We start from the raw sequence: 115343 nt of genomic DNA, 5'->3' as shown, positions 1-115343 counted from the left end.
AGGAGCGGCCGGCGGAGGGGGCGGTAGTGGAGGTCCGTTGCGATGGGGAGGGGCGGCCGGTGGAGGAGGTGTGGCGGCGTGAGGGGGTGTCGGTGCGGCGGGTGGTGTACGGGTACGAGGGGGGTAGGGTGGTGTGGGAGCGGGAGGTGACGGAAGGGCTCGTGAGGGAGTCTCGGTACGGATACGAGGGGGATCGGGTGGTCTGGGAGGAGGTGTGGGAGAATGGCGTGCGCGTGATGAGGCGGGAGTTCGGGGAGGGGGGGGCGGTGTCGGCGGAGGTGGTGGACCTGGGCGAGGGTGCCTCGGTGCGCCGGGTCTACGGGGCGGATGGACGGCTCGTGCGGGAGGAGTTCTTCCTGGACGGCGAGCTCGTGTCGGTGCGGGAGGCGAAGTGAAGGCGTGGCTCCGCTCGAGATGGAGAGTGTGGCGGTGGGTGGGGCGGCTCGCGGTGATCTACCTTCTGAGGGGAAGACGGAAGAAGACGGCCGCAGCCTCCCTGCTCACGTGGCTCGGAGTGGTGCTCGGGGTGGCCACTCTCGTCACGGTGCTCTCGGTGATGAACGGTTTCCAGAGTCTCACGATCGACTCCCTGGTGGAGGTCGCGTCCTTCCATGTGAGGGTGTACGGAGCGGTGGATGCGGCGGAGGTGGAGAGAGTGGTGGGTGAGGGGGTGGTGGTGCCGCAGGTGGAGGTGCGGGTCTTGGCGGGGGATCTGGGGGGTGAGGTGGAGTTCGTGGAGGTACGGGGGGTACCGGAGGGGATGAGGGAGCGGGATCCGGGGTTCGCGAGGGTGGTGGAGGTGAGGGAGGGTGTCTTCCGGGTGGGGGAGGGGAGGGTGGTGGTGGGGCAGGAGTTGGCCTATGAGCTGGGGGTGGGGGTGGGTGATTCCCTCGTCCTCACCGGGTTGAGCGTGGGAGAGACGGGGATCCTGGTCCCGGTGCGCCGGGGGTTCGTGGTTTCCGCAGTCTTCCGAACCGGAAACTATCAGATCGACCGTTCCATGCTCTTCATGGGCCTCGAGGATGCCCGCCTGGTCGCCGGTGGAGACGACGGCTCCTTTCTCGCCGTGAAACTCCCGCGCCCCTCACGGGCACAGGAGGTGAAGCGACGGCTCGTCCGCGCGGGCTACGAAGCGGTCACGTGGGAGGAATACAACAGGGCCCTCTTCGACGCCCTTCGTATGGAGAAGCTCTTCCTCGTCTTTCTCGTCGGTCTCATCTTCCTCGTCCTCGGACTCAACCTCGTCCACGGCTTCAGGAGGTCGATCTTCGAACGAAGGGGTGAGCTCGCCCTCCTGGTGGCGGTGGGGGCCCGTGTGGAGGAGGTGAGGCGCGTCTTCCTCCTCGAGGGTATCGTTCTCGGTGCTACGGGCGCATTCCTCGGCACGATGTGGGGGTATCTCCTCTCCATCAACATCAACAGGGTCTTCTCCTGGGTGGAGTCGATGCTCAACGCCGGTATTCACCTCTGGAACGCCCTCGGCAGGTTCTGGGGGGGGCGGTTCCGATTGGGATCCGTCCGCATCTTCTCGCCGCAATCGTTCTATCTCCTGGAGATTCCCTTCAGGGTGTATCCGGTTGAAGTCCTGGGGATCGTCCTCTATGCTGTCCTCGTCTCAGGGGGGGCGGCGTATCTGGCCACCCGCATGTTGCGGACGTTCTCCGTCACCGAGGTGTTACGCAATGAGTGATCCGATCATCGTCCTTGAGGAAGTGGTGAAGGAGTATCCCTCCGGAGAGACATCCCTCCGTGTGCTGGACGGGGTCTCGGGCGGTTTCGAGAGGGGGAAGGTCCATGTGATCATGGGTGAGAGTGGATCGGGGAAGAGCACCCTCCTCCACCTCATAGGGGGGCTCGACACCCCCACATCGGGGCGCGTACTTCTTGAAGGTCAGGACATGGGCGCCCTCGACGAGGAGGCGCTCGCGGCCTTCCGGCAGCGAGACATGGGGTTCGTCTTCCAGATGCACTACCTCCTCCGGGAGTGTACCTCCCTGGAGAACGTCCTCCTCCCCGCATATATGGCCGGGCTCTCCTTTTCTGAGGCGGCTGCGAAGGCTCGGGATCTCCTCGTGAGGGTGGGGCTCGGAGACAGGATGCACCACTACCCCTCCCAGCTTTCCGGCGGGGAACGACAGAGGGTGGCCATTGCACGGGCCCTGGTGAACGGCCCACGTATCGTCCTCGCCGACGAGCCCACCGGCAACCTGGACGAGCGCACGTCCCGCATGGTGGAGGATGTGTTCTTCTCCCTCGTCCGGGAAGAGGGGGCCACGCTCATCCTCGTGACCCACGATGCCGCCCTCGCCTCTCGGGCCGACACCGTCTACCGCCTTGAGGGGGGGAGGCTCCATCGGTCATGAAGCGCCTCATCTATCTCGCATGGAAGAACCTCTTCGACGGCCCTTCCCTCGCACCCCGTATCCGGTCCTCGCTCCTGGCCGTGGCCCTCGGCCTCGTGCCCTTCGTGGTGGTGCTCCACGTCTCCGACGGGATGATAGAGGCCATCACCCGCCGTTTTCTCGAGACCACCACCTACCACTTCCAGGCCTTCGCGTACGCCCCCGATCTCTCGATGGAGGAGGGCGTGGAACGTCTGGCGGCCGAGGGTTTCCTCGCTGTTCCCGAAATCCAGGGGATGGGCCTCCTGGTGAACGGGGTGAGGCGGGAGGGGGTCACGATACGGGCCGTGCCTTCCTGGTGGTGGGAGAAGGACGAGGGCCTTCGCTCCTCCCTCAGCATAGAGAAAGGGCGCTTCGATCTCTCCTCTCCCAGGCACATGGTGGTGGGGGTGGAGGTGGCCCGTACACTGGGCATCTCGGTGGGGGACAAGGTGAAGCTCCTCGTGCTTCGGAGCTTCGGAGGCGGAACCATCCTCCCGCGTATCGCCACCTTCGAGGTCACCGGAGTGACGTCCACGGGCTATCAGGATGTGGACAAGCTGTGGGTCTACGTCCCCTTCGAGTGGGGGGATCGGGTCTTCGACAGGCGATCGTCACGTGCCTTTCTCGGGATCAAGGTGGATGATCCCTTCCACGACATGGAGGCCTTGCGTTCCAGGATCGCGGCTTGTCTTGGCGCGGGATGGGTCGTCCTTTCGTGGAAGGATCTGGGGCGTGCGCAGTTTCTCTCGTTCTCCACGAGCAGAGCACTCCTCCTCGCCATCATGGGCCTTCTCGTCCTCATTGCGGCCTTGAGTATCTCCTCGTCACTGGTGATGCTCGTGCTGGAGCGGGCCGAGGAGATCGCCATGCTCAAGAGCATCGGGGTGCCACCACGTCTGGTGAGCAGGGCCTACCTGTGGACGGGGATGCTCGTGGGTATGGCGGGATCCCTCGCGGGAATGGCCTGTGGACTCCTCATCTCGCTCTACATCAACGAGTTGTTCGCATTCCTGGAACACGTCGTGAACCTCTGGCTCCGCCTTGCCGCCGGGCTTCGGGGTGGATCCTACGAGCCGGTGCGCATACTCTCGTCGGATTTCTACGTGGAACACATCCCCGTCCACCCCTCCCCGTTCGTCTTGTGGCTCATCTTCGTGGGGGCCTCGCTGATCGCCTTCCTCGCTTCCTGGGGTCCGGCTCGGTATGTGCTTCGGATCTCACCCGTGGAGGTCCTGCGGAGGGAGGGGTGATCCCGGAGGGGGATATTTCCTTTTGCCCGATTTCCTAGTACAATATAGTAACGCCACGAATGAGGGGAGATCGGCGATGGCATGCACGATCTGCGGTGAGGAGGATGTGGTCCTCAAGATACAGCATATCGCCAATGGCGAGGTGAAGGAGATAGAGCTCTGCGCCCAGTGTGCCGAGAGTGTGGAAATAGAACACTTCGGGGGGGATCTGAGCTTCAATATAGAGGAGTTCCTGCAGGCCCTCTTCGTTCCCGAGGAGGATGGCCTGGACGATGCCGAGGACGAGGAGGAAGACGACGTTCTCTGTCCGGGATGCGGTATGTCGATGGAGGAGTTCAGGGCCAGACAGCGGGCGGGGTGCCCCGACTGCTACTATGTCTTCAGGAAAGAGGCCTATCAGTTCCTCCCGCAGGGGTACAGGTACAGGGGGAGTGTCCCTCGGAGGTTCAACACCGTGAAGCGCATTCTCATGGACAGGATGCGGCTCAAGCGGAGCCTCGAACACGCCATCCGCAACGAGGACTACGAACGCGCAGCGCGGATCCGTGACAGGCTCCGAGAACTGGAAGAAGACAGGGCAGAACAGGGTTCATGAATCCTTACACCATTCCATCGCTCTCATGGTTCGACAGGACACCCGAGCCGCACGAGGTGGTGGTGTCCACCCGGGTGCGTCTCTCGCGGAACGTGGCGGGGTATCCGTTTCCCGGTATGCTCGGCACACGGGTCCAGCAGGAGCTCGTGGAGAGGATCGTGAGCGCCTGGTCTCACTATCTCCCCGGAACCCGCTGGGTGGATCTCAAGAGCCTCCCCGCCACGGCGAAGAAACAGCTCATAGAATCGCAGGTCCTGACCCGACAGGATCTCATGGCCTTCCCGGGCGGGTCTCTCCTGCTGTCTCCCGATACCGACCCTCTCGGTCTCGTCTGTTTCTCCGATCATCTCCGGCTGGTGCGATACGATCCCGGCTACAACGTGCAGCAGGGTATGGACAGCGTGCGTCAGCTGGCGGAGAAGCTGGACGAGAAGCTCCCGTTTGCCTTCTCGCTCGAATTGGGCTATCTCAATGCCAACGTACAGGATGTGGGAACCGGGTACAGGGTTTCGCTCCTCCTCCATACCCCTGCCACCTTTGCAGAGCGGGCCGTGGTGATGCTGAAGAAGCTCCTTTCCGAGCACGATGCGGTCTTCCTCCCTTTCCAGAGCGGCAGGGATCTGTACTCGCAAGGCATGTTCCTCCTGATGATGGACGGAGTCCAGGGCCTTCCCCCTGAAAAAGTACGAAAAAGGCTTGAAGATACCTGTACTATGGTAATACATTATGAGAGGGAGAAGCGAGAAACCCTTCTCTCCAGCAGGACGAGGAGAGAAGAGGTTCGGGAGAGGATCGACACCGCGTGGAAGATCCTCACGAGCTCCCGGAAGGTGTCCTCGAAGGCTGCCAGTGAGGCCTTGCTCCTCCTGAGGACGGCGGCGGTGTGGGGGGTGGGACCCCGCATGGATCTGGGGCGTTTCCCATACCTGTACTTCGCCTCCCAGCCGGGACACATGAGGAGCAGGATGGAGGCAGAGGGAGTTTCTCTCTCGCGTGAGGGAGAGGAGGAAGCCCGTGCGGCATGGCTCAGGGAGATGCTCTCTGACCATGGGTAGATACAAGAGGGGAGTCTATGTTTAAGGATTTGACGCAGCGCGCCCAGAAGATACTCACGGTGCTCGCCCAGGATGAGGCGAAGCGGTTTCATGCGGAAGAACTGGAGCCGGAGCATATCATCCTCGCCATCATCCGCGAAGGGGCGGGCGTTGCCTATAGAGCGATAAAACGTCTCAAGATCGCGCCGGAGGAGATCCAGGTCTTCGTAGAGAAGAATCTCTCCAAACAGAGGGGGAGTTTCATCCTCGGGGATGTACCCCTTTCCTCCAGGAGCAGGAGGGTTCTCGAGTATGCAGCCGAGGAGGCCCGCCATTTGGACGACGAATACATTGGGACCGAGCATCTCATGCTGGGATGTGCCCGCGACGGCGAGGGGGTGTTCACCCGGTTCCTGGCCCAGAAGGGCATCGACCTGGAAGTCTTGAGGGAGGCCATCCTCGAGGTGAAGGGGAGTGAATCGGTGTACAACAGCTCGTGGGGGGGGAAGGAGGAACAGGAGAAACGGAGGGGGGCTTTCCAGTCGGCTGCCTACAGAAAGAATACCCCATTGCTCGACGAGTTCTCCAGGGATCTCACCGAGCTCGCCCGGACGGGTAAGCTCGATCCGGTCATCGGGAGGGAGCGTGAGCTTCGTCGTATCGTCCAGATCCTGGCCCGACGCACCAAGAACAACCCCGTGCTCATCGGTGACCCGGGGGTGGGGAAGACGGCGATCGTGGAGGCTCTCGCCCAGCGGATCGTGCGCGGCGAGGTGCCCGAGATGCTCGAGGGCAAGCGCATACTCGTCCTCGATCTTGCGGCCCTGGTGGCGGGGACCAAGTACCGGGGCGAGTTCGAGGAACGGCTCAAGCGGGTGATGCGGGAGATCGTCTCGGTGAAGAACGTGGTCCTCTTCATCGACGAGCTCCACACCATCATTGGCGCGGGCGGTGCCGAGGGTGCCATCGACGCCTCCAACATGCTCAAGCCTGCGCTCTCACGGGGGGAGATCCAGTGCATCGGCGCCACCACCCTGGACGAGTACCGGAAGTACATCGAAAAGGATGCGGCACTGGAGCGCAGGTTCCAGCCCGTGTACGTTCGCGAGCCGACCATCGAGGAGACGATCCAGATCCTCGAAGGGATAAAGACGAGGTACGAGGATTTCCACAACGTCACCTATACGCGCAAGGCCGTGGAGGCGGCGGTGGTCCTCTCTGCTCGCTACATCACCGAACGCCACCTGCCCGACAAGGCCATCGATCTGCTCGACGAGGCGGGATCGCGGACCCACGTGCAGGTGCTCAACCGGCCTCAGGAGATAGAGGAGCTTGAGAAAAAGATAGACCAGCTCAATTCCGAGAAGATCATGCTCGTGAACACGCAGAACTACGAGCGGGCGGCTGCGGTGAGGGACCAGGTGAACCGGCTCAAGATGGAGCTCGAGAGGCTGAAGACCGCCTGGAAGCTCGAGATCAAACGGACGCAGAACATCGTGGATCAGGAGGATATCCAGGAGGTCGTCTCCGACATCACCGGCATCCCGCTCGTGAGGATCGCGCAGAGTGAATCGGAGCGTCTCCTCCATATCGAGGAAGAGCTCCACCGGAAAGTGATAAGCCAGGACGAGGCCATAAAAGTGGTGGCATCTGCCATCCGCAGGGCGCGGACGGGGCTGAGCTCTCCAAACCGTCCCATGGGGTCGTTCGTCTTCCTCGGGCCGACCGGTGTGGGTAAGACCCTTCTCGCGAAGACCCTGGCCGAATATCTCTTCGGCGACACCTCCGCGCTCATCCGGCTCGACATGTCGGACTTCATGGAGAAACACAACGTCTCGAGGCTCGTGGGGGCCCCTCCAGGGTATGTGGGCTACGAGGAGGGCGGCCTCCTCACGGAGAAGGTGCGTCACAGGCCCTACTCGGTGATACTCTTCGACGAGATAGAGAAGGCTCATCCGGATGTCTTCAACATCCTCCTTCAGATCCTCGAAGAGGGGGAACTGCAGGACAACCTGGGACACAGGGTCTCCTTCCGGAACGCCGTACTCATCATGACCTCGAACGCGGGTGCCAGGGAGATCACCCGCGAGTCCACGGTGGGCTTCCAGACCAAGGAAGGGATCCTCGATTTCAGAGAGATCCAGGCCTCTGCGATGAACGAGTTGAGGCGCATCTTCCGTCCCGAGTTCCTCAACCGAATCGATGAGATCGTGGTGTTCAAGAGCCTCAGCAGGGCGGATCTCGAACGGATATTGGGGCTCCTCCTGGAAGAGGTGTTCCAGCGGGTGAGGGAGCAGGGGATGGAGATAGAGATCACGAAGCGCGCTCGGGAGTATCTCCTGGACAAAGGGTATGATCCTCGCTATGGAGCGCGACCCCTCAGGAGGACCATACAGCGCGAGCTCGAAGACCCGCTCTCCATGGAGATCCTCAGGCAGCGTTTCGTGCCGGGATCGTACATCCTGGTGACGGTGCGGAGCGGGAAGCTCGTGTTCCAGCAGAAACAGACCAAGAAACCCCCTGAAAAGGTGACGGTGGAGACCCGGTAGGGGGTCTCTGTTTCATAGAACACCTCCCAAGGCAAGAGGCGGGCGTTGCCCGCCTCTTCTTCCCCCTTGACACGATATAAAAATATATATAATTTCATATCGATGACTGAGGACCGATCCATCGTTGTGTGTATGGGAAGCTCCTGCCATGCCCGTGGTAATGCCCTCACGGTGAAGGTGATCAGGGCATGGCTCGAAGAACACGGCCTCGATCAGGATGTCGAGGTGAGAGGTGAGCTGTGTTCCGGAAGGTGCAAGGAAGGTCCTGTGGTACGGATAGGTAACAGGATCTACGAGCGTGTCCAGCCGGAGGCGGTGCCGGACATCCTTTCCTTCGAATTCCCGGAGGACATGTAATAGATGACATTCCAGCGCCTCATCTATACGGTCACGTCCGACTGTTTCGATTGCTACAAGTGTATCCGCGAATGTCCTGTGAAGGCCATACGCATCTCCAGCGGTCGTGCGGAGGTGGTAGAGGAGTTGTGCCTATACTGCGGCCATTGTGTGGAGGTGTGTCCTTCCGGCGCAAAGAGGGTGCGCTCCGACGTCGACAGGGCCAAGACGATCCTTTCGCTCCGATCGAAGGTCGTGCTTTCTCTCGCACCGAGTTTCCCTGCGTTCTTCAGGGATACGTCCCCTCAGGAGCTCATCGCCGCATGCAGAAAGTTGGGGTTCCATGCCGTCTCCGAAACCGCGGTGGGTGCGGATATCGTGTCCGAGAAGATAAGGGAGATGCTCTCGGGGCACGAGGGACAGGGAGAGGGGCGTCTTCTCATCTCTTCGGCCTGTCCGGTGATCGTGGAGTACATTTCGAGGTATCGTCCGGACCTCCTTCCTTGTGTGATACCTGTGGGCTCCCCCATGAGGGCGCATGCCGAATACCTCAAATCGGTCTTCGGGCATGAGACCGCAGTGGTCTTTGCAGGTCCTTGCATCGCGAAGAAGAGGGAGGCGGAACAGTCGGGAGGGGTGGTGGATCTCGCGCTCACCTTCTCCGAGCTCGCCGCTTGGATGGAGGAGGCAGGTGTCTACCCCTCCGATCTCAGGACCGATGGCGGCGATTTCTATCCCTCACGTTCATCCTATGGCGCCTTGTACCCGGTCCAGGGAGGGGCCATCCGTACCCTCGAGCGTATGGGAACTCCCGGCTCGTGGATCTTCGAGTCGTTCTCCGGGATCACACAGATCGCCCGCGCCCTCGACGGTCTGGACATCGATTCCCTGGATGTACCGCTTTTCCTGGAACTTCTCGCCTGTGAGGGGGGATGTATCAACGGCCCGGCGTTCGGCAGCCGTAGAGGGAGCCTGGACCGTCATCTGAAGGTCCTGTCGTACGCCGAGGGGGCCTCCAGGGAGTGGGTGAGATGCGCGCTCCCGCTCGAGGTGGAGGTACACGGCGATCCATACCGTGAGACTCCGATCTCCGATGAGGAGATACGTGAGGCCCTCCGCTCGGTAGGCAAGTATTCCCCTGAGGACGAGCTCAACTGTTCCGGCTGCGGTTATGATACGTGTCGCGCCTTTGCCGAGGCCATGGTGCGGGGGAGGGCGGAGCGGACCATGTGTGTTTCCTACATGAGGAAATTGGCACAGAAGAAGGCGAATGCGCTCCTCAAGACCATGCCCTCGGCCGCGGTGGTGGTGGATCAGGATCTGAAGGTGGTGGAGTGTAATTCCAATTTCGCGCACCTCTGGGGAGCAGAGATAGAGGGTATGTACGGAGTGAGGCCCGGTCTCGAAGGAGCCGATCTGAGAAAGATCGTTCCCTTCTGGAAGGTTTTCCAGCTCGTGCTCGACGATCAGGGACCGGAGCTCGTGGAGGAGGATTTCAGGGTGGGAAAGCGGATCATCCACGGGAGCATCTTCGTGATCGAACGGGGTGCGGTTGCGGGGGGACTCTTCCAGGATATCACGGTGCCCTGGATACAGCGGGACAGGATCGTCCAACAGGCGAGGAAGGTCATGAAGGATCACCTCCGTACGGTCCAGAAGGTGGCCTATCTCCTGGGGGAAAACGCAGCGGAGATGGAAGCGACCTTGAGTTCCATCGTCGAGTCCTTCGAGGGGGAGCATCATGGATGACATCTTCGTCGAAGTCGGGTCGTTCCAGATACCCAAGTACGGTGAACATGCCGAGGGAGATGTGTTCTTCTCGAAGAAAGATCTCAACGGCAAGCGCATCGTCTCCGTGCTCTCCGACGGCCTTGGTTCGGGGATAAAGGCATCTGTCCTGGCCACGCTCACGGCCACTATCGGAGCGGGGTGTATCGCTCACAAGCTCTCCCTGGAAAGGACGGGAGGGCTTCTCATGCGGACACTTCCCGTATGTTCGAAACGCAAGATAAGTTATGCGACGTTTACCATCGTGGATATAGATTCGGACTACAGGGTTTCCTGCCTGGAATACGACAATCCCCCCTATCTCCTGTGGAGGGGGGACCGGCTCCTTGAAACGAGGCGGGACCGGAGGATCCTTCGTCGACAGGGCAAGGGACATCCTGCCTCCATGGAAGTGGCGCTCTCCTCTTTCCAGGCCGTCCTCGATGACAGGCTCATCTTCTTCTCCGATGGGGTGACCCAGTGCGGTATGGGAAGCCGTCGTTTCCCCTTGGGATGGGGATTGGAGGGGGTGATCGACTACGTGGGGAACATCCTTTCCGTCACGCCGGATATATCGGCGCGGGACCTCGCCCGCGTGGTTGTGCAGCGAGCCCTCATGATCGACGAGGGCAAGGCCAAGGATGACATCACGTGCGGGGTCGTCTATTTCAGAAAGGCACGACGGCTGCTCGTGGTGACCGGCCCTCCGCTCCGGAGGGATCGTGACAGGGACCTCGCCGCACTCTTCAGGGATTTTAGAGGCACGCGTATCATCTGTGGGGGAACCACTGCCACCATCATCGCCCGGGAGTTGGGCAAGCGGCTCTCGGTGAGGCTGGAGTGTGTCGATCCGGCCTTGCCCCCGCCGGGAGAGATGGAGGGGGCCGACCTGGTGACCGAGGGGATCCTCACGCTCGGGAAGGTGGCGGAGTATCTCGAGAGGGACGAAGTGGTGGAACGTCTTCCTCGCAACCCGGCCGCGGAGATCCTTCGTTTCATGCTTAATTCCGACGTGATCGAATTCCTGGTCGGGACGAGGATAAACGAGGCACATCAGGATCCTTCTATGCCGGTGGAGCTGGAGATCCGGAGAAATGTGGTGAGAAAGATCGCTGGTCTGTTGGAACAGCGATACTTGAAGAAGACCAGTGTACGATTCATCTGAGGGAGTCAAGGAATGAGCAAGATCAGGATCACGGTCTGTGTAGGAACCGCGTGCTACGTCATGGGAGGGGCGGACCTCCTGGCGCTCCGGGACGCTCTTCCCCCGGAGTGGGCCCCTCACCTGGAGTGGGAGGGGACCCCCTGCCTCAACCACTGCCGGGAGTTCGGGACGGAGCGGGCCCCCTTCGTCCTTGTCGACGGAAACCTGTTGGCGGGGGTGACTCCAGAGCGTCTCAAGGCCGAGATAGCACGTCTCATTGCAGGAGGGACCGATGCCGAGAGAGGATAACCGGACGAAGATCCGGAGGGATCTCCTCGTGAGGGTGGCACGCCTTCTCACCAAGGGGACCCTCGAGGAAGAGATAGATGCGATCCCCTTCGAGATGACAGGGGAGGGATGGGAACAGGTTCGATGCTGTATACAGCACGACCGGGCACTCCTCCGGCTGCGGCTCCTGGCCCTCATGGGCTTTGAGGTGGAGGGCAAGGAGGACGTGGCGCGACCGCTCGCCCATTACGCGCGTATCCTCATGGAAGATGTGGCGCGCAGGGTGAGAGGAGAGCGCGCCTTCTCCCGGGTGGAGGAACCGGAAGCGGTGGGTGTGACAGGGAGTGGTCACGGCTCCGGGCGTCCCTCGTCGGGTATCAGGGGTTCGGTCGACCTCGCCGTGCCGTTCGAACTGGACGATGGGTTCCCCCTCCATATGATCACCGAGGCCTGCAACGCCTGTGAGGGAGCCCGTTTCATGGTGACGGAGGTCTGTCAGGGCTGTGTGGCCCGTCCATGTAAGACGGGATGCCCCAAGGGCGCCATCTCCATCGTCCGAGGGCGGGCCTCCATCGATTACGAACGATGTATCAACTGTGGACTCTGTGAACGGGTGTGCCCGTTTCACGCCATCGTGAGAATACCGGTGCCGTGTGAAGAGGTGTGCCCTGTAGGCGCGATCGAGAAGGGGGAAGACGGGGTGGCTCGCATTGACCGTGGAGCGTGCATTCTCTGCGGCAAGTGTCTCAAGGCCTGTCCCTTCGGTGCCCCACAGGAACAGTCGGATCTCTTCAGTGTGGTGACCGCCCTCCACGCAGGAAGGACGGTGATCGCCATGCTGGCACCTGCAGCGATGGCCCAGTTTCCCACTTCTCCCGGACGACTCCTCTCCGCCCTTCGTCGAGTCGGGTTCTCTCGGGTAGTGGAGGTGGCGGCTGCTGCCGATCGCGTGGCGGAAGCGGAGGCCCGGGAGGTCGTAGAGAGACTCTCCGCCGGAGAGGCTTTCGTGGCCACCTCATGTTGTCCGTCTTGGGTCCTCGCGGCCTCGAGACTGGAAGGGATCTCCGATCACGTCTCGCACACCCCAAGCCCTATGGTGCTGGGTGCCCGAATCCTGAAGGAGGAGGATCCCGACGCCTTCGTGGTGTTCGTGGGTCCGTGTCTCGCCAAGAAACAAGAGAGGAGGGAGGAACCTGCAGTGGACGCCGTCCTTACCATAGAAGAACTCGGTGCCCTCCTCGTCGCCCTGGAGATAGAGGTGGGGGAAGAGGAAGCGCTTCCTTTGGAGGAGAGTGTATCGTCCTATGGAAGGGGGTTCGGTGCTTCCTCGGGGGTGAGCCGTGCGGTGCTCCATGCCATGGAGGAGTTGGGGGAGGGGATGAAGATCGAGCACAGGGTGATAGACGGGCTCTCCCCCGACTCCCTCAAGGAGATCGCTCGATGGAGTATGGATCCACCGGAAAGGACCCTCGTGGAGGTGATGGCGTGTGAAGGTGGGTGTGTGGGGGGGCCGTGTGCCATCGCACACCCCAGGACGTCGAAAACCCTGCTCATGAAATATGCCGGTGAGGGCGGTACACGGGGTTGACGCTGATCATCGTGGGGGGGCGCCGATTAGGGCATGGATGATCCCCCCTTCGCCAATCCAGAGCCGGCCGGACTCGAACACCACGGGGAGGGGGGAGAGAATCCTCACCTCCCCTTTATGGATCCCGAGCCTCAGGAGGACCGATCTGAAGGCACGGGGATCGTCCACATCATCGGGGAAGAGGAAATTGCCGAGCGAATAGAAGATGATGCCCTTCTTGTAGGTTTCGCCCCCTTGGAGGACATGAGGGTGGGCGCCGATCACCACATCGGCACCATGGTCCACCATCGTACGATAGAGGCGGACGAAGTCTTCTCTGGGCGCGTCGGTGTACTCGAGCCCTCCGTGCACCATCAGGAGACGGAGGCCCTCCCTCTCCCCCTCCATCGCCCCCCACAACCTCTCGTCCGCCCACAGGATCCCCGGCTTCCCCGGCCGTGCAGCCGCGAACGCCTCCCCGTCGAACCCGCTGTCCTCCCGCAGGTACGCCCCCACCCCCAGCACCCCCACCCACCCCTCCCGCAGCCGCACCCGCCACCACACCTGCGCCTCCTCCAGGCTTCTCCCCGCCCCCGACGTTGCCAGCCCCACCCTCGCGAGCGCGCGCAAGGTATCGAGGAACCCCGGCTCGAAGAAGTCCCACGAGTGGTTGTTCGCCAGCGACAGCCAATCGAACCCCAGCTCCCTCAGCCCCCGGAGCGCCCCCTCGGGTATCCGGAAGATATACGGCTTGGGATACGCCCCCGTGCGTGATGTCACCGCCCCTTCCAGGTTGCCGAGGAGCACCTCCACCCCCCTGAGCGCCTCCCACACCTCCCCTGCCACCCTTTGCGCACCCCCTGGCCCCGCCAGCACCTCCCCCAGTGCCCCGAACGGCCCCACATCCCCCACCACCCCCACCCAGCTCACCCCGTCCGCCTCGAACCCCACCCTCTCCCACCACGCACGAACCCCCGTATCCGCGAGGAGATCCGCCCGCACCCCCACCCACACCCGCACCTCCAGGGGGTATCCCTTCTCACCCGGATACCGCCCCTCCACCCGTGCCGCAAGATGCGGCAGGACGATCTCTTCGAGACGCACCGCCCGCCCCCACGCCTCTCCCTCCGGAAGGCTCTCCGTGAGCGCCGTCTCGAGCCGCACCGGCACCCCATAGAGGAGCGAGGCCACGGGCTTCCAGAGAAGACGCCCCTCCGGGACCCCTTCCCCCGGAGTCACCCGCACCTCCACCCCCTCAGGCGGCCGAAGACGCGAGACCACCTCCTCCCGCAGCATCTCCCCCACCGGTAGCGCCGTGCCGGACGACCCTCCCACCCCCCCGCTACACCCGCCCGAGACGAGGACTAGCAGCAGCACCGCTCCCATCCAGGAGCCGGATCCTTCCCTCCTTTCCATCTCCCTTAAGAGTAGTGGGATTTTCATCCTCTGTCACCATTCGTCTCGGGCCTCCGGGAGGCCTTTGACAAATCCCGGCATATCGGCAACAATACGAGCGGACCATCCCTTTCCACGAGGGGACCATGGCCTTCAGGTTCTTCCGTCGGATCCGTCTCGCCCCAGGCATCACCCTCAACCTCTCACGGTCGGGCGCCTCCGTCTCCCTCGGTCCCCGGGGGGCCAGACTCACCCTCGGAGGTCGCACGGGAGCCCGGCTCACCTTCGGCCTTCCCGGTACAGGCCTCTCCTACACCACCACCCTCGGCACGGGCACCACCGGACGGAGGGGAAGACCCTCCCGGCGCCGGGCATCCGCATCCCGAGAGGACTCGCTTACCCCTTCCTTCTGGGACGCCCTTACCGTACCGCCGGAAGAGCAGGCCCTCCTCGAGGCCTGCAAGGCCCTCGGCCGGGGAGACGAGACGGCGGCCCTCGAGGCCCTCGGCCGGGCGGGATCGATCCCCGACGCCGCCTACCTGGAGGGGTTCCTCCTGCTCAAGCATGAACGCCCTGCCGAGGCAGAAGAGGCCTTCCGACGCGCGCTCCGACGTCCCGAACAGATCGGCGCCTGGTGTGCGCGACATGGGATAAAGCCGGTCTTTTCCCTCCCTATCACCGAGGAACTCTCCGCCATAGTGGAACCTTCGGCGCACGGCGTGCTCCTCGGCCTGGTGGAAGCCCTCCAGGAGCAGGGAAAGCACCAGGAAGCGCTTCAGGTTCTCACCCGCCTTCAGGGAGAGCGGCCTACAGACCCCGTGGTGGCCCTTTCTCTTGTGGAACTCCTGTGGGACATGGACCCCGGAGACGAACAGCACCTCGAGAGGATCCTCACCCTCACTGAAGAAGTCGCCAACGAGACCCCGGTGCACGCCTGCCTCCTCCTCTACCGTGCCCGGGCCCTCAGGGCCAAGGGGCTCCCCCGTCTCGCCGCCCGCATCCTCACCCGCGCCCTCGCGAGGCGGAAAGACCGACCGCCCGAGCTCCTCAAGGCCCTCAGGTACGAACGCGCCCTCGCCTTCGAGGAGGCAGACCTTCCCGCGCGTGCCCGTGCCGACCTCGAGGCCCTCTACGCGGAAGACCCCCGGTACGAGGACGTGGCCCGCCGCCTCGGACTCGAGCCGTGACCAGGACACTCCTCGTGATACTGGACTGGTTCTTCCTCGTGTTTCACACTCTCTTTACCCTCTTCAACTGCACCGGCTGGGCCTTCCGTGCCACGCGCCGCCTCAACCTCGCTACCCTCCTCCTCACCGGCGCCTCCTGGGGCATCCTCGGTATCTGGTACGGCTTTGGCTACTGCCCTTGTACCGACTGGCACTGGCAGGTCCGCGAGGCCCTCGGAAGGCCCATCGACTCGCCCACCTACATCCACTTCCTCGTGCGCACCCTCACCGGCATCGACGCAGACGTCGATCTGGTCATCCGCGCCACCCTCGGCGTCTACCTCTCAAGCCTCGGCCTCAGCCTCCTCTTCAACCTGAGGGATCTCGTGAGGAAGCGCCGGAAGAGGAGAGGGGATCATCGCCGCATCGCGCACCCCCGGGAAGAGAAGTCCCCCCATCACCGCCGTGGCCGGGGCCACCAGGACCAGACCCATTGACCCCGCGAGGGTGTGGAGCACCTCCACGGCCACGTACTGCAGGTTGAGGGCATTCAGGAGGGGAACCCCCTGCGCCATGAAGACGAGGAGGAGGGGAAGGTACGACCCGGAATAGGCGAAGAGGAGGGTGGTGCTCATGGTCCCCAGTACCGCCCTCCCCACCCGCATGCCCGAGCGCACGATCGCCATCCTCCCGATATCGGGCCTGTGTCGTACGAGCTCCTCCTGGGCTGAGGCGATGTCCATCGCGAGATCCATGATCGCCCCCATGGCCCCCATGAAGATGCTCGCGTAGAGGATGCCGGTGAGGTCCAGGTAGGGAAACCCGGAATAGAGGAGGCTCTCGGCGAACTGGCGGACCGCTCCGTGCAGCCTGAATCCCCCTCCCCACAACCCGATCACGGCCAGGATGGCCCCCATCCCCACCACCGCACCGAGGAACGCGACCAGAGTCTTCCTCCTCCACCCCCCTATGAGAAGGAGGATGAGTCCCGTGAGGCAGGACACCACGGCCACGGCCACCGGGACGGGGGCATATCCTGCGAGGTAGGCGGGAAGGAGGAGCTTCCAGAAACTCACTGCCGTGAGTACGAAGGATACGAGGGCCCTGAAGCCCGTCCATCCCGCGAACACGAGGAGCGATGCCGAAAAGGCGAGGGCGAGGATGAGCTCCACATCGAGCCTCCAGAAGTCCGGCACCGAGGCCCATGACGAGAGCACCCCGTCCTGTACGGTGAGCACCACCAACACCGCATCCCCGGGGGAGAAGACCTTGTCCAGTTCGAGGCTTCCCTGGAGGATGTTGGTGGCTCGGACGCGCTCTCCTTTCCATGGACCCGATGTCACCTCCACCTCCAGGACCTGTTCACCCTGACGGACCAGGCCGAACTGGTGGAGGTTGCTGTCATCGGTCGTCACCACGAGGCCTTTTGCCCTCACCTCGTCAGGCCGGGGACGGTCGAACCTCGTCGTCGTTGGAAGCAGGAGCAACACCCCTATACAAAGGACGGAAGAGAGAGTGACGAGCCCGTCCTTCGATCTCAGGAGATGGAGTACGCGTGTCACGTCCCCTCCTTGTGGCAGAGTGAAGAGGGGCGGGGGGGATCCCCGCCCCTTCGAACGGGTCTACAGGTCCACACCCGCCAACCGGGCGATCCGCTTCGGGATATCGGTATTGTCGTAGTAACCTGTGAAGAGGTGAGCCCCGGGTCCTGTGGCATAGACCGGCACAGGAACTCCCGTGTGGCTCCAGGTCGTCCAGCCGAGGCCGGCACGGTTGTTCACCACATGGGTGAGGGTCACGGTGAACGGTTCGTACCCGCCGTAGAGGAGGTAGGACTGAGGATCATCCTCAGGAACCCCTTCCAGACTCGCCCGGAGGGCGCGCGAGAGCACCTCTTCCTCGTAGGGAGTGAGGGACTCGATCCCGAAGTATTCCCTCACCAGGGGCATCACATCGTCGAGCGTGAGGCCCTTTTTACTCTTGTATGATTCGAAGACCGCATTGAACCCCTCGAACGAGACCTTCTGGTTGAGGAGCACCGGGAAGGCATTCTCGTATCTCGTGCCGGCGAACCCTATGGTGAGTCCCCCTGTCTCATGGTCGCCGGTGACCACGATGAGGGTCTCATCCGGATGCCGTCGTGCGAACTCCACGGCCACCTGCACCGCCTCGTCGAAGTCGAGGACGTCCTGTATGGCCGCCACTGCATCGTTCGCATGACAGGCCCAGTCGATCTTACCCCCCTCCACCATGATGAAGAAGCCCTCTGGATTCTCGAGGAACTCCACGGCCTTTCGTGTGAAGTCGGCAAGATCGAGAGACTCCTCGTCCCTATCGATCTTGTAGGGCATCGCAGCGGATGAAGGGAGCACGGGATTGATCGCGATCACCTTCTGCGCCGACCCAGGAGAGAGACCCAGGATCTCCTCCTCGGTGGTGAGGATGGTATAGCCGGCCTTCCTCGCCTCTTCGAGCACGTTGGGCTTCCCTCCTTCCCTCTTACTTCTCTTTCCCTCCGGATCGCGGAATCCCCCTCCACCGAAGAACTCGAACCCGCTCTTTGCGAGCTCCAGACCGATCTCGTAGTAGTTGCTTCTACTGGGTTGATGGGCGTAGAAAGAGGCAGGGGTGGCGTGGTCGATGGAGACCGTGGAGATGATACCCACTTTGAGGCCTCTTTCATAGAGCCGCTCTGCAATCGTGGTGAAGGTCCGGGTTTTCCCCGGGTCCATGTTGATCACCCCGTTGGCAGTCTTCCTACCCGCCGCGAGTGCAGTGCCCGCGGCTGCCGAGTCCGTGATGTAGCTGTCCGAGGAATAGGTGGTCGCCATGCCGGTGGCGGGGAACGTGGTGAACGAGAGCCGTAGCGGGGCATCCTTCTGCTCCCGGGCCATGAGGTAGGCCTCGGCCGCATTGATCTGCGGAAGGCCCATACCGTCCCCGATGAAGAAGAAGATGTACTTCGCCTTCGGCTGAGAAGGCTCTGGGGAGACCTTGGGAGCGGATCCGGTCTCCCTCGTTCCCCCTGCCCCCATGGGTAGCAGGGAGACGAGTAGTAACAGGGATACGATGAGTCTCTTCATTCCACGTACCTCCAGGATGGTGTTGCTCCATCCTGGAGGCGGACGGTGAAATGCGTGTGAGGGACCGATGAAATTTCGTTTAAGTCAGCCCTTTCCTCGTCCCGCGCGGTGAGCGGCCGCTGCAATGAGCAGGCCGAGCGACCCGAGTAGGAGGAAAGCGCTCACACTGTAGAAGGCGAAGCCGATCCGGATCCCCCACGCCTCTGATATGGCAGACATGACGAACGGGAAGACGAACGAGCCCACACCGCCTCCTGTGGTGGCGAATCCCACGGCATCACCCTGCCAGCGCGCGAGTGCGGTACCCACGAGCGAGACCGTGGTGGGGAAGATCACCGCAGCGCCGAGGCCCGAGGCGAGCACCAGGACGACCAGGAGGAGAGGGGAGGGGAGCACCATCCCCAGAAGGGCCGTGAGGGCCACGGCCGCGGCAAAGAGCACGGCACTCCCCAGAAGTACGCGACGCTGCCGTGTCGGTGTGAGCACCAGGGGCGCGAGGAACCTGCCTGCAAGAAGTCCCACCCAGAACGTGGAGACCAGAAACACCGCGTACCGTTCCGGTATCCTGAACACCTGCACCCCGTACTCCGCCACCCAGTTGGATACCCCCAACTCCGCCCCTACGTAGAGACACAGGGTGAGGAAGCCAAGCCAGTAGACCGGCTCGCGAATGAGGGCCTCCCGTGGGTGGATGTCGTGGTCGGCACGCGGAATGTCGAACCTGGAGGGATTGAGCCGCTCCATCACCATCCACAGGACCAGAAAGAGCACCGCCATGCCCCGGTACACCAGGTTCCAGGGGATCCCGGCCTGAAGCAGGGCGCCAGTTGCCACGGGACCGAGGATCGCCCCTATGGCGAAGGCCGCGTGCAGCACGTTCATCGCCCTCCCGGACCCGTCCTTCTCGAGCTGGAGCATGGTGAGGTTCGCTCCTATCTCCACCGCACCGAACCCCAGCGACATGAGCGCGTTCACGAACACGTTCACCCACATGGACGGCCACCTCGCGAAGAGGAGGAGCCCCCCTGCTGCGAGGACGAACCCCCCTCTGAAGAGCCGGGAAAGTCCCACCGTGGAGGCGATCCTGCCCGCGAAAAAGGTGGCGATGAAGAAGCTCACCGACCCTGCACCCATCACCAGGCCGCTCTCCAGATAGCTCCAGCCGAAGGTCCTGATGAGGAGGGGGAGTGTGGCCCCGAAGAGAGTGAGGGCTATCCCCATCATGAGCATCACGCCGAAAAGACCCGCAAACAGCCGATTATCCATCACACCACGCATACGGGGAGTATGGCACAACGACGCACGTCTGTCATCAATGTCTAAGAGGCAAGCTTGATCCATATCCAGTTTGGAACTATCATGGACAAAGCAGGAGGCGTTGATGATTACTCGGGTGGAAGTCCGGCACTATAAGTGTCTGAAGAGAGTAGATGTGCGACTCCATCCGTTCAACATCCTCATAGGCCCTAATGCGAGTGGCAAGAGTTCTTTACTCGATGTATTTCAGTTTCTCCAAGAATCATTGGAAGATGATGTGGATAAGGCCGTTACCCGAAGAACCTCTTCCTTCGAAGATCTTGTATGGAAACAGGGAGAAAGCAAAGAGGGATTTGAGATTGGACTCGAAGCCGAGGTTCCCCAAGAGCTTCATAGAAATGGATACACAAAACTCCGTTATGAGGTTGCTGTTGGACTTTCTGAAGAGAGAGAGGTAGTCGTCCACTCCGAGAATCTCTGGCTCCTCTCAAAAGGGACAGGACGTCGCTCCTCCTTTCAAAAGAACACCGAAAAGGAGGCGGAGCTTTTTATCCCTGAGATTTTTGAGCTCCAGGATACGCATATCCTGCATAATGGACATACTCCAGAGGGATACCGCCTGGTGATCAGAAAAAAGCATTGGAATAGCAATAATTATTTCAAATCAGAGTCTACAAAATGGAACATAGCTTTTCGGCTTTCCCCAAAGCGACTCTCCCTTTCAGGGATTCCAGAAGACAAAGAGCGTTTCCCTATAGCCCTTTGGTTTAGAGATATGCTACGAGAAGGTATACAAATACTACGCCTGAATAGTCTCTCGATGCGGAGGTCTTCTCCTATCGATGCACCTCTCTCCTTTCAATCGGATGGTTCCAATCTCCCTGTGATGGTGGAAAAACTTCAGAAAGAGTATCGAGAGCGGTATGAATGGTGGGTAGACCATGTGAAGACCACGCTTCAAGATCTCGAAGGGATCGAGGTGAGAGAACGGCCTGAGGACAGGTCTCGTTATATTGTAGCAAAATATTCGAATGGCAGTGTGATCCCCGCTTGGATGCTTTCCGACGGTACGTTGCGAATGCTTGCCCTCACTCTACTTGCCTACCTTCCTCCGAAAGAAAGAATAGTGCTTGTAGAAGAACCAGAAAACGGCATGCATCCAAAGGCCATCCACTCCGTATATCAGGCTTTGAGCTCAGTGTACAAGGGTCAGATTCTCGTTGCTACACACTCGCCTTTGTTCATGGCCCTTGCTGAGCCCAAAGACCTCCTCATATTTTCGAAGACTTCTTCAGGGGCCACCGTGATAGTCCGCGGTGATGATCATCCTGCACTCAAAGATTGGAGGAAGCAGGACTCTCTCGACGTTCTTTTTGCCTCAGGAGTGTTGGGGTGATGCGGGTAGATCTTGTAGTGCTGGTGGCTGATAAAGACATGGAAGTTGCCATACGGAGACTCCTCCAATGTCGAGCCGATTCATTGAAAATCCGGGGGAACATCACATTTGCGGTGCATACCCATCCTCAGAGAGATCCGGGTGTTCTGAATGATGGGGTGAATTTTCTGAGAAACTTCGTGGGAAAGTGTAGTCATGCTTTGGTACTTTTCGACCGGGAGGGGTGTGGGAGAGAGCACCTTTCGGCCGAAAGATTAGAAGAGGAGATGGAGGCCCAGCTACACCGCAACGGTTGGAGCCGCGAGAGTGTCTCAGTGATCGTCCTTGACCCTGAGCTTGAGATATGGGTATGGAGTGGTTCATCTCATGTGAGTAAGGTAATAGGCCTCTCCGAACAAGAGCTTGACAGTCTTCTCAAGGAGGTTCCATGCAATGCTCTGAAGAAACCTTTACGTCCCAAAGAGGCGCTTAAGGAGGCTTTACGCAGAAGTACCCGTCCTTTCTCTTCCAGCATCTTTGACAGCTTGGCAAAAGACGTAAGCCTCACAAAATGTCAGGATCGGGCCTTCAAAAAATTTAAGGCAACACTCCGAAGATGGTTCCCGCCTCAAGATCTTGCATAGAGAGCTGGTAATTCCCTATTATACCGTATGGAGTTGTTCAGCCCTGAGGGACTTGCATCCGCCCGGCTTTTCTTCGTGGGCATAAAGGGCACGGGAATGACCGCCCTCGCCGAGCTGTTCTCGGCAGCAGGGGCTGTGATAGAAGGATCGGACGTCGACGATACCTTCTACACCGACGAGATCCTTGCCTCACTGGGAATTCGGGTACACGACTTTTCCCACCACCACCTCCACGCCCCCTGGCACGCCGTCGTCCACTCCGCCGCCTACCCCCCCACCCACCCCCAGCTCGCCGAAGCCCGCCGCCTCGGCATCCCCTGCTACCCCTACCCCCATGCCCTCGGCGCCTACTCCCGCCACTTCCGCTCCGCGGGCATCGCAGGCGTGCACGGCAAGACCAGCACCACCGCCCTCACCGGCACCCTCCTCCGCGCCCTCTCCCTCCCCGCCGCCACGCTCACCGGCAGCGCCGTCCCCCTCTGGGGAGGCCGCGCCACCCTCACACACCCTTCTCCCCGCTACTTCGTGGCCGAAACCTGTGAGTACCGCCGCCACTTCCTGCACTTCAACCCCACCTGGATCGTCCTCACCAGCGTGGAGGAAGACCACCTGGACTACTATCCCACCTATGAGGACATCTTCGCCGCCTTTCTGGAATACGCCCACCTCCTCCCCCCTGACGGCGCCCTCATCTACTGCGCCGACCAGCCCGGCGCCGTCCAGGCGGCCCGCACCCTTGCCGCCGAGCGCCCCGACCTGGCCCTCATCCCCTACGGCCGGACTGCACCCGGCCCCTTCCGCATCACAGATATCAGCCAGCACCCCGGCGCCCAGACCGCACGACTCGCAGCCGGCCTCTCCTTCACGCTCCACGTACCCGGCGCCCACATGCTCCTCAATGCCACCGCCGCCCTCGCCCTCACCGCCCTCATCGCGCAGGACGCAGGCCTTGCCCCCTCGCCCGAAGCCTTTCTCTCAGATCACGCTGGGCCCCTCTGTGCAGCTCTTGCCTCGTATACCGGCACCCGGAGGCGGAGCGAGGTGGTGGGCCAGGCAGGGGGCATCATCTTCATAGACGACTACGGCCATCACCCCACCGCCATCCGCGCCACTCTTGAAGGCTACCGGACCTTTTACCCCGGCAGACGCATCATCCTCGACTTCATGTCCCACACCTACTCGCGCACCGCAGCCCTCCTTCACGAGTTCGCCAGGTCCTTCGAGCCAGCCGACATCGTCATACTCCACAAAATTTACGCCTCTGCGCGGGAGACCTCTGGTGCTGTCACCGGAGAAGACCTCTACCGGGCTGCCTCGGCCATGCATCCCTTTGTGTACTATACACATGAAGTGATGGATGCCTTTGACCTCTGCACCCGTATCCTGCGACCGGGAGACCTCTTCATCACCATGGGCGCAGGCGACAACTGGAAACTCGGCCGCGCCCTCTACCAGCACTACGCCAACAAGGAAGGAGCACCCACATGCGAAGCATGACAGGCTACGCCTACCGCGAACACACCACGGACGAGTGGAACCTGTCTATAGAGCTCAAAGGCTACAACAACCGATTTCTCGAACTCTACGTGAACATCCCCTCATACGTGAGCCCCCTTGAACCCCGCATCAGGGAACGCCTCACCGCAGAGATCTCCCGGGGCAAAGTAGAGTGCTACCTGAGGATGCGTGAGTACCGGGAACAGGTGGAGATCCACCTCGACGAAGCCGCGGTGGACGCCTATGTGGAGGCCCTCAACCGGCTCAAGAAGCGCGCCAAGGTAAAAGGATCCATCCGCCTCGAACACCTTCTCGGCCTCAACGGCCTCATCAAAGTGGAGAAGCTCCAGGACCCGGAGCGTTACTGGCAGGCCGTTTCCCCACTTCTGGACGCCGCTATTGCCGACTTCAAAGCCACCCGCGAACGCGAAGGCCAGAAGACCAAAGAGCACATCGAGCAACTCCTCAGAGAGATCGAAGAAGCCTTTCAGGTGGTGAAGGCACACGCCGGAGAGATGGAAGCCTATCTCAAGGCTCAGCTGGAGCAACGGATGAGAGAACTCGTCGGTGAAGGAATAGATGAGCAGCGCCTTCTCACCGAGCTCGCCGTCCTCCTCACGCGCTTCTCTATTGATGAAGAGATCGTGCGCCTCGACGCCCACCTCTCACACTTCAGAGAGCTCTTTGACACCCAGGGCCCTGTGGGAAAGAAGATGGACTTCCTTTGTCAGGAGATGCACAGGGAGGTGAACACCATAGGTTCCAAGACTCCCCTCGTGGTGATAAGCCAAGCGGTGGTCCGCATGAAGGACGCCGTCGAAAACATCCGCGAGCAGGTTCGAAACATAGAGTGAGGGAGACCATGATCGTTGCCATCTCCGGAAAGAGCGGATGCGGAAACTCCACCGTGAGCCGCATGGTGGCCGAACGCCTCGGCCTCCGTTGGATCAACTACACCTTCCGTAACATCTCACAGGAACAGGGCGTGCCCTTCGAGCAGATCCTCAAAGAGGCCCAGGAGAGCCCCAGGTGGGACCTCTACCTCGACGAACGCCAGAAGAACCTCCTCCAAGAGGGAACCTGTGTGTTGGGTTCCCGTCTCGCCATCTGGCTCGCCCCACCGGAGGCTTTCAAGGTGTACCTCTACGCCCCACTCGAGGTGCGAGCCCGGCGCATCCAGAAGCGAGAAGGCGGCAGGTTCGAAGAGATACTCGAGGAGACCCGGGAACGTGACAGAAGGGACGCCGGACGCTACCTCGCCCTCTACGGCATCGACATAGACCGGTACGAAGAGGTCGCCGACCTGGTGATCGACACCACCGAACTCACCCCGGAGGAGATCACGGAGCGGATCGTCGCTGGTGTACAGAAAGGGGCTTAGCCTCGACTTTACATACCGGCACGGTTTTTGCTAATATTATACGTGACGAAAGGAGCCGGCTATGATACTCCCTCTCGAAGAACTCATCAATTTTGATGGTAATGTGTACGAACTCACGGTGGCGGTGGTAAAGCGCGCAGATCAGCTCGCCAAGCTGAAAGACAAGGAAGTACAGGAAGCAAAGTTCAAGATCGTGTCCCTTGCCCTCAGGCAGGTGCTCACCCACAAGGTGCAATACCAGCTCGAAGACCTCTCTGCATGAAGAGGCCCCGTATCCCCGTGGTGGTCCTTCTGGGCCCCACGGGGGTGGGAAAGACCGACCTTCTGGCAGATCTCCTTCCCGGTGCCATAGAGGTGGTGAGCGCCGATGCCTTTCAGGTGTATCGGGGCATGGACATCGGCACCGCCAAGCCCTCTCCCGAGCTCAGGAAACGCGTATCCCACCATCTCATCGATATCCGTGATCCACACGAACAGTACACTGTGGGCGATTTCGTGAAGGAAGCCGATGCGGTCATCCCGGAAATCGTTCGTCGAGGGAAGCTCCCCGTGGTGAGCGGAGGCACTGCCTACTACCTCCGCCACTTCCTCTTCGGCCTGCCTGCCACCCCGCCGGTGGACGAGGAGGCGAGGAGCCGCGTCGCTGCGTTCATGGAAGAGGCAGGCATCGAGCGCGCCTACGAACGCCTCAAAGAGGTCGACCCTCTCTCCGCCTCCCGCATCTCACCTCAGGATGGGTATCGCATCTCCCGCGCTCTTGAGGTGTGGGAGCAGACCGGCCGTCCTCTCTCCAGCTTTCCGATGATGCAGGGACCTCGGCAGGAGTACGACGTGCTCCTCGTGGGGCTCTCCCGTGCGCGCGAAGAGCTCCGGGAGCGGATCGAGCGACGTGTGTGGCGGATGTTCGAAGAGGGCCTTGCCGACGAGGTGGCCCGTCTCCGTGCCCGAGGCTACACCGCAGAGACTCCTGGCATGCGCGCCATAGGATATCGAGAGTTCTTCGACCATGAAGGTGCACCCCTCGAGGAGATCGCCGCCGCCATCGTGCTCCATACCCGCCAGTTCGCCAAACGACAGCTCACCTTCTTCCGGTCTTTTCCCGGAGTGCACTGGTTCTCTGCAGGTGAGCCCGAAGAGCTCTCCCGGCTCGTCCACCTGGTGGAAAAATTCTCCTCGATCCGGATGGGGTGAAGATCCTTGTTCCGTGTGTGCCTCCATATCGTCTTCCTGAACAACGTGGAAAGGCGGATCGTCACCTGGTATCCCGCAACGAGGCCGCCTTGTGGGGGCCCCATCTCAGAACGCCCCCTCGTCCACCGGCGTTTCCCGGAAGCACAACTTCTTCCCCTCGAACCCGTTTCCAGGTCGGATATTCTCTTTTTCCCTGCAGTGGGAGCATTCGTAGTTCTCCGTGAGGAGACCCCGTGGTCGAGATGGGGCTCGGAAGTGGATCCGGTTTCCCGGGTTCACTCCGACCTGAACCGGTACAGGTATCCCACGGCACCGTGTGGCACTACGGGCGTGTGTCCGAGGTTCCCCACCTCATCCCTCCACGGGTGGAGGAGGCCCAGTTCCAGGAAGAGCCCTCTGTAAACGAGGCTGTACGAGAGGCCGGTCGCCCAGTAACGATACCGTGCCCCCGGATCCTCGCCTGTCACCTGGCTTGTGGTGAGGTTGATACTGTGATGGAACATGGGGGTGTCGGAAAGGGTATATCCCAGGCTCAAGGTGAGCTGATGACAGTTACTCCCCCAGTACATGCCGGAGGCACGGATCCCTACCGGGCCCCACCAGAGGCCCAGCGTGAGATTCACGAGACAGCCGGAGAGGACGAGACCGATTTCAGGATACACGGGAGGCGTTTCTGTGGCTGAGAGGGGCTGGATGCCTCCTAGTAGCACGCACAACCCCAGCACGGTATTGACGATCGCAACTCCTGGAGAGACTCTCTGTCCCATCATGCCCCCTTCCCCTCTCCGATCCGGGTATTCACTCCGGCGAGCCCGGGACTGAAGTGGATCTCCGGGGATGACGGGGCTCTTCAGTGTATCACGTACACCCATGATATCAGAAGTGGTGTCGTGCAACAACGGATGTTCAGTTGCGGGGGGGCGATCCGATGGGGATTATACTATAAGTCGTTTCCGCTATTGGGGTTCCATGCCTTTACGGTGTGGGGAGTGGACTGCCCGTGTTCAGTTCCCGATGGTGGCTGCGGGGGATGTGTCGCTGCTCGGGGGCTTTTTTACATGTATCCTGTGTCCATGGTTTCCATCGGTTCAGGGGCATACAGGCGGGTAGTGTTAACCATTTGTGTAGCCTGGTTGACGAACCCCTCCACGTATCGCATCATCGGGGCATGGAACGACTCTTCAGGGCGATAGGTGACCATGTGGAGGCGGGTGAGAGCCTGCCCGACGAGTATGCCCTTAGGGTGCTGGAGGTGCCGGCCTCGCGGCTTCCCGAGCTCTTCGTGCACACCAATCGACTGAGGCTCGCACGTTTCGGCCACAGGGTGCACCTCTGTTCCATCATGAACGCGCGGAGCGGGGCCTGCACCGAGGACTGTGCCTTCTGTGCTCAGTCGGCCCACCACCGCACGGAGGTGGAGGTGTATCCCCTCAGGCGTGCGGGGGTGATTCAGGAACAGTATCGGGAGGCGGCACGACGGCTTCCCGTACGGCACTTCGGGGTGGTGACGAGCGGGGAGCGCCTCTCGGACGAGGAGCTCGAAGAGGTGGCAGAGGCCCTCTCGGTGAAGGAAGGGGTGCGCTGGTGTGCCTCGCTCGGGGCCCTGTCGAAGGCGGCGCTCCTCAGGCTGAAGGAGGCGGGGCTCACACGGTTCCACCACAATCTCGAGACCGCTCCCTCGTTCTTTCCCAGGATCTGTTCGACGCACTCGTTCGAGGAGCGTCTTGCCACGGTACGGGCGGCGAAGGCGGTGGGATTGGAGGTGTGCAGTGGGGGGATCTTCGGGATGGGGGAGTCGCCCGAGGAGCGGGTAGCCTTTGCCCGCATCCTCTACGAAGAGCGGGTCGATTCGGTACCGCTCAACTTTCTCATCCCCGTTCCGGGGACAAGGCTCGGCGGGATGAAGGCCATGGAGCCGGTGGAGATCCTGCGCTGCATCGCGATGGTGCGCCTCGTCCATCCTGCGGCTGAGCTCAAGGTGTGTGCGGGCCGGCTCCTCCTGGGGGATCTGCAGTCCATGATCTTCTACGCCGGGGCGACGGGGATGATGGTGGGTGATCTGCTCACCGTGGCCGGGCGGGAGGTGGAGAAGGACCTGAGGATGCTCGAGGCATTGGGGTGTGAGGTCGTGAGAGAGGTGGGGGGAGAAAGAGTCGGAGGGATGAGGTGAAGGCCCTCCTTCTAGGGGCGGTCGGGGTAGGTGTGGTGGGGGGCATGGTGCTCGTGGGAGTGGTCTTGGGTCTCCCGAGTCCCTTTCTCTCGGGTGCGATGATGGGGTTGGGGGTGATGGTGGCCGGGTGTGTGGGGTACCGGCTGTGGAAGGGGAGGGCGTTCAGGGGATGGCGGGGGATGGGGGCCGATCTGGTGCATGTGGGGGTCGTGGTGGTTTTAGTGGGTGGAGTGGTATGGGCGGTAGGGGAGAGGGGCGGGGTGGTGTGGGTGGGTGAGGAGGAAGGGTTCGCGGTGGAGGGTGAGGAGGTGACGGTGGAAGAGGTGGTGGGGGTGGGAGGTGAGGCGCAGGGCGTGCGGATGCGTCTGGGCAAAGGGGAAGGCCGGGTGAGTCTGAACAGACCTCTGAGGATGGGGGTGTGGTGGGTCTTTCTGGGAGATTTGAAGGAAGAGCGACTCGTCCTCAGGGTGCAGGATAGGTATCATGTGCTGTACCCCGGACAGGGGGCGCCGGTGGGGGGGCTGGAGGTGTGGTTCGAAGGGGCGGGGAGGCTGAGAGTTGGAGAGGAGTGGAGGGTGGTGCGTGCCGGTGAGCGGCTGGGGGATGTGGAGGTGGTGGGGGTACAAAAGGGGCGGTTCGTGGGGCTGGTGGTACGGAGGGTGCAGGGGGTGTGGGTGGTGATGGGGGGGTTGGTGGCAGTGGGGGCGGGGGTGGTGGTGCTCGGGATTCCCGGAAGGAGGCGCACATGACACGTATACTGATGATCGCGGGGTGGGGGGTGCTCCTCGCCTCGATGGTGGCCGTGGGCCTCGGCCGCCTTCGGGGGAAGGCGGGGAGGGTGGGGCGCTGGGGCGCGGGCTTCTCCCTCTCCCTCCTCCTCCTCGCCTGGGGCTATGAATCCGTGCGTACGGGCCTACCCGCCTTCCTCTCCCTCTTCCACCTCCTCCTCTTCCTCTCTATGGGGCTCATTGCCGCCTGGCTCCTCCTCCGTAGTTCTGAACCACTTCTCCTCTTCCTCGGGTGGGCCCTCGCCTCCCTCGCCCTCTCCCCCATGGCCCCTCCTCCTTCTTCCGCTCGGCCCATCCTCCTCTCCGCGTGGTTGGTCCTCCATGTAGTCACCACTGCGGTGGGCGAGGTACTCCTTTTTGTGGGCGCAGTCCTCTCGCTCCGGCGCTCCTCCTCAGACACCACGGCATCGACTATGGAGGGACTTCTCCGAGCGGGCTATGGCCTCTTCACTCTCGGGGCGCTCGTCTTCGGCGCGGTATGGGCTTTCTTCGCCTGGGGACGCTTCTGGGGGTGGGATCCAAAGGAGACCTGGTCGCTCATCGTCTGGCTCTGGTACACCGCCTACCTCCACCTCCCGGCCTCGCTCCGCCGACGCACCCCCTTTCGCCTCATGCCCCTGGTGGGTGCCCTCCTGCTCCTCTTCACCCTCGTGGGCGTGCCTTTCCTCTTCAGAGGTCTGCACTCCTACTGATCTGGCCCCCCATTCCCTTGAGGTGGTGGGTAGGGGAAAAACAGGTAGTCACGGAAGACTCCTCTGGGATTACCGTCCCCGTAGGGATGCGGTTCGTTTGCATTCTCGTGGCAGCTCTCGCAAAAGGCATCGGGTATCACCATCACCTCTTCGCCCGATTGCACGAGCCATACCCATCCTCCGCGGCTCCTCGGATCGTGGGGAACCTTTATCATCACGGTGAACATGTCCGGCTCCTGCTCCGGACTGGTGGGCCGCTGCCGGTAGACCTCCTTCACCACCATGGTCCCCTCAGGGTACACGTACGAACCGTCGATCCCCCGTTGAGGGTTCTCCCCCTCCGGACTTATGTAGATCCTCCGATAGGCGGTCCCGTGTCCGGGAATGGGGTAGTCGAGTTCCACCGTGGTGGTTCGTTTCCACGAGCGATACCCCTCCGTTACCCGATAGGCGGGCGCACCCTTTCCGCATCCCGTGATCACCGAGAGAACGAGAAGTACGGCTGCGAACACGCCCGTGAGGGACATCTCACGTCTCTGCATCGTCTCCTCCTCTCAGGCCTACGAGCATGTACACCTTCTGATCTTCCTCCTTGCCCTTCACCGAGAGACGGTAGGGGCCTTCCACTACGGCTTCCTCGACAAGGAGTTGGTGGAAGGCATCGGAGATCACCACCTTGCCCGGAGGCGCCACATCGCAGAGCCTCGATGCCAGGTTCACGCTGTCGCCTATCACCGTGAAATCGGCCCTGTCGGCGCTCCCTATCTTCCCCAGTATCACCTCCCCGGAGTGGATCCCTATCCCCACCGAAAGGCCCGCCACCTGATCCTTCCTCTCCTCGATCACGCGCTGGATGTCGAGGGCGGCGCGGGCCGCCCGCACCGGGGCATCGGATCCCTGGAAGAAGGCGAAGACCTCGTCGCCCACGTACTTGTCGATGTCGCCCTCGTGGGCATGGATGATCGATGTCTGGAGGGACAGGAGTTCGTTGAGCGCATGCACCACCCGGGCGGGATCCTCCCTGTCGGCGAACGAGGTGAATCCCCGCACGTCGGAGAAGAGGAGCACCATCGTGGTGCGGATCCCTTCCTCGCTCGCGTCCTGTACCGCCCGTATGGTACTCCTGGAGACGAACTTCGAGAGCTCGAAGCGTTCGTAGAGGCCCTTTACCATGGTGTTCACCGTCTCCCCGAGGAGCCCGATCTCGTCCCGTGGGCGAAGATCCACCCGAACGTGGAAGTTCCCGTTGGTGACGGCGGCGCACACCTCGCCGATCTTCTTCACCGGCTCGAGGACCGATCGCCTGAGGAAGAAGGTAAGGGCCCACCCCAGGATGATCACGATGGTGAGGAAGGCGCTCCCTGCGAAGATCACGTTCGCCCGCTGCGTCTGCACCGAGGAAGTGATGTCGTCCTGTATCTCGACGATCCCACGGACGGTGTGGTCTTCTCCGTGGCAGACCGTACACTTGGGGAGGTTGATGAGAGGGGAGTAGACCGTGAGGTATGCCCGGCCCCCCTCCTCGTCCTGCACCTGAACGGGATGGGGGTAGGGCGAACCGATGCGGGCGAGGAGATCGCCGGAGAGAGGGGGCACTCCCACGAACGCCCGTGGGCTCGAAGGTGAGAACCGCTGGCCGCCCAGACGCGTGTTCACCTGAAGAAGGGTGGTGGTGTCACTGAAGGCCGGGGTGCCGTCGGACCGGAAGAGGCGGATTCTCGTGCCCGGCTGGTCCTCCGAAATGTCCATGAAGTAGTTCACCGCGAGGGGCGCCTCCCCCGGCATCATGAAGTTCTCTATGGCGTTGTAGAGGAGTTCGCTCTGTGTCACAAGGCTCTCGGCCGTGGTCTCGCGTATGAGGTTCACGATGTTGGTGGTGAAGATCCCTACGATGAGCCCGATTCCCACGATGAGCGATCCCGATATGAGGAGGGTCACCTTCCTGGTGATGGGAACGATGCCTTTCATATTCGAAGCATACCCCCGCCCTGATCGTATGTCAAGAAAATTTTATAATATAAATAAATATCAGATATGACCGATTGGAATGGGGGGTGCTCACATTCGAGAGCGGAATGCCTCGTATGGTTCACGCCTGGGAAAAATCTGGTCGTGTGTCGACGCGATGGGGTGTACGCGATCCGATCGCCAGGAGTCTCCTCGTCGATAATAAATAGTTTTTTATCCATATAACCTCTTGACTTTTTTCTCCTCACCTCTAAATATGATAGTATCACCTCATCACAACAGGAGCGACCCATGGAATCAGTGATTCAGGAGCTCATCGAATCGCTCAAAAGGGACGGTGTGGAGGCCGGAGAGAAGAGGGCCCAGGAGATCGTCCGGAGCGCCGAGATAAAGGCCGAGCAGATCATAGAGAAGGCGAAAGAACAGGCGAGGTCCATGAGGGAAGAGGCGGAGCGGGCCGCGGCTCAGTTCCGACAGAGCGCGGAGGAGGCCATCCGCCAGGCGGGAAGGGACGTCATCCTCTCCGTGCAGCGCGAACTCGAACGCCTCTTCTCTCATGTACTGGAAGAGATGGCGAAGGAGTCCTATTCCGGTAAGGCCCTCGAAGAGGCCGTCGTGGCCGTGGTGAACAGTTGGGACAAGGATACGGTGGGCGATGTGGTCCTTCAGCTCCCCGAGGACGTGGAGGAGCAGGTCCTCTCCTCGCTCAAGCGTCGTGTCGCCGAGAAGGTGGCCGCCGGTCTCGAGATACGGCCGGTGAAAGGTCTCGACAGGGGGTTCCGCATCCAGCTCAAGGACGGGTCGGCCTACTATGACTTCACCGCAGAGGGGATCGCCGAGGTCCTTGCCGCGTATCTCAATCCCAAGGTGGCTTCCCTCCTCAAAGAAGCGGTGAAATGAAGGGGCGAGACGTGGCACGATACTACTATTTCTGCGCCTCCCTCCCCCTCCTCCAGTTCGAAGGTGAGCCCCCTTTTTCGGAGACCCAGTTCCTCGTCCTCGCCGCTCAGCACCTCACACCCGAGGACCGTGCGGTCCTGCTCGCCGCTCTCGACGAAAGGGAGGAGACGGACCACCCTCTCGTCCTCAGGATCAGGGAATGGATGAAGGGGGTGCACAACAACCTCGCCCTCCTTCGTGGGCAGAGGCTCGGGGTGAACGGCCTTTCCTGGACACGAGGCATGGTCGACGGGTACTACGCCGAACGGGTGAAATCCGTCTTCCAGCACGAAAGTCCCACGGGTAAGCAGGACGCGTACGACAGGATGGTCTGGGAGTTCCTCGAGGAGTGCGGGACAGGGCATGCCTTCGATCTCGAGAGTCTCATTGTATACGCTCTCAAACTCCGGCTTCTTGCGGCTCGAGCAGAGAGGACCGAGGAGCGGGGGAGCGACATCTTCGACAGGGTCTTCCAGCACCTGAGGACCCAGGACATAGTGGAAAAACTACCCTTTGGAGAGAGACAATGATTACAGGAAGAGTCGTGGGCGTCAACGGAAACATGGTGCGCGTGGAGGTGGACGGCAACGTCCGCATGAACGAGGTGGCGTACGTGTGTGTGGAGGACAAGAAACTCAAGTCCGAGGTCATCCGGATCAGGGGGAAGCACGCCGAGCTCCAGGTCTTCGAGATCACCAGGGGGATCGGCGTGGGAGACCTGGTGGAGTTCACGGGGGAACTCCTCTCCGTAAAGCTCGGACCCGGCCTCCTCGCCCAGATCTACGACGGGCTCCAGAACCCCCTTCCCGAACTCGCCCAGAAGTGCGGGTTCTTCCTCGAGCGGGGGGTGTATGTGGATCCCCTCGATCCCGAGAAGCGGTGGGCATTCACCCCTGTGGCGAAGCCGGGAGATGTGGTGACCGGGGGGGATACCCTCGGTACGGTGCCCGAGGGCATCTTCCAGCATCGGATCATGGTCCCCTTCAATATGAGGGAGCAGTACACCGTCAGACGGGTGGTGCCTGCCGGCGACTACACGGTGAACGACGTGGTGGCCGAGGTGGAAGACCCGCAGGGCGAGGTGTACCCCCTCACGATGTCGTTCTACTGGCCGGTGAAGGTACCCATCACTGCCTATGTGGAACGTCTCCAGCCCACTGAACCCATGGTGACCAAGATCCGCATCATCGACACCTTCTTCCCCGTGGCGCGCGGTGGTACCTACTGTATTCCCGGGCCGTTCGGAGCAGGGAAGACGGTCCTCCAGCAGATCACCAGCCGGAACGCCGAGGTCGATATCGTGATCATCGCGGCCTGCGGCGAGCGGGCGGGCGAGGTCGTGGAGACCCTGCGGGAGTTTCCAGAACTCATCGATCCGCGTACCGGACGAACCCTCATGGAGCGCACCGTGATCGTGTGCAACACCAGCTCCATGCCGGTGGCGGCCAGGGAGGCCTCGGTGTACACCGCGGTCACGCTCGCCGAGTACTACCGGCAGATGGGGCTCAACTGTCTGCTCCTCGCGGACTCCACCTCGCGCTGGGCGCAGGCCATGCGCGAGATGTCGGGCAGGCTCGAGGAGATCCCGGGAGAGGAGGCCTTCCCCGCCTATCTCGAGTCGGTGATCGCGAGCTTCTACGAGCGGGCGGGGGTCGTCCGGCTCAAGGACGGTTCCCTCGGTTCGGTGACCATCGGGGGCACGGTGAGCCCGGCGGGAGGGAACTTCGAAGAGCCGGTGACACAGGCCACCCTCAAGGTCGTGGGGGCCTTCCACGGTCTCTCGCGGGAGCGCTCCGATGCCCGTAAGTATCCTGCGATTCATCCCCTCGAGAGCTGGAGCAAGTACCGGGGGGTGACCGATCCGGCGAAGACCGAGTATGCGCGCAAGGTCCTCTTCGACGGGAACGAGGTGGCCCAGATGATGAAGGTGGTGGGTGAGGAGGGAACCACGCTCGAAGACTTCGTCACCTATCTCAAGGCGGAGTTCCTGGACAACGTCTACCTCCAGCAGGACGCCTTCGATCCTGTGGACGCGGCGGTGGGCGTGGAACGGCAACGCCACACCTTCGACATCGTCTTCGACATCCTGAGCGCCCTCTATTCCTTCACTTCCAAGGAGGAGGCGCGCAGGTTCTTCGCGTTGCTCACGCAGAAGTTCAAGGACTACAACACCTCCGAGTGGGATTCGGCCGATTTCAGGAGGCTCGAGAGCGAGATACGGGCCATGGTGGAAGAGAAGACGACGGGCAGGGACGAGGAGGCGGAATACATCCTTTCCAGAAAGGTGGAGAGCCATGCGTAAGATATACAGCAGGATAGAGTCCATAGCCGGGAACGTGATCACGGTGCGGGCGCAGGGCGTGCGGTACGGGCATCTCGCCGAGGTGGTCTCACGGCAAGGAAAGACCCTGGCCGAGGTGATCCGCCTCGATGGGGATCTCGTGGCCCTCCAGGTGTACGGAGGGACGCGGGGGATATCGACCGGCGACGAGGTGCGGTTCCTGGGGCACCCCATGCAGGTCTCCTTCTCCGACAACCTGTTGGGGCGGATCTTCGACGGGAGCGGGAGGCCTCGGGACAACGGCCCCGACCTCGTGGACGAGCTCATCGAGATCGGCGGGCCTTCGGTCAACCCGGCCAAGCGTATCATTCCCCGTAACATGATCCGCACGGGTATCCCCATGATCGACGTCTTCAACACACTGGTGGAGTCCCAGAAGCTTCCCATCTTCTCGGTCTCCGGGGAACCGTACAACCAGCTCCTCGCCCGTATCGCGCTTCAGGCCGAGGCGGACGTGATCATACTGGGGGGTATCGGCCTCAAGTACGACGACTACCTCTTCTTCAGGAACACGCTCGAAGAGGGCGGAGCCCTCTCCCGGACGATCTTCTTCGTGCACACCGCCTCGGACCCCGTGGTGGAGGCCCTGTTGGTGCCGGATATCTCGCTCGCAGTGGCGGAGCGGTTCGCCCTGAAGGGAAGACGGGTGCTCGTGCTCCTCACCGACATGACCAACTTCGCGGACGCCCTCAAGGAGATCGCCATCACCATGGAGCAGGTGCCGTCCAACCGTGGATACCCGGGTGACCTCTACAGTCAGCTCGCGGCCCGCTACGAGAAGGCGGTCGACTTCGAGGGGGCTGGTTCGATCACCATCCTCGCGGTCACCACCATGCCGGGCGACGACGTGACCCACCCGATTCCCGACAACACAGGTTACATCACCGAGGGTCAGTTCTACCTGAGGAACGGGCGTATCGAGCCCTTCGGTTCGCTCTCGAGGCTCAAGCAGCTCGTGAACAAGAACACACGGGAGGACCACAGGGCCATCATGGACGGCATGATCAAACTCTACGCGGCCTACAAGGAGACCCTCGAGAAGAAGGCCATGGGCTTCAGGATGTCGGAGTGGGACAACAAGCTCCTCACCTACGGCCAGTTGTTCGAGAGGGAACTCATGGACCTCTCGGTGAATATTCCGCTCGAGAAGGCCCTCGACAAGGGGTGGCAGATCCTGGCGGAGTGTTTCACTCCCGAGGAGACGGGACTCCGGTCCGATCTCGTCCGTACGTTCTGGCCGAAGAAACAAGAGGTGGCGCATGGCCAAGATCAAGCTCACCAAGAATGAGCTCAAGCGTCAGAAGGACGCCCTCAAGCGCTACGAACGCTACCTGCCGACGCTTCAGCTCAAGAAGCAACAGCTGCAACTGGTGATCACCCAGGTGGAGGCGCGGGTTGCGGAGGCCTGGGACAGGAAACAGTCACTTCTGGAAGGGGTGAGAGCCTGGCGTCGTCTCTTCGGAGAGGACGTGCGTCTCGAGAACCTGGTGAAGGTGAGGGAGGTTCGTACCGGAGAGACGAACATCGCGGGGGTGGATATACCCACCTTCGAGGGGGTCGACTGGGAGCCCCCCGCCTACGACCTGTACGCCCTCCCCGTGTGGGTGGACGATGCGGTGCTCTTCCTCAGGGAGCTCCTCGCGGTGGAGGCGGAGATCATGGTGCTGGAGGAGCAAAAGCGCAGGCTCTCGGAGGAACTGCGGATCACCAGTCAGAGGGTGAACCTCTTCGAGAAGGTGAAGATCCCCGAGACCCGGGATCACATCCGCAGGATCACCATCTATCTGGGGGATCAGCAGACCGCGGCGGTGGTGCGCGGCAAGATCGCGAAGAAGAAGCTGGAGGCCAGAGCATGATCGTACCGATGACGAAGGTGTTCCTGGTGATGAAGGCCTCCGAGGCGCGGGAAGCCCTCGCGGCGCTCCGTCGTTTCGGCGCGGTCCACGTCCACGTACAGGACCGCGAGACGGACGAGGTGGAGGCGCGGCGCAGGGAGCTGGAGCGGTGCGAACGGGCGTTGGGTGTGCTGGCCGAGTATCGCACGCAGAGGAAGGGGCGGAGCGGGAGCCGGCTCGGCAAGGAGGAAGCCTGCAGCCTGGTGGATCGCGTCCTCTCCCTCGCCGAGGAGCGACGGAGGCTCGAGGAGGAAGCGGCGGGGCTCTCTTCCCGTCTCGAGGAGCTCGGGCCGTGGGGCGATGTCTCGGACGAGGACATCGCCTTCCTCCGTGAACACGGCGTCTATGTGGAGCTCTGTTTCATGACAGGGGAACAGCGTGCGCGCCTCGGGAAGGATCCGGTGTGCGTGGAGGTGGGGATGCGGGGGGGGAGACGGATGTGCGTAGTGGTGGGGAGAGGGGAGGAGCCGGCGCTGCCCGAGGGAGTGGAGGTGGTGAGGATCCCGAAGGGAGGGCTTGCCGGCGTGCGACGGGCCCTCATGAGGGTGAGGGAGCGTGTGAGAGAGGTGGAGGAGGCGCTCCTCGACGCTGCAGGATCGTACGAGGAGCTCGTCCGGATGAGAGACGAGGTGGTGCGGCCTGCGTGGGAATTCGAGCGGGTGGCTGCGTCGCTCGAGGGAGAGGGACCGCTCGTGTGGCTCACGGGTTTCTTGCCCGAACGGGAGAAGGCCCGACTCGCCGACTATGCGAGGAAACAGGCCTGGGGTGCGCTCTTCCTCGACCCGGATGAGGACGATCCCGTCCCCACCTTGGTGGAGAACCCCAGGGCGATACGGATCATCAGACCGCTCTTCGACTTCCTCGACATCGTACCCGGCTACCGGGAGTTCGACATCAGCTTCGTTTTCCTCGCCTTTCTCTCGGTCTTCTTCGCCATGATCGTGGGGGACGCCGGATACGGGCTCATCTTCCTCGCCAGTTCCCTCTACATTCTCCGGCGCGAGTACCGCCTCACCGGAAAGGTGACCGATGCGGGAGTGCTCATCGCCTGGATGAGTCTCTGTACCGTGGTGTGGGGGGCGCTCACCGGGACGTGGTTCGGCTACGAAGGGTTCGCCCGCACGGCGCCCTTCTCGTGGTTCGTGGTGGAGGGGATCTCCTCATGGGAGCCCGAGGCCACCCAGACCGTACAGCTTCTGAGCTTCGGACTGGGGTTGGTGCACCTCTCGATCGCCCATCTGTGGCGGTTCGTGAGGGAGATCCGCGAGGGAATGGTGCTCCGTTCCTTCTCGCAGCTGGGATGGCTCTCCATCATCTGGGGGCTCTTCAACGTGGTTCTCAACCTTGTAGTGGATGCCGCACGGTATCCCATACTCCCGGTCTCGGTGTACGGGATAGCGACCGGGCTCCTCCTGGTGGTGCTCTTCGGCAGCCAGGAAGGGGACGGCTTCTTCAAGGGTCTCGGACGAGGATTCGCCGGACTCTTCACCACCGTTCTGGATGTGATCGGGTCGTTCGGGGATCTCATCTCCTATATCAGGCTCTTCGCCGTGGGACTCGCCACGGTCGCCCTCGCCGAGGCCTTCAACACCATGGCACTCGGCGCAGGAGGGAGCGTGGTGGGAATCCTGATCGCAGGGATCATCCTTCTCATAGGACACGGTCTCAATCTGGTGATGTCCGCCCTCTCCGTGGTGGTACACGGCGTGAGGCTCAACCTCCTGGAGTTCGCGGGTCATCTCGGCATGGAATGGACGGGGATTCACTATACCCCGTTTAAGGAGCCCACCACTCCTGCAGACGATGCGGGGGATGAGGGAACATATAAGGACACAACAATCCGAGAAAGGAGTGCAGTATGAACTGGGGACTCATAGGAATCGGCGGGGCGCTCGCACTCGCTGCGGCAGGTTCTGCGATCGGTATCGGAACGGCGGGTATGGCCGCCATAGGCGCGTGGAAAAAGTGCTATGCCCAGAACAAGCCGGCGCCCTTCATGCTCATCGCCTTCACGGGCGCGCCTCTCACCCAGACCCTCTACGGGTTCATCCTCATGAACAGCCTCCGAGACAAGCTCGGGACCATGGATCCGGGGCTGCTTCTCGGTCTCGGTGTGCTTGGAGGTCTCGCCATGGGCTACTCGGCGGCCTTCCAGGGAAAGGCCGGTGCTGCCGCCGCGGATGCACTGGCCGAGACAGGTAAGGGAACCGCCCAGTACCTCATCGTCCTGGGAATCGTGGAAACCGTGGCGGTGTTCGTGCTGGTTTTCATGATGGGTGTGACCGGTTGAGGAGAGTCGATCTCCTCGGGATGGACTCGCCCTGCAGTGAATCCGGGCCCGTGCGGATGCACGGGCTTTTCCTTTCGTCCCGTTCCTCGTTATAGTGAGATGTATGGGTGACATGAGTCAGAGAGAACATTTCGTCCCGCCCGAAGGCGGACGTGAGGTATATACCACCAAGGCCGTACCGGTGGGATCCCTCGTGATAGGAGGCGGCGCCCCGCTCGTGGTCCAGACCATGTGGAAGGGGCCTCTCACCCCTGAGACGGTGTCCACGATCGTTGAGGAACTCGAGCGGCTCTCGAAGATGGGGTGCGGGCTCATGCGCTTCGCCGTGCCCGACATGACAGCAGCGGAGGTGGTGGGCCGCATCGCCGAGCGAAGTCTCATGCCGGTAGTGGCCGACATCCACTTCGACTGGCGTCTCGCGCTCAGGGTCATGGATTTCCCCGTGGCCAAGGTACGGATCAACCCGGGTAACATCGGGGCCCGATGGAAGGTCGAAGAAGTGGTGAGAAAGGCCGAGGAGAAGGGAGTCGCCATACGAGTGGGGGTCAATTCCGGATCCCTCCCGAAACACCTTCGTCATGATCCCGATGTGGCGGCTGCCCTGGTGAAGGCGGCGGAGGAAGAGCTCGAGATCCTCGGTTCTCTTGGGTTTGAGAGGGTCATCGTTTCGCTCAAGGCGTCCGATATAGAAACCACGGTGCGTGCGAACAGGGTCTTCGCACAGAGATACGAGATTCCCCTCCATCTGGGCGTCACCGAGGCGGGACCGCTCATTCCCGGTATCGTGAAGTCCACGGCGGCCCTCGTACCCCTGCTTTCGGAGGGGATAGGCGATACCATCCGCGTCTCCCTCTCGGATTCGTGCGAGAAAGAGGTACTCGTGGGGATGGAGATCGCACGGGCGAGCGGTCGCAGGAATACGGGCGTGAATCTCGTCTCTTGTCCTCGATGTAGCAGGTACAGCTTCGACGTGATGGGCTTCATCGAGCGAGTGTACCCCTACCTGCTCTCGATAGAGCGTCCGATCACGGTCGCGGTGATGGGGTGTGTGGTGAACGGACCCGGCGAAGCCCGGTATGCCGATCTGGCCATCACTGGAACCGGTCGAGGTATTTTTCTCTATAGGAAGGGAGAGAAGATCCGAGAGGTTGCTCCCGATGAGGCAGTCGATGCGTTTCTCGAAGAAATTCAGCATCTCCTTTAGCCTCTTCTTGTGCCTCTCCTCGCTGTCCGCCCAGGAAGAGGTGCCGAGCTGGGTGATGTACGAACGCGCACGTGATCTCGCGCAGGAAGGCCGGATCGCCGAAGCCATCGTCCTCCTTGAAGAGGCCATCGACAGGGAAATCACCTTCCCCGAGGCCGAGTACGAGCTGGGGCGGCTGTTCTTCCGGGAAGGGGAGTTCACCCTCGCCGAACGGCATCTCCTCAAAGCCCTCGCGCAGAGACAGTACCTTGCGGTGGAGGCATCGTTCTATCCCATCGCCTACACCCTCGCCGAGGTCTATCTCGAAGAGCGAAAGTATCACGAATTCGAGGAGACTCTCTTCACCTATATCCTCTCGGAGGATGAGTCCTACATCGGCGAACGCAACCGGAAGAACCGGGAGGTGTGGACCACGACCCTCAAGGAGAAAGGGCTCGATCGCTTGCTCGTGCTCTATCGCTGTCCTGAGAACGCCTCCTACCGGGCCCATCTCCTGCTCTCCGAGTTCTATGGAGAGAACGGACGTATGGACAAAGCCCTCGAGCACGCCACGGTCGGAGTGATGATGGTGGTCACCACCCTTGTCGATACCATACGTGAAGAGGACTACCTCTACATCTTCTCGTCGATGGAGGCACTGTGGAGGAAGATCCAACAGGAAGATCTCTTCCTCTCCTATCTCGAGGATCGCGAGATCTACCGCCTCCTCTACTGGCTCGCCAACGCCCTCTATGGCCTGGCTCACCGGGAGGAGGCGGTGAAGTGGTGGTCGTTCGTCGCCGCCCGGGCGCCCGAGGGGCGATGGAAGTACCTCGCCTTCAGTCAGCTCAGGGAGCCCCGGGTGGCTCCGCCGGAGGAAGGCGTGCGCTAGGAGGATGTCATGGAAGGGGTCTACGTGGGTACGTCCGGCTGGACCTATCGCCACTGGGCGGGTCTCTTCTATCCCGAGGACCTTCCTTCCTCTCAGCTCCTCGAATTCTACAGCAGACATTTCTGTACGGTGGAGATAAACTCCTCGTTCTATCATCTCCCCCGAGAGAACACCTGCAGGAACTGGGCGGGGAGGGTTCCCGAGGGGTTCCTCTTTTCCATGAAGGCGAGTCGGTTGATCACGCATCTGCGGAAGCTCGGAGACGTGGAGGAGGAAGTCGAGCGGTTCCTCTCCCGTGCGGCCCTCCTGGGTGACCGACTGGGTGTGGTGCTCTTCCAGCTTCCTCCTTCTCTCCATAAGGACCTCGATCGGCTCGAACGATTCTTCCGTCTGCTCCCGCGGGGCTTCAGGTACGCGATCGAAGTGCGACACGAGTCCTGGTTCGATCAGGATGTCTACGATCTCTTTTCTTCCTACGGGGTCTCCTTCTGCATCTTCCACTTTCATCCCCTTCACGCCCCTTGGGTGGTCACCTCGCCTACGGTCTATGTGAGACTCCACGGGGCACTTGGCCGTTATCGGGGATCATATTCGGACGAGTACCTCGCTGAACTTGCAGAGAAGATGGCGACATGGCGCGGCGAGGGGAGGGATGTCTTCTGCTACTTCGACAACGATGCGGAAGGACATGCACTCCACGATGCGAGACGACTCATGGGTTTCCTCGACGCCTCCTGAGCGATGTCTCACCTTGAAACCTCCGTGGTTTGTCCGTACAGTAGCGTGGGTATGGATAAGATCATCATCAAGGGTGCTCGTGAACACAATCTGAAGAACATCGACCTCGAGCTTCCCCGCAACAAGCTCATCGTCATCTCTGGGCTGTCAGGTTCGGGGAAATCATCCCTCGCCTTCGATACCATCTACGCCGAAGGACAGCGTCGTTACGTGGAGTCCCTCTCCGCGTACGCCCGTCAATTCCTCGGCCGCATGGACAAGCCTGATGTGGACTACATAGAGGGGCTCTCCCCCGCCATCTCCATAGAACAGAAGACCACCCAGCGGAATCCGCGTTCCACCGTGGGCACTGTGACGGAGATCTACGACTACTTCCGTCTCCTCTTCGCCCGGATAGGGGTGCCCCACTGTCCGCAGTGCGGTAGGGAGATCCAGGAACAATCGCTCGACCAGATACTCGAGCAGGTACTCCGCATCCCCGAGGGTACGCGAATCATGGTCCTCTCCCCGGTCGTGAGAGGCAAGAAGGGAGAACACGTCCGGATCCTGGAGGATGCCCGGAAGGCCGGTTTCGTGCGGGTGCGGGTCGACGGACAGGTTCGTGTCCTGGACGAGGAGATCAAGCTCGAGAAGAATCAGAAGCACGATATCGACATGGTGGTCGATCGTATCGTCATGTCGCCCAACGTGAGACGACGGCTCGCCGAGGCGGTGGAGACCGCCCTCGAGCTCAGTGGGGGTATGTGTGTAGTGGTGGAGATGCCGGAGGGGGGTGAGGAACGTGAGCACCTCTTCTCCCAGAAGCATGCCTGTCCCGTGTGCGGGGTGAGCATGCCCGATCTGGAACCCCGGCTCTTCTCCTTCAACAGCCCGTACGGGGCCTGTCCCGCGTGTTCAGGACTTGGGGTGACCATGGAGTTCGATCCCGACCTCATCGTCCCCGATCCCTCCCTTTCGTTCAACGAAGGGGGTATAGCCCCGTACAGTCCTGACTCCAACTGGCAGCGAAGCCGTTTCGAAGCATTCCTGAGTGAATACGGGGTGGACCTCGACACGCCCATCGCGGAGTATCCCGAGGAGGTGAGAGAAGCCCTCTTCTACGGGTCCGATCGGGAGGTGGAGGTGCACTACAGGAATCGCAAGGGGACCGGCAGGTTCGACTACCGCACGAAGTTCCCCGGCATCCTCGAGGATCTCAAGCGGCGTTACATGGAGACTACCTCGGAGGAGATAAAGGAGTGGCTCGAGGGGTTCATGCGGCAGAAGCCTTGTGAGGAATGCAAGGGCGCACGTCTCAAGCCGGAGGCCCTCGCCGTCACCGTGGGGGGGAAGAACATCCACGAGGTCTCCTGTATGTCGGTGGAAGAGGCCCTGGAGTTCTTTCTCACCCTCAGGGAACGGATATCAGAGACCGAGTATCAGATCGCCCGGCTCATCCTCAAGGAGATCACGAGCAGGCTGAATTTCATGAAGAACGTGGGGCTCGAGTACCTCACACTCGAGCGCAGGGCCTCCACCCTCTCCGGCGGTGAGGCTCAGCGCATCCGCCTCGCCACCCAGATAGGGTCTTCCCTCGTGGGCGTGCTCTACGTCCTCGACGAGCCTACCATAGGCCTCCATCAACGCGATAACCAGAGGCTCATCGACACCCTCAAACACCTCAGGGATCTCGGGAATACCCTCATCGTGGTGGAGCACGATGAGCAGACACTTAGAACGGCCGACTACATCGTGGATCTCGGTCCCGGTGCCGGTATGCATGGGGGAAAGGTGGTGGCGCAGGGAACCGTGGAGGAGGTGACCGCGGTCCCGGAGAGTCTCACCGGCCAGTATCTCGCCGGAACCCTAAAGATCGAAGTGCCCTCCTCCAGGAGAGAGGGCAACGGGAATGCCCTCGTGCTCAAGGGTGCAAAGGAGCACAACCTCAAGAACATCACGGTACGCTTCCCCCTCGGTATGTTCGTGGTCATCACGGGCGTATCCGGTTCAGGCAAGTCCACACTGCTCAACGATATACTTTATCCCGCGGTCCACAACCGGCTCCACCGTACCCACTGGCCCGAAGGCGCGCACGAAGGCATCGAGGGCCTGGAGCACATCGACAAGCTCATCAACATAGATCAGAGTCCCATAGGCCGCACGCCCCGATCGAACCCCGCTACCTATGTGGGGCTTTTCACCCCCATACGGGAACTCTTCGCCTCACTTCCCGAATCTCGTGCCCGCGGATACAAGCCCGGCAGGTTCTCCTTCAACGTCTCGGGGGGGAGGTGTGAGCACTGTAAAGGCGACGGCACCATCAAGATCGAGATGCACTTCCTGCCCGACGTGTACATCACGTGCGACGTCTGTCATGGAAAGCGATTCAACCGCGAGACGCTCGAGATTCGGTATCGGGGGAAGACCATCTACGACGTCCTCGAGATGACGGTGGAGGAGGCCTACGAGTTCTTCTCTCCCATCCCCCCGATCGAACGGAGGCTCAAGACGCTCCTTGATGTGGGACTCAGCTACATCAAGTTGGGCCAGCCCGCCACCACACTATCGGGAGGAGAGGCGCAGCGGGTGAAACTGGCCCTCGAACTCTCGCGGAGGAGCACGGGGCGTACCCTCTACCTCCTCGATGAACCGACCACCGGCCTCCATTTCGCCGATGTGAAGAAACTGCTCGATGTGCTCAACCGTCTGGTCGACATGGGGAACACGGTGGTGCTCATCGAACACAACCTTGACGTGATCAAACAGGCGGACTGGATCATCGATCTGGGGCCCGAGGGGGGAGAGAAGGGCGGGCGGATCGTCGTGGAAGGAAGGCCGGAAGACGTGGCCGCCTGCAGCGCCTCCTACACGGGACGATATCTGAAGGAGGTGCTCTCGCGGTGAGGGAGAGGCGAGTGCCGGAGCGGCGTGGTGTCCTGTTCGTACTCTGCTCCATGGTTCTCACGTTTCTTCCTGCTCAGGAAACCACTCCTCCTACGATCCCCCCTCCCGCCGTACAGTCCCTGGAGACAGACTCGCAGGGGTCTGCCGGTGAGCCCGATGACCTCCTCACACGCACCATCATCCAGGATATCGTGACGGCATCCTTCTTCGAACTCGCCGCCTGGTGCAGGAGACTCGGCCTCCCCGCCACCGGTGACAGGGAGACCCTCAAGGCCCGTCTCTTTTCCTACTACGGGATCACCCCTCCCGAGACCCCTCCTCCGGCCGGAAGACGCATCACCCTCTCCTCTGCCAGGGTCGCCCGCTACACCACACGCACCGAGGTGGACGAGGAATACGTGGAACTCGGTGGGGGGGTCGTCCTGGAGTTCTCCGATGATCAGGGGGAGCACACCATCATGGCCGACCTGGTCGTGTACAACGCGGCCCTCAAGACCCTTTCCGCCTACGGCAACGTGGGTTATGTGAAGAGACGGGCGGGAAAGGAGGTGGAGCGCTTCTCGGGGAACTTCCTCCTGGTGAAAGTGGAGGATGCGAGCGGCCTCTTTCTCTCGGGCACCTTCTCTCAGGAAAAGAAGATAGAGGATGAACCCCTCACCTTCGGTACGACCGCGGACGAGGCCTCCCGTTACATCGTGGGGGAGGACGAGGCTGTGATCTCCCGTGATGTGAGGATCTCCTCCTCCCGGGGGGATCCTCCCTATTACCAGCTCGCCGCTTCCCGCCTGTGGCTCTTCGGGCAGAGCGACTGGGCGGTGGAACATGCCGTCCTCAAGGTGGGGGAGATCCCGGTCCTCTACATCCCTTTCTTCTTCTATGCGGGTGACGAACTGGTGTTCCATCCCGTCTTCGGTATCGACGAAAGGAGGGGCACCTTTCTCCAGACCACCACTTATGTGGTCGGCCATAAACCGCTCTCCACCGAAGGCGCCTTCTCCTTCATGGCGCCCTCGGAAGATCAGTCGTTCAAGTATGTGCGCCACGGCCTTTTCATACACAGAATCCCTGTCGCCCCTTTGGGTGACCAAGAAGCGGATTCAGAGGAGGAGGCCGGTCTCCGGGAGGATCGGCTCAAACTCATGCTCGACTACTATACGGGACTGGGCCTGTTCGCCGGAATGGAAGGAAACTGGAAGTCCCTCGGTCCCCTCTCGGGGCTCGATCTCCAGATCGGCCTGGCGCGCAGCAGAACCCTCTTCCCCTCGGGAGACGGCTACACCCCCTATACCCTTGAAGAGGGAGAGGTGGTGAGCAGATGGGACGAGTCGTATTTCGGAAGCACGGAATTGCCTCTCAGATACCGTCTCTCCTCGGAAGGGAGGCTCAATATTCCTCGTGGGTCCCTTTCCTGGAAGATCATGGCCCTCTCGGACCCGTACGTGGCGCCCGACTTCCTCGACCGGAAGGAGGATATCGCCTGGAAACAGGTCTTCGGCTTCTCCGACGGAACCGATGCGGATACGACTCCTTCGGAAGAGCCCTCCATCTCGTGGCTCCTGAGGGGGAGCGTGAGTCCGGGCCTCTCTCTGGGCACCCTCTTCCGGTGGACCAGCGTGTCGCTTTCCAATACCCTCCTGTGGGGAGTGAAGAGCCGTTCCGACGTGCCCTCGACCTCCCCTGAACGGACCTACTTCTATCCCACCAGCCTGGTGCTCCCCTCCCTCTCCCTCTCCTTTTCCGGAACGCTCCTCTCGTATCCCGGCGGAGGACGCGCCAGCGAGACGTCTCCCGAACTGCCGGAGGGCTTCCTCCCGCCCTGGGAGACCGATGAGTCGGAGGAGACCTCGGAAGGACCGCCGGAAGGGCCGTTCGGGCAGTACCTCCTTCCTTCCCTCTTCGATGATCTTTCCCTCTCGTCCTCCCTCACCCCGCTCCGTCTCTCCTCGGCATACGCCATGACCCCTCAGTGGGTATCGACCTACTACTACCCCTCAGACATCGATTCCCCGGAAGATGTCGAGCTCTCGTCCCCCTCCTACGGGAAGCACAACCTGCGGTTCACCGACACCTTCACCAACACCGCCACCTTCTATGACGGGTTCGGGCAGCTTTCCGCGCAGACCACGTTTTCCGTGAATCGCTACTATCCCATGAGACTCGACGACGAGATGTCCGACGACACATGGGAGGGGATACGAGACCCCATCCTCAGGCAGAACGATCTCTATCTCGAACAGAGGGTGCAGGCCGTCTCCAAACCCTTCCTCCTCTTCCTCCCGCTCAAGGATTCCTCGATCTCCTATACCATCCGTGCAAGGATCGTCGACGAGGAGGTGACCGATATCTCACCAGACGGCCTCCCCCGCTACGACTACCACTTCGTGGAATGGGAGGATGACTACATAAAGGAACACAAGGTGCAGTCTTCGCTCGTCCTCTCGGTGCTCGGGACGAGGCACACCCTCTCCGCCTCCTATGTGCTCCCTCCTCTCGACGAGGAGGTGTCGTTCGGACTGTCCGACACCATGGGACCGTGGACCCAGACCACCGCACTCAATTACCAGAGGGGGGACGGGGATTCCTGGGAGTTCGAGTCCCTCTCCTTCACCCAGAAACTCTCGTTCCTGGAAAACAACCTCCAGTTCACGGAGAACCTCAAGCTCGTTCCGGACGAAGACGATGCGTCGAGGATCAGGCCCGAGCAGCATGTGCTCACGGCGAAACTGTACCCCCTCACCATTCAGGCGACCTGGCTCCACACCTATCCCTATACCTTCGGTGGATACGGGGTGGGGTGGATCCGGGAGGACGAAAAGGAGTTCCTCCTCTCGAAGGTGAGTGCGAGACTCGGCTACACCTCTCCCGATACCTATCTCTGGAAGAACCGCATGGGAATCAGGGCGACCACGAGCTCCACCTACACCATCACACCCATTCGGGTCACCGACTCGAGGTGGGATCTCTCCTTCGGGTTGTCCTTCTTCATCCAGGAGTTCGTGGAGGTCTCGCTCTCCTCCGTATCGGTCAACAGGGCCGCCTATCGGTACATCCCCGGACTCCCGGAGAAGGTGGGGCTCGAGTGGGTCAACCCCCTCGTGGACATCGCCCGGTCGTTCAATTTCTTTTCGGTCGACGACCGGGAGGAGGCGCTCTTCAAGCTGCAGAGCCTCGATCTCTCGGTGACCCATCACCTGAGCGACTGGTACCTCTCGTTCTCGTATTCGGGTGAACCGGCCACCCGAACCACGGATGCAGGGATACTCGAGACGTACTGGGACTCCAGCTTTTCGCTCACACTCGCCTGGAAACCCATCCCCGAGATAGAGACGAATCTCGACTACGAGGACGCGGCGTTCCAGTTCTAGAGGAGGGGCGGCGGTTTCTCTTGAGGAAGGTCTTTCAGTAGTGGAATTCACTGTCGCCGATGAACTCCCTGAGGATGGAACGCCCGGGGACGTGTTGGGAGGAGATGGGAAGGAAGTTTTCCAGGAATCCGAGGAGACGGATCGCCTCGGCGTATTCCCGATGGTACGGCTTTATGGTCCTCAGGAGGGGTTCGGCGAAGACCTTGAGTACGCCGAGCTCGTAATCGAGTGCCGAGTTGAAGAGGATGTCGGCCTCCTCCTGGAAGGGGAAGATGTGCCGTTCCTCACCCCTGCGGACCGAGGGCCACATCTGGATGGTCTCGAGGGCGGTCTTTCCCCTGAACCGGGCGTCCCTCACCATACGCCGGATGAGGCGGTTGTCCGTGGTGGGAATGCGGTTGTGGTCGTCGAGGTTGAGTTGGGTGAGGGCGGAGACGTAGATCTTGTACTTCTGTTCCCTCGGAATCTGGGAGGTGAGTGCCTCGTTGAGGCCGTGGATGCCCTCTATGACGACGATTCCCTTTTCAGGAAGGGTGATGGTCCGCTCCGTATGCAGGGAGCGTCCTGTCTTGAAGTTGAAGAGGCGTTCCCGTATGGATCCGCCTTCGAAGAGGGCGACCAGATCACGGTTGAGGACTTCTATATCGAGGGCTTCGAGTGCCTCGAAATCGTAGTTTCCCTCCTCGTCCAGGGGGGTCTCCTCCCGAGGTCTGAAGTAGTTGTCGAGGCTTATGGCGAGGGGGCGGAGTCCGAAGACTTTGAGATACATGGAGAGCTTCTTTGCAAACGTGGTCTTGCCCGAAGAGGAGGGGCCCGCCACGAGCACGAGTTTGATCCGGGGTGCCTCGGCGGCGATACGGGAGGCGATCTGGGAGATCCGTTGCTCGTGGAGGGCCTCGGCGATCTGGATGAATTCGCGTTCCTTCCTCGCCTCGACGAGGGTGTTCAGGTCGCCCACCGAGGCCACGGAGAGGGTCCGTCCCCACTCCTTGTATTCACGGTAGACCTGGAAGAGCTTGAGGGGAGGTGCGTAGGACTCGGGTACGGGCTGTTCGGGATGTCGGGGAAACCTGAGGACGAAACCGGGGGGGAAGTGCTGAAGGCGGAAACCGTTGAGCAGGCCGGTGCGGGGTACCAGGGGGATGGTGGCGAGGTCGCAGTAGGTATCGCAGAAGAAGACGGGGATCTTGTTCTCGTTCTTGAACGTGAGAAGCTTGACGGTCTGCATCTGGTCCCTTCCTTGGAACTCCCAGATGGCGTCCTGATAGGAGAGGACCTTCCGTTGTATGGGGATGTCGCTGCGGATGAGATCCTGCATCTCCTCCTGGAGGAGGGCCACCTCTCTCGGGGTGACATCCTCGCGGTCCCTGAGGGTGTAGAAGTATCCGTCGCCCAGGGAGTGTCCTATGATGAGTCTGAGGCCTCTCCTGTGGGCAGCCATGGCGAGGAGGAAGCAGAGGCTCGCGCGGTATATGATCATGCCTTCGGGCTGATCGAAGGTGACGGGCTCTATGCTGCTGTTGAACTCGAGCTTGTAGGTGAGGCTGGTGAGCTCGTTGTTGACGCGTGCCGCCACGGGATGGATGTCCGGGAGGTGGGTCTTCAAGAGGTCTCCTACCCGGGTGCCGTAGGGGACTTCCAGTACGTGGCCGTTCGGAAGCATGACGCGGATCTCGTTCATGGGGCCTCCCGTATGGGTGTATCGCGACAGGGTCCTCACACTCAGTGTAGTGCGGTTTCGCGGGGTTTCGCAAGCGCTCAGGGGCGTGCGGGGGGATGGACCGGGTCTTTCGTATGAGGGCCATGTAGAGAGGTCCGGCTCCTCGTGAGGTGTCGGGGAGGATGTGAAAGCCGTAGCGGGTCGGCTCAAGGGTGAGGGTAGGGAGGGATGCGGGGAGCGGGGGCGGGTCCCGGACGATCTCGAGGGCGTTCCCGCGTCGTGTGACGAGTTTCTCCACCACGCCGTCGTTCTCCTGAGGGGTGAGGGCGCAGGTGGCGTAGACGAGGAGGCCGCCGGGGGCGAGGGCGAGGAAGGCGGAGGAGAGAAGGGCGAACTGGGTGTGTGTGAGGTTGCGGATGCGGGCGGGGGTCCAGCGGGAGAGGTGGGAAGGGGAGGAGAGGAGGTGGGCCTCGGAGGAGCAGGGAACGTCCGCCAGGATGCGGTCGTAGGCCTCGGGCTCGTGGATGCCCCAGGTCCGTCCGTCCCTCCCGGCGACGCGGATGGGGGCGAGGAGGTGTGTGGGCAGGTGCAGGGTGAGTACCTGTTTGAGCCGGGCTCTCCTGGAGGAGGAGTACTCGTTGGCCACGAGGAGCCCACGGCCCTTGAGGGCGAGGGCGAGGAGGAGGGTCTTCCCTCCGGGGGCGGCGCAGAGGTCGAGGACGCGATGGCCCGGTTCGGGGGCGAGGAGGGTGGGGGGGTAGAGGGAGGCGGGGTCGAGGTGATAGGGAACGAGGAGCCCCTCGGAGAGGGTATGGTAGGGTGATTCCATCCTCATCGAGGCCACGAGACCATCCCACCGTTCCCCGAAGAGCGATCGATAGTACTCGTGGAAGCCCTCTTCTCCCTTGGGTTTCTTGCCTATCTTCTTCATACCACACCAAGAGTAGTATATTTCCCGAAGAATGAAAATCTTCCGCCTTGATACGTTGATCCGTTATTTCTATTATGAGACCAAACAGACCCGAGGAGGAGTACATGGATCTGCGTGAACTGGAGAGGAAAGCCAGGATGTATATTCAGCTCGAGACCGGGGAGGAGTTCAGGAGAGAAGTAGAGGAACTCCTCGAGAGAGAGGACTGGGAAGCGCTCAACGACCGTTTCTTCGCCGACCTCGAATTCGGAACAGGGGGGATGCGTGGAATCATCGGGGGAGGATTCTTTCGCATGAATCCTCTCATGGTGCGCAGGGCCACCCAGGGCCTCGCCAACTACATCCTCTCCCAGGGGGTGAAGGATCCATCCGCAGCCATCGCCTACGACTCGAGACGATACTCCCGCGTGTTCGCCCGTGAAGCGGCGCTCGTGCTCTGCGGCAACGGGATAAAGACCTACCTTTTCGAGGACCTGAGGCCCACGCCGGAGCTGTCCTTCACGGTTCGCCATCTCGGCACCACCGCCGGTATCGTGATCACGGCGAGTCACAACCCTCCCCAGTATAACGGATACAAGGTCTACTGGTCGGATGGGGGGCAAGTGGTGCCTCCACACGACAAGGGGATCATAGAGGAAGTCCGGAAGGTGATCTCCGAGATCAGGTCGATGCCGGAAGAGGAAGCCCTTGCCCGAGGACTGCTCACCTACATCGGGGAGGACGTGGATCGGGCTTACTTCGACGCCGTGAGACGACAGGTGATCCGTCCCGACCTCTTCGAGGAACACGGAGGAGAGGTCTCGGTGGTCTACACCCCTCTCCATGGTACCGGGAGGATGCCGGTGGAGACCGTGTTGAGAGGGTTCGGGATCGACGTCTTCACCGTGCCCGAACAGGCCGATCCTGACGGGGACTTCCCTACGGTGGAGTACCCCAATCCCGAGGAGGCCTCGGCTCTGGAACTGGCGCTCTCGTACGCGCGGAAACGGAAGGCCGACGTGGTGATGGCCACGGACCCCGATTCCGACCGACTCGGCATCGCCGTTCCCGACGGACACGACTATGTCCTCATCACGGGGAACCAGCTCGGCGCGTTGTTGGCCGACTACATCTTCTCTTCGAAAAAAGAGATGGGTTCCCTTCCCGAGCGGCCTGCCTTCGTCAAGAGCATCGTCACCACCAATCTTCAGCGGAAGATCGTCGAATCGTACGGCGTGGAGTGCCATGAGGTGCTCACCGGATTCAAGTACTTCGCCGCCAAGATACGCGAGTTCGAGGAGAAGGGCGGTCCCCAGTACGTCTTCGGTACCGAGGAGAGCTACGGATTCCTCGTCGGGACCGATGTGAGGGACAAGGACGCCGTCTCCGCCTCGATCCTCACCGTCGAGATGACCCTCTACCACAGGGTTCAGGGGAAGACGCTCCTGCAGAGGCTGGAGGAACTCTACAGGCAACACGGCTACTTCGAAGAGATCCTCACCACGAAGACGTTCCCCGGTGAAAAAGGCATTCAGGTCATGAGAGGGATCATGGAACGACTCCGCACCGATCCTCCTCTCGCCTTCGGTGACCTCAAGGTGGTGGAGATACGCGACTACCTGGACGGCACCACCCTCTACCTCCCCTTGGGAGAGCGGAAGAAGAACATCGATCTCCCCTCATCCAACGTGCTCCAGTTCGTGCTCGAGGACGGAAGTGTGGTGAGCGCTCGCCCGAGCGGTACGGAGCCCAAGATCAAGTTCTATGCCTCCTGCACCTCGCCGGTGAAGGACTCGCTGGAAGAGGCGAAGCGGGAGGTCAAGGAGAAACTGGAGGTCGTCCAACGGCAGATCGACGGGTGGATCCCCGCATAGTGTCGAGGGGGCCCCTAGGAGAGGGGCCTCCTCTCCGCGGCGGACTTTATCTCCCTGATGAGCTCTCGGATCCCGGCTTCGTCGAGTCTGCCGTCCGAGAGCTTCTGGTTCTGGAGCGAGAGCCACCGTTCTTCCATCTCGTAGAGTTCGTCCGCGATCGTACCTCTCCAGATGAGGAGGGCGAGTTCTTCCGGGACTTCCTGGTATGAGAGGAAACGCTCGGCCGTGGTGAGTGCGAGATACCATCGGATATCATCGATCGCCACATCGTGTTCCTGGAGTAGCCTGTGGATATCCATGTGTCGGATGGTAGGGAAGGAGACCCTGCATGTCAACCTCGACTGATCCTGGAAGAGATCCCGTATCGATCGATTGGCGCAAGGAGGTGGTGGTGGCCTTCGATCTCGAGACCACCGGGCTCGATCCTGTGCGCCATTCGGTGGTGGAGATCGCGTGCGTGAAGTTCCAGGGCGGAGAACCCCGTGCCTTCTTCTCCCTGCTCGTGAAGCCTCCCCATCCCATTCCTGCCGAGGTGACGAAGATCCACGGGATCGGCGATCAGGATGTGGAGGAAGCACCTCCCCTCCCGTCCGTGCTTCCCATGCTCGAGTCCTTCGTGGGGACGCACCTCCTGGTGGCCCACAACGCTCCCTTCGACCTCTCTTTCCTGAGAATAGAATACGCCCGTTGTGGACGTCCCTATCCTGGGTTCCGCGCCATCGACACCCGGCTCCTTGCCAGGAGCGTCCTCCCTCATCTGGGCAGGTACAGCCTCGCATCCCTCACCCGAGCCCTGGATATCCCCCTGCAGCAGCATCACAGGGCATTGAGTGACGCATGGGCCTGCGGGGATCTCTTCTACGCCCTGGCAGAGCGCTCGTCCGGAGAGGGGTCCCTCCCGCTCGAAGGGATACTGGTCGGTTAGAGCTTGCCGAGTATCTTGAGCATGTAGAGTTCGAGGTATTCGCGGAAGGCCTCTTTCTCCTTGATGCGTTCGAAGGCCTTGTTCTCCGAGAGGGTCTGGGCCATGGTCCGGATCTGCTCCTTGGTCGGGGGCCTTCTCCTGTTGAGAATACGCATCTTCCGCAGGAAGTCCTTCGCGAAATTGTTCACATCCTCCACGAGGATCTCCTTCGACTCTTCGTCGATGAGCGGATTCCACCGCTCGATGAGTGACTCGAGCGCTTCGTCGATCCGCATGCCGGGCGGGAGGAATGCCTTCGTCAACTCCTGGATCCTCGCACGGAATTGATGGGGGGTATACGGCTGCGAGGCGGGGGTGGGCGGAGGGAGAGACGCCTCGCCGCGGTCGGTCGGGACCGGAGGGGCTTTCTGTCGGGGAGGTGCGGAGGAAGGTGAGAGGACCAGTAAGGATTTCTTCTTCTTGTGGGGACGGGCCGGCTTTCCCAGGAAGAGACGCTTGAGGAATCTGATGATGGTGCTCACCACCGGTATCACCTTCCAGAAGGGGAGCATGAGTCTTGCGTCCTTCAGGAGCTTCTCCCGGTCGAGGTCGAGGATTTCGGGGAGCGGCCTGAGACGCCGGTTCCGTTCGTCGAAGATCTTCTGGAGCTCACCCTTCTGAGCGGCAGGGAGGTCGGTTCCCTCCCATGCCAGATAGAGGAGGTGGAACTGGAGGAAGCCCGGAAACACGGGGTCTTTCCTCGCCACACGCTCCCTCACGTCGCGTGCGAATTCCTCGTCGTCGAACATCTCGGGGAGCTCTTCGTCCTTCTTGAGGAAGAGGTACCACTGGTTGGTGTATTCCCTCTTCAGCTCCATGGAGAGGAGGAATCGCCGTTCCTCGAACACGGGGAGCAGGAGTTCCCTCCTGATGTAGTAGTCCTGGTCGTCGGCTCCCTTGAGCTTCACGAGAGGGGGGAGGGAGAGGGGGTCGGGTGCCGTGGAATGCTCCTTCACATGGTCCACGATGTCGTTCCTCTCACAGAACTTGAGGAGCGGGATCCCTCGATCGTCCGTGAAGGAGAGGATCTCCCCCAGCGTGAACGCGTAGGGCCGCTTCTTGAGTTGACGCTCGAGGATCTGGAGGGCTCGTTCCTTCTCCTTCTTCTTCCTCACCTTGCTTTTGTAGTAGAGCAGGAAATAGGTGAGAAGATAGGCGGCGTGGCAGTAGGAAGTCTCCACCTCCTGTCGATCCTTTTTCGAGATGATGTCCTTGTAGAGGAAATTGGCGAGCTGGTTCCAGAAGTAGTACACGGTGTCGGAGGGTTCCCGTATCTCTCTGAGTGTCTGATCGGTCCGCGTGAGGGCCGCATGGAGCATGTTCCTGAGCATGGTTTCGTTCTGGCGGAAGAAGGGCCGTATCTTCTGGAGGAGGTAGGCCGAGTTCCGTTCATTGGTGAGGTAGGCACGCAGTTTGATGACGCAGAGCTCACAGAGCTTCTGAAGCAGGATCCTCTCGGTGATGACCACGACGGGGAGACCGTCCGGGAACGTGAGACGTATGAGCGTGTTTCCCTCGCCCGTCTCCTCGTGGCGTTCGAACCAGTGGAGGAAATCGTCCTTTACCGAGAGGGTGAGGAAGAAACGTTCAGAGAGGGATATACCGAGAAGCCCGGTGTCGGGGAACGGGAGATCCTGTGTGAGGGACATCTCCTGATAGTGGGCCTCGATACGCTCGTAATAGGGCGAGAGATAGTAGAGCATGTTGATCGTACCGTGGGGATCTGCATCGACGATCAGCATCCCCTCCCGTTCGAGCGGTTTCGCGAGCCGGACGACCTCCCGGGAGAGGGATTCCAGCGAGGTGAGAGCGGAGAAGGACGGGAATTCGTCTCTGTTCCTCTGGGCCTCCCGGATGGCGTAGGCCGCGAAGTGGTTGAAGGGGATCTCGGTATGCCGGAATCTGCTAAAGTAGGCCTCCACGAGCCGCCTGAACTCGTCTGTCTGTCGTTTCCCTTCCTCTGTGCTCATGGAATAATAGTATCCTGCTTTTCCTTGTCTTGCAAGGAAGAATGTTGACAAAACCCGAGATCACCACTTACACTCTAAGTGAGATGAAGAGCAGAGACTGGGGTGTGCTAGTGTTCTCGGTCGTCTTGCTGCTGGCGGGGTGTGTCTCTGGACAGGATGCTCCTGTCTCTCCATCCCCCACGTCGACCCCTCCTGTCGTCGTGGAAGAAGAAGTGGTTTCCGAGTCGGAAGGGACGATAGAAGTCTCCCAGGAAGTGTATGAACGTACCTTCGTCGAGATCGAGGCATTCCTCGAGGAACTCACCCTCATCATCCAGAAGCGTGATTTCGAAGCCTGGAGGAGCTACCTCTCCCAGGAGTACATCGCGAGGGTGAGTGATCCCTCGTATCTCGCCAGGGTCTCGGAAGAGCCGAAACTCAAGAAGAGAGGGGTGGTACTCCGTACGCTCGAGGACTACTTTCAGCAGGTGGTGGTGCCGAGCCGGTCGCGTGTGCGGCTGGACAAAATAGAGTTCGTGACCAAGGATATAGTGAAGGCCTATATGGTGATCAACGAAACCCCCTATCTCCTCTACAGACTCAGGCGGGAGGAGGGGGGATGGAAAATCTATTAACGAGGAGTACGGCATGAAACGAAAAGGGGTGTTTCTGGCGGTATGTGTGTTCTCCGCTCTCCTCCTGCACGGTCAGGAGGCAGGGGGTGACGAGGCGACGATCGAGGAATACTATCTCAGTCAGGATATTGAGCTCAGACTCATACAGGATGAAGCCTTCTCCAACAGCGAGGAACTCAAACTCCTGGCCCTCAGGAACCTCGAGCGAATGGTGGACGAAGGCCGGATGAGCGACGAGGATGCCGCATTTGCGATCCTCGAAACCCTTGCCACCGAGACCATTTCGCGAGAGGTGAGGGTGGGAAACCGAAAGGTGAACAATTTCCCCGAGGTGAGACGGCAGGCCTGCAACCTCCTTGGTCGTATAGGCGGAGAAAAGGCCAAGGATTCCCTCCTGACGGTGGTATTGAAGGAAGAGGAACCCATGGTCGTGGCCGAGGCGGTCTACGCACTCGGGAGGATAGGTCTCAACGAGAACGAAGAGGTGACGAATGTGCTCGCGTACAGGCTCCATCAGGAGAACATCAAGCCCGTTCCCGACAACAATCTCGCGTTCTCCACCCTCCTCTCCATCGAGAAGCTCGCCCAGGCCAATGACGGGGTCACGAACCCCGAACTCATCAACGCCATCGGGGAAGTGATCACCCAAGGCAATTACGTGAGGATGGTCAAGCTCAAAGCCCTTGCTGTTCTGGAGGAGCTGCGGAGGATCGCGGTGGAAAGGAAGCGATAGGCCACGACCATGTGCAAGGTCCTCCAGGCCCTCCCTGCGGGGAGGGCCTCTTTTGCATAGGAGCGCACTAGAGATGGAAGAACTTCTCGAGGTGGAGTTCCTTCTTGAGTCCGAAGTGGAGATAGAAGAAGAACCATGAGAGCGGAAGGGTGATCGCATCCACGATGAGTGCCCAGTCAAGTATCCTCGGGACGGCGAGATACCGGTTGGTGATGAGATTGATGGCGGTAGTCACGAAGGCCACGATCACGAGGATAGTTCCCAGGACCAGGTATCCATAGTGTTTCCCCTTGATGATGAAGGCGGTGAGACCGAGGAGCGCAAGGGCGCTCACCACTATGAGCGGAAGGCCGAGACTGAGCGCCCATGAGAGTGTCCCGTCGTCGAGAAGATCCAGTACGAGGAGAAACGCAGAAGCGGCTACCGGGATGGATCCTGAAAAAAGCAGCGGTCTCCTGTGGAGTGCCGCGGCCGAGAGGGTGAGGGACCAGACGAAGAGAATGGAGACCAGAGGATAACGAGACCAGGTGATCCCCTCGTTCAAGATGAGATCCACCGCCGCCACCACCATACTCGCCATGAGGGAGAACACCGTCACCAGTGGCAGGACGATGGGAGCAGTGTCTGAGGCGGGAAGAGGCTCAGCGTTGGGGGAAGTAGGGCGTATCCCTTCCTCGGGAGGTGCGCTGCTCTCGGAGAACGACCTTCCGCAGAGAGGACAGGTGTCCCTGTCCTCTCTCGTCACGATCCCACAGGAGCTACATCGTTTCACGAGCGATAATCCTCCTGGACATTGGTCTCTATGCTCACGGGGAGTCCCCTCTCCGTGAGCCATCGGAAGAACACCCGCTCCACCATCGGTTCATGGATGAGCCTTCCGAAACTCAAGGACACTGTGTTTCCATAGGTGACCACCCCGGCACAGACCTTCATGATGGGATCGGGAGGAGGGTAGAAGTCGAAGCGTTCGATGTACGGTTGCATCTCCTCGGGAACCTGCACCACGCCGAGATTGGAGAGGCTGCTCGTGGCTCTCCTGTCTCCCATGATCTCGTACATCCTGCTGAGCACGAGGTCCTTGAGAAACACCGGTACGAATCGGGCGAAGGGATTCCGTTCTCCTCCTACGTTCCTTTTTATCTGTGGAGCGAGGGCCTTCTTGGTGCTCTCCATCTTCATGAAATGAGTGACGTAGGTGAGGATCTCCTCGAAGTCGTACTCACCCAACCGAGGATCGATCCTGGGGAACATGAGGAGGAAGAAGTTGCGCATTGTCTTGGAGGGAAAGAGGCGCCTTAGGTTGACGGGAATCTGAATGATGATGGGTTTCGATCCCTTGGCCTTGCCCTCCTGGATGATCGTATAAAACGACAGGAAGTAGAGGGCGGTGAGGAAAGCGGTGACCGTGGTGTGGTATGATCGTGCGAGTTCTCTGAGCCCATCGGAGGGGACGAGCCCTGTGGTGATATAGTAACGACCGGGAGGTATGAGGTGCCCCGGAACGTGGAAGGCTCGGGGAGGAATCGAGGAACTCGGAACTCCGGCCTGATAGTGTCGTGCGAAACTGTCTTCGATCTCTTCCGGATGTGGTACGGAGAAAGGAGAAAGCAGGTGAGGGGATGATGGAATGGACAGCCCCTCCTCTATGGAAAGATAGGATGCCATGAGGGTCTTGAGGAACTCGAGGGCGCCCATTCCATCGGTGAGTGCGTGGGCCACCTCGAGGGCGATCCTCTCATGGGAGAGACGGATGCGGAGGGGGATCCCGGGAGTCCTCGTGGGGTCCCACATGCAAGGATACTCCGGATCGCGTTCGATGGGCGGGAGGTAAGGGATCCGATCGAAGTAATACCAGAAGAATCCCCTTCGGATCCTGACCTGAAAGTAGGGGAATCTGTGCAGAGTGAGGCGGAGGGCTTCGCGTATGGATTCATAGACCACTGGTTTCTTCAGCGTGGCGGAGATCCGGAATACGGTGGTCTTCCTCCTGCCTGTGATCGGAGGGAAAATTTTTGCCGCATTGTCCAGAGGAAACCAGTCTCGTTCAGGCTTCACGTCGTTCATCTGTGGCTTCAACCCATCATGATGGGGAACTTCCCCCCTTTTTTCAATACCCGATCCTGGGCTTTGGACGAGCAGTAAATCTCAAATATCTCAAAAACCTCGAAAATCTTTAATTTCCCTTGACAATCCGAGGTTCGCTGTGTATAGTAAAGACACAACCTCCAGTCCCCCCCTTTTGATACTGGCTTCCAGAGTTTTCCTCCTTTCTCTGGGAGCCTTTTTTTCGTCCCGGATCCAGGCAGAACAGAAAAAGGCCGGCGACAGCCGGCCTTCTCGATCACTCTCAGGGGTTAGTAATAGCGATATGAAGAGCTCCGGGAGCGATCGCCGCCGAAAGAAGACCGACGGCGCTCATGAGCCTTGTTGACTCTCAGTTGTCTGCCTTCGAGTTCATGCTGGTTGAGTGCACTGATGGCTGCTTCTCCTGCCTCTTCGCTTGCCATTTCCACAAAGCCAAAGCCCTTGGAAAAACCCGAATCGCGATCGGTGATGATCTTCACCGACTCGACCTCTCCGTACTGCTCGAAGAGCTGGCGGAGAGTGTCCTCCGTGGTCTGGTAATTGAGATTACCCACATAAATCTTGAAAGACATACAAAAAAACCTCTTTCCCCTAACGGGGTCATCATTCACCCTATCTACGATAGGGGAGTATACGGAAGCAGTGAGGAATGGAGAAAGGCGAAGAAGCTCTCATCATCCTACATTCTGTTTCCTGCTACTCAGATTGTATAGTAGCCTCATTCGTCTCACCCGTCAAGTGTTTTGTCTGAGCTCAGGGTGTTCAGAGGTGGACCTGCAGGTGATGGGTTGCGGTCCTCTCACCTGTGAGAGGATCGAAGATGTGCATCCGTGAGGGGACGAGGCCGACCTCATCGCCCTCCGAAGGGGAAGTGCCCGAGGGGACCGGCACTTCCACGAACACCCGGTCCTTCACTTTGAGCCGCATGGCTGCTTCCATGGCGAGGGGGCTCTTGAAGACCGAGACCACCTGGGCGGGCAGGATGTAGTCACCGGCGACACGCGGAGACCTGAGGGAAAAGTCTTCGGGCCGTATGCCTATCACCTTCTCCCGGTATTCGGGACCCATGAGATCCCCCGGGATCAGGTTGATGGCCGGGAGAAAGGGGTGTGGATGGAAGAATTCGGCCACGAAGAGGTTTCGGGGCGCCTGGTAGATCTCCTCGGGGGTCCCGGCCTGCTCGATCTTCCCCTCGCGCATGACCACGAGCCGGTCCGCGAGCAGGAGGGCCTCGTGCTGGTCGTGGGTCACGTAGACCGTGGTCACGTCGAAGTAGGAGAGGAGGGCCTTGAGCTGACGCCGGTATTCCTCCCTGAGAGGCTGGTCGAGATGGGAGAACGGTTCATCCATGAGGAAGAGGGAGGGATCACGGGTGATGCACCTTCCTATGGCGACGCGCTGTTTCTCCCCGCTGGAGAGGTTGGGAGGAAACCGGCCGGAGAGGTGTTCGAGCTTCACCCCCAGGAGTTGGCTCGTACGGCGGTACTTCTCTTCCGCTTCCATTTCCATCTCGTCCGACCACTGCTTCGTCCATTTCTTGAAGAAGAAGTAGGAGAGGATGTTCGTCTTGACGGTGAGGTGGGGGTAGAGTGCGTAATCCTGGAACACCATGCCGATCCGTCTCTCGCCCGGTGGGAGCTCTGTGATGTCCTTTCCGTCGAAGAGCACTTTCCCCTGGTCGGGGGGGAGGAGCCCACCGATGATGCGGAGGAGCGTGCTCTTTCCGCATCCCGTCGGACCGAGGACCACGGTCGTTCGCGCATCGGGGATGGTGAGATTCACGTCCGTAAGGGCGAAGTGAGGCTCTCTGGGGCCGAGGAGGGCCCCCTTCTTCCGGAAGAAGTTCTTGAAACTGAACGATGGGTAGAAATACTTGTACACGTGGACGAGGTTTATCTCTGCCACACTATGAGTATATACTGTATCCGATCATCTGTCAAAAACTTTACGGGTTCACCTTCACCGGTACGGGTGAGACTCCGACGGGCCGCCTCGCGAGGGCAGCCCGGATGTATCTCAGTACCGCCCCGGTGGAGTCCTCGGTGCAGATAGGCTCGGACGTAGAGGGTTGCCGGGGAAATGTCTCTATCTGATGGATGAACTCGGTGAGCTTCTCCTTCAGTCGGGAGGGTGGGGCGTGGAGTCCCCGGCCCGATCGTTCCAGCATGATCGCGTTGAGCCTCTGTTCGTATTGTCCCTTGAAGGGGATGGCACACACAGGCTTTCCCAGATAGAGGGATTCCGCGATGATCTGGTGGCCTGCTCCGGTGATCACACCTCTGCATCGGGCGAGATGAGTGGGAAAATCTTTGTGCGGGTCCGGGAAGAGATCGTAAGGGACCTGCAATTCTTCCAGGATGTCCAGCACCTGTGCCTTGAAGCATGGTTTCGCGTACACGAGGAAGCGCTCCCCCGGTGTGGGGGCCTGCTCGCGTATCTCCTTCCGGATGAGTGGTCCCACCGTGCCTCGGTAGAACGAGGAGAGGAGGGGGGTCCCGCCGGAGGGCATCATGAAGAGGGACACCAGTTTGGCCGCCAACGCATCGGGGAAGAGAGAGAAGCTCCTCAGCACCACTCCCGGGTGGTTGAGGAGCAGACAGGGGATCCTCTCCGCCACTGCCGCCCTCGAGAGGAACGGCTCGTAGTCGCTTACCACGAGGCCCACGCGTTCCTCACGCAGGGATGCGCGGAGTCCACCGAGGATCTTGGGAAAACGCAGGAAGAGGGGGATGTTGGACCGTATGGTTGCCGGATAGTTGATTTTGAACTCCTCCGTGATATAGTGGATGTGGGGAAGGTCCCGGAGCACCACTCCTTCCCGGGTGAACGGCTGGAAGAGGGAACGGATGGTGTGTGGTGTGTAGACGATCACCCGATACCGCTCGACGAGAGAGGGGAGGAGGCTGAGGGCTCTGGATGCATGTCCCCTTCCTTCTCCGTTTATCCCCAGGGCGATGGTCTTTCGTGGTTTCATATCACGAGAGGTACACCGAATGGGTCAGTCCGGCGTGAACAGAATGTGAGAAATTCATTATATTGAGAGTGAAAGGAGGGCAGAGATGGCGTTGCGTTCGTACGAAGAACACGTGGTGGACCATGCAGGTGTTCGACTCTTTTACCGGCTCTGGATTCCGGACCAGGTGAAGGCGGTGGTCATCGTGGCCCATGGTTTTGGGGAGCATTCGGGCAACTTCGTGGAACTCGCGGGACGGCTTGCCGACGAAGGGTGTGCCGTCTATGCGCCGGATCACTACGGTCACGGACAATCGGGGGGATCCCGCGGCTACATCCCTTCGTGGGACGTCTTCCACGGGGAGCTCTCCCTCTTCAGGGAGAAGGCCGCACGTGACTTCCCCGACCGGCCCGTGTTCCTCTACGGACACAGCATGGGCGGCACGATCGTGCTCGAGTACGCCGTGACCGAGGGTGAGGGCCTCGCCGGTGTGGTCGCCTCGGCTCCTGCCCTCTCTCTGGAGGGGATTCCCCCCTGGCGAAGGACGCTCGGACGCCTTCTGGCCGCCCTTCTTCCCGGGCTCCGTATCCCCTCGGGACTCGATACAGGTGGCCTCACCAGGGATCCGGTGATGTTGAAGCGCCTTCTCTCCGATCCTCTCTCCCACGGACTCGGGAGTCCGCGACTCGTTGTTGAGATGGAGGGTGCCATCACCCGCTGCCATGAGCGGGCGCCAGGTCTCACGATCCCCCTCCTCGTGCTTCAGGGGCGTAGAGACCATGTGGTGTCTCCACCCGCCACCGAACGCTTTTTCCAGCACGTAGGGAGCCCTGACAAGCGGCTCCTATGGGTCGATGAGGGGTTGCACAAGCTCGAGCACGACCTTGCCCGGCAACATGTCCTGGAGGAAGTGCTCCTCTGGATACGCACTCATCTCCCTGGAAGGTGAGCCGGACCCCCTCACATGAGCAGGTCCCTCCTCCATACGAGTCCCCCGCCGGGCTTCCCACAGGCGAGGCCTGCGTTTGCACCCGCGTCATGGGGTAATCGGTTCCCCATGGTCGAGCAAGGCCTTGTCGATTCCTTACCTTTTTAATAATATATTAGCATGGTTATATAGAGAGCCACGGAGGTTTTATGAAGATCTATCTCGTATACTATTCGACGTACGGTCACACCTATAAGATGATCCAGGCAGCAGCCGAAGGGGTGAAGTCCGAGGGTGGAGATGCGGTGATCCGACGCGTACCGGAGACGGTCTCGGAGGAGATTCTCTCCCAGATGGGGGCCCTTGACTTCTACAAGGCGCAGGCCCACGTACCTGTCGCCACGGTGGAAGAGCTCACCGAAGCCGATGGCTTCATTTTCGGGAGTCCCACCAGATTCGGGAACATGGCGGCTCAGATGAAGGCTTTTCTCGACGCAACCGGCCCTCTCTGGGCGAAAGGTGCCCTGGTAGACAAGCCCGCGGCGGTGATCACGAGTTCCAGCACCCAGCACGGGGGTCAGGAGTCCACCATACTGAGTTTCCACACCGTGCTCCTCCACCATGGTATGATCCTGGTGGGTCTTCCGTACACCTTCCAGGGCCAGATGGAAAGGAACGAGATATCCGGTGGCTCTCCCTACGGTGCCTCCACCATTGCGCTCGCAGGAGAGGAGGGGAGCAGGGAGCCCACCCCAAACGAGCTCGAGGGGGCCCGCTTCCTGGGAGCGCGGCTTGCCCGGGTGGCACGAGCCCTCAAGGGATAAGGTTTGGCATGATCGGGGCGCATGCGCTGCCATGCGCCCCTCTCTTGTGGGCGTGCGGGACGGGGAGTATCATACGGCATTCCCCGATGAGGAGGTCACATGGAACTCGGCCTTAGAGGAAAGACGGCCCTCGTGGCTGCGGCGAGCTCGGGACTGGGGTTTGCGGTGGCACTGCGTCTCGCCGCCGAGGGGGCACGTGTGGCGATCTGTGCCCGCTCGGAGAAACGCATCACAGAAGCAGCCGAACGGATTCAGGGAGAGACCGGATCCCACGTGCTCCCCGTGGTCGCGGACCTCAGCAGGAGAGAAGATGTGGCTCGCTTCGTGGAAACGGCCCGTCGGGAACTGGGGCCTGTATCCATCCTGGTGACGAATACCGGAGGGCCTCCTTCCGGTCCGCCTCTCTCATTTTCCGACGATGACTGGGAGGCCGCTTTCGGTCTCATCTTCTACAGCGCCCTCAGGCTCATCCGAGCTGTGCTCCCGGACATGGAGGCGCAAAAATGGGGGAGGGTGGTGTCCATCACCTCCATTTCGGTGAAACAGCCCATCGATACCCTCGTGTTGAGTAATGCAACGAGGTCGGCCCTCACCGCCCTCGTGAAGACCCTTTCCACTGTCTATGCCTCCCGGAGGATCACCTTCAACACTGTGGCGCCCGGCCCCATCTCGACCGGCAGGATGGAGCAGCTCATCCAGCACGCGATCTCCCGCGAGGGGCTCTCCCCGCAAGAGGCACTCTCACAGTGGATCAGCGACATACCCATGAGAAGGCTTGGGAAGCCGGAGGAACTCGCTGACCTGGTGGCCTTCCTGTGCTCGGAACGTGCAGGCTTCATCACCGGTACCACCGTCCCGGTGGACGGCGGTGCAGTGAGGGGGCTCTTCTGAGGCTCCCTTCAAACAAGCGAGAGTTCATAGTTATGCGTATGCACAAGTATATATATTAAAGTGTGTTATGATACCCTACACGGACTCCCCCGGTCGATAGAACAAGTCTCTCTCCACGTGATGGAGCACGAGTTTCCAGGCCTCGGGCACCGCAAAGGCTGCCTTCACCGTACCGCACACTATCGCCACCTCCCCCGGCCGGTAGATCTGACTCACCTCGCACTCCGCCCACCCGGCTACCCCTTCTGGAACAAGCGCGTCCACAACCTCTCCTCGCCGTGAGGGAATACCGAATCTTTCGAACTTGTCGATATTTTTCCCCGAGACCTCGCCCGTTTTCAGCACGAGTTCCTTTTGCCGGAAGGTGGGGAGGGCGGCGATGAAGGTCCCTGTGGCCTCGATGTTGTGAAACGTCGCATGCGAGGGATCGCACACAAAGAGGAGCTGTGTCACCGGCTCGTAGTCGAGTGGGCATGTCCATGCAATGGGGGCAAGGTTGTATCTGCTTTCTGGAGATCGCGTACATACCAGGAGTATCCCTCCCCCGTTGAAGATGGTGTACGCCTTCTCAGGGGCGATCGCACGATATTCCATAGATATCTCTCCTGGAGCCACATAAAAAGTGTGGGAGTCTGATTACGTATTCTATCATAGATATGTCATTTTTTCCATTTCCTCAGGATATCGTTCGCCCACTATCCGGATGCGCGAGAGGGCCTCGTCGATCTCCTTGAGGTCCTCGGGAGAGAGCTCCAGATCCGCCGCGCCTATGTTCTCCTTGAGCCGCTCCGGCTTGGTGGTGCCCGGGATCGGTACGATCCACGGCTTCTGCGCGAGGAGCCAGGCGAGGGCGATCTGTGCAGGCGTGGCTCCCTTCCTTCGTGCTATCTCCTTCACCAGGTCCACCAGGGCCATGTTCGCCTTGAGGAACTCGGGCTTGAAGCGGGGGATCCTGCTCCGGATGTCGGTCTCGTCGAACCTCGCCTTCTCGTCGATGGTCCCGGTGAGAAATCCTTTCCCCAGCGGGCTGAAGGGCACGAACCCTATCCCCAGCTCCTCACAGGTAGGGAGCACTTCCTCCTCGGGTTTGCGCCACCAGAGGGAGTACTCGCTCTGCACCGCGGTGACCGGAGACACGGCATGGGCCCGGCGGATGGTCTTCGCCCCTGCCTCAGAGAGACCGAAGTACTTCACCTTCCCTTCATCGATGAGGTCCTTCACCGCCCCCGCCACGTCCTCTATGGGAACGTTGGGATCGACCCGGTGCTGGTAGTAGAGGTCGATCGCCTCCACCCTGAGCCTCTTGAGCGAGCCCTCCACAGCCTTCTTGATGTGCTCCGGCCTGCTGTTGAGCCCTTTCCAGCCCGGTCTCCCGTCAGGATAGAGCTCGAAGCCGAACTTGGTGGAGATGACCACTTCGCCTTTGAAGGGTTCGAGGGCCTCTCCTACGAGCTCCTCGTTGGTATAGGGGCCGTACACCTCAGCGGTGTCGAAGAAGGTCACCCCCAGCTCCACGGCTCTACGAATGAGATTGATCATCTCCTTTCTGGCGGGGAGAGGCCTCTGTCCGAAGCTCATACGCATGCATCCAAGCCCGATCGCCGAGACCACGGGGCCGTTGCTTCCTAATCGTCTCGTCTTCATCGTCATCCTCCTGTGGTATTCGTTGTTACGTCAAGTATAGAGATAGTCCCTGCGCGAGGGATACTCTAATAATGGGAACTATTTGCCTGATTCTCCAGAAGATGGGAGGATTGGTTGAACAATGGAGGAAGAGGAGGTACCCTTCATACGAGACGAGAGGAATGGCCGCCGCCTGCCGGGAGGAAGACATGGGCGAAAGGTTCGAAGAGATACGGTCGCGACTCTCCAAAAAGCTTCTCCGGTATACCGCAGATCGGGAGCACATCGAGTACGAGATCCCTGGGCTCCTCATCCACAGGGTCACCCAGCCCACCGAGCCGGTGAGCTACCTGCTTCCTCCCAGTCTCTGCATGGTGGTGAGTGGAGCCAAACGTGTACTCCTCGGTGAGGAGGAGTATCAGTACGACGCGCACCACTTTCTCATCTCATCCCTGGACCTGCCGGTGGTGGCGAGTATTGTGGAGGCATCGGAGGAATCCCCCTACCTCGGGATGCGGCTCGAACTCGACATGGAGGCCCTCCTCGAGGTGGTCTATGACCCCGGCGTCGTCTCGCTCGCCGAAGTCCGTTCCTCGAGGGCCATGGCCATAGGTGAGATGACCGCTCCGCTCCTTTCCTCCTTCGAGCGCCTCGTGGACCTCCTGGAGGAACCCGACCACATCCCCGTTCTCGCGCCTCTCGTTCACCGGGAGATCCTCTATCGGCTCATCCTGAGCGGCCGGGGCGCACGCCTCAGGCAGATCGCCACCATAGGGAGTCACTCCCACCAGATCGGCCGGGCCGTTGCCTGGCTCAAGGAACACTTCGCCGAACCTCTGCGAATCCCGGAGCTCGCCGCTCTGATTGGTATGAGTCCTTCCAGTTTCCACCAGCACTTCCGTACCCTCACCGGCCTGAGTCCCCTCCAGTACCAGAAGCGCCTCAGGCTCAACGAGGCGCGTCGGCTCATGCTCCAGGGGCTCGATGCCTCGAGCGCCGCCTTTCAGGTGGGATACGAGAGCCTCTCCCAGTTCTCCCGCGAGTACAAGCGCCTCTTCGGCCTTCCTCCACGGGAGGACATACGGAGACTCACGCAGAAGGACGTGACCCAGCGGGCATAGGGGAGGGAATTATGGCGTATACTGGTAACGAGGAGGTTTCCATGGCTGACGAAAGAGCCCCATCTAAGTCCTCAAAGGAGGAGGCGAGGAGGAGAAAGAAAGGGAGGGGAGCCGGAGAGAAGGAAGTGCGGGCGAAGCTCGCCGAGATGGGCGAACCGGACCGCACCATGGCGGAGCGACTCCACCGGCTCATACTGGAGGAGGGGCCCATGCTCACGCCGAAGACCTGGACGGTATGCCGGCGCATGCCAGGGGAGGTGGAGATGCCTTTTCCCGATGTTTCCTTCAGGACCTCCCAATCGACGAAGCTCCGCAGCACCAGTCGTGCAGCTCTGGATACCGTGTGGCGTTCCCCATATTGCTCCCGCACACGGCGCTGTACCTTGCTGGCTGTGGCCGTTCCCTGGTGCCTGAGCAGTCGCCCCACATGGGCCGCTACTACGGCCCCCCAGAACGGATAAACCGCCATGGCCATGCCCCAGTGGACCGCGATATGGTCCTCACGCGGCAGGTGTGAGAGAAGCTTGAGGCCTTCCCGCTGAGGGGGATGGAGGTCGCGCGGGGGCGGACCAAGATCTTCATCAGGACGGTGATCACCTTCTCCCGATTGCCGCGTTTGGCATTCCCGCCGACAGACAGCTTGTCTTCGAGCAGCGCTTGGAGGGCGCCCCCGATGGACGCCTTGTCGTTTCCGGCAAGCACCAGGTTGGCCGTTCTCTCCAGCCATTCAAGACGGACCCGCTGGCTGAAACCGATCTGGGTCAGGCGACTGTTCATGGCGTACCCCCCTGTGCGCCACTTTTGCGGGCGGCCTTCGGGCCGTGCAAATCGGCTGTCCTGCCGATTTGTGATAAATAATCTTGATAAAATGCTCATCGAGGATGGCCGGAATTCTCATGCCGCGGTAATGGCGGCGCAGCAAGACCCGGAGCAGGTCCGATGGCTGCTTGATGAGTTCCGGCGCGATCTTGAACACATGACGAAGGACGAACTCCTTCGTAGCGTTGTCGCCGAGCTGCCCCGGCGCGTGCTTCGTCTGCGCATCGAACAAGGCGTCGAGATCAGCCCGGTCGAGCGCTGCGACCATGGGATAGCTGAGATTCGGGAAGAGATCGCTTACGGAGAACGAAAGCTTGCGGCCAGCCTGCAGCAGGTCGTAGGGCAAGGCTCGAGATCGCTCGACGGCGATCTCACCACCACCAGGTCGGTTTCTTCGCCACGGTCCCAGCGGGAGTGGAACTTGGATTCGTAGGCATAGCGAAAGGCGACATGATCCTCGAACGGGATCAGCTCAAAGCCCCGTTCCCGGATCCCTTCGAGGACACCAAGGATTTATGAGGATGGCCCCATAGACCACCCGCTGAAGATCTTCTCCACTTGGGCAGAGTCGAGCACGTCACCGGTCTTGTCGATGCCGAACTCTTCGAAGATGACCGCCAGTTTCTCCTCCAGGACCTCGAGGACGCGGTGTTCCACCGAGTCCTCGAACACGAAGTTGATGGCGCGCACCGTGTGGGTCTGGCCGATGCGGTCCACCCGGCCGATGCGTTGTTCCAGGCGCATCGGGTTACAGGGGATGTCGTAGTTGATGATCACATGGCAGAACTGGAGGTTGAGATCCTCACCTCTGGAGTCCGTCGAGATGAGGATGCGGGCATCCTTGGCGAATGCGTCCTGAACCCGCTTGCGCTTCTCTCAGGGCAGCGACGTGGGTCTCAGTACCGAGGGATGAAAAGCGACCGCCCCCACGTCGGTGGCTCGGCGCTTCTCCGTGCGGATGACAACAGAGCCGTAACCTTCGCGAGATGACTCACTCATTACACAGCACCTCAGTTTGCGCCAATACAAGCTCAGTGGCCTGTTCTTGCTTGTCAGGCGGATAGCCATATTTACGCAGGATACGTTTCACCAACACACGCAATTTCGCCCGCGCACTCTCCCGCTTGCTCCAGTCCACGGTCACGCTCCTGCGCACGCGCTCCACCAACTCCTGAGCAATTTGCTTCAGCGTCTCATCGCCCAGCACTTGCACGGCGCTTTCGTTGGCGGCCAGCGCATCGTAGAAGGCGGCTTCCTCTTCAGACAGGCCGAGTTTTTCGCCGCGCCGTTGCGCTTCGCGCATTTCCCTGGCCAGGGCGATCAACTCCTCAATCACTTCCGCTGCAGCAATGGCACGGTTGTGGTACTTCCTGAGCGCCGCTTCCAGCAGTTCTGAAAACGCCCGGGACTGCACCACATTTTTCCTGAACCGCACCCGGATTTCGTCCTGCAGGAGTTTTTTCAGCGTTTCCACGGCCAGGTTCTTCTGGGGCAATGCCCGCACTTCGGCCAGGAATTCGTCCGAAAGGATGGAGATGTCGGGGCGGTCAAGCCCTGCCGCTGCAAAGATGTCCACCACTTCCCGACCTGAGATTGCTCTGGAAATCAACTGCCGCACCGCGGCCTCGATCTCCTCAGGAGGTCGCTCAGCCGAACTGACGGTTGCCTTGATGAGGGAAGCGCGAATCTCCTGGAACAGGCCCACCTCGTCGCGGATCGCCAGGGCCTCCTCGTGGGGCACGGCCAGGGCAAAGGCTTTGGACAGCGCCGCTACGGCCTGCAGGTAGCGCTTCTTGCCGTCTTCCTGCTGCAGGATGAATTCCATTGCATCGGCAATGCCCTGCAGGCGCTCATCCGGGGACGCATGGAGTAGGCGGCGGTAGTCGAAGCCGTGCAGAATGCCCTGCACCACCTCGTACTTCTCCTTCATGACGGCCACCGCTTCTTCCTGGTCCACGGCGGCCTTTCCACGCCCGCCGCTTTCGGCATACACAGCCAGAGCATGTTTGAGCGAGTCGGCGATGCCCAGGTAGTCCACCACCAACCCGCCGGGCTTGTCGCGAAAGACACGGTTCACCCGGGCGATGGCCTGCATCAGGGTATGACCGTTCATCGGCTTGTCGATGTACATGGTGTGCAGAGGCGGGGCATCGAAGCCGGTCAGCCACATATCCCGCACGATGACGAGTTCCAGTTCATCGTCCGGGTCCTTGAACCGGCGGGCGATGAGTTCGCGGCGCTCCTTGTTGCGGATATGCGGTTGCCAGTCGTGCGGATCGGAGGCCGAGCCGGTCATGACGACCTTGATTTTTCCCTTCGTATCGTCGTCGCTGTGCCATTCGGGGCGCAGTTCGGTGATCGCCTTCAACTCTTCTTCTTGTAGGCTTTGTCAAACTCGCGAAGTATGGCCTGGCTATAAAAGGTCTTTTTTGGTGACTTGGGGTTCTGAGGGTCCAGTCGCCGAATGTGAGCAAATTGGGGATTGTTTGCTAAACTCTTTCGAAGCTGATGATATTCCTTATCCACCTTGAAGTTGGAATACCGTCTCCTACACTGCTCGGTTAATTCACGGTAATCCCACGGATAACGCTCGCGGATTTGTTCTTCGGTTAGCCGCACTGCCGGCGCATTGGGATCAATGGCAACCCGAACCGGTGTTGCTGCCAGCGACTTTGAGCGCACGAAGCGAACTTCGATGTTGACAGCAACAGAGTAGCGGGCATTGGGATCGGCGTCGGTGTTTTCGAGGCTTGCCAGATACTTTAGAAACCTCTTTTCCTCCCGGTTCAGTTCTACCGCTTCGGTGACCGGAGGAGCCACGAACGACAGCGGCATAAGGTAAAAGTTGAAGCGGGATAGGTCTTCGTTGAACCAATCCTGCGCGGCGGCAGCAAAATTCTTGACGGCAGCCATACCGATTTCCTGGACGCGCTCCGCAAGCTCAGGACTCCGGTGGTAGAAGTGGACCGCTATGTCGCGCAGTTCCGCAAGCGCGTCCAGATTCTTGCGACAAGCTTCGTCCAGAACCTTCTGTTCGGTCAGCTTCTTCGTCAGATAGTCTATGCTATGGGTGAGCAGGCTTCCCGAGCGCGTCCGCTTGTAGCGCGGCCGCTTGCTGCCTCCGCCTTGCCGCACGTAGAGGCTGCTGAGGCGATTCCTGTTCATCGCCAGCCACTTAGCTTTGAGCAAAAGCTCCCAGGCATTGAGCGCCAGGATGGTGAATGACTCGGCCCGATAGGGAAAATCGGGTTTGTTGTAGATGTCAATCGCCGCCACCATGGCGGCGATGGCGCGGTCGAGCAGTTCACGGCTCCGGGCTTTCATGAGCGTTTCCCACGCTTGCGCAGGCGGCTTTTTCGAGCATAGGACGGATACTTTTCATAGACCGTTTCGAGCAAGGCGTTGTGGTCGAGATCGCCATAGGTCTCGATGATCCCCGCAGCTGCTTCTTTGAGATCGTCGGGGAGAGCAGAGAGTGCCTCCTCGGCCTTGGCCGGGTCAGCCAGTGTGATTTTCGTCTTTTCCTCTTCGGCGTCGTTCTCCACCCGCACCAGGCCCTCGGCCTGCAGGGTGGCAAGATCGTCATAGAGTTCCTTGGCGAAGGGGCCGTAGTGGTAAGGAACGAAATGGTAAAAACGCCTGCGGTCGGCGTTGCCTTCCATTTGTAGCAGGAAAACGTACTTCATGAGCGCCGTCACCAGCACCGCAGCGGCCCGTCCGGTCTGTTTCGCCTTCTCGGCGATGAGCGCCAGAACCACCAGGCGCGGCAGCCGCTCATAGAATGCCTGCCGCTCCGCAATCCAGTCGGCGTTGGCGGCCTCCCATTCGGCCGTCAGCTCGCCGGTGAAGGCACGGGAGAGGAGACCATCGAAGCAACTAGACGAAAGACTTAATCCCTCTTTCAGCTTCCGGGAAGCTTCCATCAGTTGGCTTGCCTGTAAGCAGAACGATCGTTGTAGGGGAATTGGCGGGACAATTATTCTCTCCTGCTTCATAAGCTCCGGGCCAAAGCGCGGCATCTTTGTTCCTTGGGACTTTTGTACGGCTGTGGCCACAAAAAAGGGGAGGCGAAGGTAAATAGCCAAAAACTCTCTTAGCAGCTTAGGACCAGGCCGGAGAGGGACTAGTTCCGTACTGCAAATACCACTGGTATGTGGCAGAACAACCTTGTTCAGGTAGGGACGTAGCTTGCAATAAAGCACATGATCGGAAGTGAAGGAATACTTCGCACTACCTATCTCGCGCCCGTCTGTGGGATGGGGGCCGGTGTAGTTTCCTGTATTTGATTCTATGTGTTCCGGTGCCAAGTAGAGATAGGTCTTACCGGGTTCCGGTTTGATGAGGGCTGTGTCAAAGTGCACTAAAGACCCAATCGGTTCTGTCTCCCACCCCTTCGGATTCGTTGCCGGGTCGCCGAACATCTCCAGGAAGAGCGCGGGCAGGATTTTCTCCGCCAGCTCCAGCGCCTCTTTGCGCTTGCGCCGAATCTCGTCGGCCTTCTGCAGGATCTCCACAATCCGCTCCTGGACGGGGAGAGGGGGGAGGGGGACAATGATGTTTTCAAGTATATCTTTACCAATAGCCTTGAACGTACTGCCTTGTCCTTGCTCACTGAGCCAGGGCTCTATGTGCTTGAACCAGAAGTACAAATAGAGAGTCAGCGCATTCCTCTCGCCGCGTATTGCCGCAAGGCCGCGGCCAATACAACAGCGGTGGCTTGCGAGATTTGTAGGCCCCACAGGCGCCCGAACCGAAAGCAGGATATCCCCTGGTTCCGCAGTCTTCTTGGGTGCGGAGCACCACACCCGCGGGGTGGGTGACACGTCACCAAAGTCAGCCTTTCCCTGGTAGAACGGAAGCCCCTGTCCTTGTTCGTTGTACGTGGTTCCCGGGGGTGACTGTCCCATAACGACGGTCGCGATTTGTCCGTCTCCCAACTTGGCCCACTGCCAACCCTTGGGAAGATAGTTCTGTTGCTTATTCATCGTCCACCCTCCCATCCAAGAACGTTATTGGCCTTGTCAAGGAATTGCTGCGTTTCCGCCGGCTTGAGGTACCTGGCTTCACCGTTCTCACAGAGGAACCAGGTGGTACCGGGCAGCGTGAGCGCAGATCGGAAGCGCCAGAGCGGTGTCAGGTAGGCCTTCAAGGCGTCCGCTTCGCGCTGATGGTCGCTCTTGGACGCAAAGCACGGCTGCAACTGGCGAGCCCTCTCACGGTTGAGCGAAGTGAAGACGAAGCCATAGGCATGCTTGTGCAATGCCGCGAGGTACCGATCCTTGCCTCGGTCGTATTGGACTTCAAGATATTCGCGAAGGTATCTGACAATGCGCTGGGCCGCACGCTGCTGCTCAAGGGCTTCCTGCCAGAAGAGGACTTCCGCGGCTTCCTCTTTGCGGCCATTGCGCTGCGTGAGAACGAAGAAGACGCACGCTTCGTTTATTGCGGCTGCAGCGATCCACGCGTCTGCAAGGATTCGCTTGCAGGTTACGGAAGGCTTGAGCTTAACTCCGCCAAACTCGTTTGTGTCTGATAAGAGATGATCTGCCAGCCCTGGACCTCGACGAACGGGCTTTATCGTTTTGCTGGTATCAAAGCATGTACGCGGAAAATTTTCCGCCAGCCATTCTAAGGCGAGTTCCTTGAGATAAACGCAGGTGCCGGCAGGAAGTGCTTGAGCCAGTTGAGCATCGTTCGTTATGAAAAGAGTGTGGCCGTTGGTGATGCTTGTTGCGCCGATCAGGGCGTCGGGTGTCTTGAGCGACATCTTTTTGCCAGGAACGAAAGTCCCGCGCAGTCGGCCAGCGGCCCGCGCCACATCACCGTTAACATCGAGCACCTGGAAATGACGGTCCAAGATGGCGAGGAGATCGAGCTCAGGATCGTAGCCCGTGTTGCGGTGGGCGAAATGAACATGGGCAAGAAGCTCGGAGACGACGACAGTGCTGACATAGAGCTCGATCCGACCGTCGAGCGCAGCGCGAAAAACAGGGTCGAGGCAGTCCGCCCAAGGTTGCGCGGGCGGATCGCCAATGTAGTACTGGACGCAACAGGTATCGAGTGCTACCTTAGGCTTCTGCACCACTCGGCCGTTTAAAATTTGCTGTAGCTGCTCAACCGCCCAAGCCATACCTTTCACTCCGTAGTCTCTGAGCTAAACCGGATGGCACCTTTTAGACCCTCGGGCGATGTCGGGACGGTGACAAGCGTCAAAAGGTCTTGGAGGTCCTTGGTGATTTCCTCCTCCAGCTCCAGCAGGCGATTGATGAGCACTTCGGGCTTTTCGTGCTCGACGGCCTCGGCCTGATGCGGGCAGTAGCGCCCGGCGGTGAGGTTGTAGTCCGTGGCACGAATCTGCTCAATGGTTGCCCACCAGGATTTTTCGCTTTCGAACTGTTTCAGGTCATCGGCTTTGAGGATGGCCCGCACGCCGCCATCCTTTTCGTGGCGCCAGGTGTAGGGGAAAAGCGAAACCATGTGCTCCAGGTCGCCATCGGTCTCAAAATCGGGCAGAGGCCTGCGCGTCGCACCCAGGTCGCGGCCATCGCTTTCCACCCGATAGAACCAGACCTTGGAGGTGCGGACGTCATCCCTGCCAAGGGGCTTGCGGAAGACTACGATGCTGGTCTTGGCACCGCTGTAGGGGTTGAAGACGCCGTTAGGCAGGCTGATCACGGCCAGAACCTCGAACTGCTCCACGAGCTTGCGGCAGATCGCGCGCAGCATCTTCTTGGAGTCAAACAGCAGCCCTTCCTTGAGCACCACGGCGGCACGCCCACCGGGGCGCAAGGCATTCATCATGTGCTGGATGAAAAGCGCTTCGTAAAGCTTGATGTGGTATTCGAACTGCGCTAAGCGCTCCTGCTTGGTCGGCCCAAACGGGGGATTGGCAAGAATCACATCGTATTTGTTCTTGTGGATGTCCTGGGCTTTGTTGGAAAGACTGTCGTCGTTCTGGAGCAGGCTTGAGCCGTCTTTGTGGAGGATCATGTTCATCAGGGCAAGCTTGAAGACGATTGGCACGTGCTCCACCCCGATGAGGTGCTTTTCTTTAAGATTGCGCAGGAGACGCTCCTTTTCAGCCGCCGAGATCGTTTTCCTCTCTATTTTTGCCCGAACCCACTCGAACGCCCGAACAATAAAGCCGCCGGTGCCACAAGCCGGGTCGTAAATCGTTTCGCCGATTTCCGGATCAATGATCTGCACCATGCGGTCCACGATGTGGCGCGGCGTGAAGTACTCGGCGAACTCCTTGTTCTGGCCGAACTTCTGGAGCAGGTACTCATAGGCTCGGCCGAAGATGTCGTAACGCTCTCCAGGTTCGCCGACGCCGCGCATCATGATCTCGCGAAGATTGAGTTCGTTCAGTTTGGAGACGAGCGCGCGGATGGTCGTGGTGTAGCGTAGCCGGAAAACCGTGCCGCCGAAGAGGCGCCGCACGTCGAAGGTGATGTCCTTGCCATACTGATCCACGACCTTGCGGGTGGCAAGGTCATCGAACATGCGCCGGCAAAAGTCTACGCTGTCTTCAAAGCCATGTTGCTTAGCATAACCGTCGGGGTCGCTTGCCCACTTGTGGAATCGGTACTTGTTGGGGATCGCCAGCTCTTCGTCGTTCAGGGAACGGCCAAGGGCCTCCTCCTGCTCCAGGGCCATTTCATCCCAGAGCTTAAGAAAGAGAAAGAGGCTAAAGGTTTCCAGGCGCTCCGTGGCGTGAAGCGCATCGTCGCGAAAGACGTTGGCGATTTCCCAGAGCTCCTCGCCAAACTGATTGAAATCAGGTGTTCTTGCCATGGTTTTCCTCCTCAATGGGTGTTCCGGTTTCTAAGGAGAGGGCTTCATCGGCCAGCGAGAGCAGCTTGTCCAACCCGCCGAAAAGCGCCTTGATGCGGGGCAGTCCCCCGGCCTGGTCAAGCAGATGGCTGCGGAGGATTTGCTCCGGTTTGATATCGGGGTTAGCACGCTTGAAGTCGCAAACCATGAGGACCAGCTCGCGCTGCTCACTGGTCAGGCTCTTTCCCAGCGCCCACTTCTCGAATTCGCGACGTCTGTGCAGTGTTTCGAAATCGGCTTCGCCCATGGCCACGGCGATAAAGTCCTCCAGCGTGGCTTCGGGTTCACCGTAGAGATCGCGAAGCGTTGAGAGGTCAAACCCCATGGTTGCCAGGAATGAGTGGTCCGGCATGGTTGCTCCCTTGAAGTACCGCCAGCACAGGATGGTTTGGACGAAGCGTTGCTTGAGACCCTCGCGCTCGATGCCTCCTTTGAGCTGTGCTTCAACCTGACGGCGCAGTTCCTCAAGGACAGCAGGGGAGATAGTCTCCGAAAAGACCAGGTGCACGGGGACATCGGCGATGACCATCTGCTGTTCGCTGCCGACCTTTTCGCCCTTAGCTCCTGCGCCTTCACCGGCTTCTTCCCGCTCGCGCCGGATGACCTCCTCCTCTTCCTGCTCAACCGGCTCATCCTCGATGCCTGGCGTGTCGTTGGTGATGACAGGTTCAAGCCGTGTGATGTCCACAAAGTCCACGAGTTTGTAGAACTCCTTGCCCGTTTCCCGGCATTTGCGGGTGCCGCGGCCCTTCATCTGCACATAGAGCACCTTCGATTTCGTCGGGCGGGCCATCAGCAGCACCTCGACATCTGGCGCATCGATGCCCGTGTCCAGCATCCCGACACCTACAAGGACAATGGGTCTGGGAGCCATGTTGGGGTCTTTGTGCGCCTGTTCTATGATCGCCTTGCGTTCCTCGGCAGGGGTAATTTTTTGGAACTCTTCAATAAGAGTGCGCGCGCCCGGCATTTCGTTATGGACCGCAACGATGAACTTTTCGGCTGCGGCATCGTTGGGTGGAAGGTTGTTCAGCTCGTTGTACTTCTCGATCAGGGCGTAGCGAAGGTTTTTCGCATGGGCGATAGAGGCTGCGAAGACGATGGTTTTGACAGGCTGACGGGTTCCGATGACCTCGAAGTATTTTTCAGCGATCAGTCGGTTGCGTTGGGGGACATCTACAGCTCGGCCCAATTGTTCGGGTTCAAAGTCAAAGCCCATATCGTGCACGCCTTCCAGGTCCACATTGGTGTGGAACTTGAAGTGTATGCACTGGGCCAGTCTCTCCCACTCCGGCACCTCGGGATTGGTCTCAGCCTGGCGGATCGTGTAGCGGTAAATGGGCCCAGGATACTGGCCTGGATCGGTGAAAAAGCGATCCGTGTTGACGGTTTCCTTATCCGCGGGGGTGGCCGTCAAGCCCAGCAGGATGGCGCCGCCCTTGGCGAAATGATCGAGCACGCCGTACCAGTCACCAAAATAAGAGCGATGACATTCGTCAAGGATAACGAGACTAAAGTGATCAGCAGGATAGCTGAGGTATTTATTTCTCACTGCCATATGTTGAATCGTGCTGACCAGGATATCGCGATGTTTGTCTTCTTTTGAGCCTGTTGCCCGCTCAATGTTGAAGTTGTCACCAAGGTGCGTTTTGAACTTCTTGACGGTTTGAACGGCAAGCGCATCCCGATCTACGAGGAAGAGCGTCCTTCGGACTAAGCCAACGGACCAGAGCTTTGCAATAATGCCCGCAGCGGTAATCGTCTTGCCGGTGCCTGTTGCCATCTGGAGATACATGCGGCGGCGGCCTGCCTGGACAGCAGCCAGTACTTGAGAAACTGCCACACGCTGGTAGTCCCGCAGTTTGCCGTGTAGTTCTTTCGCTTGCGGACTGAAAAACTCGCCAAATTCGGCAGGTGTTGGGAATTGCTTGATGCGCTCTGGTAGCGTATTGGCCTTCAGGTTTTGCCGAAGGTAGACTTTCCCATCGCTCGCAAACAGGAGTGGGACATCATGACCGGTATTTTGTTTGTAGGCTCTGGCGTAGCGCTTAGCCTGTTCCAGCGCGGCCCATAGGTCTTTCCCGGGTCGCTTCGCTTCCAGGATTGCCACAACTCGACCTTCCCGAAGAAATACCCGGTCAGCTTCCTCGCCGTCCAAACCCTCGCGCCAGCGTTTGCGGGTCACGGTGAAGTCGGTAAGGTTCCATCCGCGCTCGCGAAGGTGTTCTTCGATGAGGAGCTCCACTTCATCCTCGTTTATTTGGGGGATATTCATCCAAGTAACCTCCTAGTTTTTAAAAAACTCGGAACGAGATAACGAAAGGAGCCCTGAGCAAGCCAAAGCAAGGTTCATATCTTGGTTGGCGTTGTTCGCCGGCGGCACGCCGTACTTCCAGCGGGGGTCCTCGGTGAGCCGCTCGCCGCCCCAGTCGCTCATGTTGAAGGGCGGATTGGCCAGGATGAAGTCGGCCTTGAGGTCTTTGTGGAGGTCCTCGAAGAAGGTATCCGCGGCGTAGGGCCCCAGGTCGGCGTCAATGCGGCGGATGGCCAGGTTCATCTTGGCCAGCCGCCAGGTGGTGGGGTTGGACTCCTGGCCGTAGATAGCAATGTCACCCAGTTTTCCACCGTGGGCCTCCACGAACTTCTCGGACTGCACGAACATGCCGCCCGAGCCGCAGCAGGGGTCATAGACGCGGCCCCGGTAGGGTTCGATCATCTCGACCAGGAGCTGGACCACGCACTGGGGCGTGTAGAACTCGCCACCGCCCTTGCCCTCGGCCGCGGCGAACCGGCCGAGAAAGTATTCGTACACCCGCCCCAAGGGGTCCTTGACGCCGGATTCCCGGGCCTTGAGGTCGATGTCGCCCACGAGCTTGACGAGCTCGCCCAGGCGGACCTTATCCAGCGTGGGGCGCGAATAGTCCTTGGGCAGCACGCCTTTCAGGCTGGGGTTCTCCCGCTCGATGGCCTCCATGGCCCGGTCAATGACCTGGCCGATGGTGGGCTGGGGCGCCTGGGCCTGGATGTGCTCCCAGCGGGCTTCCGGCGGCACCCAGAAGACATTGGCGGCCAGGTACTCGTCCCGGTCTTCGGGGTCGGCGTAGGGTTCCTGGAGCAGCTGTTTTCGGTGCGCCTCAAAGGTATCCGAGATGTACTTGAGGAAAATCAGGCCGAGCACCACATGCTTGTACTCCGCAGCGTCCATGTGGCCGCGCAGTTTGTCGGCCATCTCCCAGAGTTTGTTCTCAAAGCCGAGGTTCGCGCCGTTTGGTTTGTTCGTGGTCATGCCGCCTCCTTGTACTGAAAATGCTGTTCTGACACGTTAGCCAAGACGGCGCGGAAGGAGGGATTCTCGCTTAAGGAAGTCCAGTGGCTGTCGTAGGCGATGAGACCGGGCCGGTCCTCCGGCACCTCCTGGTCGAGCAGCTTCTTCATGGCCAGCGACAGGGTCTTGAGCACCTCGCGCTTCTCCACCGCCGTGACGCGCTCGAAGGTGTCGATGTAGTCGGGATGGACCGGGAAGAGGCGGACGAATTCGTCCATCCGCTCGTTCATGTGGCCGTAGAACTTGGCGAACGGTGTGAGGTACTCGAGGATCTTGGCTTGGCTAGCCGCCGTCTTCTTGAGCAGGTGCTCGGCGGCGATGAACTTCACGTCCTTGCGGGCGATGAGGATCTGTTCGAAGCGGTCCTTGACCCGGCGGATGCTGTCGGCCACGAAGGCGAAACGGGGGCTGTCGAAGATGGCCTCCTGCACACCCGCCATGAAGCGGAAGCGCAGGTCCTTGCAGACCTCACCCACCTCACGGAGGAAGTTGAGGTCGAGGATCAGCTCCTGGTCCTTGCGGGTGCGGAGATAGTCCAGCAGCTCATCCACGACCAGGAGCAGGCCATGGTCCGGATACTCCTGGTGGAACGCAGCCATCATCTCCTCGAAGGCCCGCTTGTTGTTGGGGACCTGGCTGGCATCCGGGAAGGTGTAGGTCACGCCCATGGCGGCCAGGTGCTCTTCCAGCGAGCCTGTGAGGATGTCCCGCAGCGACATGGTGGTGGCCCCGATCTCGGTGCGGACCACCTTGAACTTGCCGGCGATCCGCTCCGCGGCTTGTGCCACCTGTGCGTTGCCTAGGGCGGAAAGCAGATCCGCGTGCTCGGCGATGCTGGAGATCACCGACATCAGGTGTGACTTACCGGTGCCGTAGTTGCCCACGACAAGCAGCCCCTTGTTATCGACGGGCTGGTCGAACTGAAGCTGGGGGATCACAAGGTGGGTCATTCGTTCGGCCATCTCGTCGGAGATGACATAGGTGCTGACCAGCTGTCTGGCGCTTGCGGCCTCATCGGCATCCCGTAGCTGGACTACGGACTCGATGGGCTCGAACTGGATCAGGTCTCCATATCTCATGGTTGCGTCTCCGGGTCGCGCGTCGTGCGTTGCGTGTCATTGGCCCGCGTCTCCGGGGCGCGCGTCATGCGTTGCGCTTCGTTTTGTCTCAAGTAACGAATAAAACTCCCGAGGTAGCGACTCACTTTGTCGCATCGTTCGTAAAGATTGTTAAACCGGTTCTGATCGATGTAGCCTTGGTCCAAGGCGATGTAGAGCTGTGCCTTGACCTCACTAGCCAACGCTTTTGTCATCGACAGAAACCGCGAAAACACCCTATCGGTTTGGCGTTCAAATCCTTCCGCACTGTTGAATATCACTGAGATCAAGGCATGGCATCATCCGCGGCCCCTCGTCCACTTCCGGACGCCATCACCCCTCCTTTTTGTGAATACCCTTCCGCTCGATGTGAGTATGAGTATACAAAGTACAAAGATTATTATAACTGAAGAGGAGTACGGGAGTCAAGGGCACTGTCAAGGAGGGAACTGTCAAGGAGGAGTGTTGAAATTGAACTGGAGTTGATAAGAGATACGTCTCCCCACCTTTTGTATCACCTGCATGCCCACCACATAGAGGCCTACCACCTCATGCGCATGGGCGCCATTCGTATACCCAGGATACCGCCGCAGAAAGCTCCTCATGTGTTGAAGAAGGTTCTCCGCGAGGGTACTTGTCTGTCCCTTACCTTTTCCACGCATAGAGAAGCTCCAGATAGGAGAACAGTCGCTCCTTCCGCCACAGAAGCACAGCGTGCATCCGCGGCACAGGGGCTCCCCACTCGTTCCAGAACCCCTCAAGGGCCTTCTCTGCCTCACTCAATGTCATAGGCCCCAAAGGTGAGCATCGTCGTATAGGGTATAGAAAATAGAAAGGAAAGGGGAAATTGCATCACATGGGCACGAAAAAACCCACCTTAACGGTGGGTTCTCGCTCCGGCGGCAGGACTCGAACCTGCGACCTAGTGGTTAACAGCCACCCGCTCTACCGACTGAGCTACGCCGGAATGTCCTTCGGGTGACGTGACTATATCCCGACCGCCGGGGCTTTGTCAAGAGTTTCCGGCTACTCGGCACTGTCAAGGAGGAGTGTTGAAATTGAGTTGGAGCCCGTAGGGGTGCGTCTCCCCACCTCTTGTATCACCTGCATGCCCACCACGTAGAGGCCTACCACCTCATCCGCATGGGCACGACTCATATACCCAGGATACCTCCGCAGAAAGCTTCTCATGTGCCGAAACATGTTCTCCGCAAGGTTGCTCGTCCTCACCTTCTCCTTCCACTCATAGGGTAACTCCAGATAGGAGAAAAGCCGGTCCTTCCGCCACAGGAGGGAGGCCGTCATCCGGGGAGGCTTCGCCGCCCACTTCTTCACGAATGCCTCCAACGCACGTGCTGCGTCCTCCTTCCCTCCTGCCTCAAAGAGCTTCCAGTACTCCGCTCGAAAAGCTCGCCTCTCCTTCTGGAGGTCTGCGTTCTTCCCCTTCCGTTCCCCCATGTCCTGCAGGAGCTTCTGCTCAAGCGTACCCTGCAGGTGCCACAGACACACCTGCTTCTTCGCCTCAGGATACACCGTCTCCACGGCCTGCCGGATCCCCTCAGCCTCATCGGCCACCACCAGCTCCACCTCATGAAGCCCTCGCTCATAGAGCCTGGTAAGGAGTCGCTCGTAGCTCGCCTGGTCCTCCTGCTCCGCAACGACCCAGTCGAGGAGCTCATGAGATCCGTCCTCCTTCACCCCCACGGCACTCAGGACAACCAGCTTCTTCTGACCCCTCCCACGCCTCTTTGCCCACACTCCATCCAGCACAAGGGCCTTCACTCCTCTAAGGGACCTCCTCCGCCACTGCTCCTTCTCCTCACGAAGACGCTTTATGAGCCGCAGGAGTGTCTGCGGGTGAGCCTCGCCTATCCCCAGCTCCCGTAACAGGATGGCATATCTCCGCGCGCTCATCCCTCCCACATACCCGAGAAGGAGCTGCTCGGCGAGGGCCACGGGCCTCTGCTCGTAGGCGACCAGCTTCACCTCCTTCCCCCCGCCGGTGCGGATGCGGGGCACGCGTACATCCTCGATCGGCCCCCAGGGGGTCTGCACGGTCTTCCATTTCCTGTAGCCCTACCGGTAGTACTGCCCTTTCTCAGGCTCTCCTCGTGCATATCGTGGTCGTCCCACTGCCTCCTCTCTCAGCGTCTCAAGGAGGTGTTCTAGGTACGTCTTGTAGGTGTGGCGCACCTCCTCCCGTAGCTGGTCTTCCACTTGTTTCATCAGATCAGAGAGGGTATACTGTGTTTCAGTCAATGCGCGTGTCTTGCCGCGCTTCAGGGGGTATCTCCTCCTTGAAAAAAAGATGGTGATTATCCATTATTTGCCACCCGGGAGTACTCTCTAAGTACCTCCAGCAGAAGCTCGAATAGATCCTCCTCCCTATGATTATACCGCCACTCCAATTCTTTCAAGTAGAGCGGAAAACGTTCTACACTCACCCCGTGATGCTGGAGCAGCCGCCCTTTCGCATAACTCCAAAACCCCTCTATCCCATTGATGTACACTTTCCCATTCGCAAATCGCTTCCCGTGATCAATCCGCTTGTGCCTGAATCCATAGCTCACAAGCCCATCATAGCTCTTGAACCGGTCGGTATACACAAGCGACCCCCGCTTCACTTTGGCCACTGCCAGTCGTACAAGCTCCTCCGCACTTACCTGCTCCACCACTTCCACCTGCACTTTTCCCCCTCGCTCAAGAATCCCAAACACAGGAATCTTCCCTGCCGCCCCTCTCCCCCTCTTCCCCTTTCTCTTTCCTCCAAAATAACTTTCGTCCATCTCTACTTCACCTTCGAGCAGGCTCTTCCCCTCCTTCTGGGTGTGGACCCATATCGCCTTCCGAAACAATGTGTAGAGCCTCAGCGTCACCTCATAGGAGAGCCGTAACTGCAAAGCCGCCTTGTGGGCGGTAACTTCCATCTCAAAGAGCTTCATTGCCCACAGGATCTTCTCCCAGGAGAGCTTCATCCCCTCGAAGATGCTCCCTCGTCGTATGCTCCACTCTTTCCTGCACTGGTAGCACTTGTACTTCTCTCGTCTCACCTCGCCTATATGCTCACTTCCACAGAAGGGACACCGGGTGTACGTGACGAGGAGACCTTTCTCTCTCAGATAGGAGACCGTTTTCTCTCTATCGCTTGCAAGTGTTGAAAGACTTACGACGTCCATATCCGTGCCACCTCTCTCTTCGGTATTATACCACAGGTGGCTCAAAAATGGTAATCACCAAAAAGATTAGTGTGGTGGGAGATACCCCTTATCTTTTTTCCCCGCCTTTTTCAACACTCGATGTTACAGTCCCCGGCTACTCCTCCCAGCGGATGCACTCCACCGGGCAGATGGAGATGGCCTCGTCTATGCAGGATTCGTCGCCGCCTTCGGGGAGGATGACACGGGCCTTGCCCTCGTCGTCCATCTCGAAGACATCGGGACACGCGTCGGCGCAGCTGCCGCACCCTATGCACTCATCGCGGTCGATGACCACTCGCTTGGCCATGGCACACTCCTTTCACGACTGGTGTCACTACCAGTATACCCACGCCGGGTACCTCATGGCTACACTACCTCGTTATGGTGTGGAAAAAGACTGTAACCTGGGTTACGATGAGAAGGGGGTGGATATGAAACGCGCGTGGGTGTTGTGCCTGGTCGCGGGTGTTCTCATGGGGGAAGAGGTGCTCTCAGTGGGTGAGATTCTCGCTCATGGGAGTGCCTTGGCGGGTAAAGAGGTGGTATGTGAGGGGGTGTGGGTGGCGTATGGAGGACTGAAAGGGGTGCTTATGGGGCCGGGTGGGGTGGTACCGGCGGTGGGGATCCGGGAGATGGGGGAGTGGGGGCGCTATCGAGTGCAGGTGTATGAGGTGGCTGGGGGGATAGTGCTCGACGTGGTGGGATGGGAGGCGATCTGGCCCCAGGAGGTGGAATGGGTGGTGTGGCGGAGCGGGGGGATTGCGGGATTCAGGGATGTGGTGGTGCTTGATGCTGAAGGGACCGGCTATGTAGTGAGTGCGGGGGCGGGGTGGGTGCAAGTCAGAATGGCAGCTGAGGCGTGGGAGGAGCTGGAAGGGGTGTGGGAAAGGGTGAGGGGTAATGAGTGGGGTGAGGCGGTGCCTGATGGCTGGGAACTACGGTTGGTACGCCAAGGAGAGGAGGGGAGGTGGTGGTGGGGGCCGGGTGTACCGGGATGGCTCGAGGGAGCGAGCCGGATCGTGGGGACATGGGCCGAGGCAGCGAGGCGTGCACGTTGGGTTGAAGCCTGGGCTGGAGAGCGGTGGGGAGAGGGCGAGGTGGTACGCATGGAAGAGGTGTGGTGGCCGGATGCGAGCATGGGGTGGCCACGGGAGGGAGTATTCTATGCTCAAGTCATCACACCAGGCTGGAGGGTATGGATACGACGTAGAGATATGGAGATCGAGGTGAGGATTCCGGCGAACGGAGGCACACCGATCACTCGCGATTGAGCTGAGCTACACATTCCCTGCGTGCACGTAGTCGAGGTACTCCTTTGCGATCTCCACTGCCCGATATACGGTCGCCCGGGGTGTGGGAGGGATGGTGTACTTGTAGCGGGGGAAATAGGCGGAGAGGTGGAGGGGGATGTCCTTGCGTATGCCGGCGAGCCGGCGGGCGATGCTCCGCACTTCCTCCTCGCTCTCGTTCTTGCCCGGGATGAGGAGGGTGGTCACCTCCACGTGGATCTTTTTCGCAGCCTTTTCGATGAAGGCGAGGACCGGCTCGAGGCTCCCTTTGATCTCCTTGCGATAGAACTCGTCGTTGAAGCTCTTGAGGTCCACGTTGGCCGCATCCACCACCTCGAGGAGCTCGTCGGCCGGTTCGGGGTTGATGTACCCGTTGGTCACGAGCACGTTCTTGAGCCCGTGTCTCCGGGCCTCGACGGCCACCTCCATTACGTACTCGAAGTGGATGAGCGGTTCCGAGTAGGTGTAGGCGATACCGATCGAGTGGTAGGCCTTGGCCTGATGGATGAGCCTGTCGGTGGGTATCTCGAGCGCGGTGCGGAGGTATGTCCGATACTCCTGGGAGATCTCGAAGTTCTGACAGAAGGGACACTTGAACGAGCAACCGAAGAACCCGATGCTCAGGATCACCGAGCCGGGGTGGAAGTGGTAGAGCGGTTTCTTTTCTATGGGGTCGAGTGCGATGGAGGATATCTTGCCGTAATAGGGAAGGGTGAGCCTGCCCTCGCGGTTGAGGCGCACGGTGCAGACCCCGGTCTTCCCCTCGGGTATGATACACCGGTGGGGGCAGAGCTCGCACCGTACACGCGAATCCTCGAGGGGGGTGTAGTACCGTGCCTCCGGAAGCGCGGCGTCCATGGTCATACCACGAAGGGTTGTATCTTCACGGCCCGGGTTCCCTTTCTCACCCATACGGTGACCACTTGAACCGCGAGGCCCTCTTCGGTCCCGAGGGTGGCCTCGAGTTCGACATGGAGGATGTCGTCGATGATGAACTCGTAGAACCCCGCCTCCTCCTTGAAGGGAGGTTCCCACAGGAGTACTTTGTGGGGATCGTAGGGATGCTTCTTGAGGGTTCCGGAGAAGGGCACCCCTTCCAGGGCGTAGTCGGTATATCGGTGTCGAAGCTGCAAGGCGTGGAGTGGTTGGGCCTCGAGGTATTTCTGCGCCATATCCCCGCTCTCCCTCGTCCCATCCGCCCGCGGCAGCGGGACGGCGTAGTCGTTCCCGACGGGTCTACCATCAGAGTAATGAAAGATCACGGAAGATGTCAAGGAAATCAGAGCGGGGAGGCGGTGTGGGCCTCGATGTACCGCTTCACGTCGAGGAAGAAGTCCTCGGGGGCCTCGGTGAAGACGAGGTGCAGGGAGTCGTCGCAGGATGCCACGGTACACGAGAGGGTATGGATGCGGTCTCCTATCCTGAGCGAGCATGTGTCGAGGATCTGACCATGCTTGAGATCGGAGACCAGATGGGGGGCTTCGGGTTTGAAGCTCATACCCTGTTCGGAGATGTCTTCGACCAAGCCGAAGACGAGGCGGTTCCTTCCCGGATGGGTGAAGATGAACCGCACGGGTTCGCCGGGAGTGGGGACATACCTGCCGTGCCGCCTCTGCTCCCTGAACTCGCCGTAACGGGTGAGGATCTGCCTGAGCCGCAGGCGTTCCTCCCTCTCCTCTAGGTTGCTGCTCAGGAGGGCACGGACGCCGAGCGTCGTGGCCTTTGCGCTCTCTTCTTCGGAGAAGGAGTCTCCCACCAGGAGGATCACGGGAACAGGAGTGGGGAGGGTGGCCTTGAGGAAGCTCGTGAAGGTCTTCCAGTGTCTGGGAAAGTCCTCGGCGTTGAAGATCACGAGGTCGGGATCCACCTCCTCGAGGTTGTCCATGGCTTTCACCGGATGCCAGTAGTGCACCACCTCCAGCATGTGCGGGGGGAGGGCTCCTTCCACGAGACGGGGCAGATCCTCTCTGTCGGTGACGAGGAGCACCTTCATGCTATTCGGTCCTCAGGTTCTGCACGGTATAGTCCACAATATACCAGATTCCGTCGCGTTTTTGGAGGGAGTAGGTGTACTCTTTGACCTCCGTGTAGGTGGGATATCTGAACTTCTCGATGACCCGTACCGATCCCTCCCTGGAGGTGTACTCTGTCTTCACGATCTCGAACTCCTGGGGGATGAGCACGATGTCCTGATCGACCACCTGCTGGGTGAGTCCCTTCTTGAACTCCTCGAGCAGCCGGATGCGGTCTTCTTCCGCGGCGTTGAGGTAGCGTTGCCGGCGTGTCCGGTCGCGGGTGTAGAGGGCCTCGAGGTCGATGAAAAGGAAGAACCTCTCCCACTGACCTTTCTGCCGCGCCTCTATCACGGTGCGCACGACTTCGTCGGGAGGCAGGGGCTGGGCCTTGAGGACCTCGCCGGTCTGCGTTTCCACCCGTACCCCGGCCTCTTCGAGGGTGTCCATGGGGGGGTGTACGGTGAGGATGAGCCGGTTGGAGCGAATGGGTGTCGACGATGCCGCGTAGAGGTCGGGATAGAAGAGCCCCTGGATCACGTAGACCCCCGGTTCGGTGACGGCGCAGTAGTCCTTCAGGTCTTCCACGATGGCGTACTCCTCACCCGGGAGCAAGGTGATGGTACGGTAGAACACCGGTTGATTTTGGATCCGGTGTGTGATAAAAAACTCCGACTCCGGGACCCGAGTGTTTGAGATGGTCCTCATATCGAATCCGAAGGAATGAATCCTTTGATCCGCGATCTTGAACGAGATGTCCCGCGCGCCGGCGTTGGTGAGGGTGATCTTTATCTGTATGGGGGAATCGGGATAGTAGATGCGCTGGTTGTAGAGGCGGATGGAGAACTCGAGCCCGCTCACGTCCTGAGCCGGGAGCGCAAGGCATGCGAGGAACAGGGCGGGCACGATCGTGTGCAATCTCTTCATGTGTACCTTCCTGACTGTTATTATCATCGGATGAAGTGATGGATTCCTTATTTTTTCAGGATATATTTTCCGTCCTCTCCTCGTCCAGGGCGTGGAAGGAGTTGCTCTCCCGATACAACCGTGGAGAGGTGCCCATAGGGGTCCGCGGTGTGCAGGGTGGATTCTCGTCCTTCTTCCTCGCCCGGCTTTCCGGACTGGGACGCCCCCTCTGTGTGGTGTTCCCCACCGAGAAAGAGGCCGAGGATGCGGTGGAGAGTCTCCGTGCCCTGGGGGTGGAGGCGGGGTGTTTCCCCGAGTGGGGGATCACGCTCTACGGAGAGGGGCTCGCGGAGCACGCACCGGTCTTCGGAAGGCGCGCCGAGGTCCTCGCCCGTCTCCTGGCGGGTGAGCTCGAGGTGGTGTGCACCTCGCTGAGGGCCTTTCTCTGGCGCCTCCCCCCCGCGGATCGGTTCAGGGAGCGCCTCCTCGTCCTGAGGAAGGGGCAGCAGGTGGATCCTGCGGCCTTGGCCGGGCGTCTCGTGGAGATGGGGTATTTCCGGGTGCCGCGGGTGTCCCTGAGAGGGGAGTGTGCGGTGCGCGGAGAGGTGGTGGACGTCTTCGCGCCGGGTGAGGAGGGGGCTTTCCGTCTGGTGGTGGACTTCGACCGGATCGAACACATCCGGCTCTTCGACCCCTCGAGTCAGCGCACCCTGAAGGAAAAGGACCTGATCGTGGTTCCGCCCCTGAGGGAATATCTGTGGGATGAGGAGGGGCTCTCCCGCGTGAGGGAGGCCCTCAAGGCCCGCGCGCCCAGACTCGACGTGGACGGCCTCGTCGGGGAGCTTGCAGTGCGGGGGCGGATGCAGGGGGAGGAGCTCTACTGGCCGCTCGCCTACGAGAGTCCCTCCTCGCTCCTGGAGTACGTGCCCGGCACCCCACTCCTGCTCCTCATGGGCAAGGAGCGGCTCCTCCACGCGGACGAGGCCTACAGGACCGAACTCTCCACCGTACATGGGCGGGTGAGACATCTGAGACCGGTGCCCACGCCGGAGGATGTCCTCCTCCCGTTCTCGCACCTCGAGACCCGTCGCGACAGGATCGAGATCTTCCTTCTCGAGGAGGAGGACTCCATGGTGCACTTCTCCTGTGAAGGGCCCAGAGTCTTCTTCGGAAACGTGAATTTCCTCAAGGAGGAACTCTCCCGGCTCCTCTCCCTCGGCTACCGCGTGTACGTCCTCACCGATTCGGAGCCGCAGAGGGAACGCCTCGCCTTCCTCCTGCGCGAGTTCCCGGACGTGAAGGTGGAGCTCACCACTCTCTCCACCGGTTTCGTACTCCCAGAGGCGAAACGCGCCGTCTTCCACGAAAACGAGATCTTCGGCCGCAGGAGACGCACCCCCGCGTCGGTCAAACGGGTGAAGAGTGCGCCCATAGACAGTTTCGTGGAGCTGTCCCCCGGCGACTATGTGGTGCACGTTCACCACGGCATAGGCCGCTTCCTGGGGATAAAACGGATGAAGGTGGGGGAGAACGAGCGGGACTATCTCCACCTCGAGTATGCCGGCGAGGAGTACGTCTTCGTTCCCATCGAGCAAGTGAACCTCGTCCAGCGCTACATAGGGAGTTCCGACGCAGCGCCGCGTCTCGACAAGCTGGGCTCTTCGAGCTGGCAGAAGCGCAAGGAACGGGTCAAGAAGTCGGTGGAGGACCTCGCGAAGCGTCTCCTCGCCATCTACTCGCGCCGGAAGCTCGCCCATGGATTCGCCTTTCCTCCCGATACCGAGTGGCAGATGGAGTTCGAGGCCCGGTTCCCCTTCGAGGAGACCGAAGACCAGTTGCGGTGTATCGAGGAGGTGAAGCGCGACATGGAGTCTCCCCGGCCCATGGATCGCCTCGTGTGCGGGGACGTGGGCTTCGGTAAGACCGAGATCGCCCTCAGGGCCGCCTTCAAGGCGGTGACGGCCGGCAAACAGGTGGCCATACTGGCCCCCACCACCATCCTGGTGGAACAGCACTACGAGACCTTCCAGGAGCGCCTCGAGGGCTTTCCCGTACGAGCGGCCATGCTCTCGAGGTTCGTCCCGGTCCCGGAGCAGAAGGAGATCCTGAAAGCCCTCCGGGAGGGAAAGATCGACATACTCATAGGAACCCACCGTATCCTCCAGAAGGACGTGGTGTTCAAGGATCTCGGACTCCTCGTCATCGATGAGGAGCAGCGTTTCGGCGTGAAGGACAAGGAGCGCCTCAAAGAGCTCAAGGCCTCGGTGGATTGTCTCACCCTCACCGCAACCCCGATACCACGGACCCTCCACATGTCGCTCCTCAAGATCCGGGACATCTCGCTCCTCGAGACACCGCCCAGGGAACGCCGTCCCATAGAGACGCACATCCTGGAGTTCTCGGAGGAGGTCATCGCCCGGGCGATCCGCCGTGAGGTGGAGCGTGGAGGCCAGGTCTTCTATCTCCACAACCGGGTGGAAACCCTTCCCCAGGTGAAGACGTTCATCGAGCGCCTCGTCCCCGAGGTGATGGTGGAGGTCGCCCACGGCAAGATGAGTTCTCACCAGCTCGAGGAGATCATGCACCGGTTCATCCACGGCGGGTTTCACGTGCTCGTCTCCACCACCATCATAGAAAACGGCATCAACATCCCCAATGCGAACACCATCATCATCGACCGGGCCGACATGTACGGTATCGCGCAGCTCTACCAGCTGAGGGGAAGGGTGGGCCGTTCCGACCGCACGGCCTATGCCTATCTCTTCTATCCTGCCCAACGTGAGATTTCCGAACTCGCCGCCAAGCGCTTGCAGGTGATCGCCGACCACACCGAACTCGGCGCTGGTTTCAAGGTGGCACTCAAGGATCTGGAGGTGAGGGGTGCGGGCAACCTCCTGGGACGGGAACAGAGCGGCGACATCCACTCCGTGGGCTTCGACATGTATCTCAGGCTGCTCGACGAGGCCATACGGGAACTCGAACAGAAGGAGGAGCGGTCCGAAGAAGAGGTCTATCTCGAACTCGAGTACACCGGCTTCATTCCCGATTGCTACATACAGGAACCTCAAGAGAAGATGGTGGTATACAAGAAGATCGTCTCGGTGCGCACGGAGGAGGATCTGGCGGCCGTCCAGGAGGAGCTCGAGGACAGATACGGTCCGTTGCCCCCCGAAGTGGCGAGCCTCCTCGGGATCGCCGAGCTCCAAATCCTCGCGAAAAAACTGGCCATCCGCGCCATCAGGGAACGAAAGGGAGAGGTGGAGGTCGAGTTCGGCAAGGTATCCCTCCTTTCCCCCGACAAGGTGCTCAGACTCATACGGGAAGGCAATGGGAGGATACGCCTCGACCCCCACAGACCGCACGTCCTCCGCCTCACCGGTGATTCGGTGGGTCTCAAGGAGAAGGCCGAATACCTCGTCCAGCAACTGGGAAGGCTGCTCTAAAGTCTTGCAAGAGGACGCATTTTCCCCTACCATTGCGCACATGACATCGGGATGGGGTGTGAAGACGTATGCCCCGCGTCAGGGGCGGATCACGAAAGGACAACGGCGTGCCCTTGATGCACTCAAACCACTCTACGCCGTGGATCTCACAGGCGGGAGGCGGCCGGTGGCGTCGCTCTTTCCCCGCCCTTTCGATCGTTACGTGCTCGAGATCGGTTTCGGCATGGGGGACGCCACCGTGGCCCTCGCGGAGCGGTTTCCCGGGACGGGCTTCCTGGGGGTGGAGATCCACTCCCCGGGAGTCGGGAAGGTGCTGAGGGAAATCCATACGAAGGGACTCGACAACCTGAGGGTGGTCCAGGCGGATGCCTTCCACCTCTTCGAACAGCTCCTCCTCCCGGACTCCTTCGACGGGGTACACATCTTTTTCCCCGATCCCTGGCCGAAGCGGAAGCACCACAAGCGGAGAATGATCCAGTCCCCGTTCCTCGACATCCTTCATCCCTTCATGAAGGAGGGCGCCTACCTCTACATCACCACCGACTGGGAGGAGTATGCCTCCCAGATCCTCCAGGTATGCTCCTCCCATCCGGCGTTCGTGAACGAGTACGGGGGGTTCGCTCCGAGGCAGGTGTGGCGGCCGGTGACCAAGTACGAGCGGAAGGGGGCGAGGGAGCACCACCCCATCTGGGAGGTCTTCGTGTTCAAGCGCACCTCCTCTTCCGGCTGAACTGCATATTCTTGCGTCTTTTTGCAAGAATATTGAATTTTTTCCTGATTTTTGCTAATATACTGCAAAAATATACAAGGGGGCACAGATGGATCTCACTGCCAGAGAGAAGGCCTTTCTCGAGAAGATCACCCCGATCGCACGAGAGAACAACACCATAGACCCCGCCCTCTACTCACGCTACAACGTGAAACGCGGCCTGCGCAACGAGGACGGAAGCGGTGTCCTCGTGGGACTTACGGAGATAGGTGAGGTACACGGTTATGTGATCGACGAGGGAGAGGTGGTTCCCGTCCCCGGAAGGCTCCTGTACCGGGGCATCTCGGTGGAGGATCTCGTGGCGGGTTTCCAGGCCGACGGGCGTTTCGGCTTCGAGGAGACCGTCTTCCTCCTCCTCTTCGGGTACCTTCCTACGAAGAGCGAGCTCGAGGAATTTCAGGCCGTGCTGGGAGAGAACCGCAATCTCCCCGGGGATTTCACCGAGAGCACGATCCTCAAGAATCCGAGTTCCGACATCATGAACAAACTCGCACGATCGGTGCTCACCCTCTATTCCTTCGATCCCAATCCTGAGGATCTGTCCATAGAGAACGTGCTCAGACAGAGCATAGAGCTCATCTCCCGATTTCCCGTACTGGTGGCGTACGGCTATCAGGCCAAGCGCCACTACTACCACGGAGAGAGCCTCTACATACATCCTCCTCAGCCCGATCTCTCCACCGCCGAGAACTTCCTGTACCTGATACGCCCCGACAAGGAGTACACCAGGAGCGAGGCGGAGATCCTCGACCTCGCCCTCGTCCTCCACGCGGAGCACGGCGGAGGCAACAACTCCACGTTCACGATACACGTGGTCACCTCGGCGGCCACCGACGTGTATTCCGCGGTCGCGGCGGCCATCGGTTCTCTCAAAGGGGCCAAGCACGGCGGAGCCAACATCAAGGTGATGGCTATGATGGAGGACATCAAGGCCCACGTGAAGGACTGGAGCGACGAGCAGGAGGTGAGGGACTATCTCGTCAAGATCCTCAACAAGGAAGCCTTCGACCGGAGCGGTCTCGTCTACGGCATGGGACACGCCGTCTACACGATTTCGGACCCCAGGGCGGTGCTCCTCAGAGAGAAGGCAGAGACACTCGCGAAGGAGAAGGGGTTCGAGGAAGAGTTCGGTCTCTATGAACTCATCGCCCGTCTCACCCCGGAGCTGTTCGCCGAGATAAAGAAGTCGAACAAGGTGATAGCACCCAATGTGGACTTCTATTCCGGCTTCGTCTACAAGATGCTGGGGATTCCCACCGAACTCTACACCCCCATATTCGCGGTCGCCCGGATCGCCGGGTGGTCGGCCCACCTCGTGGAGGAGCTCATAAGCGGAGGGAGGATCATCCGTCCCGCCTACAAGAACGTGATAGGGAAACGGGAGTACATTCCTCTCGATCAGCGGGGTTGACCGGTCATGTGCGTGGCCCGGCCCGGGACACAAAAAGGGGAGGGAGGTTGAACCTCCCTCCCATCCCTCCTTGCGAGGCCTCCTTTTTCTCTTTCACTCCTATTGACCTGCCTTTACCTCCTCCTGGCGCGACTGTGCTCTCTTTATCACCTCCTCGGCGATTCTACCCGATATCGGCTCGTAGTGGCTGAACTCTATTTCGAAAGACCCTGTGCCGGAGGTCATCGACTTGAGGTCGATGGCGTAGCGGAGGAGTTCCGCCTGGGGAACCAGGGCGTCGACCTCGACGATACCACCTCCTATGGGCTTCTGCCCCAAGACCTTCCCCCGTCGTCCGCTCAAGTCGGAGAGGATGTCGCCCAGATACTGTTCCTCTATGAAGACCGTGAGCTTCATGATGGGTTCGAGGAGGACGCAGCCCGCCCTCGTGAGAGCGTCCTTGAGCGCCTCCCGGGCCGCGATCTTGAACGCCAGCTCCGAGGAATCCACCGGGTGCTCCTTGCCGTCCACCACGGTGGCCTCCAGGTCCACCACCGGATAGCCGGCGAGGATACCCGCCTCCATTCCCTCTCGCACGCCCTTCTCTACGCCGGGTATGTAGTTCTTGGAGATGGCGCCGCCATGGATGGCGTTGTGGAAGGCGAAGATCTCTCCCCTGGGAAGGGGTTTGATCTCCATGACCACACGGGCGTACTGTCCGTGCCCCCCGGTCTGCTTCTTGTGGGTATACTCCGCGGAGGCCGGTTTCGTGATGGTCTCTCGATAGGCCACTTCCGGCGTCTTGGTGTGTACGTTGATCTTGAACTTCTCCCTGATCTTGTTGAGGATCATGTTGATGTGGAGCTCGCCCATTCCGGAGATCACGGTCTCCTTCGTCTCAGGATTGTAGGTGAGGGTGAAGGTGAGATCTTCCTCGGCCTCCCTGTGGAGGAGTTCGCCCAGCTTGTCCTGTTCCTTCTTGGAGTCCGTCCCGATCGCGAGCGAGAAGATCGGTTGAGGGAGGGCGAGTGGCTTGAAACGGAAGTCGATCTCCTGGACGGCGAGGGTGTCGTTCGTTCTGAGGGAGTCGGCCTTCGTCACCACGGCGATATCCCCTGCCACTGCCCCCGAGGTCTCGACGAGTTTCTTCCCGATCGCGGTGAACACCTTGGAGACCCGCTCTTTCTTCTGTTCGGAGAGGTTGAGGACCTCGGCGCCGGGCGTGAGACTCCCCTGTACGACCTTTATAAAGGAGAGCTTTCCCGAGAACTGATCGTAGAATGTCTTGAACACGTATCCGCAGAAGGGCGCATTCGGATCCACGGGCAGGCGATCCTCCTCCCCGTTGCGGAGGATCGGTTCCGAGAGGGCTTCGGGAGAGGGGGCGATCTCGTTTATCACATGGAACAGATCGTTGATACCGGAGTGGAGGAGGGCAGATCCACAGAGCACGGGCACGAACTTGTTCTCCTTGAGCCCTTCGGCGAGCCCGCGTTTCGCCTCTTCGATGGTGAGCGTCCCGGCCTCGAAGTACTTCTCGGTGAGCTCGTCATCCCCTTCGGCCGCCGCTTCTATGAGTTCGAGATGGGCCTGTTCCGCCGCCTCCCGGTATTCCTCCGGTATGTCGACCTCCTTCTCCTGCCCGCCATCCATGACATGCGCCTTCATGGTGAGCAGGTTGATCACACCCCTGTAGTCCGTTCCCTCACCGAGCGGGATGGTCACCGGAATGAAGGTCTTATGGAATCGTTCTTTGAGGTCCTCCACGGTCTTGTCGTAGCCCGCATTGTCGAGCTCTATCTTGTTGATGAAGACCATCCTCGGCATGTTGCGCATGTCGAGCCTTCGCCAAAGCTTGATCGTCTCTATCTGGACGCCGGACTTCGCGTCCACCACCATGAGGGCGCAGTCGGACGCCCGGAAGGCGGAGATCACTTCACCTATGAAGTCGCCGGCTCCCGGGGTATCGAAGAGGTTGATCTTTATGTCCTTCCAGGTGAAGGCGGAGAGTGCGGTCTTTATCGAAAAGCGGTTCTCTATCTCCTCGGGGAGGAAATCGCTCACCGTCCTGCCGGACTCGACGGTCTCGGGCTTGTCTATCACCCCCGCGGCGTAGAGGATGTGCTCTACGAGGGTGGTCTTCCCCGTTCCCCCGTGTCCCACTACTGAGAGGTTTCGGATGGTGGCGGTACTCACAGACATGGCGCACTCCTTTCCCCTGGTGATACATCTAGGTCTTACTACTATAGGGGCGGGGAAAAAGAGTTGTCAAGAAAAATATTCTGGATCGTTTCTTGTGCAGTTGGTTGATCAGGTGTATAATGAGAGCATTATCATACGGGAGACAAGGGATGCGCATCAGAACGAGATTGATTCTCCTCCTCGTCACGGTACTCACCGGGATAGGGCTCATTCTCGCAGGGATCACCATCCGCAACAATCTCGTCACCGGTCTTGGGGCCCTCCAGTCGGCCGGCTACGACGTGCTCTTCGCGGCCCATGGTTTCCTGGAGAGCACCGCCGAGGTGCTCGCCTACGACTACGAGGAACGCGGGGTGTACCTCGACACCGTGGTGGAGGAGTGGAGGCAGAGCATCGACCACCTCGGCAGCGCGCTCGGGGCCCTCGTGTCGCACCCCGGTAAGCGGCTCCTCCCGAAGGGGCTCCAGCAGGAACTCGACGCAGCCTATGAGTCCTGGGAGAAGGAGGACATCCCCTTGCGTATGGAGGTGGCCTACGAGTACCTTCAGGCCATCATCAACACCAGCGAGATACCGCGGGACAGGCTCTTCGGTATCCTCCAGATACAGAGTTTCCTCTATCAGCAACAGGAGACCCTCCATCATGAGGATGCGGGTATCGCATCTACAGTGGGGCTCGCCCTCTCCCGCATCCAGCAGGCCTGGAACCAGGTGGTGATCGCCCGAAGGGTGATAAAGGACTTCCTTGCCACCCGGGTGGAAGGGGTCATAGAGAAGGTCGATGCAGAGGTGGCCCGGATCACCCTCTGGAGCCAGATCGCCCTCGTGCTCTTCACCTTGGCGGTGATCGTCCTCTCCTCCCTCTTCGTGATCCGGATCAGTTCGACGCTCGCGAGGAGGATCATTCACCTCGAGCAGGTGATGAACCAGGTGAAGGACCGTGATCTCATGGTCGTGGCGAAGGTGGAAGGAAGGGATGAGTTGGGCAGCCTCGCGAGGAACCTCAACGAGGTGCTCGACACCCTCCGCGACTTCCTCCTCTCGGTCCGCGAGGCCTCCCGCAACGTCGAGGAGCTCAAGGACGTCCTCGCAGGCGGCGCCGCCCAGTCCGCCAGCGCCCTCAACCAGATCACCCGCACCATCGAGTCCATCCGCGACCTCGTCGCCCGCCTTGATGCCAACCTCGACGCCACCTCCTCCGCCATCTCCTCCATCGTCGACCGCATCCACTCCGTCGTCTCCCAGATCCAGACCCAGGCCCGCAACATCGCCGAAAGCTCCGCCGCCATCGAACAGATGAACGCCTCCGTCCAGCACGTCGCCTCCCTCGCAGAGGACCGCCGTGCGCGCACCGCCGATCTCCTCTCCGTCATCCACGACGGCGGAGAAAAGGTCAGCACCACCAACGAGGTCATCTCCTCCATCCACCGCGAAATCTCCGACATCCAGGAGATCATCGAGATCATCGACACCGTCGCCGAGCAGACCAACCTCCTCTCCATGAACGCCGCCATCGAGAGCGCCCACGCCGGCGAGGCCGGCCGCGGCTTCGCCGTCGTCGCCGAGGAGATCCGCAAGCTCGCAGAGTCCACCGGCGAGCACGCCGACCGCATCAGCCAGTCCCTCTCCCGCATCACAGACCGCATCCAGCAGGCCCTCCGCGCCAGCGACGAGAGCCGCCACGCCTTCGAGAACATCCGCCGCGACGTCTCCCAGTTCGCCACCGCCCTCGACGAGATCGCCGCCAGCATGACCGAGCTCTCACGCGCGAGTTCCTCCATTCTCTCCGCCACGCACACCATCAACGAGATCACCACCCGTGTACGGGAAGGAGCGGAGGACATGATGCAGAGGGCAGGGGAGATCCGGGACGCTGCGGAGGGATCGCGGGACGTCTCCCTCGAGGTGAGGAAGGGGGTGGAAGAGATCGAACGCGGCACCAGGGAGATCCTCCAGGCGGTGAACACCATAAGCGACCTCGCCCAGGAGAGCCGCAACCGGATGGTGGAACTCCACAAGGTGGTGGAGACCTTCAGGATCGAGGAAGAGCCGGACGCATCGGCGGTTCAGGCGGAATAGCACGTGCGAAGAGAGCCCGATCGCACCGCGGAACGCCGTGCATCTACGAACGCGGTCTCGCCTGGTCCTCCTTGGGGGCGAAGTGACTGAATTCCATGGAGAAGCTCGCCCGTCCCTGGGTGACGCTCCTCAAGGCGGTGCTGTAGCCGAACATGCGTTCGAGGGGAGCCTGCGCATGTATCTCCTCCACGGTGCCGCGGGACTCGATCCCCTGTATGACTCCCCCTCGGCCTGAGAGCTGGTTGACCACCTCCCCGAGGAACTCCGAGGGGGTGATGACCACGATACGCATGATGGGCTCAAGGAGCACGGGGGCCGCCTCCCTGCAGGCTCGCTCGAAGGCCCCGCTCGAGGCAGCCTCGAAGGCGAACTCCGTACCGGTCTCGGGATCGAACTCCACCTCGCGCAGTTCGGCCTCGACGTCCACGAGGGGGTATCCCAGGAGGATGCCGCCTGTGAAGGAGGCCTCCACCGAGCGGCGTATCGCCTCCAGGATCTCCTCCGGAATCCTGTTCCCCCTCACCTGAGAGACGAAGCGGTTGCCCGTTCCCCGCTCTCTGGGCCGCACCGCGAGCGTGACGGTGGCGCGCTGTTCCTTCCCGCCGATGATCCTGTCGAAGGTCTCGGTGACCGTGGCCTCCCTGGTGATGGTCTCGCGGTAGGTGACCCTCGGCTTGCCCGTCCTCACGTCCATGCCGAACTCGTCCTTTATCCTGGTCACCACCACCTCCAGGTGGAGCTCCCCCATTCCCGAGAGGAGGATCTCCCCGGTCTCCTCGTCCTCTTTCATGGCCAGGGACGGGTCCTCCGTGGTGAGGACGGAGAGGGTGTCGAGGAGCTTCTTCCTGTCCGAGAGGGTCTTCGGCTCCACCGAGATGGAGATGACGGGTTCGGGCAGGTGCATACGCTCGAGGAGCACCGGCTGTCCCTCGGAAGAGACGGTATCGCCTGTCTGGGCGAGCTTGAACCCCACGACCACGCCGATGTCCCCGGCCCTCAGCATATCGAGCGGTTCGGTACGGTTCGCATGCATCCGGAAGATGCGGGTGATCCGTTCCCGTTTCTTCTTCGCCACGTTGTAGACCGTGGTGCCCGTCTTGATGCTTCCGGCGTACATTCGGACGAAGCAGAGGTTCCCCGCATCCCTGTCCGCATGGATCTTGAAGACCAGGCCGAGAGGTTGGCCTGACTCCTCCTGTGGTATCTCCACCTCCTTTTCCTTCTTCACGTGATAGGCCTTGATGGGCGGCAGATCGGCGGGTGAGGGGAGGTACGAGATCACCCCATCCAGAAGGGGTTGCACGCCCATGTTCCTGAGAGAGCTGCCGCAGAACACCGGCGTGATCTGACGTGCGAGCGTGCACGAACGTATGGTGCGCAGGATGAGGTCCTCCGGTATCTCTTTGCCCTCGAGGAAGAGCTCGGTGATCCGGTCGGAGTGGCTGGAGAGGGAATCGAGGAGGCGTTCACGCCACGCGGCGGCCGTCTCCTCCATGTCCTCGGGGATCGGCAGGTAGTGGTATTCCGCCCCCTGCACCTCCTGGTTCCATTCGATCATCCTCATCGTTATGAGATCGATCACCCCCCGGAACGACTGTTCCTTCCCCACGGGGATCTGGAGGGGGACCGGATGCGCACCGAGTTTCTTCTCCATCTCCTCCAGCACGGCGAAGAAATCCGCCCCCATGCGGTCCATCTTGTTCACGTAGGCGATCCTCGGCACCCCGTAGGTGTCGGCCTGGTGCCACACCGTTTCGGACTGCGGTTCCACTCCCCCCACGGCACAGAAAATCACCACCGCGCCGTCGAGCACCCGGAGGGCGCGCTCCACCTCCACGGTGAAATCCACATGACCCGGGGTGTCGATGATGTTTATCTGATGATCCTTCCAGAAACAGGTGGTGGCGGCCGCCGTGATGGTGATGCCGCGGTTCTGCTCCTGCTCCATCCAGTCCATGGTGGCTTGGCCGTCGTCCACCTCTCCGATACGGTGGGTCTTCCCCGTGTAGTAGAGGATCCGCTCGGTCGTGGTGGTCTTTCCCGCATCGATGTGTGCAATGATCCCTATGTTGCGAATTTTCGTCCTGTCCATAACTCCTCGTGCGACCGATCGTAGCATATTCCAGGGGAAAAGAGAAGGCCTGTATTTCCTTTCGATACTCGGTTATACTATCCTTATGGAAGTGAGCGTCTTCTCCCGCCTGGTGAGAGAACTCTCGGCCGAAGAGCGGGAATCCCTGAGGAAGAAGCTCCTCGACGAGCAGACGCACCCCGAGGATCTTCCCCTGGGTGCCACGGAGGAGGAACTCCATCTGGAGGATCAGAACTATGAGGAGGTGTGGGACCGGCTCTCCATCATCCAGAAGTTCCTGCTCTTCCTCAAGGAACTCTTCACGGGCATCTCACGGGAACTCTCCATCAAACAGCATCTCCTCAGGAGGGTACGGGGGCGTATCCAGCGGAAGGACCCCCTCCTCCTCCACTTTCCGGAGAAACGCCTGGGGGTGAGGCTCTACGAAGGAATCCGGGAGATCGCCCGAAAGACGAGCATCCTCAGGGAAGAGCTCGGCCCGCTCTGGACGAGGGACCACGAAGATGCCTTCCTCGCCGCCCTCTTCGCCTTCGTGAGCCCCGAGGTCGACACGGAACTGCGACAGCTCCTCCTCGTGGACCGCATGGAGGAAAGGGTCGAACGTGAGGCGCCGGGGCTTGCGTTTCCCGACAGACGGAAGGAGATAAAGAGACGACTCTCGGAGGGCATGGAACGGATCTTCTCCTATATTCCAACCACGACCCGGAAGAGGATGCAGGGAGCCGCCCGACTTCTCTCATACCTCAAGAAAGTGTGCGAGTTCCCCTATGCGACGATCCTCTCGTTCTGGGAGGGAAAGGGCAAGGTCTCCTCACCCGGATGGGAGAACCCCGATCTGAAGAAACGTCTTCTCGAGATGGTGAGTCTCCTCTATGCCGAGGTGGAGACCCCTCCCGGAGGCTTCTTCCATTTCCTCTCTCTCTACCTGGACGGCCTCCGGGAAGAGGACGGGGCCCCTTCTTCCGGAACCGATGTGGAGGCTTCGCTCCTCAGGGTCCTCCAGGATCTCACGGAGGAGGTACACCGTCTGCCTCTCCTGGACGTGGCACGCTTCGTCTCGGAGAACCCGGTCTTCGTTCCCTCTCCCTTCGCAGGGGGAGAGGAGTGGCTCGTCCGTGTCCGGCGCTACTGGGACCAGGTGCTGCAGGAGTCCTTCGACCGGTTCGTTATCCGCCGGGAGAAGGAGGACCTGGAAGAGAGGATGTGTTCCTTCCTCGGGGTGGAGGACCTTGCTCCGCTTCCCTACTATGGATACTTCATCGACGACGAGTTCTTCCCCGGAAAGTTCGCCCTCTCACTCCGTTTCACGGTGGAATTCGCCGAAAAACTGTTCTTCCCGCAGTATCTCACCTGGCTGAACGTGATCATGATAGACGGGGCCTTCTACAAGGAGGAGAACCGGATCCAGCTCGTGGATTCCTTCACCGTGCTCACCGGTATGAGGGAGGTATTGGCGGATCTGGCCCTGCGCTTCTCTCCCGAAGGGGAGATAGGCAGGAGACGACACATGGTGGAACAGGAGTCCATCATCAAACCGCTCAAGCGGCGCCGACTCGAGGTGATCATGGAACAGGAGGAGAAGAGGATCGAGCGCTGGCTCTCTTCCCTCCAGGAGGCGGCCGATCTCCTGGGGAAGGTGCTCGGCGGCATCCTGTGGGGGAGGAGCGGAGAACCCTTCGACACCCTGTCCAACCTGGAGGACCTCGACGTGAGGGAACACCGGCGTCTCAGGAAGTCGCTCACCGAGGTGCAGCGTGGCGTTGCACTCATGGCGGGCCTGCTCAGGGAGTCGCTCGATCTCGAGGTGCGCGACAGGACATAGGAGTCAGTCCGTGAAGAGACTTCTGCCCGCGATGAGCTCGGGCCGGTATTCGAAGTGCATGTTGTCCCACACCGGCCACTTCCCTCCCCAGATGAACCCGTGTGCCTCGAAGACCTCTATCACCTTGAGAGGAGGCATCCAGCGTTCGGAGAGGGGGATGAGCATCCAACGATCGTTACCTTTGTTGCGTTCCCAGTACCAGTAGAGGGTCTTTCGCTGCCATCCCGCCGGGAGGAGGTCGAGGGCGATCCCCATGCTGTGGAACGACCTTCCGGCGGTGTCCCTGATGGTACGCCAGGAATAGCCCTCGACGACCTCGAGGGTATGTATGAATGCCGCGGTCTCGGGGTCTTCCTCTGCGAGACGCAAGAGGGCGGCCTCGATGCGGGCGAGCGGCTCCACGATCCGCTCGTGGATCTTCACCTTCTTGCCCAGGAACGAGACCTGGACGATGTGCCGCTCCACCTGTTCCATGGAGGCCGAATCGTAGACCAGGTCGAAGAAGAAGGTGGGGGTCACCCGTCCTGAGCTGCGGTTCTCCGGGGAGGCGAATCGGACGATCCTCTCTATGTCTTCCTCGGTGAACCTGCCGGGATCGGGGATCTGTTCCGCATACCGGTAGATGAGCATGCGGTACCGATCCTGTTCTCCGACCCGATCGGGAGGGAGGAACCGACCCCCGGCGCGGTAGAAGACCCCGGTACGCCCCCCTGCGGTCACGACCAGACGCCAGTCCCCCTGTTCGTGATCGTAGACCGGATCGAAGGTGAGATCGGGATAGGCCTCCTTGAGCACGGAGAGTTCGGGGAAAGGAGGAGGTGCGGGTTCCTCCGGAGGAGGGGAGGAGGTGACGAAAAAGGGGCCTGCGAGAATCGGAGCGCGTAGGATGAGATAGAGCCCCACGATGAACTTCGCCGAACCCATGTCGATCCTCCTTCATGGCGTCTTTTATATATTACTATATTCATCATGATTCGACAGCAGTGCGGTGGGTGAGGGGGATGCCGTCCCTCATAAAAAAAGTCCTGCAGGAGAGGTCCTGCAGGACGTGCATGGAGCGCCCGATGGGAATCGAACCCACATCATCAGCTTGGAAGGCTGAGGTACTACCATTGTACGACAGGCGCCGATTTCCCGTGCGAGGCACATACTACAAAAAGATGTGGTGAGTGTCAATATTTTCTACCGGATCCCTTGATAATTCTGGGGAAGGGATTATCATTGAAAGAGGAGGAAGCGGAATGAGGTTTTTGATCGTGGAAGACGATATCGCCGCTCGAGTGGTGCTCACCAAGTACCTGGAACGTCTCGGAGAATGTGTGGTGGCAGAGGATGGGGTCGAGGGCTTCGAGGCCTTCGTCGAGGCATGGGAGGGGGGGAAGCGCTTCGACGTGGTGTTCCTCGATATCATGATGCCGCGTATGGATGGCCAGGAGACGCTCAGGAAGATCCGGGAGTTCGAGCGTTCCAGAGGGGTGGATCCCTTCACGAGCACCAAGGTGCTCATGACCACCGCGCTCAACGATCCCCAGAACGTGATCCAGGCCTTCCACGAGGGAGGGGCGCAGGGATATCTCGTGAAACCCATACGCAAGGAGCGTTTGTACGCAGAGCTCGTCTCCTTGGGGATTCCGGTGGACTAGGGGGGAACCACCAAGGATGGGAGACCATGGTGTTGAAAAAGGAGGAGTCGGTCGGGGTCTTCACCGTCCTCGTACTTGAAGACGAGCCGGTCGTCGCCCTCGACATAAAGTTGCACCTCGAGCACATGGGCTATAATGTCCCGGCGGTCTTCTCCTCGGCCGAAGCCTTTCTCTCCCATTGGCAGGAATACGATCCCGATCTCATCCTCATCGATGTCCAGCTGGAGGGGGCCATCGACGGGATCTCGGCGGCCCGGCGTCTCAAGGAACAGAGCGATCTCCCGTTCATCTTCGTCACCGCATATGCGGACGAGCACACCATCGAACGAGCGAAGGAGGTGGAGCCCTTCGCCTACATCCTCAAACCCTTCGACGAGCGGGAACTCAAAGGAGCCATAGAGCTCGCCCTCTACAGACACCGGGTCGCCTCCGAGCTCAAAGAGCGGGAGAAACTCTTCTCGACCACGCTCCAGAGCCTGAGGGAGGGGGTGGTCATCACCGATGCCGAGGGGAGGGTCCGCTTCGTGAACCGGGCGGGGGAGGCCCTGCTGGGACGGTCGGAATCCGAGGTATCGGGACGGAAGTTCGAGGAGGTGGTGCGTCTCTCGCCATACGAGGAGGAGGGGGAACGGCGGGAGGGGATGTTCGTCCTGGGCGATCGCCTCGTGGAGTACTCCGAGACCGATCTGGTGTGGGACGTGCCGAGAGAGTCGTTCGGCAAGGTGCACGTGTTCCACGACTTCACCCACTGGATGGAGACGGAGAGAAAGCTCAGGGAACGGGAACGACAGCTCCTCCAGTCGCAGAAGATGGAGGCGGTGGGACGTCTCGCCGGAGGGGTGGCCCACGATTTCAACAACCTCCTCACGGTCCTCATGGGATATTCGAAACTCATCCTCCAGGGGCTTCCCGCCGATTCCCCGCTCAGGAGCGATGTGCAGGAGATACAACGGGCCACCCTTCGTTCTTCGCACCTCATACGTCAGCTCCTCCTGTTCTCCCGCCACCAGGTGGCACAGCCCGAGGTGGTGGACCTGAACGAGCTCCTCCGGGAGATGGAGCGCCTCCTCCGCAGGGTCCTCCGCGAGGATATCACCCTCACGCTTTCCTGCCTGGCGGCATCTCCACGGGTCTACGTCGATCCGGCCCAGTTCGAGCAGGTGGTGGTGAACCTCGCAGTGAATGCACGGGACGCCATGCCGAACGGCGGCATGCTCACCATACAGACGAGAAACGAGATCCTGCGGGAGGAGAGAAAAGGGGCCCTCATCTCCGTGCCCCCGGGCGAGTACGTGGTGCTGGATGTCTCGGATACGGGATCGGGCATCCCTCCGGCGATTCTCCCCAGGATTTTCGAGCCGTTCTTCACCACCAGGGAGGACGAAGGTACGGGCCTCGGACTGTCCACGGTCTACGCGGTGATCACCGGCGCAGGGGGGTTCGTGGACGTCTCGTCCACCCCGGGCAGGGGGACCACGTTTTCGCTCTACCTGCCTCTCACGGACCGCCAGGCACAGGAGCCGGAGGAAGTGAGGGAGGAGCCGCACCCGGCCGGGGGGTCCGAGACCATCCTCGTGGTGGAAGACGACGATCACGTGAGGGATTTCATCCACCGGAGTCTCCAGCGGAGGGGGTACCGGATGCTGGTGGTGGGGAACCCCGGGGAGGCCCTCCTCCTGAGCGAAGAGTACAAGGGCCCCATCCACCTGGTGATCACGGATCTCATCCTCCCTTATATCGACGGGAAGCGCCTCGTCGAACGGCTCAGGAAGGCGAGGCCCGAGACGAAGGTGCTCTTCATCTCGGGGTATCCTCCCTCCATGATCGGGGAGCGCTTCTCCCTCTCTCCGGAGGAGCCTTTATTGCAAAAACCGTTCGATCTTGATACACTCCTGCGCAAGGTGAGAGAGGTACTGGAGTTCTGACTCTCTCCGTATATCCCCTCCAAGAAGAAGGTTATGACCGAACGCCAGCTGACTCTGCGTAATTTCTGCATCATCGCCCACATCGATCATGGGAAATCGACGCTCGCCGACAGGTTCATCCAGCGCGCGCACATCGTGGACGATCGGGAGTTCCACGATCAGATGCTCGATACCATGGATATCGAACGCGAGCGGGGGATCACCATAAAGTCACAGACCGTGAATCTCCCCTACGAGGCTTCCGACGGTACGCTCTACCGGTTCAACCTGGTGGACACGCCCGGCCACGTGGATTTCTCGTACGAGGTCTCTCGCGCCATCTCGGCGTGTGAGGGTGCCCTTCTCCTTGTGGATGCCACGCAGGGCGTGGAGGCGCAAACCCTCGCGAACATGTACATGGCCCTCGAACACAATCTGGAGATCATCCCGGTGATCAACAAGATAGATCTCCCCGCCGCGGACGTGGAGGGGGTGAAGGAACAGATCGAGCACGAACTGGGGCTCCCGGCGGACGAGGTGGTGTCCATCTCGGCGAAGATGGGGACTGGTCTCGATAGTCTCTACGAGGCGATCGTGGGTCGGATCCCCCCTCCGTCCGGTGATCCCAAGGGGCCGCTCAAGGCCCTGGTCTTCGACTCCCACTACGATCCCTACCGGGGGGTGGTGCTCTACATCAGGGTCTTCGAAGGGTCGGTGGGTCGGGGGGACGAGATGCTCCTCATGTCCTCCGGCGCCCGCTACGGGGTGGAGGAGGTGGGTATCCTCAGGATGCGGGGCCTTCCCGTGGAGCGTCTCGAGGCGGGGGACATCGGATACCTCATCGCCGGGGTGAAGACCATCCGGGACGTGAGGGTGGGCGATACCATCACCTCGGCCGCGCGTCCGGCCGCCGAAGCGGTGCCCGGGTTCAGGGCGGTGAAGCCGGTGGTCTACTCCTCCATCTTCCCGGTGGACAGCAACGACTACGAGGAGCTGGGGAAGGCGCTCGAGAAGCTGGTGCTCAACGATGCCTCGCTGGTGTACGAGAAGACTTCGTCCTCGGCCCTGGGGTTCGGATACAAGTGTGGATTCCTCGGCCTGCTCCACCTGGAGGTGGTGCAGGAGCGCCTCGAGCGGGAGTTCGGGCTCTCGGTGGTCTTCACGGCCCCCTCGGTACAGTATCGGGTGAGGCTTCGGAACGGCGAGGTGGTCACCATAGAGACCCCGGACGAGTATCCCGATCCTTCCAGGATCGAGGAGGTGGAGGAGCCGTACATAAAGGCCACGATCATCACCCCGGACGAGTATGTGGGTCCCATCATGAAGCTGTGCATGGACAAGCGGGGGGTGCAGACCTCCATGATCTATCTGGACAGCAAACGGGTGGAGCTCATCTACGAGATGCCGCTCGCCGAGGTGCTCTTCGACTTCTACGACAAGCTCAAGTCCATAAGCAGGGGATACGCCTCGTTCGACTACGAGATCCTGGGGTTGCGTCCCACCGATGTGGTGAAGCTCGATATCCTGGTGAACGGCAAGCCGGTGGATGCCTTGTCCCAGCTCGTCTTCAGGGGGAGTGCGGCCGTCAGGGCCCGGGCCATCTGCAGGAAGCTCAAGGACGAGATCCCCCGACATCAGTTCAAGATACCCATCCAGGGTGCGGTGGGGAGCCAGATCATCGCACGGGAGACGATTCCGGCCCTGCGGAAGGATGTGACGGCGAAGTGTTACGGCGGGGATATCACCCGGAAACGGAAGCTGCTCGAGCGCCAGAAGGAGGGGAAGAAGCGGATGAAGATGATCGGCGAGGTGGAGGTGCCGCAACGGGCGTTTCTCGCGGCGCTCAAGGCGGGGGAGGGTGAGGAGTAGGTCGGGGGTCTATGGGGCCAGGGTGAGGGTGAATGATGTGTTGTCTCGCCTACACGAGGCCGAGGTCTGTAGGGGCCTGGATTCCGGTTGCCTGCGTGTGAGGGGGGTCCGTCTCCTGTAGACGGGGGTGCACGGATACGGGTCGATTCGTCGTCGGAACGAGTCTCTCGGTGGCGGGGGTGGGTGTGCGCAGGTCTCTCGGGTGCGGTGTCTCAGGTGGGTCTTTCCAGGATGGTCCGCGCGATCTTCGTGCTCCGCAGGAGTTCGGCGACGAGGGCATGGGCGGTCGCCCGTGTGCCGGGGTGGGTGGGGTCGGGTTGGATGCCGGGGAGGAGCGGTTCGAGGTAGTCGGGAAGGGTGGGGGTGCTGGAGGAGAGGGTGGTGCGGGTGTGTTCGAGTTCTTCCTCGAAGAGGCTGAGGAGGGTGGCGACGGTGCGGGGAGTGGGGGGGGTGTAGGGGGGTGCTGCGGGAGATGCGGTGAGAGAGGGGATGGTGTCGGGGACGATGAGGGGGATGTCGGGGCAGGGTGGGATGGGGGTGAGGGTGTGGATTCGAGGATGGATGTGTGAGAGGTCTTCGAGTTGGCGTGCGAAGGTGCGCAGCGGGGGGGTGATGTGGAGGTGGGGGTGTGAAGGGAGGGGGTGGTGGCCCGGGGGATAGGTGAGGGAGGGCCAGGGGGTGATGCGGGTGCGGGTGGCGAGCTGGAGGGTGTGGTGGAGGGTGCCTGGACTGTGGGTGAGGCCGGGGGGGAAGGAGAGGTCGAGGCCGGCGAGGAGCACGGGGCCGTCCGAGAGGAGGAGGGCGAGGAGGGCGGCGAGGGTGCCGACGGAGCCCATGGGCGGGAGGAGGGGAAGGTGGGGGAGGTGTTCGGAGAGGATGTCGAAGACCCGAGAGGGAAGGAATCGGGAGCACAGGGGGTGGCGCGGGCCGTGGAAGTGGCGGACGGCCGAGGGATGGGCGACGAGGTCGAAGAAGAGGGGGATCCCCGGAGGGATGCCGGCGAGGTCCAGGGCGTTGAAGGCCTGGGGGTCGAGGAGGAGGACGGCGTCGGGGGTGATGCCGGCGGAGAGGAGGGTGGGGGCGGCGGTGTCCGCGGCGAGGATGAAGAGGGAGGTGCGGTGGCTGCGTATGGCCGGGAGGGCGAGGGAGAGGTTCGGACCGGCTGCGGCGACGAGTACGGGGCGGGAGGGGCGGGGGTAGGGGGCGGTGTGGGGAAGGAAGGGGAGGTTGAGGATGAGGTTGCGGAGGTAGCGGGGGCCGAGCCGGATGAGGGTGAGGCGGTTCTGCCATGCGCGGTGGAGTTCCCGGCGGTGGTGTTCGAGCCACTCGGTGTAGGTGCGGGGGGCGAGACGGTAGCCGGAAGAGAGGTGGACGGGCTGGATGGCGCGGAAGCGGGCGGGGGGGAGGGGGTCGTCCGGAGCGAGGAGGGGGATGTGGGCGAGGGAGGGGGGGCGGCGGGAGGCGGCGAGGGAACGGAGGAGAGGGTCGGCCTCGAGGGCAACGAGGGTGCTCGATGGAGGGAGACGGGAGACGAGTTCCTCCACACCGTACCAGAAGAGCGGTGAGATGATCACATAGAGGGTATGTGGAGAGAGAGGAACGCGCCGGGCTTTCTGCCCGGCGCGGCTCTTCGGTGCTTCAGGATGATAGAGAGAAATACCTCTGTATCTGAGCCCCTCCCCCTCGTCGGTGGGAACGATCTCGAGGTCCCTCTCTCCCTCGTTCCTCATTGGCCCTGGAAATAGCGCACGAACACTTCGTTGAACCTGTCCTCGAGGAGATCCTTGTCCACGAGGAGGTTCACCACGTCCCCTTGCATGAACCGCTGTGCGAAGTACGAATAGAAATCGCGGGAGAAGGTGTCATCGTCTTCCGATTCTGTCTTTTCGGCTTCTATGAAGGCGACGAGAAGCCCTCCTTGAAGGTTCACCGGGTCCGTCACGCCTCCCACGGGGGTGGAGAACACGCGTTCGAAAAAGCTCTCGCTGTAGACGGCCGCCTGAAGGATGTTCCCGTCATCGGTGTTCGCCACAGGCGAGGGGAAAATCTCGAGATTCCCGTAGTTGATCGCAAAGTAGCCGGTGGATCCCGGCGTCTTGCCCTGGTCACGTGCCATGGCCTCGAACTCCTCCAGGGACTGCGCTGCGCGGAGCGCCGAGGCCTTGGTGGAGAAGTACTCCTCCACGATGTTCCGCTCGTAGCTGAGGAGGTAGTTCTTGATATAGTCGAGGGTATCCTTCCTCGTCAGATCAGGGGCCTCGGCTTCCCTGTCACAACGCACGATCACCCACGCTCCGGAAAGCGTGGTGAAGACGCCCAGGATGTCTCCTTTCTTCATGGAGAAGATGGTGACGAGATCGTCCTCCGAGAGGAGGTCCTTGAGGTCGGCATACCGGACCACCCCCATCTTCCCACCTTGCGAGGCATTCGGATCCCGTGAAGAGGCGCGTGCAAGCTCTTCGAACCGTTCGGGCTCCTTGAGGAGGGTCTGGTAGAGTTTCTCCGCTTCTATCTGGCTCGAGGTGACGGTGATGCGACTCAGCTCCATGGTCTTGAAGAGATCGGGATGAGCCTCCCCGTATGCCTTCGCCTCGGTCTCGGGATACTCGTCGAAATCATAGACGAGATAGCGGATCTTGCGTTGGGGATAGTTCATCTCGGCTATGAACGAGCGCTCGGCCTCTGAAACCACATTCCCGAACACGAGATCGTTCACCACTTGCTGGGAGAGGATGGTCTCCCGGTAGAACTTGCGGATCTGATGCCGTTCGGCGGGCGGAGTGGCCAGATAGCGATCCTCGCTGAATTCCCCGTCTTCCGTGTACTCTCTCATCACCGCGCGATCGAGGGCCTTCGAGGACACATGAAGCCCTGCGTCCTGGGCGAGCTTCAGAGCGGCGAGGTGGAATACCGTATTGTTGAACGCGGTCCTGAGTATCTGATAGGTGAGAAACTGACTTTGCTCGGCAGTGACGTTCTGCTGACGGATCTGGTCGGAAAGCCGTTCGATTTCACGCTGAAAATAGGTGTAGGGCATCTGAGGGAGTTGTTCCACGGGCATCCCTGCGTACTTTCCGTACACGATCTTCGTCTGCGATCCCACACCTGCGGATGGCACTCCCACGAAGATGAACGACACCACGATGATGGCGAATACGATGATACTGCCCCAATAGAGAGCCCCTCTCTTCCTGTGCGAGTCTCTCTGCTCTTCCTTTACCTTCTTTGCCATACCTATCCCTTTGCTGCTGGTCAGATTATTGAAAGCGTTCTCACGATACCACGAGTACCTGGGGCTGTCAATTGCAGAGGTTTTCGGAGCCCGTAGCTTTGCGTGTGGCACAACGCCGGGGAAAGAGTTGAGGGGCTCTCATGCACACCACTTAAGGTAGAATGCGCCACCTCCCCCAACCGCACCACCCGCCACTCTTCGGGCAGGGGGCCGAGTTCGGTCATGTGGTAGCCGGCGGGCAACTCGCTTTTCTCCTCAATCATCGCCGATTTTCTCCAGCAGGAAAAGAATCCGGCGACGCAATTCGGGCACTTCCTGCGTGGCCGTTATCCAGACGATCCGCCAGTCAACCGCGAAATATTCGTGGACCGCGATATTGCGAAAAGCCACAATGTCAGGCCACGGGATCTCCGGATGCCGGCTCTTGAATTCGGCAGGCAACCGGGCCGCCGCTTCGCCGATGACGACCACCTTTTGCAGCACGGCCCTTTGCCGCAGCTCGTCCTGCATGGACGTTTCCTCGTCCACGTCGGCCAGAAAGCGGGCGATGGCATCGGCTGCCTCAACGATGTCGATTAGATATAGCCGCTCAGGACGCATAGATCACCTGCTCCTCTCTGAGGATGGCGTCCCGGATTGCCGGTTTGAGACCGCTTCTCGGTACCAGGTCCACCGGACGGCCCAGGATGGCGGAAAGTTCCCGTGCCATGCGGCTCAGGGTCAAGAATCCCATCCGTGCCTCGGGTTCAAACTCTACCAGCACATCGACATCACTCTCCGGACCGAAATTCCCACGCACCACGGATCCGAAAAGCGAAAGTCGTCGCACCCGATACCGACGACAAAACGCCGCGATTTCGGCTTCGGGTATATCTATCTTGAGCCTCATACTTCCTCCTTTCCGACCGCCAGAGTGTCCGATCCGCTTCGACAAAGTTCCACCTCCCCCAACCTTACCATCCGTCACTTCTTGGGCAGAGGGGCGAGTTCGGTCAGGGGAGCCGGCGGGGAAGTGGGCGCACGCACTAAAGTCTGCTCGCTCGGCCTATTCATTCGCGTCTCCCCTCAATTGCCAAATAATCGCCAAAATAGCCAATTAAACACCAACTAATCGCCAACCCTCCGCAGGGCATAGTAAGTGCTCCTCCCCTTGCCATGAGGTTCCAGGATACCCAACTCAACCAAGCGATTGAGATCACGCCTTCCCCCTTCATCGGAGATCCTCGTAAGTGCCCTGAACTCTCGGTTGGTAATCTTCCCGTGTTCCTTCACATACAGCACCGCCTGGATCTGGCGCTCATTCAACCTGTCGGTCCACTGGCGCTTGAATTCCAGAGTGTCGCTCTCTTGCTGATTCATCTTGGGCATTCCGACCTCCCCCTTCGGTCATCCAGTAAACCCCAAAGCCCTCTGCACTCCGTGCAACTTGCGGTCGTCCTCCACTTGTTATATTCACAATTGCCCACTATACCGAGGGTATTTTAGTGCAGAATGATGTGTGTAGCAAGGGAAATGACTTATGATGGGATGTGGAGAGAGAGGAACTGGCGGGCGTTCTCCACTTGTCTCTTCAAGGTCTGCTTGACAGAGTGCGGCTTTTTGTGTATAGTCCACGCGTCACGTGGGGGCGTAGTTCAGTTTGGTTAGAACGCCGGGCTGTCAATCCGGAGGTCGCGGGTTCAAGTCCCGTCGCTCCCGAAGCCCCGAAAGGGGCTTTTTTTCATCGGGCTGTAGCGCAGGGGCTAGCGCGCTTGGTTCGGGACCAAGAGGCCGCGGGTTCAAATCCCGCCAGCCCGAAGACGTAGACGATGTTACGGTAAAAAATACGAAGTGTGATTTCTTCTCTATGGATTGAATCATCTGGGGTGGACGAGTAGGGACGAGATGTGGAAGGGGGGAGTCCTCTCGCGTTTGTGAACCATGGAAAAACGAATTTCGGTCTGAGCGCGAAAAGTTCTTAAAGATCAAGGAAGCACCCTCTAGAAACGCGTGACTCACCTGCAGGTCGGCGGGTGTTTCTCCAGCCATTCCCTTATCAGGGCCGTTCTCTCGAGCCTCCCGAGGGTTCGATACGCATGGTATTCGTATTCCAGTGAAAGTACGGGGATCTTTCTGCCGTTCAAGCTAATCCAGCATCTATGCGGCCTCACGTCTACTGGAGACTCCCATGTACCATCAGGTAGTCGTTTCTGGATCGCCCCCATTATCTCGACTTTGACGGTACCAATCATGCACGCACCCAGATGGGAGCGGACTCGCTCCGATCTGGTGTACTCAACCGGCCGCGTGACGTATTCACTCAGGCGGGCTTCAATCTCGTAGGCGCCCTCCCCGTCGGTCTGGATATCGATATCGTGGATCTCGAGCGGAAGCCCCTGCAGAACCATCCCCAGGCTACCGGTGATCACCCAGGGATGCGGCATATCTCTCAGCCGTTCCTCTATGAGGAGGAGAACTTCGCGATACAGGGTCGGAACCATACTCGACTCTCGTGCCACGCTCTCGAACATTCACCATACCCCCCGGCTCTTTCCCTGTCAAGGAAACAAGAGTCGGTGAGCTACATGATCGAAACGAGCCTTCGAACCGATTCATCGTGCGGGCGGCTCGAGCACGTAGAGTCTGCCGTTGGGGTGGTCGGTGAGGAGAAGGATGCGGCCTGCGGGATCCTGTGCCACATCGCGCACCCTTCCCACCGTGTCCTTCAGCAGGACCTCTTCGTGGACCAGGTCATCTCCCTTCAGGACGAGGCGTCTCAGGTGGGTGCCAGCAAGGGCTCCGATGAAGAGGTCGCCCTTCCATCGGGGAAAGGCGTCTCCGGTGTAAAAGAGCATTCCGGAGGGGGCGATCGAAGGACTCCAGTAGATCACCGGCTGTTCCATGCCGGGTTTGTGGGTCCCCTCTCCTATGGGTGCCCGGGTCCCGTATTCCTTGCCGTAGGTGATGACCGGCCACCCGTAGTTTCTCCCCGGGAGGACGATGTTCACCTCGTCCCCCCCGAACGGCCCGTGTTCGTGGGCCCAGAGGATGCCCGTCTCCGGATGGACGGCAAGGCCCTGTACGTTCCGATGACCAAGGGAGTAGATGGCAGGGTGGAAGCCCGTTCTCCCCACAAAGGGGTTGTCGGAAGGAATGCTGCCGTCTCTGTTAAACCTGAGGATCTTACCGGCGGTATCGGAGGGGTCCTGCGCCCTGTCCCGCTCGCCCCTCTCTCCGGTGGAGACGAAGAGGGTACCGTCGGGGGCCCAGGCGAGGCGGGAGCCGAAGTGCCTCCCGGAGGAGGTCTTGCGTTCCATTTCCCAGAGGATGCGCACATCCTCGAGGCTCGTTCCTGAGAGACGGGCTCTCGCAAGGGCGGTGCCCGAGGTGTCGCCAGCACCCGGTGCGGAGAAGGTGAGGTAGATGTACGGCTCCTCAGGAAAAGCCGGATCCACCTCTACATCGAGGAGGCCTCCCTGGCCTGTGGCTCTCACGGCCGGAGTTCCGGTGATCCGCACCTTCTCCTCTCTGTCCACAAGCCAGAGATTCCCCTCCCGCTCGGTGATGAGCAGGCGTCCGTCGGGAAGGACTGCCATGCCCCACGGATGGGAGAAGGTGTGCGGCGTCTGTACCAGGAGGAATGTCTCTTCTTCGGAACGAACCAGGAGACCTTCCTCGGCGGCAAGAAGCACACTCCCTTCGATGAGAAGACTCACCACAATGATCCATCGAATGTTCATGTCTCACTCCTTACATTAGTAATATACTAATATTTGTGTCCCGGCACCATTCCGTTTCACCTGCATGGTCGCACACCCATGTGCACTCAGTGGGGAGTGTGGTATCCTTCCCTCCCATGAGGGTAGCGGGAATAGACGGGGGTGGGGGCGCATGGACTGTGGCGATGTGGGATGGCTCTGATGTGCGCCTCCAGAGGGTGAGCCACATCCGCGAGCTGCTCGATGTACGACCTGTCCTCGTGGGGATCGACCTGCCCATCGGCCTTCCCTCGAGGAGGGAGCCCGGCGGAAGGCGGGCCGACAGGGAGGCGAGGAGGCGCCTGGGGAGGAGGGGGGTGTGCGTCTTCAGCCCGCCGGTGAGGGAGAGCCTTTGCGCGGCCACCTACAGGGAGGCACTCGGGATAAACCGGGAGGCCGGAGGGGGGATCTCGGTGCAGTGCTTCAGGCTCTTTCCCGCGCTTCGTGAACTCGACGAGTGGATGCGAGAAGATCCCTCCCGGCAGGAGTGGGTGAAGGAGGTGCATCCCGAGCTCTCTTTCACGGCCATGAACGGAGGAAGACCGGTGGAGAAGAGCAAGCACACGCGGGAAGGGATGCGCTGCCGCATCTCGCTCCTCGATGAGGCCCTCTTTCTCCCACGGTGTGGCAGGCGCATGGAGGAGGTGGTGGGCCCCCTCCCTGTGATATGGCGCGAGCATGTGGTGGACGCGTGCGCGGTGCTCTGGAGTGCCCTGCGCATCCTGGAGGGGACTGCGGAGAGAGTTCCCGCGGAGGAGGAGCGGGATCCCTGCGGCCTCCCCGTGGAAATCTGGTACTAGTCCTCGAGCAGAAAGATCTCCACCCGACGGTTGAGGCGTCGTCCCTCTTCGGTGTGGTTCGGAGCGACCGGCTCGGTTCCCCCCTTACCCAGATAGATGAGCCTGTCGGGCTCGATCCCCCGTTTCACCAGTTCCTCCACGATGGTCTTCGCCCGGGCCACCGAGAGGGCCATCTGTCCCTGGGGCTTTCCCACATCAGCGGTATGCCCCACCACCAGGATCGTTCGGTCGGGGGCCTTCTTGAGGGCCTCTGCGAGGATGTCAAGCTTCGCCTCCTCCCCCGGGAGGAGGACGGCCTGATCGGGGAGGAAGTGGAGAGTCCGCAGGGTGATCTTTATACCTTCAGGCACCTTTTCTACCGAGTTTTCTTCACCGAGGGAGGCGAGTTCCTCTGCCGGGGAAGGGGAAGTGAGTGTGGTGGAGGGCTCTGGTGTCGCAAGAGGGGAAGGAGTGGGAGAGAGCAGGGGAGAGAGACTTTCGGAGAGGAGTGCAATGGTGGTGCCGGGCAGGAAGGGGACCACCTCCCTATACCAGATGAGGCTGAAGCCCTTCCCCGAAAGGGTAGTGCCGTCCTTATAGAGGAACCGATCGTCGAAGGTATCTTTGATGAACCTGAGTACGCCGTCCTTCGAGAGGTAGATGGTGAGCACATGACTGCCCTCGCTCTTTGCGAGCTGAGGGTCACCT

General features: G+C 60.5%; 95 protein-coding genes, 4 tRNA genes and 9 pseudogenes (2 of these 108 cut by a window edge). 57 read left to right on the top strand and 51 right to left on the bottom strand.

The window, feature by feature from the left end; genetic code table 11:
- From SPITH_RS12750 to SPITH_RS06465, 12 genes are all read left to right on the top strand, one after another.
- A protein-coding gene (locus tag SPITH_RS12750) for a hypothetical protein (RefSeq protein WP_014624887.1) crosses the window boundary here: on the top strand, nt 1–395 show its 3' portion. It extends 670 nt beyond the left edge of the window; the window shows 395 of its 1065 coding nt (coding positions 671–1065); its start codon lies off the left edge, out of view; the stop codon is at nt 393–395.
- Nucleotides 392–1690 carry an ABC transporter permease gene (locus SPITH_RS06515; RefSeq protein ID WP_014624886.1) on the top strand — a complete coding sequence of 433 codons (1299 nt, stop codon included), beginning with the start codon at nt 392–394 and terminating at the stop codon, nt 1688–1690. Before SPITH_RS12750 ends, SPITH_RS06515 begins: the two co-directional genes overlap by 4 nt.
- The gene (locus SPITH_RS06510; RefSeq protein ID WP_014624885.1) at nt 1683–2363 is read left to right on the top strand and encodes an ABC transporter ATP-binding protein; all 681 of its coding nucleotides are present in this window, start codon (nt 1683–1685) and stop codon (nt 2361–2363) included. Before SPITH_RS06515 ends, SPITH_RS06510 begins: the two co-directional genes overlap by 8 nt.
- Nucleotides 2360–3634, top strand: a complete 1275-nt coding sequence (locus SPITH_RS06505) for an ABC transporter permease (RefSeq protein ID WP_014624884.1) — start codon at nt 2360–2362, stop codon at nt 3632–3634. The genes SPITH_RS06510 and SPITH_RS06505 overlap by 4 nt, the downstream gene beginning before the upstream one ends.
- A 76-nt stretch (nt 3635–3710) precedes the next feature.
- Nucleotides 3711–4229, top strand: a complete 519-nt coding sequence (locus SPITH_RS06500; RefSeq protein WP_013314022.1) for a UvrB/UvrC motif-containing protein — start codon at nt 3711–3713, stop codon at nt 4227–4229.
- The gene (locus tag SPITH_RS06495; protein ID WP_014624883.1) at nt 4226–5284 is read left to right on the top strand and encodes an ATP--guanido phosphotransferase; all 1059 of its coding nucleotides are present in this window, start codon (nt 4226–4228) and stop codon (nt 5282–5284) included. Before SPITH_RS06500 ends, SPITH_RS06495 begins: the two co-directional genes overlap by 4 nt.
- 17 nt (nt 5285–5301) lie before the next feature.
- The gene (locus SPITH_RS06490) at nt 5302–7812 is read left to right on the top strand and encodes an ATP-dependent Clp protease ATP-binding subunit (RefSeq protein WP_014624882.1); all 2511 of its coding nucleotides are present in this window, start codon (nt 5302–5304) and stop codon (nt 7810–7812) included.
- 102 nt (nt 7813–7914) lie between these two features.
- Nucleotides 7915–8169: a (2Fe-2S) ferredoxin domain-containing protein gene (locus SPITH_RS06485; protein ID WP_013314019.1), complete on the top strand. Its 255-nt coding sequence runs from the start codon at nt 7915–7917 to the stop codon at nt 8167–8169.
- Nucleotides 8170–8172: 3 nt separating this feature from the next.
- Nucleotides 8173–9897 carry a [Fe-Fe] hydrogenase large subunit C-terminal domain-containing protein gene (locus SPITH_RS06480; RefSeq protein ID WP_014624881.1) on the top strand — a complete coding sequence of 575 codons (1725 nt, stop codon included), beginning with the start codon at nt 8173–8175 and terminating at the stop codon, nt 9895–9897.
- A complete protein-coding gene (locus SPITH_RS06475; protein WP_013314017.1) occupies nt 9890–11080 on the top strand; it encodes a SpoIIE family protein phosphatase in 1191 nt (396 codons plus the stop codon). The genes SPITH_RS06480 and SPITH_RS06475 overlap by 8 nt, the downstream gene beginning before the upstream one ends.
- Nucleotides 11081–11092: 12 nt before the next feature.
- Nucleotides 11093–11368, top strand: coding sequence for an NADH-quinone oxidoreductase subunit NuoE family protein (locus tag SPITH_RS06470; protein WP_014624880.1), 276 nt, complete (start codon nt 11093–11095; stop codon nt 11366–11368).
- The gene (locus tag SPITH_RS06465; protein WP_014624879.1) at nt 11352–12935 is read left to right on the top strand and encodes a [Fe-Fe] hydrogenase large subunit C-terminal domain-containing protein; all 1584 of its coding nucleotides are present in this window, start codon (nt 11352–11354) and stop codon (nt 12933–12935) included. The genes SPITH_RS06470 and SPITH_RS06465 overlap by 17 nt, the downstream gene beginning before the upstream one ends.
- Nucleotides 12936–12941: 6 nt before the next feature.
- On the opposite strand, the gene SPITH_RS06460 is transcribed toward SPITH_RS06465, so the two are convergent.
- Complete coding sequence (locus tag SPITH_RS06460; RefSeq protein ID WP_245523347.1) at nt 12942–14330, bottom strand: CapA family protein; 1389 nt, start codon at nt 14328–14330, stop codon at nt 12942–12944.
- Between the two features lie 125 nt (nt 14331–14455).
- Between SPITH_RS06460 and SPITH_RS06455 the strand changes: the two genes are divergently transcribed.
- Together SPITH_RS06455 and SPITH_RS12460 are read left to right on the top strand one after the other, a co-directional pair.
- Nucleotides 14456–15496 carry a DUF4236 domain-containing protein gene (locus SPITH_RS06455; RefSeq protein ID WP_014624877.1) on the top strand — a complete coding sequence of 347 codons (1041 nt, stop codon included), beginning with the start codon at nt 14456–14458 and terminating at the stop codon, nt 15494–15496.
- Nucleotides 15493–15807 (top strand): annotated as a pseudogene (locus tag SPITH_RS12460) (DUF2784 family protein); the annotation flags it as partial. The gene SPITH_RS06455 and the pseudogene SPITH_RS12460, both read left to right, overlap by 4 nt.
- A gap of 12 nt (nt 15808–15819) precedes the next feature.
- Here the strand turns inward: SPITH_RS12460 and SPITH_RS06450 are convergent.
- The 3 genes from SPITH_RS06450 to SPITH_RS06440 form a co-directional block, all read right to left on the bottom strand.
- Nucleotides 15820–17037, bottom strand: coding sequence for a YibE/F family protein (locus SPITH_RS06450; RefSeq protein ID WP_014624875.1), 1218 nt, complete (start codon nt 17035–17037; stop codon nt 15820–15822).
- Between the two features lie 60 nt (nt 17038–17097).
- A complete protein-coding gene (locus tag SPITH_RS06445) occupies nt 17098–18558 on the bottom strand; it encodes an alkaline phosphatase (RefSeq protein ID WP_014624874.1) in 1461 nt (486 codons plus the stop codon).
- 84 nt (nt 18559–18642) lie between these two features.
- Nucleotides 18643–19824, bottom strand: a complete 1182-nt coding sequence (locus tag SPITH_RS06440) for an MFS transporter (protein WP_169311811.1) — start codon at nt 19822–19824, stop codon at nt 18643–18645.
- A gap of 115 nt (nt 19825–19939) precedes the next feature.
- Here SPITH_RS06440 and mads3 point away from each other — a divergent pair, with 115 nt between their 5' ends.
- The 7 genes from mads3 (at nt 19940) to miaA (ending at nt 25903) form a co-directional block, all read left to right on the top strand.
- Entirely contained in the window at nt 19940–21211 is a 1272-nt protein-coding gene (gene mads3, locus SPITH_RS06435; RefSeq protein ID WP_014624872.1) for a methylation-associated defense system AAA family ATPase MAD3, read from the top strand.
- Nucleotides 21211–21834 (top strand): methylation-associated defense system protein MAD4, encoded by a 624-nt coding sequence (gene mads4 / locus SPITH_RS06430; RefSeq protein ID WP_014624871.1) that lies wholly within the window; start codon nt 21211–21213, stop codon nt 21832–21834. Before mads3 ends, mads4 begins: the two co-directional genes overlap by 1 nt.
- Nucleotides 21835–21861: 27 nt before the next feature.
- Nucleotides 21862–23331 carry a UDP-N-acetylmuramate--L-alanine ligase gene (murC, locus tag SPITH_RS06425; RefSeq protein ID WP_014624870.1) on the top strand — a complete coding sequence of 490 codons (1470 nt, stop codon included), beginning with the start codon at nt 21862–21864 and terminating at the stop codon, nt 23329–23331.
- A complete protein-coding gene (locus tag SPITH_RS06420) occupies nt 23319–24185 on the top strand; it encodes a YicC/YloC family endoribonuclease (RefSeq protein ID WP_014624869.1) in 867 nt (288 codons plus the stop codon). The genes murC and SPITH_RS06420 overlap by 13 nt, the downstream gene beginning before the upstream one ends.
- Nucleotides 24186–24193: 8 nt before the next feature.
- Nucleotides 24194–24712: a (d)CMP kinase gene (gene cmk, locus SPITH_RS06415; protein WP_014624868.1), complete on the top strand. Its 519-nt coding sequence runs from the start codon at nt 24194–24196 to the stop codon at nt 24710–24712.
- Nucleotides 24713–24773: 61 nt separating this feature from the next.
- Nucleotides 24774–24974: a DNA-directed RNA polymerase subunit omega gene (locus tag SPITH_RS06410; RefSeq protein ID WP_014624867.1), complete on the top strand. Its 201-nt coding sequence runs from the start codon at nt 24774–24776 to the stop codon at nt 24972–24974.
- Nucleotides 24971–25903, top strand: coding sequence for a tRNA (adenosine(37)-N6)-dimethylallyltransferase MiaA (gene miaA, locus SPITH_RS06405; RefSeq protein ID WP_014624866.1), 933 nt, complete (start codon nt 24971–24973; stop codon nt 25901–25903). The genes SPITH_RS06410 and miaA overlap by 4 nt, the downstream gene beginning before the upstream one ends.
- Nucleotides 25904–26178: 275 nt before the next feature.
- Here miaA and SPITH_RS06400 read toward each other — a convergent pair whose 3' ends face one another.
- Nucleotides 26179–26670 (bottom strand): hypothetical protein, encoded by a 492-nt coding sequence (locus SPITH_RS06400; RefSeq protein WP_014624865.1) that lies wholly within the window; start codon nt 26668–26670, stop codon nt 26179–26181.
- A gap of 401 nt (nt 26671–27071) precedes the next feature.
- Between SPITH_RS06400 and bioB the strand changes: the two genes are divergently transcribed.
- From bioB to SPITH_RS06385, 3 genes are read left to right on the top strand one after another with little or no spacing between them, the layout of a single operon-like run.
- Nucleotides 27072–28073 carry a biotin synthase BioB gene (gene bioB, locus SPITH_RS06395; protein ID WP_014624864.1) on the top strand — a complete coding sequence of 334 codons (1002 nt, stop codon included), beginning with the start codon at nt 27072–27074 and terminating at the stop codon, nt 28071–28073.
- A complete protein-coding gene (locus SPITH_RS06390) occupies nt 28070–28822 on the top strand; it encodes a hypothetical protein (RefSeq protein WP_014624863.1) in 753 nt (250 codons plus the stop codon). Before bioB ends, SPITH_RS06390 begins: the two co-directional genes overlap by 4 nt.
- Nucleotides 28819–29553: a cytochrome c biogenesis protein gene (locus tag SPITH_RS06385; RefSeq protein ID WP_014624862.1), complete on the top strand. Its 735-nt coding sequence runs from the start codon at nt 28819–28821 to the stop codon at nt 29551–29553. The genes SPITH_RS06390 and SPITH_RS06385 overlap by 4 nt, the downstream gene beginning before the upstream one ends.
- Here SPITH_RS06385 and SPITH_RS06380 read toward each other — a convergent pair.
- Both SPITH_RS06380 and SPITH_RS06375 read right to left on the bottom strand, forming a co-directional pair.
- Nucleotides 29547–30095, bottom strand: a complete 549-nt coding sequence (locus SPITH_RS06380; RefSeq protein WP_014624861.1) for a cytochrome P460 family protein — start codon at nt 30093–30095, stop codon at nt 29547–29549. The two genes, SPITH_RS06385 and SPITH_RS06380, sit on opposite strands and share 7 nt — an antisense overlap.
- Entirely contained in the window at nt 30082–31521 is a 1440-nt protein-coding gene (locus tag SPITH_RS06375; protein ID WP_014624860.1) for an adenylate/guanylate cyclase domain-containing protein, read from the bottom strand. The genes SPITH_RS06380 and SPITH_RS06375 overlap by 14 nt, the downstream gene beginning before the upstream one ends.
- Nucleotides 31522–31812: 291 nt before the next feature.
- Between SPITH_RS06375 and SPITH_RS06365 the strand changes: the two genes are divergently transcribed.
- The 12 genes from SPITH_RS06365 (at nt 31813) to SPITH_RS06310 (ending at nt 48047) form a co-directional block, all read left to right on the top strand.
- Nucleotides 31813–32421 (top strand): ATP synthase subunit E, encoded by a 609-nt coding sequence (locus tag SPITH_RS06365; RefSeq protein WP_014624859.1) that lies wholly within the window; start codon nt 31813–31815, stop codon nt 32419–32421.
- Entirely contained in the window at nt 32418–32990 is a 573-nt protein-coding gene (locus SPITH_RS06360; RefSeq protein WP_014624858.1) for a DUF2764 family protein, read from the top strand. The genes SPITH_RS06365 and SPITH_RS06360 overlap by 4 nt, the downstream gene beginning before the upstream one ends.
- Nucleotides 32987–34762: a V-type ATP synthase subunit A gene (locus SPITH_RS06355; protein WP_014624857.1), complete on the top strand. Its 1776-nt coding sequence runs from the start codon at nt 32987–32989 to the stop codon at nt 34760–34762. Before SPITH_RS06360 ends, SPITH_RS06355 begins: the two co-directional genes overlap by 4 nt.
- Complete coding sequence (locus tag SPITH_RS06350) at nt 34755–36089, top strand: V-type ATP synthase subunit B (RefSeq protein ID WP_014624856.1); 1335 nt, start codon at nt 34755–34757, stop codon at nt 36087–36089. The genes SPITH_RS06355 and SPITH_RS06350 overlap by 8 nt, the downstream gene beginning before the upstream one ends.
- Nucleotides 36061–36657 carry a V-type ATP synthase subunit D gene (locus SPITH_RS06345; RefSeq protein WP_014624855.1) on the top strand — a complete coding sequence of 199 codons (597 nt, stop codon included), beginning with the start codon at nt 36061–36063 and terminating at the stop codon, nt 36655–36657. Before SPITH_RS06350 ends, SPITH_RS06345 begins: the two co-directional genes overlap by 29 nt.
- Complete coding sequence (locus SPITH_RS06340; RefSeq protein WP_014624854.1) at nt 36654–38558, top strand: V-type ATP synthase subunit I; 1905 nt, start codon at nt 36654–36656, stop codon at nt 38556–38558. Before SPITH_RS06345 ends, SPITH_RS06340 begins: the two co-directional genes overlap by 4 nt.
- Entirely contained in the window at nt 38555–38986 is a 432-nt protein-coding gene (locus tag SPITH_RS06335; protein ID WP_014624853.1) for an ATP synthase subunit K, read from the top strand. The genes SPITH_RS06340 and SPITH_RS06335 overlap by 4 nt, the downstream gene beginning before the upstream one ends.
- A gap of 103 nt (nt 38987–39089) precedes the next feature.
- A complete protein-coding gene (ispG, locus tag SPITH_RS06330; protein ID WP_014624852.1) occupies nt 39090–40190 on the top strand; it encodes a flavodoxin-dependent (E)-4-hydroxy-3-methylbut-2-enyl-diphosphate synthase in 1101 nt (366 codons plus the stop codon).
- The gene (locus SPITH_RS06325) at nt 40156–41061 is read left to right on the top strand and encodes a tetratricopeptide repeat protein (protein WP_245523346.1); all 906 of its coding nucleotides are present in this window, start codon (nt 40156–40158) and stop codon (nt 41059–41061) included. The genes ispG and SPITH_RS06325 overlap by 35 nt, the downstream gene beginning before the upstream one ends.
- A gap of 9 nt (nt 41062–41070) precedes the next feature.
- Nucleotides 41071–41799 (top strand): DUF72 domain-containing protein, encoded by a 729-nt coding sequence (locus SPITH_RS06320; protein WP_014624850.1) that lies wholly within the window; start codon nt 41071–41073, stop codon nt 41797–41799.
- A gap of 51 nt (nt 41800–41850) precedes the next feature.
- On the top strand, nt 41851–44682 hold the full coding sequence (uvrA, locus tag SPITH_RS06315) for an excinuclease ABC subunit UvrA (RefSeq protein ID WP_014624849.1): 2832 nt from the start codon (nt 41851–41853) through the stop codon (nt 44680–44682).
- Nucleotides 44679–48047: an LPS-assembly protein LptD gene (locus SPITH_RS06310; protein ID WP_014624848.1), complete on the top strand. Its 3369-nt coding sequence runs from the start codon at nt 44679–44681 to the stop codon at nt 48045–48047. The genes uvrA and SPITH_RS06310 overlap by 4 nt, the downstream gene beginning before the upstream one ends.
- 34 nt (nt 48048–48081) lie before the next feature.
- Here SPITH_RS06310 and SPITH_RS06305 read toward each other — a convergent pair whose 3' ends face one another.
- Nucleotides 48082–49728, bottom strand: a complete 1647-nt coding sequence (locus SPITH_RS06305) for a nucleoside kinase (protein WP_014624847.1) — start codon at nt 49726–49728, stop codon at nt 48082–48084.
- A gap of 304 nt (nt 49729–50032) precedes the next feature.
- Nucleotides 50033–50536, bottom strand: a pseudogene (locus tag SPITH_RS12920) (RsmB/NOP family class I SAM-dependent RNA methyltransferase); the annotation flags it as partial.
- Nucleotides 50537–50742: 206 nt separating this feature from the next.
- On the opposite strand from SPITH_RS12920, the gene SPITH_RS06295 reads away from it, so the two are divergent.
- Nucleotides 50743–52491 (top strand): phospho-sugar mutase, encoded by a 1749-nt coding sequence (locus SPITH_RS06295; RefSeq protein ID WP_014624846.1) that lies wholly within the window; start codon nt 50743–50745, stop codon nt 52489–52491.
- A gap of 14 nt (nt 52492–52505) precedes the next feature.
- Here SPITH_RS06295 and SPITH_RS06290 read toward each other — a convergent pair whose 3' ends face one another.
- The gene (locus tag SPITH_RS06290) at nt 52506–52790 is read right to left on the bottom strand and encodes a hypothetical protein (protein ID WP_014624845.1); all 285 of its coding nucleotides are present in this window, start codon (nt 52788–52790) and stop codon (nt 52506–52508) included.
- Nucleotides 52791–52819: 29 nt separating this feature from the next.
- On the opposite strand from SPITH_RS06290, the gene SPITH_RS06285 reads away from it, so the two are divergent.
- Entirely contained in the window at nt 52820–53416 is a 597-nt protein-coding gene (locus SPITH_RS06285; RefSeq protein ID WP_014624844.1) for a 3'-5' exonuclease, read from the top strand.
- Here SPITH_RS06285 and SPITH_RS06280 read toward each other — a convergent pair.
- Nucleotides 53413–55425 (bottom strand): hypothetical protein, encoded by a 2013-nt coding sequence (locus tag SPITH_RS06280; protein ID WP_014624843.1) that lies wholly within the window; start codon nt 55423–55425, stop codon nt 53413–53415. The genes SPITH_RS06285 and SPITH_RS06280 overlap by 4 nt on opposite strands.
- Nucleotides 55426–55508: 83 nt before the next feature.
- Here SPITH_RS06280 and SPITH_RS06275 point away from each other — a divergent pair, with 83 nt between their 5' ends.
- The gene (locus SPITH_RS06275) at nt 55509–56039 is read left to right on the top strand and encodes a hypothetical protein (protein ID WP_245523345.1); all 531 of its coding nucleotides are present in this window, start codon (nt 55509–55511) and stop codon (nt 56037–56039) included.
- Nucleotides 56040–56052: 13 nt separating this feature from the next.
- Nucleotides 56053–56772 carry a HEAT repeat domain-containing protein gene (locus SPITH_RS06270; protein ID WP_014624841.1) on the top strand — a complete coding sequence of 240 codons (720 nt, stop codon included), beginning with the start codon at nt 56053–56055 and terminating at the stop codon, nt 56770–56772.
- A 67-nt stretch (nt 56773–56839) separates the two neighbouring features.
- On the opposite strand, the gene SPITH_RS06265 is transcribed toward SPITH_RS06270, so the two are convergent.
- From SPITH_RS06265 to SPITH_RS06245, 6 genes are all read right to left on the bottom strand, one after another.
- Nucleotides 56840–57544: a DUF6320 domain-containing protein gene (locus SPITH_RS06265; protein WP_014624840.1), complete on the bottom strand. Its 705-nt coding sequence runs from the start codon at nt 57542–57544 to the stop codon at nt 56840–56842.
- On the bottom strand, nt 57541–58836 hold the full coding sequence (locus tag SPITH_RS06260; RefSeq protein WP_014624839.1) for a condensation domain-containing protein: 1296 nt from the start codon (nt 58834–58836) through the stop codon (nt 57541–57543). The genes SPITH_RS06265 and SPITH_RS06260 overlap by 4 nt, the downstream gene beginning before the upstream one ends.
- An 8-nt stretch (nt 58837–58844) precedes the next feature.
- Entirely contained in the window at nt 58845–59117 is a 273-nt protein-coding gene (locus SPITH_RS12090) for a hypothetical protein (RefSeq protein ID WP_155816516.1), read from the bottom strand.
- Between the two features lie 9 nt (nt 59118–59126).
- Nucleotides 59127–59429 (bottom strand): RNA recognition motif domain-containing protein, encoded by a 303-nt coding sequence (locus SPITH_RS06255; protein ID WP_014624838.1) that lies wholly within the window; start codon nt 59427–59429, stop codon nt 59127–59129.
- Between the two features lie 190 nt (nt 59430–59619).
- Nucleotides 59620–60762 (bottom strand): ABC transporter ATP-binding protein, encoded by a 1143-nt coding sequence (locus tag SPITH_RS06250; protein ID WP_014624837.1) that lies wholly within the window; start codon nt 60760–60762, stop codon nt 59620–59622.
- A gap of 40 nt (nt 60763–60802) precedes the next feature.
- Nucleotides 60803–61831: a glycosyltransferase family protein gene (locus SPITH_RS06245; RefSeq protein ID WP_014624836.1), complete on the bottom strand. Its 1029-nt coding sequence runs from the start codon at nt 61829–61831 to the stop codon at nt 60803–60805.
- An 85-nt stretch (nt 61832–61916) separates the two neighbouring features.
- On the opposite strand from SPITH_RS06245, the gene SPITH_RS06240 reads away from it, so the two are divergent.
- From SPITH_RS06240 to SPITH_RS06230, 3 genes are all read left to right on the top strand, one after another.
- On the top strand, nt 61917–62759 hold the full coding sequence (locus SPITH_RS06240) for an alpha/beta hydrolase (RefSeq protein ID WP_014624835.1): 843 nt from the start codon (nt 61917–61919) through the stop codon (nt 62757–62759).
- 188 nt (nt 62760–62947) lie between these two features.
- Nucleotides 62948–63562 carry an NAD(P)H:quinone oxidoreductase gene (wrbA, locus tag SPITH_RS06235; protein WP_014624834.1) on the top strand — a complete coding sequence of 205 codons (615 nt, stop codon included), beginning with the start codon at nt 62948–62950 and terminating at the stop codon, nt 63560–63562.
- Between the two features lie 99 nt (nt 63563–63661).
- The gene (locus tag SPITH_RS06230; protein WP_014624833.1) at nt 63662–64453 is read left to right on the top strand and encodes an SDR family oxidoreductase; all 792 of its coding nucleotides are present in this window, start codon (nt 63662–63664) and stop codon (nt 64451–64453) included.
- A gap of 75 nt (nt 64454–64528) precedes the next feature.
- Here the strand turns inward: SPITH_RS06230 and SPITH_RS06225 are convergent, their stop codons facing one another.
- Together SPITH_RS06225 and SPITH_RS06220 are read right to left on the bottom strand one after the other, a co-directional pair.
- Nucleotides 64529–65047: a flavin reductase family protein gene (locus SPITH_RS06225; RefSeq protein ID WP_014624832.1), complete on the bottom strand. Its 519-nt coding sequence runs from the start codon at nt 65045–65047 to the stop codon at nt 64529–64531.
- Nucleotides 65048–65101: 54 nt separating this feature from the next.
- The gene (locus SPITH_RS06220) at nt 65102–66097 is read right to left on the bottom strand and encodes an aldo/keto reductase (protein WP_014624831.1); all 996 of its coding nucleotides are present in this window, start codon (nt 66095–66097) and stop codon (nt 65102–65104) included.
- A 188-nt stretch (nt 66098–66285) separates the two neighbouring features.
- On the opposite strand from SPITH_RS06220, the gene SPITH_RS06215 reads away from it, so the two are divergent.
- Nucleotides 66286–67197 carry an AraC family transcriptional regulator gene (locus tag SPITH_RS06215; RefSeq protein ID WP_014624830.1) on the top strand — a complete coding sequence of 304 codons (912 nt, stop codon included), beginning with the start codon at nt 66286–66288 and terminating at the stop codon, nt 67195–67197.
- Nucleotides 67198–67238: 41 nt separating this feature from the next.
- A complete protein-coding gene (locus tag SPITH_RS12240) occupies nt 67239–67658 on the top strand; it encodes a hypothetical protein (RefSeq protein WP_014624829.1) in 420 nt (139 codons plus the stop codon).
- 392 nt (nt 67659–68050) lie between these two features.
- Here SPITH_RS12240 and SPITH_RS11985 read toward each other — a convergent pair.
- The 16 genes and pseudogenes from SPITH_RS11985 to SPITH_RS06120 form a co-directional block, all read right to left on the bottom strand.
- Nucleotides 68051–68523 (bottom strand): annotated as a pseudogene (locus SPITH_RS11985) (BREX-3 system phosphatase PglZ); the annotation flags it as partial.
- Between the two features lie 36 nt (nt 68524–68559).
- Nucleotides 68560–68892, bottom strand: a pseudogene (locus SPITH_RS06195) (helicase-related protein); the annotation flags it as partial.
- 115 nt (nt 68893–69007) lie between these two features.
- Nucleotides 69008–70378 (bottom strand): annotated as a pseudogene (locus SPITH_RS06185) (DUF3387 domain-containing protein); the annotation flags it as partial.
- A 2-nt stretch (nt 70379–70380) separates the two neighbouring features.
- On the bottom strand, nt 70381–71340 hold the full coding sequence (locus SPITH_RS06180; RefSeq protein ID WP_014624826.1) for a DUF3644 domain-containing protein: 960 nt from the start codon (nt 71338–71340) through the stop codon (nt 70381–70383).
- The gene (locus SPITH_RS11780; protein ID WP_014624825.1) at nt 71337–73001 is read right to left on the bottom strand and encodes a restriction endonuclease subunit S; all 1665 of its coding nucleotides are present in this window, start codon (nt 72999–73001) and stop codon (nt 71337–71339) included. Before SPITH_RS11780 ends, SPITH_RS06180 begins: the two co-directional genes overlap by 4 nt.
- On the bottom strand, nt 72998–74146 hold the full coding sequence (locus SPITH_RS06170; protein ID WP_014624824.1) for a type II toxin-antitoxin system VapC family toxin: 1149 nt from the start codon (nt 74144–74146) through the stop codon (nt 72998–73000). Before SPITH_RS06170 ends, SPITH_RS11780 begins: the two co-directional genes overlap by 4 nt.
- A gap of 5 nt (nt 74147–74151) precedes the next feature.
- The gene (locus SPITH_RS06165) at nt 74152–75810 is read right to left on the bottom strand and encodes a class I SAM-dependent DNA methyltransferase (protein ID WP_014624823.1); all 1659 of its coding nucleotides are present in this window, start codon (nt 75808–75810) and stop codon (nt 74152–74154) included.
- Nucleotides 75794–78124 (bottom strand): DEAD/DEAH box helicase family protein, encoded by a 2331-nt coding sequence (locus tag SPITH_RS06160; protein WP_014624822.1) that lies wholly within the window; start codon nt 78122–78124, stop codon nt 75794–75796. Before SPITH_RS06160 ends, SPITH_RS06165 begins: the two co-directional genes overlap by 17 nt.
- An 84-nt stretch (nt 78125–78208) precedes the next feature.
- Nucleotides 78209–79135, bottom strand: a pseudogene (locus SPITH_RS06155) (type I restriction-modification system subunit M); the annotation flags it as partial.
- Between the two features lie 44 nt (nt 79136–79179).
- Nucleotides 79180–80253, bottom strand: a pseudogene (locus SPITH_RS06150) (DUF6079 family protein); the annotation flags it as partial.
- On the bottom strand, nt 80250–80552 hold the full coding sequence (locus SPITH_RS12915; protein ID WP_052296265.1) for a four helix bundle protein: 303 nt from the start codon (nt 80550–80552) through the stop codon (nt 80250–80252). The gene SPITH_RS12915 and the pseudogene SPITH_RS06150, both read right to left, overlap by 4 nt.
- 171 nt (nt 80553–80723) lie before the next feature.
- Nucleotides 80724–81048: pseudogene (locus SPITH_RS12910) on the bottom strand (IS256 family transposase); the annotation flags it as partial.
- A 117-nt stretch (nt 81049–81165) separates the two neighbouring features.
- Nucleotides 81166–81238, bottom strand: a tRNA-Asn gene (locus SPITH_RS06135).
- Nucleotides 81239–81310: 72 nt separating this feature from the next.
- Nucleotides 81311–82554 (bottom strand): annotated as a pseudogene (locus SPITH_RS06130) (IS256 family transposase).
- Between the two features lie 32 nt (nt 82555–82586).
- Nucleotides 82587–83447 carry an IS1595 family transposase gene (locus tag SPITH_RS11775; RefSeq protein ID WP_014624057.1) on the bottom strand — a complete coding sequence of 287 codons (861 nt, stop codon included), beginning with the start codon at nt 83445–83447 and terminating at the stop codon, nt 82587–82589.
- A gap of 136 nt (nt 83448–83583) precedes the next feature.
- The gene (locus tag SPITH_RS06120; protein WP_014624818.1) at nt 83584–83775 is read right to left on the bottom strand and encodes a ferredoxin; all 192 of its coding nucleotides are present in this window, start codon (nt 83773–83775) and stop codon (nt 83584–83586) included.
- Between the two features lie 124 nt (nt 83776–83899).
- On the opposite strand from SPITH_RS06120, the gene SPITH_RS06115 reads away from it, so the two are divergent.
- On the top strand, nt 83900–84739 hold the full coding sequence (locus SPITH_RS06115; RefSeq protein ID WP_155816515.1) for a hypothetical protein: 840 nt from the start codon (nt 83900–83902) through the stop codon (nt 84737–84739).
- A 6-nt stretch (nt 84740–84745) separates the two neighbouring features.
- Here SPITH_RS06115 and amrS read toward each other — a convergent pair whose 3' ends face one another.
- The 4 genes from amrS to SPITH_RS06095 form a co-directional block, all read right to left on the bottom strand.
- The gene (gene amrS / locus SPITH_RS06110; protein WP_014624816.1) at nt 84746–85621 is read right to left on the bottom strand and encodes an AmmeMemoRadiSam system radical SAM enzyme; all 876 of its coding nucleotides are present in this window, start codon (nt 85619–85621) and stop codon (nt 84746–84748) included.
- Nucleotides 85618–85929, bottom strand: coding sequence for a hypothetical protein (locus SPITH_RS06105; protein WP_013313949.1), 312 nt, complete (start codon nt 85927–85929; stop codon nt 85618–85620). The genes amrS and SPITH_RS06105 overlap by 4 nt, the downstream gene beginning before the upstream one ends.
- A 107-nt stretch (nt 85930–86036) precedes the next feature.
- Nucleotides 86037–86750: a PilZ domain-containing protein gene (locus SPITH_RS06100; RefSeq protein WP_014624815.1), complete on the bottom strand. Its 714-nt coding sequence runs from the start codon at nt 86748–86750 to the stop codon at nt 86037–86039.
- A gap of 1 nt (nt 86751) precedes the next feature.
- Nucleotides 86752–87696, bottom strand: a complete 945-nt coding sequence (locus tag SPITH_RS06095) for a hypothetical protein (RefSeq protein ID WP_014624814.1) — start codon at nt 87694–87696, stop codon at nt 86752–86754.
- 38 nt (nt 87697–87734) lie between these two features.
- Between SPITH_RS06095 and mfd the strand changes: the two genes are divergently transcribed.
- From mfd to SPITH_RS06080, 3 genes are all read left to right on the top strand, one after another.
- Nucleotides 87735–91118 (top strand): transcription-repair coupling factor, encoded by a 3384-nt coding sequence (gene mfd, locus SPITH_RS06090; RefSeq protein ID WP_014624813.1) that lies wholly within the window; start codon nt 87735–87737, stop codon nt 91116–91118.
- Nucleotides 91119–91158: 40 nt separating this feature from the next.
- Nucleotides 91159–91848, top strand: coding sequence for a tRNA (guanosine(46)-N7)-methyltransferase TrmB (trmB, locus tag SPITH_RS11980; protein ID WP_014624812.1), 690 nt, complete (start codon nt 91159–91161; stop codon nt 91846–91848).
- 88 nt (nt 91849–91936) lie between these two features.
- Entirely contained in the window at nt 91937–93298 is a 1362-nt protein-coding gene (locus tag SPITH_RS06080) for a citrate/2-methylcitrate synthase (RefSeq protein ID WP_014624811.1), read from the top strand.
- A 99-nt stretch (nt 93299–93397) separates the two neighbouring features.
- On the opposite strand, the gene fusA (SPITH_RS06075) is transcribed toward SPITH_RS06080, so the two are convergent.
- A complete protein-coding gene (fusA, locus tag SPITH_RS06075) occupies nt 93398–95479 on the bottom strand; it encodes an elongation factor G (protein WP_014624810.1) in 2082 nt (693 codons plus the stop codon).
- Between the two features lie 149 nt (nt 95480–95628).
- On the opposite strand from fusA (SPITH_RS06075), the gene SPITH_RS06070 reads away from it, so the two are divergent.
- Nucleotides 95629–97557 (top strand): methyl-accepting chemotaxis protein, encoded by a 1929-nt coding sequence (locus SPITH_RS06070; protein WP_014624809.1) that lies wholly within the window; start codon nt 95629–95631, stop codon nt 97555–97557.
- Nucleotides 97558–97600: 43 nt separating this feature from the next.
- Here the strand turns inward: SPITH_RS06070 and fusA (SPITH_RS06065) are convergent, their stop codons facing one another.
- A complete protein-coding gene (gene fusA, locus SPITH_RS06065; RefSeq protein ID WP_014624808.1) occupies nt 97601–99649 on the bottom strand; it encodes an elongation factor G in 2049 nt (682 codons plus the stop codon).
- Nucleotides 99650–99734: 85 nt separating this feature from the next.
- Here fusA (SPITH_RS06065) and SPITH_RS06060 point away from each other — a divergent pair, with 85 nt between their 5' ends.
- On the top strand, nt 99735–101471 hold the full coding sequence (locus SPITH_RS06060; RefSeq protein WP_014624807.1) for a DUF5312 family protein: 1737 nt from the start codon (nt 99735–99737) through the stop codon (nt 101469–101471).
- Between the two features lie 3 nt (nt 101472–101474).
- Here the strand turns inward: SPITH_RS06060 and SPITH_RS06055 are convergent, their stop codons facing one another.
- Nucleotides 101475–102395 carry a M15 family metallopeptidase gene (locus SPITH_RS06055; protein WP_014624806.1) on the bottom strand — a complete coding sequence of 307 codons (921 nt, stop codon included), beginning with the start codon at nt 102393–102395 and terminating at the stop codon, nt 101475–101477.
- Between the two features lie 129 nt (nt 102396–102524).
- Nucleotides 102525–102598, bottom strand: a tRNA-Gly gene (locus SPITH_RS06050).
- A gap of 114 nt (nt 102599–102712) precedes the next feature.
- Between SPITH_RS06050 and SPITH_RS06045 the strand changes: the two genes are divergently transcribed.
- From SPITH_RS06045 to lepA, 3 genes are read left to right on the top strand one after another with little or no spacing between them, the layout of a single operon-like run.
- Entirely contained in the window at nt 102713–103114 is a 402-nt protein-coding gene (locus SPITH_RS06045; RefSeq protein WP_014624805.1) for a response regulator, read from the top strand.
- A 26-nt stretch (nt 103115–103140) separates the two neighbouring features.
- Nucleotides 103141–105039, top strand: coding sequence for a response regulator (locus tag SPITH_RS06040; RefSeq protein WP_014624804.1), 1899 nt, complete (start codon nt 103141–103143; stop codon nt 105037–105039).
- Nucleotides 105040–105072: 33 nt separating this feature from the next.
- Nucleotides 105073–106887 (top strand): translation elongation factor 4, encoded by a 1815-nt coding sequence (gene lepA, locus SPITH_RS06035; protein ID WP_014624803.1) that lies wholly within the window; start codon nt 105073–105075, stop codon nt 106885–106887.
- Between the two features lie 212 nt (nt 106888–107099).
- Here the strand turns inward: lepA and SPITH_RS12740 are convergent, their stop codons facing one another.
- The 5 genes from SPITH_RS12740 to SPITH_RS06010 all read right to left on the bottom strand — a co-directional run bounded on the left by SPITH_RS12740 (nt 107100) and on the right by SPITH_RS06010 (nt 111487).
- Nucleotides 107100–108617: a 6-hydroxymethylpterin diphosphokinase MptE-like protein gene (locus SPITH_RS12740; RefSeq protein ID WP_014624802.1), complete on the bottom strand. Its 1518-nt coding sequence runs from the start codon at nt 108615–108617 to the stop codon at nt 107100–107102.
- On the bottom strand, nt 108614–110119 hold the full coding sequence (locus SPITH_RS06025; protein ID WP_014624801.1) for a peptidylprolyl isomerase: 1506 nt from the start codon (nt 110117–110119) through the stop codon (nt 108614–108616). Before SPITH_RS06025 ends, SPITH_RS12740 begins: the two co-directional genes overlap by 4 nt.
- A gap of 255 nt (nt 110120–110374) precedes the next feature.
- On the bottom strand, nt 110375–110719 hold the full coding sequence (locus SPITH_RS06020) for a HepT-like ribonuclease domain-containing protein (protein ID WP_014624800.1): 345 nt from the start codon (nt 110717–110719) through the stop codon (nt 110375–110377).
- Nucleotides 110709–111008, bottom strand: coding sequence for a nucleotidyltransferase family protein (locus SPITH_RS06015; protein ID WP_014624799.1), 300 nt, complete (start codon nt 111006–111008; stop codon nt 110709–110711). Before SPITH_RS06015 ends, SPITH_RS06020 begins: the two co-directional genes overlap by 11 nt.
- A gap of 218 nt (nt 111009–111226) precedes the next feature.
- A complete protein-coding gene (locus SPITH_RS06010; protein ID WP_041624045.1) occupies nt 111227–111487 on the bottom strand; it encodes a DeoR family transcriptional regulator in 261 nt (86 codons plus the stop codon).
- Nucleotides 111488–111742: 255 nt separating this feature from the next.
- Between SPITH_RS06010 and SPITH_RS06005 the strand changes: the two genes are divergently transcribed.
- Together SPITH_RS06005 and SPITH_RS06000 are read left to right on the top strand one after the other, a co-directional pair.
- Nucleotides 111743–111817 (top strand) — tRNA-Asp (locus SPITH_RS06005).
- Nucleotides 111818–111843: 26 nt separating this feature from the next.
- A tRNA-Pro gene (locus tag SPITH_RS06000) sits at nt 111844–111916 on the top strand.
- Between the two features lie 197 nt (nt 111917–112113).
- Here the strand turns inward: SPITH_RS06000 and SPITH_RS05995 are convergent.
- Entirely contained in the window at nt 112114–112599 is a 486-nt protein-coding gene (locus tag SPITH_RS05995; protein ID WP_041624044.1) for a nucleotidyltransferase domain-containing protein, read from the bottom strand.
- Nucleotides 112600–112710: 111 nt separating this feature from the next.
- On the bottom strand, nt 112711–113838 hold the full coding sequence (locus tag SPITH_RS05990; RefSeq protein WP_014624797.1) for a PQQ-dependent sugar dehydrogenase: 1128 nt from the start codon (nt 113836–113838) through the stop codon (nt 112711–112713).
- Nucleotides 113839–113954: 116 nt separating this feature from the next.
- Between SPITH_RS05990 and SPITH_RS05985 the strand changes: the two genes are divergently transcribed.
- Nucleotides 113955–114656, top strand: coding sequence for a DUF429 domain-containing protein (locus SPITH_RS05985; RefSeq protein ID WP_014624796.1), 702 nt, complete (start codon nt 113955–113957; stop codon nt 114654–114656).
- Here SPITH_RS05985 and SPITH_RS05980 read toward each other — a convergent pair.
- Nucleotides 114653–115343: the 3' portion of an OmpA family protein gene (locus SPITH_RS05980; protein WP_155816514.1), read on the bottom strand. It continues 557 nt past the right edge of the window; 691 of the gene's 1248 nt are visible here — the last part of the coding sequence; its start codon lies beyond the right edge, outside the window; its stop codon occupies nt 114653–114655. The genes SPITH_RS05985 and SPITH_RS05980 overlap by 4 nt on opposite strands.

It is taken from the genome of Spirochaeta thermophila DSM 6578, from assembly GCF_000184345.1.
GTDB classification, from domain to species: domain Bacteria; phylum Spirochaetota; class Spirochaetia; order Winmispirales; family Winmispiraceae; genus Winmispira; species Winmispira thermophila.
This window is presented reverse-complemented; position numbering and strand designations above follow the sequence as displayed.

Bases quoted from the DNA above. Each gene is read 5' to 3' on its own strand.
- SPITH_RS06510 (WP_014624885.1), top strand. From the start codon at position 1,683: ATGAGTGATCCGATCATCGTCCTTGAGGAAGTGGTGAAGGAGTATCCC.
- SPITH_RS06505 (WP_014624884.1), top strand. From the start codon at position 2,360: ATGAAGCGCCTCATCTATCTCGCATGGAAGAACCTCTTCGACGGCCCT.
- SPITH_RS06500 (WP_013314022.1), top strand. From the start codon at position 3,711: ATGGCATGCACGATCTGCGGTGAGGAGGATGTGGTCCTCAAGATACAG.
- SPITH_RS06495 (WP_014624883.1), top strand. From the start codon at position 4,226: ATGAATCCTTACACCATTCCATCGCTCTCATGGTTCGACAGGACACCC.
- SPITH_RS06490 (WP_014624882.1), top strand. From the start codon at position 5,302: ATGTTTAAGGATTTGACGCAGCGCGCCCAGAAGATACTCACGGTGCTC.
- SPITH_RS06485 (WP_013314019.1), top strand. From the start codon at position 7,915: ATGACTGAGGACCGATCCATCGTTGTGTGTATGGGAAGCTCCTGCCAT.
- SPITH_RS06480 (WP_014624881.1), top strand. From the start codon at position 8,173: ATGACATTCCAGCGCCTCATCTATACGGTCACGTCCGACTGTTTCGAT.
- SPITH_RS06475 (WP_013314017.1), top strand. From the start codon at position 9,890: ATGGATGACATCTTCGTCGAAGTCGGGTCGTTCCAGATACCCAAGTAC.
- SPITH_RS06470 (WP_014624880.1), top strand. From the start codon at position 11,093: ATGAGCAAGATCAGGATCACGGTCTGTGTAGGAACCGCGTGCTACGTC.
- SPITH_RS06465 (WP_014624879.1), top strand. From the start codon at position 11,352: ATGCCGAGAGAGGATAACCGGACGAAGATCCGGAGGGATCTCCTCGTG.
- SPITH_RS06460 (WP_245523347.1), bottom strand. From the start codon at position 14,330: ATGGAAAGGAGGGAAGGATCCGGCTCCTGGATGGGAGCGGTGCTGCTG.
- SPITH_RS06455 (WP_014624877.1), top strand. From the start codon at position 14,456: ATGGCCTTCAGGTTCTTCCGTCGGATCCGTCTCGCCCCAGGCATCACC.
- SPITH_RS06445 (WP_014624874.1), bottom strand. From the start codon at position 18,558: ATGAAGAGACTCATCGTATCCCTGTTACTACTCGTCTCCCTGCTACCC.
- SPITH_RS06440 (WP_169311811.1), bottom strand. From the start codon at position 19,824: ATGGATAATCGGCTGTTTGCGGGTCTTTTCGGCGTGATGCTCATGATG.
- mads3 (WP_014624872.1), top strand. From the start codon at position 19,940: ATGATTACTCGGGTGGAAGTCCGGCACTATAAGTGTCTGAAGAGAGTA.
- mads4 (WP_014624871.1), top strand. From the start codon at position 21,211: ATGCGGGTAGATCTTGTAGTGCTGGTGGCTGATAAAGACATGGAAGTT.
- murC (WP_014624870.1), top strand. From the start codon at position 21,862: ATGGAGTTGTTCAGCCCTGAGGGACTTGCATCCGCCCGGCTTTTCTTC.
- SPITH_RS06420 (WP_014624869.1), top strand. From the start codon at position 23,319: ATGCGAAGCATGACAGGCTACGCCTACCGCGAACACACCACGGACGAG.
- cmk (WP_014624868.1), top strand. From the start codon at position 24,194: ATGATCGTTGCCATCTCCGGAAAGAGCGGATGCGGAAACTCCACCGTG.
- SPITH_RS06410 (WP_014624867.1), top strand. From the start codon at position 24,774: ATGATACTCCCTCTCGAAGAACTCATCAATTTTGATGGTAATGTGTAC.
- miaA (WP_014624866.1), top strand. From the start codon at position 24,971: ATGAAGAGGCCCCGTATCCCCGTGGTGGTCCTTCTGGGCCCCACGGGG.
- SPITH_RS06400 (WP_014624865.1), bottom strand. From the start codon at position 26,670: ATGGGACAGAGAGTCTCTCCAGGAGTTGCGATCGTCAATACCGTGCTG.
- bioB (WP_014624864.1), top strand. From the start codon at position 27,072: ATGGAACGACTCTTCAGGGCGATAGGTGACCATGTGGAGGCGGGTGAG.
- SPITH_RS06385 (WP_014624862.1), top strand. From the start codon at position 28,819: ATGACACGTATACTGATGATCGCGGGGTGGGGGGTGCTCCTCGCCTCG.
- SPITH_RS06380 (WP_014624861.1), bottom strand. From the start codon at position 30,095: ATGCAGAGACGTGAGATGTCCCTCACGGGCGTGTTCGCAGCCGTACTT.
- SPITH_RS06375 (WP_014624860.1), bottom strand. From the start codon at position 31,521: ATGAAAGGCATCGTTCCCATCACCAGGAAGGTGACCCTCCTCATATCG.
- SPITH_RS06365 (WP_014624859.1), top strand. From the start codon at position 31,813: ATGGAATCAGTGATTCAGGAGCTCATCGAATCGCTCAAAAGGGACGGT.
- SPITH_RS06360 (WP_014624858.1), top strand. From the start codon at position 32,418: ATGAAGGGGCGAGACGTGGCACGATACTACTATTTCTGCGCCTCCCTC.
- SPITH_RS06355 (WP_014624857.1), top strand. From the start codon at position 32,987: ATGATTACAGGAAGAGTCGTGGGCGTCAACGGAAACATGGTGCGCGTG.
- SPITH_RS06350 (WP_014624856.1), top strand. From the start codon at position 34,755: ATGCGTAAGATATACAGCAGGATAGAGTCCATAGCCGGGAACGTGATC.
- SPITH_RS06345 (WP_014624855.1), top strand. From the start codon at position 36,061: ATGGCCAAGATCAAGCTCACCAAGAATGAGCTCAAGCGTCAGAAGGAC.
- SPITH_RS06340 (WP_014624854.1), top strand. From the start codon at position 36,654: ATGATCGTACCGATGACGAAGGTGTTCCTGGTGATGAAGGCCTCCGAG.
- SPITH_RS06335 (WP_014624853.1), top strand. From the start codon at position 38,555: ATGAACTGGGGACTCATAGGAATCGGCGGGGCGCTCGCACTCGCTGCG.
- ispG (WP_014624852.1), top strand. From the start codon at position 39,090: ATGGGTGACATGAGTCAGAGAGAACATTTCGTCCCGCCCGAAGGCGGA.
- SPITH_RS06325 (WP_245523346.1), top strand. From the start codon at position 40,156: ATGCGTTTCTCGAAGAAATTCAGCATCTCCTTTAGCCTCTTCTTGTGC.
- SPITH_RS06320 (WP_014624850.1), top strand. From the start codon at position 41,071: ATGGAAGGGGTCTACGTGGGTACGTCCGGCTGGACCTATCGCCACTGG.
- uvrA (WP_014624849.1), top strand. From the start codon at position 41,851: ATGGATAAGATCATCATCAAGGGTGCTCGTGAACACAATCTGAAGAAC.
- SPITH_RS06305 (WP_014624847.1), bottom strand. From the start codon at position 49,728: ATGAACGAGATCCGCGTCATGCTTCCGAACGGCCACGTACTGGAAGTC.
- SPITH_RS06295 (WP_014624846.1), top strand. From the start codon at position 50,743: ATGGATCTGCGTGAACTGGAGAGGAAAGCCAGGATGTATATTCAGCTC.
- SPITH_RS06290 (WP_014624845.1), bottom strand. From the start codon at position 52,790: ATGGATATCCACAGGCTACTCCAGGAACACGATGTGGCGATCGATGAT.
- SPITH_RS06285 (WP_014624844.1), top strand. From the start codon at position 52,820: ATGTCAACCTCGACTGATCCTGGAAGAGATCCCGTATCGATCGATTGG.
- SPITH_RS06280 (WP_014624843.1), bottom strand. From the start codon at position 55,425: ATGAGCACAGAGGAAGGGAAACGACAGACAGACGAGTTCAGGCGGCTC.
- SPITH_RS06275 (WP_245523345.1), top strand. From the start codon at position 55,509: ATGAAGAGCAGAGACTGGGGTGTGCTAGTGTTCTCGGTCGTCTTGCTG.
- SPITH_RS06270 (WP_014624841.1), top strand. From the start codon at position 56,053: ATGAAACGAAAAGGGGTGTTTCTGGCGGTATGTGTGTTCTCCGCTCTC.
- SPITH_RS06260 (WP_014624839.1), bottom strand. From the start codon at position 58,836: ATGAACGACGTGAAGCCTGAACGAGACTGGTTTCCTCTGGACAATGCG.
- SPITH_RS06255 (WP_014624838.1), bottom strand. From the start codon at position 59,429: ATGTCTTTCAAGATTTATGTGGGTAATCTCAATTACCAGACCACGGAG.
- SPITH_RS06245 (WP_014624836.1), bottom strand. From the start codon at position 61,831: ATGAAACCACGAAAGACCATCGCCCTGGGGATAAACGGAGAAGGAAGG.
- SPITH_RS06240 (WP_014624835.1), top strand. From the start codon at position 61,917: ATGGCGTTGCGTTCGTACGAAGAACACGTGGTGGACCATGCAGGTGTT.
- wrbA (WP_014624834.1), top strand. From the start codon at position 62,948: ATGAAGATCTATCTCGTATACTATTCGACGTACGGTCACACCTATAAG.
- SPITH_RS06230 (WP_014624833.1), top strand. From the start codon at position 63,662: ATGGAACTCGGCCTTAGAGGAAAGACGGCCCTCGTGGCTGCGGCGAGC.
- SPITH_RS06225 (WP_014624832.1), bottom strand. From the start codon at position 65,047: ATGGAATATCGTGCGATCGCCCCTGAGAAGGCGTACACCATCTTCAAC.
- SPITH_RS06220 (WP_014624831.1), bottom strand. From the start codon at position 66,097: ATGAAGACGAGACGATTAGGAAGCAACGGCCCCGTGGTCTCGGCGATC.
- SPITH_RS06215 (WP_014624830.1), top strand. From the start codon at position 66,286: ATGGGCGAAAGGTTCGAAGAGATACGGTCGCGACTCTCCAAAAAGCTT.
- SPITH_RS12240 (WP_014624829.1), top strand. From the start codon at position 67,239: ATGGCTGACGAAAGAGCCCCATCTAAGTCCTCAAAGGAGGAGGCGAGG.
- SPITH_RS06180 (WP_014624826.1), bottom strand. From the start codon at position 71,340: ATGAAAGCCCGGAGCCGTGAACTGCTCGACCGCGCCATCGCCGCCATG.
- SPITH_RS11780 (WP_014624825.1), bottom strand. From the start codon at position 73,001: ATGAATAAGCAACAGAACTATCTTCCCAAGGGTTGGCAGTGGGCCAAG.
- SPITH_RS06170 (WP_014624824.1), bottom strand. From the start codon at position 74,146: ATGGCTTGGGCGGTTGAGCAGCTACAGCAAATTTTAAACGGCCGAGTG.
- SPITH_RS06165 (WP_014624823.1), bottom strand. From the start codon at position 75,810: ATGGCAAGAACACCTGATTTCAATCAGTTTGGCGAGGAGCTCTGGGAA.
- SPITH_RS06160 (WP_014624822.1), bottom strand. From the start codon at position 78,124: ATGAATATCCCCCAAATAAACGAGGATGAAGTGGAGCTCCTCATCGAA.
- SPITH_RS11775 (WP_014624057.1), bottom strand. From the start codon at position 83,447: ATGGACGTCGTAAGTCTTTCAACACTTGCAAGCGATAGAGAGAAAACG.
- SPITH_RS06120 (WP_014624818.1), bottom strand. From the start codon at position 83,775: ATGGCCAAGCGAGTGGTCATCGACCGCGATGAGTGCATAGGGTGCGGC.
- SPITH_RS06115 (WP_155816515.1), top strand. From the start codon at position 83,900: ATGAAACGCGCGTGGGTGTTGTGCCTGGTCGCGGGTGTTCTCATGGGG.
- amrS (WP_014624816.1), bottom strand. From the start codon at position 85,621: ATGACCATGGACGCCGCGCTTCCGGAGGCACGGTACTACACCCCCCTC.
- SPITH_RS06105 (WP_013313949.1), bottom strand. From the start codon at position 85,929: ATGGCGCAGAAATACCTCGAGGCCCAACCACTCCACGCCTTGCAGCTT.
- SPITH_RS06100 (WP_014624815.1), bottom strand. From the start codon at position 86,750: ATGAAGGTGCTCCTCGTCACCGACAGAGAGGATCTGCCCCGTCTCGTG.
- SPITH_RS06095 (WP_014624814.1), bottom strand. From the start codon at position 87,696: ATGAAGAGATTGCACACGATCGTGCCCGCCCTGTTCCTCGCATGCCTT.
- mfd (WP_014624813.1), top strand. From the start codon at position 87,735: ATGGATTCCTTATTTTTTCAGGATATATTTTCCGTCCTCTCCTCGTCC.
- trmB (WP_014624812.1), top strand. From the start codon at position 91,159: ATGACATCGGGATGGGGTGTGAAGACGTATGCCCCGCGTCAGGGGCGG.
- SPITH_RS06080 (WP_014624811.1), top strand. From the start codon at position 91,937: ATGGATCTCACTGCCAGAGAGAAGGCCTTTCTCGAGAAGATCACCCCG.
- fusA (WP_014624810.1), bottom strand. From the start codon at position 95,479: ATGTCTGTGAGTACCGCCACCATCCGAAACCTCTCAGTAGTGGGACAC.
- SPITH_RS06070 (WP_014624809.1), top strand. From the start codon at position 95,629: ATGCGCATCAGAACGAGATTGATTCTCCTCCTCGTCACGGTACTCACC.
- fusA (WP_014624808.1), bottom strand. From the start codon at position 99,649: ATGGACAGGACGAAAATTCGCAACATAGGGATCATTGCACACATCGAT.
- SPITH_RS06060 (WP_014624807.1), top strand. From the start codon at position 99,735: ATGGAAGTGAGCGTCTTCTCCCGCCTGGTGAGAGAACTCTCGGCCGAA.
- SPITH_RS06055 (WP_014624806.1), bottom strand. From the start codon at position 102,395: ATGGGTTCGGCGAAGTTCATCGTGGGGCTCTATCTCATCCTACGCGCT.
- SPITH_RS06045 (WP_014624805.1), top strand. From the start codon at position 102,713: ATGAGGTTTTTGATCGTGGAAGACGATATCGCCGCTCGAGTGGTGCTC.
- SPITH_RS06040 (WP_014624804.1), top strand. From the start codon at position 103,141: ATGGTGTTGAAAAAGGAGGAGTCGGTCGGGGTCTTCACCGTCCTCGTA.
- lepA (WP_014624803.1), top strand. From the start codon at position 105,073: ATGACCGAACGCCAGCTGACTCTGCGTAATTTCTGCATCATCGCCCAC.
- SPITH_RS12740 (WP_014624802.1), bottom strand. From the start codon at position 108,617: ATGAGGAACGAGGGAGAGAGGGACCTCGAGATCGTTCCCACCGACGAG.
- SPITH_RS06025 (WP_014624801.1), bottom strand. From the start codon at position 110,119: ATGGCAAAGAAGGTAAAGGAAGAGCAGAGAGACTCGCACAGGAAGAGA.
- SPITH_RS06020 (WP_014624800.1), bottom strand. From the start codon at position 110,719: ATGCGTCCTGAGCGGCTATATCTAATCGACATCGTTGAGGCAGCCGAT.
- SPITH_RS06015 (WP_014624799.1), bottom strand. From the start codon at position 111,008: ATGAGGCTCAAGATAGATATACCCGAAGCCGAAATCGCGGCGTTTTGT.
- SPITH_RS06010 (WP_041624045.1), bottom strand. From the start codon at position 111,487: ATGCCCAAGATGAATCAGCAAGAGAGCGACACTCTGGAATTCAAGCGC.
- SPITH_RS05995 (WP_041624044.1), bottom strand. From the start codon at position 112,599: ATGGTTCCGACCCTGTATCGCGAAGTTCTCCTCCTCATAGAGGAACGG.
- SPITH_RS05990 (WP_014624797.1), bottom strand. From the start codon at position 113,838: ATGAACATTCGATGGATCATTGTGGTGAGTCTTCTCATCGAAGGGAGT.
- SPITH_RS05985 (WP_014624796.1), top strand. From the start codon at position 113,955: ATGAGGGTAGCGGGAATAGACGGGGGTGGGGGCGCATGGACTGTGGCG.